General features: G+C 43.1%; 69 protein-coding genes, 12 tRNA genes and 2 pseudogenes (1 of these 83 only partly in view). 28 read left to right on the top strand and 55 right to left on the bottom strand.

Annotated features, from left to right (window positions below; genetic code table 11):
* Positions 1-1,011: SIR2 family protein (locus BCU75_RS12725; RefSeq protein ID WP_102474071.1), on the top strand; the 1,011-nt coding region annotated here is incomplete at its 5' end.
* Between the two features lie 579 nt (positions 1,012-1,590).
* Here the strand turns inward: BCU75_RS12725 and BCU75_RS12720 are convergent.
* The 3 genes from BCU75_RS12720 to BCU75_RS12710 all read right to left on the bottom strand — a co-directional run bounded on the left by BCU75_RS12720 (position 1,591) and on the right by BCU75_RS12710 (position 6,281).
* Complete coding sequence (locus BCU75_RS12720; RefSeq protein ID WP_102474062.1) at positions 1,591-2,979, bottom strand: T6SS phospholipase effector Tle1-like catalytic domain-containing protein; 1,389 nt, start codon at positions 2,977-2,979, stop codon at positions 1,591-1,593.
* A 577-nt stretch (positions 2,980-3,556) separates the two neighbouring features.
* Entirely contained in the window at positions 3,557-4,723 is a 1,167-nt protein-coding gene (locus BCU75_RS12715) for a hypothetical protein (RefSeq protein ID WP_102474061.1), read from the bottom strand.
* Positions 4,724-5,495: 772 nt separating this feature from the next.
* Entirely contained in the window at positions 5,496-6,281 is a 786-nt protein-coding gene (locus BCU75_RS12710) for a hypothetical protein (RefSeq protein WP_102474060.1), read from the bottom strand.
* Positions 6,282-6,515: 234 nt separating this feature from the next.
* Here BCU75_RS12710 and BCU75_RS24255 point away from each other — a divergent pair, with 234 nt between their 5' ends.
* The 7 genes and pseudogenes from BCU75_RS24255 to dinB (BCU75_RS12670) form a co-directional block, all read left to right on the top strand.
* Positions 6,516-6,656, top strand: coding sequence for a hypothetical protein (locus BCU75_RS24255; protein WP_157933907.1), 141 nt, complete (start codon positions 6,516-6,518; stop codon positions 6,654-6,656).
* A gap of 149 nt (positions 6,657-6,805) precedes the next feature.
* Positions 6,806-8,686, top strand: coding sequence for a glycosyltransferase family 2 protein (locus tag BCU75_RS24570; RefSeq protein ID WP_241905376.1), 1,881 nt, complete (start codon positions 6,806-6,808; stop codon positions 8,684-8,686).
* Positions 8,687-8,915: 229 nt separating this feature from the next.
* Positions 8,916-10,154 (top strand): HlyD family secretion protein, encoded by a 1,239-nt coding sequence (locus BCU75_RS12690; protein ID WP_102474058.1) that lies wholly within the window; start codon positions 8,916-8,918, stop codon positions 10,152-10,154.
* Positions 10,154-12,274, top strand: coding sequence for a peptidase domain-containing ABC transporter (locus BCU75_RS12685; RefSeq protein ID WP_102474057.1), 2,121 nt, complete (start codon positions 10,154-10,156; stop codon positions 12,272-12,274). Before BCU75_RS12690 ends, BCU75_RS12685 begins: the two co-directional genes overlap by 1 nt.
* Before the next feature lie 184 nt (positions 12,275-12,458).
* Positions 12,459-12,815 (top strand): annotated as a pseudogene (locus BCU75_RS12680) (helix-turn-helix domain-containing protein); the annotation flags it as partial.
* A gap of 508 nt (positions 12,816-13,323) precedes the next feature.
* Positions 13,324-14,385, top strand: a complete 1,062-nt coding sequence (gene dinB, locus BCU75_RS12675; RefSeq protein ID WP_198593423.1) for a DNA polymerase IV — start codon at positions 13,324-13,326, stop codon at positions 14,383-14,385.
* 161 nt (positions 14,386-14,546) lie between these two features.
* Positions 14,547-15,566: pseudogene (gene dinB, locus BCU75_RS12670) on the top strand (DNA polymerase IV); the annotation flags it as partial.
* Between the two features lie 141 nt (positions 15,567-15,707).
* On the opposite strand, the gene BCU75_RS12665 reads toward dinB (BCU75_RS12670), so the two are convergent.
* A complete protein-coding gene (locus tag BCU75_RS12665; RefSeq protein ID WP_102474055.1) occupies positions 15,708-17,642 on the bottom strand; it encodes a RecQ family ATP-dependent DNA helicase in 1,935 nt (644 codons plus the stop codon).
* Between the two features lie 145 nt (positions 17,643-17,787).
* On the opposite strand from BCU75_RS12665, the gene BCU75_RS12660 reads away from it, so the two are divergent.
* The 3 genes from BCU75_RS12660 to BCU75_RS12650 all read left to right on the top strand — a co-directional run bounded on the left by BCU75_RS12660 (position 17,788) and on the right by BCU75_RS12650 (position 20,758).
* On the top strand, positions 17,788-18,261 hold the full coding sequence (locus tag BCU75_RS12660; RefSeq protein WP_102474054.1) for a GreA/GreB family elongation factor: 474 nt from the start codon (positions 17,788-17,790) through the stop codon (positions 18,259-18,261).
* Between the two features lie 87 nt (positions 18,262-18,348).
* Entirely contained in the window at positions 18,349-19,107 is a 759-nt protein-coding gene (locus BCU75_RS12655) for a YggN family protein (protein ID WP_102474053.1), read from the top strand.
* Positions 19,108-19,396: 289 nt separating this feature from the next.
* Positions 19,397-20,758 (top strand): sodium-dependent transporter, encoded by a 1,362-nt coding sequence (locus tag BCU75_RS12650; protein WP_102474052.1) that lies wholly within the window; start codon positions 19,397-19,399, stop codon positions 20,756-20,758.
* Positions 20,759-20,915: 157 nt separating this feature from the next.
* Here the strand turns inward: BCU75_RS12650 and lipA are convergent, their stop codons facing one another.
* The 12 genes from lipA to leuS form a co-directional block, all read right to left on the bottom strand.
* On the bottom strand, positions 20,916-21,881 hold the full coding sequence (lipA, locus tag BCU75_RS12645; RefSeq protein WP_102464195.1) for a lipoyl synthase: 966 nt from the start codon (positions 21,879-21,881) through the stop codon (positions 20,916-20,918).
* Between the two features lie 4 nt (positions 21,882-21,885).
* Complete coding sequence (gene lipB, locus BCU75_RS12640; RefSeq protein ID WP_102474051.1) at positions 21,886-22,545, bottom strand: lipoyl(octanoyl) transferase LipB; 660 nt, start codon at positions 22,543-22,545, stop codon at positions 21,886-21,888.
* A gap of 195 nt (positions 22,546-22,740) precedes the next feature.
* On the bottom strand, positions 22,741-23,019 hold the full coding sequence (gene ybeD / locus BCU75_RS12635) for a DUF493 family protein YbeD (RefSeq protein WP_029223455.1): 279 nt from the start codon (positions 23,017-23,019) through the stop codon (positions 22,741-22,743).
* A gap of 232 nt (positions 23,020-23,251) precedes the next feature.
* Positions 23,252-24,433 carry a serine hydrolase gene (locus BCU75_RS12630; protein WP_198593422.1) on the bottom strand — a complete coding sequence of 394 codons (1,182 nt, stop codon included), beginning with the start codon at positions 24,431-24,433 and terminating at the stop codon, positions 23,252-23,254.
* A 93-nt stretch (positions 24,434-24,526) separates the two neighbouring features.
* Entirely contained in the window at positions 24,527-25,366 is an 840-nt protein-coding gene (locus tag BCU75_RS12625; RefSeq protein ID WP_102474050.1) for a septal ring lytic transglycosylase RlpA family protein, read from the bottom strand.
* Between the two features lie 3 nt (positions 25,367-25,369).
* Complete coding sequence (gene rodA, locus BCU75_RS12620; protein WP_004735244.1) at positions 25,370-26,491, bottom strand: rod shape-determining protein RodA; 1,122 nt, start codon at positions 26,489-26,491, stop codon at positions 25,370-25,372.
* Positions 26,491-28,383, bottom strand: a complete 1,893-nt coding sequence (mrdA, locus tag BCU75_RS12615) for a penicillin-binding protein 2 (protein WP_102474049.1) — start codon at positions 28,381-28,383, stop codon at positions 26,491-26,493. Before mrdA ends, rodA begins: the two co-directional genes overlap by 1 nt.
* Before the next feature lie 6 nt (positions 28,384-28,389).
* A complete protein-coding gene (gene rlmH / locus BCU75_RS12610; protein ID WP_102474048.1) occupies positions 28,390-28,860 on the bottom strand; it encodes a 23S rRNA (pseudouridine(1915)-N(3))-methyltransferase RlmH in 471 nt (156 codons plus the stop codon).
* Positions 28,861-28,863: 3 nt separating this feature from the next.
* The gene (gene rsfS, locus BCU75_RS12605; protein WP_004735247.1) at positions 28,864-29,181 is read right to left on the bottom strand and encodes a ribosome silencing factor; all 318 of its coding nucleotides are present in this window, start codon (positions 29,179-29,181) and stop codon (positions 28,864-28,866) included.
* 64 nt (positions 29,182-29,245) lie between these two features.
* Positions 29,246-30,271 (bottom strand): DNA polymerase III subunit delta, encoded by a 1,026-nt coding sequence (gene holA, locus BCU75_RS12600; protein ID WP_102474047.1) that lies wholly within the window; start codon positions 30,269-30,271, stop codon positions 29,246-29,248.
* A gap of 9 nt (positions 30,272-30,280) precedes the next feature.
* Positions 30,281-30,937: an LPS assembly lipoprotein LptE gene (gene lptE / locus BCU75_RS12595; RefSeq protein ID WP_102474046.1), complete on the bottom strand. Its 657-nt coding sequence runs from the start codon at positions 30,935-30,937 to the stop codon at positions 30,281-30,283.
* A gap of 227 nt (positions 30,938-31,164) precedes the next feature.
* Positions 31,165-33,741, bottom strand: a complete 2,577-nt coding sequence (gene leuS, locus BCU75_RS12590) for a leucine--tRNA ligase (protein ID WP_102474045.1) — start codon at positions 33,739-33,741, stop codon at positions 31,165-31,167.
* A 265-nt stretch (positions 33,742-34,006) separates the two neighbouring features.
* Between leuS and BCU75_RS12585 the strand changes: the two genes are divergently transcribed.
* Positions 34,007-34,477, top strand: coding sequence for a zinc ribbon-containing protein (locus BCU75_RS12585; RefSeq protein ID WP_017104427.1), 471 nt, complete (start codon positions 34,007-34,009; stop codon positions 34,475-34,477).
* An 85-nt stretch (positions 34,478-34,562) separates the two neighbouring features.
* On the opposite strand, the gene lnt is transcribed toward BCU75_RS12585, so the two are convergent.
* The 5 genes from lnt to miaB all read right to left on the bottom strand — a co-directional run bounded on the left by lnt (position 34,563) and on the right by miaB (position 40,303).
* Positions 34,563-36,086, bottom strand: a complete 1,524-nt coding sequence (lnt, locus tag BCU75_RS12580; RefSeq protein ID WP_102474044.1) for an apolipoprotein N-acyltransferase — start codon at positions 36,084-36,086, stop codon at positions 34,563-34,565.
* A gap of 32 nt (positions 36,087-36,118) precedes the next feature.
* On the bottom strand, positions 36,119-37,009 hold the full coding sequence (corC, locus tag BCU75_RS12575; RefSeq protein ID WP_102474043.1) for a CNNM family magnesium/cobalt transport protein CorC: 891 nt from the start codon (positions 37,007-37,009) through the stop codon (positions 36,119-36,121).
* Between the two features lie 120 nt (positions 37,010-37,129).
* A complete protein-coding gene (gene ybeY / locus BCU75_RS12570) occupies positions 37,130-37,591 on the bottom strand; it encodes an rRNA maturation RNase YbeY (RefSeq protein ID WP_076677963.1) in 462 nt (153 codons plus the stop codon).
* Entirely contained in the window at positions 37,592-38,713 is a 1,122-nt protein-coding gene (locus BCU75_RS12565; RefSeq protein WP_102474042.1) for a PhoH family protein, read from the bottom strand. It abuts the gene before it with no gap.
* Between the two features lie 165 nt (positions 38,714-38,878).
* Positions 38,879-40,303: a tRNA (N6-isopentenyl adenosine(37)-C2)-methylthiotransferase MiaB gene (miaB, locus tag BCU75_RS12560; protein ID WP_004735256.1), complete on the bottom strand. Its 1,425-nt coding sequence runs from the start codon at positions 40,301-40,303 to the stop codon at positions 38,879-38,881.
* A 308-nt stretch (positions 40,304-40,611) separates the two neighbouring features.
* Between miaB and BCU75_RS12555 the strand changes: the two genes are divergently transcribed.
* On the top strand, positions 40,612-41,787 hold the full coding sequence (locus BCU75_RS12555) for a 2-octaprenyl-3-methyl-6-methoxy-1,4-benzoquinol hydroxylase (protein ID WP_102474041.1): 1,176 nt from the start codon (positions 40,612-40,614) through the stop codon (positions 41,785-41,787).
* A gap of 71 nt (positions 41,788-41,858) precedes the next feature.
* On the opposite strand, the gene BCU75_RS12550 is transcribed toward BCU75_RS12555, so the two are convergent.
* The 17 genes from BCU75_RS12550 to lolB all read right to left on the bottom strand — a co-directional run bounded on the left by BCU75_RS12550 (position 41,859) and on the right by lolB (position 49,279).
* Complete coding sequence (locus tag BCU75_RS12550; protein ID WP_102474040.1) at positions 41,859-42,905, bottom strand: lactonase family protein; 1,047 nt, start codon at positions 42,903-42,905, stop codon at positions 41,859-41,861.
* 157 nt (positions 42,906-43,062) lie between these two features.
* A tRNA-Leu gene (locus BCU75_RS12545) sits at positions 43,063-43,147 on the bottom strand.
* 108 nt (positions 43,148-43,255) lie between these two features.
* A tRNA-Gln gene (locus BCU75_RS12540) sits at positions 43,256-43,330 on the bottom strand.
* 29 nt (positions 43,331-43,359) lie between these two features.
* A tRNA-Leu gene (locus tag BCU75_RS12535) sits at positions 43,360-43,444 on the bottom strand.
* Between the two features lie 93 nt (positions 43,445-43,537).
* A tRNA-Met gene (locus tag BCU75_RS12530) sits at positions 43,538-43,614 on the bottom strand.
* Between the two features lie 51 nt (positions 43,615-43,665).
* Positions 43,666-43,750 (bottom strand) — tRNA-Leu (locus tag BCU75_RS12525).
* An 87-nt stretch (positions 43,751-43,837) separates the two neighbouring features.
* Positions 43,838-43,912 (bottom strand) — tRNA-Gln (locus BCU75_RS12520).
* A 30-nt stretch (positions 43,913-43,942) separates the two neighbouring features.
* Positions 43,943-44,027, bottom strand: a tRNA-Leu gene (locus BCU75_RS12515).
* A gap of 77 nt (positions 44,028-44,104) precedes the next feature.
* Positions 44,105-44,181 (bottom strand) — tRNA-Met (locus BCU75_RS12510).
* A 77-nt stretch (positions 44,182-44,258) separates the two neighbouring features.
* Positions 44,259-44,333 (bottom strand) — tRNA-Gln (locus BCU75_RS12505).
* 29 nt (positions 44,334-44,362) lie between these two features.
* Positions 44,363-44,447: transfer RNA gene (locus BCU75_RS12500), tRNA-Leu, on the bottom strand.
* A 68-nt stretch (positions 44,448-44,515) separates the two neighbouring features.
* A tRNA-Met gene (locus tag BCU75_RS12495) sits at positions 44,516-44,592 on the bottom strand.
* Between the two features lie 280 nt (positions 44,593-44,872).
* Positions 44,873-45,964, bottom strand: a complete 1,092-nt coding sequence (gene ychF / locus BCU75_RS12490; protein WP_102474039.1) for a redox-regulated ATPase YchF — start codon at positions 45,962-45,964, stop codon at positions 44,873-44,875.
* Between the two features lie 10 nt (positions 45,965-45,974).
* Entirely contained in the window at positions 45,975-46,565 is a 591-nt protein-coding gene (gene pth / locus BCU75_RS12485) for an aminoacyl-tRNA hydrolase (protein ID WP_010439162.1), read from the bottom strand.
* 222 nt (positions 46,566-46,787) lie between these two features.
* Positions 46,788-47,732 (bottom strand): ribose-phosphate pyrophosphokinase, encoded by a 945-nt coding sequence (locus tag BCU75_RS12480; protein ID WP_012603389.1) that lies wholly within the window; start codon positions 47,730-47,732, stop codon positions 46,788-46,790.
* A 27-nt stretch (positions 47,733-47,759) separates the two neighbouring features.
* On the bottom strand, positions 47,760-48,635 hold the full coding sequence (gene ispE / locus BCU75_RS12475) for a 4-(cytidine 5'-diphospho)-2-C-methyl-D-erythritol kinase (protein ID WP_102474038.1): 876 nt from the start codon (positions 48,633-48,635) through the stop codon (positions 47,760-47,762).
* A complete protein-coding gene (gene lolB / locus BCU75_RS12470; protein WP_102474037.1) occupies positions 48,632-49,279 on the bottom strand; it encodes a lipoprotein insertase outer membrane protein LolB in 648 nt (215 codons plus the stop codon). Before lolB ends, ispE begins: the two co-directional genes overlap by 4 nt.
* A 160-nt stretch (positions 49,280-49,439) precedes the next feature.
* On the opposite strand from lolB, the gene hemA reads away from it, so the two are divergent.
* The 8 genes from hemA to ybaK all read left to right on the top strand — a co-directional run bounded on the left by hemA (position 49,440) and on the right by ybaK (position 57,805).
* Positions 49,440-50,699 carry a glutamyl-tRNA reductase gene (hemA, locus tag BCU75_RS12465; protein WP_076678155.1) on the top strand — a complete coding sequence of 420 codons (1,260 nt, stop codon included), beginning with the start codon at positions 49,440-49,442 and terminating at the stop codon, positions 50,697-50,699.
* Positions 50,700-50,727: 28 nt separating this feature from the next.
* On the top strand, positions 50,728-51,816 hold the full coding sequence (gene prfA, locus BCU75_RS12460) for a peptide chain release factor 1 (RefSeq protein WP_102465784.1): 1,089 nt from the start codon (positions 50,728-50,730) through the stop codon (positions 51,814-51,816).
* Between the two features lie 5 nt (positions 51,817-51,821).
* Positions 51,822-52,688, top strand: coding sequence for a peptide chain release factor N(5)-glutamine methyltransferase (gene prmC, locus BCU75_RS12455; protein WP_102474036.1), 867 nt, complete (start codon positions 51,822-51,824; stop codon positions 52,686-52,688).
* Between the two features lie 191 nt (positions 52,689-52,879).
* On the top strand, positions 52,880-53,263 hold the full coding sequence (locus tag BCU75_RS12450) for a SirB2 family protein (protein ID WP_004736238.1): 384 nt from the start codon (positions 52,880-52,882) through the stop codon (positions 53,261-53,263).
* 6 nt (positions 53,264-53,269) lie between these two features.
* Positions 53,270-54,079 carry a SirB1 family protein gene (locus tag BCU75_RS12445; RefSeq protein ID WP_017103967.1) on the top strand — a complete coding sequence of 270 codons (810 nt, stop codon included), beginning with the start codon at positions 53,270-53,272 and terminating at the stop codon, positions 54,077-54,079.
* Positions 54,080-54,101: 22 nt separating this feature from the next.
* Positions 54,102-54,956 carry a 3-deoxy-8-phosphooctulonate synthase gene (gene kdsA, locus BCU75_RS12440; RefSeq protein WP_198592557.1) on the top strand — a complete coding sequence of 285 codons (855 nt, stop codon included), beginning with the start codon at positions 54,102-54,104 and terminating at the stop codon, positions 54,954-54,956.
* Between the two features lie 595 nt (positions 54,957-55,551).
* Positions 55,552-57,213: a bifunctional UDP-sugar hydrolase/5'-nucleotidase UshA gene (ushA, locus tag BCU75_RS12435; protein ID WP_004736242.1), complete on the top strand. Its 1,662-nt coding sequence runs from the start codon at positions 55,552-55,554 to the stop codon at positions 57,211-57,213.
* 118 nt (positions 57,214-57,331) lie between these two features.
* Positions 57,332-57,805 carry a Cys-tRNA(Pro) deacylase gene (gene ybaK / locus BCU75_RS12430; RefSeq protein ID WP_102465285.1) on the top strand — a complete coding sequence of 158 codons (474 nt, stop codon included), beginning with the start codon at positions 57,332-57,334 and terminating at the stop codon, positions 57,803-57,805.
* Between the two features lie 106 nt (positions 57,806-57,911).
* Here the strand turns inward: ybaK and rluF are convergent, their stop codons facing one another.
* The 3 genes from rluF to BCU75_RS12415 all read right to left on the bottom strand — a co-directional run bounded on the left by rluF (position 57,912) and on the right by BCU75_RS12415 (position 60,122).
* Positions 57,912-59,057: a 23S rRNA pseudouridine(2604) synthase RluF gene (gene rluF / locus BCU75_RS12425; RefSeq protein WP_102474035.1), complete on the bottom strand. Its 1,146-nt coding sequence runs from the start codon at positions 59,055-59,057 to the stop codon at positions 57,912-57,914.
* Positions 59,058-59,233: 176 nt separating this feature from the next.
* The gene (gene smrA / locus BCU75_RS12420) at positions 59,234-59,815 is read right to left on the bottom strand and encodes a DNA endonuclease SmrA (RefSeq protein WP_017076135.1); all 582 of its coding nucleotides are present in this window, start codon (positions 59,813-59,815) and stop codon (positions 59,234-59,236) included.
* 166 nt (positions 59,816-59,981) lie between these two features.
* Positions 59,982-60,122, bottom strand: a complete 141-nt coding sequence (locus tag BCU75_RS12415; protein WP_004736246.1) for a DUF3149 domain-containing protein — start codon at positions 60,120-60,122, stop codon at positions 59,982-59,984.
* Positions 60,123-60,377: 255 nt separating this feature from the next.
* Between BCU75_RS12415 and BCU75_RS12410 the strand changes: the two genes are divergently transcribed.
* Positions 60,378-60,454: transfer RNA gene (locus BCU75_RS12410), tRNA-Pro, on the top strand.
* A 234-nt stretch (positions 60,455-60,688) separates the two neighbouring features.
* On the opposite strand, the gene BCU75_RS12405 is transcribed toward BCU75_RS12410, so the two are convergent.
* The 3 genes from BCU75_RS12405 to BCU75_RS12390 all read right to left on the bottom strand — a co-directional run bounded on the left by BCU75_RS12405 (position 60,689) and on the right by BCU75_RS12390 (position 63,409).
* Entirely contained in the window at positions 60,689-61,357 is a 669-nt protein-coding gene (locus tag BCU75_RS12405) for a LuxR C-terminal-related transcriptional regulator (RefSeq protein ID WP_102474034.1), read from the bottom strand.
* A gap of 485 nt (positions 61,358-61,842) precedes the next feature.
* On the bottom strand, positions 61,843-62,715 hold the full coding sequence (locus BCU75_RS12395; protein ID WP_076678146.1) for a curlin: 873 nt from the start codon (positions 62,713-62,715) through the stop codon (positions 61,843-61,845).
* A gap of 82 nt (positions 62,716-62,797) precedes the next feature.
* Positions 62,798-63,409, bottom strand: coding sequence for a curlin subunit CsgB (locus BCU75_RS12390; RefSeq protein WP_102474032.1), 612 nt, complete (start codon positions 63,407-63,409; stop codon positions 62,798-62,800).
* Positions 63,410-63,723: 314 nt separating this feature from the next.
* Between BCU75_RS12390 and BCU75_RS12385 the strand changes: the two genes are divergently transcribed.
* The 3 genes from BCU75_RS12385 to BCU75_RS12375 are packed head-to-tail and all read left to right on the top strand — an operon-like array spanning position 63,724 to position 65,474.
* Complete coding sequence (locus BCU75_RS12385; RefSeq protein ID WP_076678161.1) at positions 63,724-64,200, top strand: curli production assembly/transport protein CsgE; 477 nt, start codon at positions 63,724-63,726, stop codon at positions 64,198-64,200.
* 10 nt (positions 64,201-64,210) lie between these two features.
* Positions 64,211-64,621: a curli assembly protein CsgF gene (locus BCU75_RS12380; RefSeq protein ID WP_102474031.1), complete on the top strand. Its 411-nt coding sequence runs from the start codon at positions 64,211-64,213 to the stop codon at positions 64,619-64,621.
* 16 nt (positions 64,622-64,637) lie between these two features.
* Positions 64,638-65,474, top strand: coding sequence for a CsgG/HfaB family protein (locus tag BCU75_RS12375; RefSeq protein WP_076678144.1), 837 nt, complete (start codon positions 64,638-64,640; stop codon positions 65,472-65,474).
* 84 nt (positions 65,475-65,558) lie between these two features.
* Here BCU75_RS12375 and BCU75_RS12370 read toward each other — a convergent pair whose 3' ends face one another.
* A complete protein-coding gene (locus BCU75_RS12370; RefSeq protein WP_102474030.1) occupies positions 65,559-65,981 on the bottom strand; it encodes a hypothetical protein in 423 nt (140 codons plus the stop codon).
* Between the two features lie 122 nt (positions 65,982-66,103).
* Positions 66,104-66,991: a TraB/GumN family protein gene (locus BCU75_RS12365; protein WP_102474029.1), complete on the bottom strand. Its 888-nt coding sequence runs from the start codon at positions 66,989-66,991 to the stop codon at positions 66,104-66,106.
* Positions 66,992-67,396: 405 nt separating this feature from the next.
* Here BCU75_RS12365 and BCU75_RS12360 point away from each other — a divergent pair, with 405 nt between their 5' ends.
* Together BCU75_RS12360 and BCU75_RS12350 are read left to right on the top strand one after the other, a co-directional pair.
* Positions 67,397-70,051 (top strand): beta-N-acetylhexosaminidase, encoded by a 2,655-nt coding sequence (locus tag BCU75_RS12360; protein ID WP_102474028.1) that lies wholly within the window; start codon positions 67,397-67,399, stop codon positions 70,049-70,051.
* Positions 70,052-70,586: 535 nt separating this feature from the next.
* Positions 70,587-71,279, top strand: coding sequence for an oligogalacturonate-specific porin KdgM family protein (locus tag BCU75_RS12350; RefSeq protein WP_017076640.1), 693 nt, complete (start codon positions 70,587-70,589; stop codon positions 71,277-71,279).
* Positions 71,280-71,520: 241 nt separating this feature from the next.
* Here BCU75_RS12350 and BCU75_RS12345 read toward each other — a convergent pair whose 3' ends face one another.
* Positions 71,521-71,961 carry a DUF411 domain-containing protein gene (locus BCU75_RS12345; RefSeq protein ID WP_102474026.1) on the bottom strand — a complete coding sequence of 147 codons (441 nt, stop codon included), beginning with the start codon at positions 71,959-71,961 and terminating at the stop codon, positions 71,521-71,523.
* On the bottom strand, positions 71,951-74,782 hold the full coding sequence (locus BCU75_RS12340) for a heavy metal translocating P-type ATPase (protein WP_102474025.1): 2,832 nt from the start codon (positions 74,780-74,782) through the stop codon (positions 71,951-71,953). The genes BCU75_RS12345 and BCU75_RS12340 overlap by 11 nt, the downstream gene beginning before the upstream one ends.
* A gap of 300 nt (positions 74,783-75,082) precedes the next feature.
* Between BCU75_RS12340 and gltX the strand changes: the two genes are divergently transcribed.
* Positions 75,083-76,510, top strand: coding sequence for a glutamate--tRNA ligase (gene gltX, locus BCU75_RS12335; RefSeq protein WP_102474024.1), 1,428 nt, complete (start codon positions 75,083-75,085; stop codon positions 76,508-76,510).
* A gap of 133 nt (positions 76,511-76,643) precedes the next feature.
* Here the strand turns inward: gltX and BCU75_RS12330 are convergent, their stop codons facing one another.
* The 7 genes in view from BCU75_RS12330 to BCU75_RS12300 are tightly spaced (at most 8 nt apart) and all read right to left on the bottom strand, a layout consistent with a single transcriptional unit that may run on beyond the window.
* Positions 76,644-77,108 carry an Sbal_3080 family lipoprotein gene (locus tag BCU75_RS12330; protein ID WP_102474023.1) on the bottom strand — a complete coding sequence of 155 codons (465 nt, stop codon included), beginning with the start codon at positions 77,106-77,108 and terminating at the stop codon, positions 76,644-76,646.
* 8 nt (positions 77,109-77,116) lie between these two features.
* Entirely contained in the window at positions 77,117-78,340 is a 1,224-nt protein-coding gene (locus BCU75_RS12325) for a beta-ketoacyl-ACP synthase (protein WP_017076635.1), read from the bottom strand.
* Positions 78,337-79,062: a 3-ketoacyl-ACP reductase FabG2 gene (locus BCU75_RS12320; RefSeq protein WP_017076634.1), complete on the bottom strand. Its 726-nt coding sequence runs from the start codon at positions 79,060-79,062 to the stop codon at positions 78,337-78,339. Before BCU75_RS12320 ends, BCU75_RS12325 begins: the two co-directional genes overlap by 4 nt.
* Positions 79,059-79,523 (bottom strand): hotdog family protein, encoded by a 465-nt coding sequence (locus BCU75_RS12315; RefSeq protein ID WP_102474022.1) that lies wholly within the window; start codon positions 79,521-79,523, stop codon positions 79,059-79,061. The genes BCU75_RS12320 and BCU75_RS12315 overlap by 4 nt, the downstream gene beginning before the upstream one ends.
* On the bottom strand, positions 79,516-80,715 hold the full coding sequence (locus BCU75_RS12310) for a beta-ketoacyl-[acyl-carrier-protein] synthase family protein (protein WP_102474021.1): 1,200 nt from the start codon (positions 80,713-80,715) through the stop codon (positions 79,516-79,518). The genes BCU75_RS12315 and BCU75_RS12310 overlap by 8 nt, the downstream gene beginning before the upstream one ends.
* A 5-nt stretch (positions 80,716-80,720) precedes the next feature.
* A complete protein-coding gene (locus BCU75_RS12305; protein WP_102474020.1) occupies positions 80,721-81,344 on the bottom strand; it encodes a DUF3261 domain-containing protein in 624 nt (207 codons plus the stop codon).
* Positions 81,341-82,684, bottom strand: partial view of an MMPL family transporter gene (locus tag BCU75_RS12300; protein ID WP_102474019.1) — the 3' portion only. It continues 1,029 nt past the right edge of the window; only the last 1,344 of its 2,373 coding nucleotides appear in the window; the start codon falls outside the window, past its right edge; the stop codon is at positions 81,341-81,343. Before BCU75_RS12300 ends, BCU75_RS12305 begins: the two co-directional genes overlap by 4 nt.

Here is an 82,684-nt window from a genome sequence, read left to right as displayed (position 1 = left end):
AAATTCACTATGCCACTACAAAGCAACCCTTATGGCTCTGTATACAAGATTCATGGTTGTGTCACTGATGCCTCAAAAGTCATCATTACACAAGAAGACTACGCGAATTTTGAGAAAAAGTTCGAGCTGATACGAGCTCAGCTCCTGTCTATGTTCATACACAACCCAATTGTATTTCTTGGCTATAACATTGGTGACGAGAATATAAAGAGTATTCTCAAAACAGTTTTCACTTACGTTGAGAAAAACTCACCAGAAGCGGAGAAAATTAGGAATAATTTTCTGCTAGTAGAGTACGATCCTGATTCAGAATCAGTGGAAACTGGAGAGCATGATATTGACATGCAAGGTTTTGCCACTATTCGTATCAATAAAATCAAAACTAACAACTTCACCGCAATTTATGATGCTCTCGCTAACCTATCACTACCTGTATCCGCGATGGATGTGCGTAAGGTTCAGAACATTGTTAAAGAGATTTATGCGGGTGGTAGCATCAAGGTAAATATTACTGAGGACTTAGACTCAATCAACAACAGCGATAAGATTATCGCTATCGGTTCAGTAAAGACTATTACCTATAGCTTCCAAACCACAAGTGAGATGATGTCGAACTACTTTGACATTGTGGAAGAGAGTAATTCACAACTTCTAGAGTTGATCGACAAGCATCGCATTCAGGTAAGTCAATACTTCCCGATGTTTGCGTTTAGTGAAATTTGCCCATCTTTGGAGTGTGCAGAGAAGTTGAAAGCACAACAAGTTGAGAAGATAGAAGGGCTTATGAAGAGGTGTCCTAGTTGTGCGAAGGTGGGGCATACTTCAATCGCAGCGATTGAAGCTGATGAGTGTATCTCAGCGACAAACCAATATTATGCAATTGCATGGTCTACGTTTAATAGAGATTTAGAGTTAGAAGAAGTAGAAGCTTATCTTCGTGAAATCGAAGACAAAGATGATACTAACTACCGAGCAATTCTTTGCACGTATGACTTAGTTAAATATAGTTAAATAAGTTGGGCGCGGTCGTTTTTTGAATACCTAATTTTGCCATAAAGTGATTCTAAATAACGCTAACGCTCTTAACTTACAACGTAAAACCACCTTCGGGTGGTTTTTATATTTAGAGCCTAGTTTGAGGTTCAAAGTTGAAAGTGGTGGACATCTTGTGGACGTAAGTAAAAAATAATTTAGCTGTGACTTTAGCTGTGACTTTAGCTAAGTCATTGTTTTGAAATGCTCTAACGACAGAGTTCGAACCTGTTATCTACCCATTAGGAGAGGCTAATGAACTGCTCGATGGTCATCGTTTTGGGTCGAACGGTGTGTTCGAAAAAGCATAAGATAAAATAAGTAAAAGTGTGTTGAATTTGACCACCTATCTAATCGTTGAAACACACAATGGGGCAGAAGCTTGCTAGCGATGATATCGCTGAGAAGCCTCTGGACACAAATGAGCTAGCCCTTTTCTTCGATTAGCTCATAACGGATAACCTGAAGTATTGTAAATTCACTTATTGATTGGCTAATATAATTCATCCGCTACAGTCCAAACCCTATTTGGATATTACTGAGTAGACTTTGTTCATACTACATAGTGGGTTCAGGTTGATAAATCGTGAAGCTGCAATGCGTCGAATCTAGAACAATATTCTTATCGCTACAAGCTTTCCGCGGAGTGGCTGAACCAGAGTAATGTAAATAGCCATCTTTTTGACGAACTAAGCATTGTCCTGTTTCTTGCTCAGCTAACCACTTGTACTCATGTTCCGCAATTGCTTGAGTCGCGAGTTTTTCAATTACAGAGCAGTGAATGTTGTGCTTTAATCCTTCAATTTTTTTAGAGCTTTTTGCATGGCCAGGGATTTCTCTCTGTCCTTTTCGGTATATTGATTCACCGTGTAAATGCGCGTTATGCGTTATGGCTGTTGAGCTTGTTTCCAATGTTGGCACATCCTTGAGGAGCTTGCCTCTATCTTTTGCTAATTGTTCATATACCCATTTTAGAGATATATTGCTTCTTAAGCTTTCTTGCCCCGTTATATTCTCATAGCCACCACCCACATCTGAGTGCGCACCTGAAAACCAAACTTCTCTAACGTTTTTGTATCTGGAAATATCAGCGGAGGTATCCTCAATGCAGTTCCTGTAGACATGATCTAGCGTCAGCAAGCGTGGAGTGAAAACATCGGGACGATTATCGTCAATAGATAAAGCATGTAAAGCTAAATCAACATTGCAGAGCTGATCGCCGTACCGCTTGTTCCTTTCTCCCACATCAATACTACCTTTGCGTATACCCAACTTGTATAAAGCAGCTTCCCATGTATCTACAGCACCAAGAGTTTCAACTGTGTCAAAGAGAATTAGAGTATTAACACGTACAGTTAAGTCGTTGCATTCTGAATTGAATACCTTGACGTGCTTACACAACTTTTCTTTACGCTCTTGTGCCGTCATTTCACCTTTGAAGTTGTCGTATATCTGTGCGCTAATATCTTGGTAGTCATCCAAAGAGCTCGACGATGGTATTTGTGGTACGCCTGCTATGTTTAACATAGATGCAAGTATACGTGCGGAATAAGCCCCCCGACTGAACCCTATTATATGAATTTCATCATCAGCCTTATAATTTTGTAGAACATATGAGTAGGCCTTCTTTACTCGATAATCAATTCCCCAACCAGTTGCCGCGCCTATCGTCTTGCCACCAGCACCGACCCCTTCGATATAGAATTTTAGTAAATCGTTTCTCTCTATGGTGCTTAGATGGTGCCAAAGTTTGCCAACGTTTGTATTACGGTTATCGGCTAGCAGAGGGTATAATGTGTTGTCAGTTCCATCAAAGAAGATGACAATTTGCCTGTTAGTCTTTTCTATGTTTGCAGACTGTTGAGTATAATATTTGGGGTCATCAAGTGCCGAGCAGCCCGCAATTGATGTCAATGAGACAAAAAGAATTAAAAGGTATCGATTCATGATACAGACCTAATTTTTATTTTAGGATAAAGAGTCTGGACGAATATTTAGGTTTTGCAAACTATTGGCAAGCATACAGTGACTAAAGTTTGATAAATTTCTGACAGAATCTGGCACTTCTGAGTCAAAAAGTACCTGTTGCAACGATTCTGGACAGAAATAATTCACGAAACAGGTTGCTTCGCAATTTTACAATACTCTCTGCATAATTAGATACTAGAGTTTTGTCTAACAACCTGTTGGATCATTGGGGCATGTATGAGTTGTTGCAAATTCTGGCACTTTGAGAGAAATATGCCACGAGTAACAAATCGGTTCTATAAAGCTTTTGGAGATTTTCTAGTTATAAATTTTTGCGATTAGCCGTGGTCAGCTTAACGAGACACTGACCCGTTTTATTCAAGTAACTCATTAGCGCTAAACTGAGCCTGTACGATGACAACCGGCAAGCAGAGTGAATTACTATGTTATGGATGTTGGTCGTTTCATTCTACTACCCCTTCCAAATGTATTGGTTTTGGAAAATGGCCTCCGGTATCACCTGTTTTTCAAGTGATTGAGTTCCCTATCTCAAATCCTACTCCACTGTTATGCTTGCATTTACATCTGATTTCACCGTAGACAAAAACTCTAGCATCCCTGCTTGGCAGTAGCGATTATACATTATGTTTGGAGATTGATAGTCCAGCTCCGCACTAAACTCGTTTCCATGTTTGAGTTCTGCTATGCGTTCTGCTTTGGTTGATTCTAAGCTGGCTAAAGAATGTGGCGACTCACTATAGCTACGCAGTATGTAATTGACATATTGAGTACAGATAAAGGTCTCGGGGGCGAGTTGACCTGAAAATGGCGTTATACCTATACAATTGGTAACACTATTGATGAGCGGTAGTACCAAACTCCAGAGGCTGTACTTTTTGCCCTTATCAAATAATGTGGGTGCTAGGTCTACTGCAGGATCAATAACCGCATCGGGCATAGCACGAACCACCGCATAGCCGTTTTTTGCACAATCCAGCACTAAAGCAGCTGGCATCTCACGAGCGCTTCCTTTAAACCCTTTTTCAAGAGTCGCTTCGACTATGAGCCCATGACTGCCGAATATAGCTACATGGCTAAAACCTTCATGTCCACTTGGTAACACCTTTTTGTCTACGTTTGATAACTGCGAGTTATTCGTAAAGATAACATCACCAGGGCGCATTTGATTTACTGTTCGTTCATGCTTGGCTGCGACTTTGTCGAGAATCGATTTAGCTTGAACATCATCCAATTTGCTCCCTTGCTTGAGTCTGCTAGCTATTTCTAACTTACAGCCAATTTTCGAGACTCGTGTCAGCGGTGATGAGTAGGTGAAATAAAATGAGTTTTTTTCTTCCACTCTATCTTTTGGTACTAAGCAGTACTCGGTGTATGAAAATAAAGCGCTCTTTGGCAGTTCGATTAGGCTGTGACTGGCTAACCATTCGTCAGGGGTAAAGGGTTGTTGAAAAAATTCCCTTATGCATTTTTTTGCTACAAGTGGCGAAGATACATTACTGAAATTGTATACATATTTCACGTCTTCATCTTTACTTCCGTCCAGTTCATAGCAGCAATGCTTTCTGAGTCCATTTCTGTCAATATAGGATACGAACAGCCGGGCAACATCCTGTTGAGGTTCAAATATCTCAAAACCTTGCTCACTGGCGAACATTGTTAGTAACTCTTTTGTGCGGTCTACGCGTTTTAATCCTAACTTCATAATTCTACTCTGTTTAATTTCTTGCAACTGCCTACAACCTGACTGTAAGTTTTCTAAACCATTAGTTCAACTAAAGTACCGAATAGTCTTAAAGCATTATATGAACGATATCCCTACTCCATTGAACTAAATATGTATTTAGTACTGCAATTGTTAACCAACTCAGTACTATCAGCAGAACAATTTAACCGTTATGTCGCTAAGAACCTCAGACTGCGCTAAACATCAACATAACCCTAAGTGGGCGCTCTCTCACTTAGAGCTCAGAATAGAAATTAGGAAAAGGAAGGTGCAAGTTTGAGCCTGACGTCGTTCAAGTCCACTCCGAAAAGCGTATTGCCCCTTTTTCTTTTAGACGAAAATCTGTCAAAGATATAAGATATGTCGTTAGCCGCTAGCGATAATTATTGTGTGGTGGATTAACTAATTTGGTCACATAGTTAGAGTTCTATACATGAAGAAAATTAAGTCAAATCATTATTTGCTGAAAGAGCTTTTGAACGCTCGAAACACACTTTGGGGCAGATCTGTGTTAGCTGGCACTTTTTGAGAAAAGTGCCACGAGTAAAACTTCAGGTCTATGAAGCCTCTGGACATTTCCGTGTTATATGTATTGTTAAATTAACATTTAACGGATTACTTTAGGTATAGCAAAACCTCTAATGGTGGCCAAATTCTCTTAGCCACTACAGAACAAAAACATATTGATACACTGCATTTACTTAGGGGTGCTGTCAACAACCTCTGCTCTAACGATGAAGAGGTGGACACTTCACTGCAAAGTTTTCGCATACTCTCGCATAACTCTGGCATTGTCCGCATACTCTTCATTACCGCATGGTTCACCATTGTTGCTGATCAGAGGGCTTGAATAAGCAGGGACAACCTTTTCAGAATAACTCATGACTGTCCCGTAGTTAGAACAATGAAAAGCTCCAGAATAAGGTTTTACTTTACTTCTATTTTCAGCAAAAACCTGTTCAATGATCCAAAAGTTTCCACTTTCAGAGTTAGGTCGCTCATGCATTGCCCACCCTAAATGTCCGAGCTCGTGTTCTAGCACGGCAATAGGGAAGCTTTCAGTAAGGAGCACAAAGCTGTCGTTCAGATTGACCATTGTCATCCCATTAATCTCTTCTTCGATGACTAATGGGTGGCTATCATTTAAAACCAAAACGTACTGCTCTTTTGGATCGTCTAAAAACGAGTTTATCTTTGAAGAACCGATTGCTTGTTTTAGGTCTGAATGGACAGTGGAGATAGACATACTGTCATGAGATATTGATACAGAATGGCTCTCCTTGAATACTCGAGTTATAGGGATGCATGAGTTAGACAATATCGTATTTGACATCTTTACCGCTTCTTGCAATCTGCCTTTTAACCCTTCCTTGCTACTAACATTATCATCAATATAAAAGGTAACATTGGAATTAACGCTTATTTCACCTTCGCATTCAGGGAAGTTAAAATTTGGTTTAGTATTTCTTTGGCTAAGCATAATTATAATTACGATGACAATAGAAGCGAGAGTTAAATTTCTTTTATTATTTTTCATAATTCCCTTAAGTATTATTGACCATTAAGTCACTAACCATTTAAAAATAACCAATCTGATATTAACAATAGGAATAAATAATTCACACCACCTATTTTCCGGAGTGGTGATATAGATCACGCTTATTGTAAAATTCTGTGGTTTTTATAAATTTTACTTGCGTAGCAATAGTGATAATGGTTTTAATATTTATGCCCATATAAGGCTATCTATTTAATATATAAGGAATTTAAAATGTCAGAACTATTAACATCAGAAGAGATGATGCTTGTTGGTGGAGGTTGTAGCCGCGGTCTTTCTAGAGCTGTTAGAGAATACAACAAGAACAAAGATAAAACGAAAAATCATCGTGAAAAACGTTGCTCAGAGCGTTAATTGTGCATTTTAGTCAACTGAACAAGGCTGATTTGTATTGACGATTAAGGTTAATATCTATTGGTTGTTTTATGAGCGCTGACTAAATGGTCTGCGCTTTTTTTAAAGTGTAAGGAGTTAGCGTCTAGATAATAAAGAGAGTGTAGATAATGGTTAAATTATCATCATATATCATTTGTAAGAATGAAGAGGCGAGCATAAAAGATGCGGTTATGTCGCTACTCCATCATGTCGAAGAAATTATCATTGTTGACACAGGTTCTAAAGATAGAACAATTAACATTGTTAAAGAAATTAATACGTCAAAGATAAAAGTATTTGAAATTGAATGGCGTGATGACTTCGCGGCGGCTAGAAATTTTGCTCTGGAAAAAGTGAATTATAACTGGGTGGTGACCATTGATGCTGATGAAGTCTTGAAAGAACCTTGTCAGTTGAAAGAAATAATTGCTTCTTTGCCAGAAGATATTAATGCGATTTATCCTAGTATCGTTAGCGTCGGAGAGGAAGAAGAAAAAGGGTACTCCATACCACGTATCTTTAAGAAGGATGAATTTTACTACCACGGTGTTGTTCATGAGCAACTCACTCCATTGAAGAGTAAAGAGCCATATTTTAGTGAATTAGAAATCCTTCATTATGGATATGAAAATGACACGATCATCAAGAAACAAAAACTAATGAGAAACTTCCACTTGTCTTTAGAGAATCATCGTAAAGATGCATCGGACGAGTTCTTTATGATGTATTTAGTCATTGATTGGGCTGCATATCCCAACTCTGAACATTATGTTTCTGCCCAAAAGTTGGTTCCATATCTAGGTAAAATTACCAACATGAAGTACTTCGAAAAAGCAATCTGTGCATTGTTCGATAGATATACAACGGACTTAGACACACTGGTCACATTGCTAAGAGCCCTAGATCCAGAGACTCGAACGAAAGCCATTCAGTGTTTTGAGGTGCCCATGACTAAGTTCTCAACGTGTGTTATGACGGATACGTTTTCTCAGAGGATGAAAGAAACGGTTTCGAGTGTCATTAACGATAGTGATGAAGTGGTCATACTCGCAACAAACCCCAAGATCTATGATGACCTTTGCCGTCACTACACGAACTCTAAAGTGAATGTGTATTACAAGGCGTGGGAAAGTAACTTCGCAAAAATGCGAAACCATCTTTCGAGTTTATGCTCAAACGACGTGGTATTTCACATTGATTCGGACGAGAGTGTAGGTTGTTCTTCGTTTTTTCAAGAACTTACGGAGTTATTGCTCTCCAACGATATTGATACGAACATATTCGAGGTTACGGTCGAGGATGAAGGCGGGTCTGTAGCATCAAATATATCTCGTATTTTTAACAGAAGATATTTCAGTTATGTTGGTTATGTGCATGAGATCGTAAAGCCAATCAATGATTCTCGAACTTTTTCATACGTTTCCATTAATAGCCCAATTTTACATAGTGGGTATTCTCTCGACCAGATGAAATCCAAACTGAAAAGAAATACGGCTCTCAACAAGAAAAACCTCGAACTATCATCTTCGGATTTCAGGTGGGTTTACTTTTCCATCAAAGAAAGCTGTCAAGCGGGCAACTATCAAGACGCAACCGAGTTTATAGAACAAGTAAAGAACCATGAGAATCAGAACGATGAGTATATCTCAGGTTGTTACTGTTACTTGTTGTTTTCACTAATTTATTTATCACGATATGTGGAAGCAGCATCACTTCTAACAACTGCGAAACTAGAGCTCTGTGATAGGCAATATTTTCAAGCGTTGCTCGTTCTATCTGAGTTGGAAGCTTGCAAGAAAAGTATAAAAGAAATTACGTCCAATATTACCGACATTCGTGATTCAAAAGTTGATATCACGGGCTTCCATATTGATGTTTTAACAGCAAAAGTAGAGATCATGAATCAAGACTTTTGTACCGCATTCGATTTGTTTGAAAAGCACGGCTCTAGAGGTGATGTGATGTCATCGTTGTTGGAGTCAAAATTGGTTAGAGGGTTGGAATATTAAATGCACCTATTTTGTGAACAATGTAAATCAAAAACAGTACATTCTATCGAGCGTAATGACGAACCTACATCTGGCTTCGTGAAGATATTTGAAATGGTATTCGGTGGTTTTGGTTACTCCAACTCTCATAAAAAAATGAAGTGTAATACGTGCGGCGCGATATATAACGAGGATTTGCATGAAACTACATTTTTTGACAGCAGTGACGATATTTAGCAATAGGTTTTAGATGTTTAGAGAAGAAGCGCTTGATTCAAGCCGGAACCGACTCACCGGGGTCGTTGTTGTAGACCAATCCATTAGGACTTGGTCTATTGCTGTGTTGATCATAGCGATATTTCTTATGGGCGGGGCGTTTTTATCCATAGCACAGGTCCCGAGAAAAGAAACTGTAAAAGGGTTTCTAATTCCTGATCGAGGACTTGTGAAAGTATACTCCGGACGGACTGGGACATTAGACGCGCTGTATGTTAGTGAAGGCGACTACGTTGAAAAGGGGACGTCCATTGCCAAAATTGTGAACAGTGAAAAGCTAACCAGTGGTATTGAATTCTCTGAAGCTCTTAATGAAGAAATTGAGCAGCAAATAGTAGCTTTGCGAGAAGAGATGGGTATTTTTGATGAGATTTACGATAAGGAAATGGACAGCTTCCTTGCGCAAAAGTCCGACGTAGAATCTAGTTTGAATGCACTTGTGAAAGTGAAAAATACAACAACAAGAAGGCTACGAATCAAAGAAGAACAGCTTAAACGTCATAAGCGTTTGTTAGGTAGTGGGCATATATCTAGCTCTGAGTTCTCTGATTCAGAGGAGCGTTATCTTGAATTGCTGGGTACTCATGAGCAAATAGAGCAAGATATTTCAGAACTGATGATTCAACTATCACAAATCGATGCGAGTATACAGTTGTTGCCGGCCAACAAAAGGCTAAAGAACGTCGCTAAAATGCGTGAAATTTCAGCCCTGCAGGCTAAGCAATATGAACTCAGTAGTCAGGTCGCAATCATCAAATCCGCACCAGAGTCTGGGTACATAACAACAATCCAACCTTCTATAGGCTCTAGAGTAAACTCTCAATCACCGTTATTAAGAATAATCCCAGAAGGCTCAATACTCGATATTGAGCTTTTCTTGCCAACTAAGTCTGCGGGTTTCATTAAAACTGGAGACGAAGTGAAAGTGAGGTTTGAAGCTTTTCCTTACCAGAAATTTGGAATGGTTAGCGGTTCAATTACGAGTATCGACAAATCCCTAATTTTACCTGATGAGAAGAGAGCACCAATTTACATCACAGAGCCTGTATATCGCGTTAAGGCTAAACTCGAGCGTCAGTTCATCAATGCGTTTGGGCAACAGTTCCCTTTGAAAGTGGGCATGCTTGCTGACGCAGACATTATTCTAGAAAGGAGAAGTATCTTTGAATGGATGCTTGAACCGATGTTTGCTGTAAGAGGAATTTTTCAATAATGACTGCCGAGAATACTAGCGGAGCGAACTTCTTCAACCCCAAAGACCTTCTGAACTTTTATGATTTAAAAAGAGCACCATTGATAATGCAATCCGAGGTTGCAGAATGTGGTTTGGCGTCTTTGGCGATGATTCTGTCTTTCCATGGAAACAACAATGACCTCCATAGTATGAGAAAGAGCGCGCAGATTAGTTCAAAGGGCATGAATCTTAGAGATATTGTCGAACTTGCCTCTAATTTAGACTTATCGAGTCGAGCCTTGAAGTGCTCTTTAGATGAAGTAAAAGATCTGAAACTACCCTGCATATTACATTGGGATTTTGATCACTTTGTAGTGCTAACCAAAGTGACTAAGAACGCTGTCCATATCAGTGATCCCGCGATTGGGAAGCGAAAGCTATCGTTCAATGAGTTAAGTAAGTCTTTCACGGGTATTGCTGTGGAGTTCACTCCAACGTCCCAATTTAGGCCCGCTGAAAATAGAACTACGATGAAGGTTAATCAGTTGTGGGAAAATATTACTGGGCTAAATAAGACACTTTTTCTGCTAATTGGACTGACGTTAGTCATGCAACTAATGTCGATTCTGTTTCCGTACTATTTACAATGGACAATAGATGAAGTGCTAATTAGTGAAGACAAACCACTGTTGCTTGTCTTGGCGATAGGGTTTTCATTGTTGACTGTCCTCAATGTTCTTGTGAGTTCCTTTAGACAGTGGTTAGTCGTTAAATTTAGTAGCCAACTGAGTATCCAAATGGGGGCAAACATCTTTTTTCATTTGCTCCGGTTACCCACAGATTACTTTGAGAAAAGAAGCGTAGGTGATGTAATTTCCAGATTCAAGTCTCTGACTTATATAAGAGACTTGATGACAGAAGGTCTTGTGGAGTCGGCAATAGATGGACTCATGGCAGCTTTAGTCCTAGCCATGATGTATCTCTACAGCCCTTTTCTGGCTACTCTTGCTCTGGTGACTGTTTTGATTTCTTTTGCCATTCAAATGTTATTTTACTTTCCAACGCGAAGGATATCTGAAGAGCTACTTACTTCAGAAGCTAAAGAAGACTCTACATTCTTGGAGTCGGTTCGAGCAATAAAAACAATCAAAACTTTTGGCCATGAAAGTGTAATGCAGAACTTGTGGTTAAACCGATATGCAGAAGTAATTAACAGTGATATTCGATTAAGTAAGCTTGCTATCTCTGAAGAGGCGTTTAATAAACTGATTTTTGGCTTTGAGAACATTCTGATCATCTACTTTGGCGCTATCTTAGCCATTGAAGGCCAATTGAGTGTGGGCATGATTTTAGCCTTTGTCTCCTACAAAGTACTTTTTACTACGAGTATCAGAACTTTTATAGATAAGTTTATCGAGTTTAAAATGCTTAACCTCCATTTGGGCAGATTGTCTGATATCACGTTGCATCAAAGGGAACACCGAGAACTAAAGTCTCCTGTGTCATTGGTTAATGAGCCAACGATTACACTAGAAAATGTGAGTTTCAGGTTTTCAAGTAATGATGACTGGATATTTAGAAACTTAAACTTTGAATTTAAGCCAAATTTAAACACCGTGATAACAGGAAGTTCAGGGTGCGGGAAGAGTACGTTGCTTAAGATTGTTCTCGGTCTTGTTAAGCCGACTTCCGGAAGAGTTCTAATTAATGGTTCAGACATTCAAGAGCTTACACCTTCCGACTACAGAAGTATCTTTGGAGTCGTTATGCAAGATGATGTTCTTTTGTCTGGAACCCTAGAAGAGAATATTACGATGTTCGATTCCGATGTTAACTACGAACTAATGCAGGAATCTTGTCGTGCCGCTTGTATTCTCGAAGAAATTGAATCTCTACCTATGGGGTTTCATTCACTTGTTGGTGATATGGGAAGTTGCTTTTCTGGTGGTCAACTTCAAAGGCTGTTTCTCGCAAGAGCTCTGTATCGTCAACCTAAGATACTTTGCTTAGATGAATCGACTAGTCATCTTGATATGAATAACGAAAAGGCGATCTTGGAGAATATCAAAGGATTGAACGTAACAACTATCTCTATCGCTCATAGAAGGGAAACTATAGATAGTGCGGATTGTATGCTTAATTTAACAGGGTTGATTTGAAGCTACATTGGCAAGTGAAGCTACATTGGCAAGTGAAGCTAGAAAGCTTTAGTTGCCGTTATGGTCTAGTTCCCCGAAACGCTCGACGCACAGGGAAAACTTCCCCATACAAGTAGTTGAGGTTTGAGAATCATTTTCTAATCTGTGTGATTCATAGACATCATTTCAACTATACTGGGTGTCTATAGACAGAGAAATCCAACAAAGACTACAGTGGGTAAAAATGTAATAGGAATGTGGTGATGCAGGCTTCGTATGTCGGCGAAGTGGTATTTCTAGGCCAACATTGCGCAAGTGGACGAAGCGATATAAGCAGTTAGGAATCACAGGTCTAGAAAGCCAAAGCAAACGCCCCCATTCATCTCCGGATACCAAGATCACTGATGAGCTAAGAGCATTGACCCTTACGATCCGTGAGAAACGCAATTTAGGGGCGCGGCGTTTACAAACAGAATTAATCCGACTTCACCAAATTCACTATGCCACTACACCTCAAATCTTATCAGATTTTCCCTCAGTGAATATAACGCTCATTAGACGATTAACAGCCGCCTTTCATTCTACATCATGCCGTTTTTCACTTACTAATTTAAATAAAAAGTCAATACTTTATCAACAATCAAGGAAGTTAGGTTCCTAAAAAGTGTATGAACCCTAAATGAGCAGACTTCGCATTACTTGTTGTAGTGCAAATTCACATTAACATGATGTGAATGAGTATTTACTCTGAATCATAATGGGGCAAAAGTGACTCACACCTTTACAGTATCTATGACCCAGAAAGACGTAGGGTAAAGTCTTGGCTCTTAGCGAGGTTTTTACTATTGGTCGTAAAATTAGTGACTTAGCCGAAAATTCTGTGATGGTAAGCATCCTTACTCCCACCGGCAAACTTTCTTTGTAGATACACTTCTCGATAGCTGGTTGGATATACAGTATAATAATGAGGATATTTGTGGAGCTCAGTTTGTTTGTAATGAGCTTTTGGGTAACATAAAGCTAATGGTGACTTTAAGTACTTGGTTGCCTGTGTTTTGGGTGTAATGAAAATGCTGAAAAAAATCATACACATAGACCTTGACTGTTACTATGCCGCAGTTGAAATGAGAGATTATCCTGAGTTAAGGGATATACCATTGGCGATTGGTGGCTCCCAGAATCAGCGTGGTGTGATCTCAACATGTAACTATATTGCTCGAAAATATGGTGTTCGCTCTGCAATGGCGACCGCTCATGCTCTTAAACTATGCCCAAATCTAATGGTTATAGGTGGAGATATGGAAAAGTATAAGGCTGTATCCAAGCAGATCCATGCAATCTTTGCTCGTTATACCGACCTTATTGAGCCTATATCGCTTGATGAGGCTTACCTTGATGTGACAGATTCTCAACTATTTAGGGGGTCGGCAACATTAATCGCAGAGGATATTCGAAAGGCCATTGAATCAGAATTAAACCTTACGGCCAGTGCCGGAATAGCCCCTATCAAATTTGTTGCAAAGGTCGCTTCCGATATTAATAAACCAAACGGAATTTGTGTCGTAACTCCAGATGAAATAGACAGATTTGTTAACGATCTAGAATTAGGCTTAATTCCCGGTGTTGGTAAGGTAACACTGGAGAAGCTGCATAACCTTGGTTTGTACCAAGGTATTGATGTTAAAAATTACGACCAACACATGTTACTCAAACATTTTGGTAAGTTCGGCAGTTCCCTATGGGAGCGCTGCCATGGAATTGATCGTCGTGAGGTAACACCAACAAGAATTAGAAAATCCCTTGGTGTTGAACGGACATTTGCTCAAGATATTTTGACTGAATCAGAATGCCTAGAAGTTATTGAATCACTATATGATGAACTAGTGAGACGATTCAGTAAGGTTTCTCATGATAAAAGAATAATCCGTCAGGGTCTTAAACTTAAATTCGATGACTTCCAGCAAACAACGGTTGAACATAAACAAATCAGTCTTGATAAAGTTTTTTTCTCTGCTTTATTAAAAAAAGCTTGGGCGCGAGCTAATGGCCGAGGAATTCGTCTTATTGGATTAAGTGTAGGGTTAGAACCTCAAGAAGGTCAGTCCAACACCCAGATGACCCTCAAGTGGTGAAAATGTAAGTGTAAATGAAGCGTTTTCGAGGCATTTATCTTGCGAATCTCGTGAATTTTCTGTAAGTGAATTATGTAAGTGTATTTTTTAGTTTAACTATATATTTTAAAAGTTATTTGCTCACTATCTCACTAAAATTTACATTTTTTACCCGATAGTCTTACCACGCAGCTGTAGAAATGCGAGATAACCCATCTTATAGAAATCGACCGCTCGCAGTGGGGGGGCATGAAAAACAGCGCGGGGTTTTGAGTACCTGTAATTACGAAGCTCGTAAGTTTGGTATTCGTTCTGCAATGCCAACAGGAAAAGCACTGCAGCTTTGTCCCAATCTGTTGGTTGTTCCTGGGAGAATGTCGGTCTACGTCGAGATATCGAAAAAGATCCGCGAAATTTTTTCTCGATACACATCCATCATTGAACCTCTTTCTTTGGATGAAGCTTTCCTTGATGTCACCGATTCCAAGCAATGTCATGGTTCGGCCACACTGATTGCAGAGGCGATTCGTCACGATATCTGGAATGAACTCAACCTGACTGCTTCGGCTGGCATCGCTCCAATAAAGTTTCTAGCGAAAGTCGCGTCGGATATGAATAAACCCAACGGACAGTTTGTGATTCCTCCGCAAGACGTTCAAGCGATGATTGACGAACTCCCACTCGAAAAGATTCCCGGTGTTGGCAAGGTCAGCATTGAGAAGCTGCATCAAGCGGGCTTCTTTACTTGTAAGGATATTAAGGAATCTGATTATCGCGATCTATTGCTCAGGTTTGGCCGTCAAGGTGCATCTCTATGGAAGCGCAGCCATGGCATTGATGACCGGGAAGTTGTTATTGAGCGTGAACGAAAATCGGTAGGAGTAGAGCGCACCTTTACTCAAAACATTTCTACCTACGAGGAATGTTGGCAGGTGATCGAAGATAAGCTGTTTCCTGAGCTTGAAACTCGTCTCGAAAAAGCCAGCCCGAGTAAAGCGATCATCAAGCAGGGGATTAAGCTCAAGTTCGCCGATTTCCAGCAAACCACTATCGAACACATACACGCCTCTCTTGATCGCGAACACTTCAAAGAACTGTTAAGCGAAATACTGAAAAGACAACAGGGACGAGAAATACGCTTGCTTGGTTTGAGCGTGATGCTACAACCCAAAGATCAGATGCGTCAGTTGAGTTTCTTTTAGGCTGTCTAGTTTAGAGAGCAATAAGAATAGAGGGCCGTGAGAATAGGTGATATTGAGAATAGATAGTGATGAGAAGTTCACCGATAAGCACCGACTAGGCTTCATAGCCTAGCCTGTTTCTATATCAATACGTGAGATGCCTTATCTAGGAAGTTGTTTGACTCGCGCCAAGGTATCACTGAATGGTTGCTGCTCTAGCTTGCCGTAACCGACCATTTTGCTGGCTTTAAGCTTGGTTGAAAGCGGGGTTGCGATTCCGCATAGAAAACGGGTAATGGCTTCGTCTGTGATCAATTGCTGACTCTTCGATACAAATTCATGGATCCATGTCATTACGGTTTCGTCGTCAACGGGGTCAACATCGACAGTTGGTAATATTGCTACCTCACCACGGCATACAGAGCAATGACCACAGTTAGTTGGTGCCTTATCATCGGCAAAGTAGCTCGCTAGGCGTGAGCTTAGACAAGTATCTGCTTCGAAGAAGTTCAGCATTTGGTTAAGGCGATTAATCTCACTGTTCTCTTTTGCCTTAAACAACTCAGTTAGACGATCTGACAGTTGCATCATATCTTCAGAGGTGTTGTGGATCGCATACACATCGGTGATCTGCTTACTTTCCAACTCAATCCAGCCTTGTTCATTGAAATAATCGATAGCCGTAACAACACGCTGACGATCAGCCTGGAAGTGTGTCCACAGTGCATCGAAGTCAACTTGGCACCAGACTCTAGCTTGAGGAGAGCATTGGAAAATTGCTTCTACAAAATGACGACGTTCACCTTGGAACTGTTCGGTGATCTGTTGTTTCGGGCGAATAAACTTAAATTTGTAGTCAGCAAAATAACTGTATTTAGGTTCAATCACGCCTTCAATTTCTAGATAAACCAACAGTGTTTTTAGTGGAAGTTGACGAATGTTAGATTCACGCGATAGTTGGTTAAGCATGATCTCCCATTGGTTTGCACCAGAAGCCCCAATGTTTTGGTTTTCGTAGATCTCTTTCAAGACAGCTTGGATTGAGATGTTATCCGGCGTATCACCAAATACGAAGTTCTCTAGCGTACTGAGGCCATATTTGTTTGCGAGAAGAATACATGCCGAAGGTTGACCGTCTCGGCCAGCTCTGCCGATCTCTTGCGAGTAATTCTCGATAGATTTTGGTAAATCAAAGTGAATCACTCGGCGAATGTTGGACTTGTCGACGCCCATACCAAACGCAATGGTGGCCACGATACAGTTCACGTCATCATTCATGAATTGATGTTGAATTACATCTCGGTTTTCAGGCTTAAGACCCGCATGGTAAGCCACGGCATTAACGCCAGCATTACGAAGTTGCTGAGCCACCATTTCTGCTGTTTGTTGAAGGGTGACATAAACAATAGTCGGAGCGAGAGAAGCTTGGTTAACGACATTGCACAAGGTTTCTAGCTTGCTGGTTTGTTCGCAAGGTTGAATTGACAGGTCGAGGTTTTGACGATAGAAACCCGTAACCACCACACGTTCCTCATCGATATCAAACTTAGACTTCATATCTTGGATCACTGATGTGGTCGCGGTGGCTGTCAGTAGCAGTACCTGAGGAATATTGAGTTGTTTTTGGTACTGGGGAAGCTTCAGGTAATCTGGTCTAAAGTTATGTCCCCATTCAGAAATACAGTGCGCTTCATCGACCACCAGTAACGAGATCGGCACTTGGGAGATAAACTGGCGAAAGCGCTCGTTCTTCAAGCGCTCAACGGAGATCATGAGGATCTTGGTGTCTCCGTTACGTACCGACTGCATCACTTGTTGGGTGGTTTGTCTGTCTTGGCTTGATTCGATTGCAGCTGCGCTAATGCCTTTGCTGTGCAAGAAGCTGAGCTGGTCTTTCATTAAAGCTAACAGTGGCGATATCACTAAGGTTAAGTGTGGCAATGCTAGCGCTGGCAATTGATAGCAAAGCGACTTACCTGAGCCTGTTGGGAATATGGCCGCTGTCGAATGACCAGATAGAACATTATCAATGACTTGCTTTTGCCCATTACGCAGTGAGTCGAATCCGAATACTTGTTTTAACTTCTGCTCAATCATTTATGTTCTACCTGAATTATTAAGTGTCGTATTGATGATAAAGCGAGCGTCCATTCATGATAGCGTCGCTTGATGAATCAAATGTCTTGCACCTGATTGTACCTAATTCTATTCTGTAGCTCCTATAGAAAAGCACCCCAATAGTATGAATAAGTCTGAGCTTCGCCAAATAATCTTAGAGCAACTCGAATCCCGACTACGTATCGCCCAATCTGCGACTCAGCGTGCGATTGATGCTGCGACCGATGAAGAGACTGTGCCTGAACATAAGTACGATACATTGGCATTAGAAGCTTCGTATCTTGCTCATGGCCAAGCCGTAAGAGTGCAAGAGTGTGAAGACGACATTCAGTGTTATCGTAACTTAGTGTTGCGCGATAGTGAGCGTATTACGGTGAGTAGCTACATTGTGGTCATTGACGAACATGATAAATATAAACACTTTTTTATGGGGCCGAGAGTCGGCGGACTTTCTGTCATGTGGAATGAGAATGAGATTGCCATCGTGACGGCGAATGCACCATTTGGTCAGGCTCTAATGGGCAAAGAAGTCGGTGATGAAATTGAGTTTAAGGTCGCTGATAAACAATTTTGCTATGAAGTAGTATCGATTGACTGAATGACAGGCTTGTAAATATAAACGTTTTTCTGACAAAGAAGCATAAACTAGCGGTATAGTCGTTGGGCAGATTGATGAGAGGGTGTTATGAAAAAAAGCGTATTGATTGCATCATTAACAGTGGCTACCGCTGTTGTGAGCCTGCCAACCTTTGCAGCTCAGTGTCGAGTTGATTTGAAAAATGAACTACGAATTGACGAGCAGAAAGTCGAAATCCATCAAGTAAATGGTGATACAGCTATTCTTGATGGCAATAACGATCTTTATATTCATGGTGAAAAGGTCGCACTTGATGCCGACCAACAAGCGGCGATTGAAAAATACCGCGAAAGCATGAGTGAGTACTTACCACGAGCGAAACAAATGGCTAACGATAGCCTAGCGTTAGCGAATGACGTGATTGATGATATTGCGGCTAGCCTAGATTCACCTGAGTCATTTGATAATGTAAAAGAATCAATGAAAACGTACTTTGCTGAATTAGAGGCTCGTTACTATAAAGATGGCGAGTTAGTCCTACCGGCTGATAGTTTCGATTCGATGGCGAATGGTTGGTCTGAAGATTTTGAAAAGGCTAAGGAGATCTTTAACCAAGAGTTTATCTCAAGTGCCTTTAATGCGATGTCAGAAAAAATGAAGCAAGACGGCGGACTAAATCTGACCGAAATGGCTGATAGCATGGCTGAATTAAAGCTTAAAGTTGAAGAGAGAATGAAAGAACATTCTCAACAAGTACAAGAGGAAGCGAATGAGTTCTGTGATTCTCTAGATGAGATGGCAGAGCAGGAGCAAGAGCTGCATAAAATCATTCCGAACCTAAAAGACTATCAAGTCTTCACGATCTAATCTGGATCGACTTATGAATAGCAAGAGCACCGGTTGGTGCTCTTTTTGTTTGTATAAATGGAACCACACGGCGTGTATCTATCTCAATTTAATCCATTTCCTGCTCAAGCCTGTCACTTCACTTTATTGCTTTTAATTGAACTATAAGACTGGTTTTTTGTTAATTTTGTGGTTCTAAATAGCGCATCGATTGTAAAAATCAGATAATTGTTCATTTATTGGTTGTGCCTATCATTGCTTTTGATTACTGTACTTCTCAACTAGTTCACTGATTTTTGATGCGGGCAATATGGACCAACAATCTTCCTCTTCAAGAGAGCACTTTAGCTCTCGTTTGGGTTTTATTTTAGCAGCGGCGGGTGCAGCTGTTGGCTTAGGTAATATTTGGGGTTTCCCAACTCAAGTTGCCAGTAACGGCGGTGGCGCTTTTCTGCTTGTTTACCTAATCATGATTTTCGTGGTTGCTTTCCCGATGCTGGTGGTTGAGATGGCGATTGGCCGTCATGGTCAAGCGAACCCTGTCGATAGTATGCGCTCGTTGACGACAAATCCGTTAGGTAAAAAAGTCGGTGAATTTGTCGGTTGGATTGGCCTAAGTGTTCCAAGTGCCGTGTTAGCCTTTTATAGTATTGTCGGCGGTTGGTTGATTTGCTTCCTAATTGGTGCAGTCGCTGATCTTGTCGGTCTAGAAGCTGTTGCTGATTGGTTTAAAGGCTTCAGTGTTGAGCGCAATGTATTTGGTACGGTCGCATTTTATGTACTGACAATTCTTATTGTACAGGGTGGTGTTAAGCAAGGTATCGAGAAGTGGTCGACTCGTTTGATGCCTGCACTATTTGTTTTATTTGGCTTATTGTTTGTTTACATCATGACGCAATCTGGAGCGATGGAAGGCCTAAAACATTACTTGGTTCCAGACTTTGAGAAAGTGTGGGATAGAAAACTCATTCTAGCGGCAATGGGACAAGGCTTCTTCTCGCTAACCATTGGTGGTTGCTCTATGTTGGTTTACGGTTCTTACTTAAGCAAGAAAGAGAACCTACCAAAAATGGCGATGAACGTAACCTTGGTTGATACTGCTGTCGCTTTTATTGCTGGTTTAGTGGTTATGCCCGCAATGTTTGTTGCGATGCAGAAGGGCGTACAAATCTATGCTGAAGATGGTTCACTATTGAGCTCTGACACGCTGGTATTTACGGTTCTGCCTTTGATGTTTGATAGCTTAGGCGTACTTGGTCAGATCTTCGCAATTGTCTTCTTCTTGTTGCTGACGATTGCTGCCCTTACTTCTTCAATTTCGATGTTGGAAGGGCCTGTAGCGCTAGTGAGTGAGCGTTTCAATACAAGACGAACGCCAACAAGCTGGGTGATTGGTGGTGCTATCGCATTGTTCAGTGTGGTCATTGTTTACAACTTTGCCGCGATGTTTGGCATGGTTGCGATGATAGCGACTCAATACCTTCAACCGGTCGCAGCACTGATGTTCTGCCTGTTTGGTGGCTGGGTGTGGAGTCGAGCTTCAAAAGTGAAAGAGCTTGAACATGGCTGCCCTGACTTTCAGCTTGGTTGGTTTGGTAAAGTGTGGCCAATGTATGTGAAGTTCGTGTGCCCAATCTTGGTGGCAACAGTTATCTGGGCTTCATTTGGTTAGTAGACCATTTAGCATCTAGATGATTAACTTGCAGTTCAGGCCACTCTTAATGAGTGGCTTTGTTGTTTTTGTATTGAACAAGCTTGTTTTGAACGATAGAAAAAAGGCGCTGAACATACAGTTCAGCGCCTTTTTAATTTTGGCTTAAGCAATGTGGTTACTTAATTTCCATACCTTGAGCTTGCAAGTCTGCATGGTAAGAAGAACGTACAAACGGGCCACAAGCTGCGTGAGTGAAGCCTAGTTCTAGAGCAATCTCTTTCAGTTCATCGAACTCAGAAGGCGGCACGTAGCGTTCTACTGGTAAGTGGTGACGGCTTGGCGCTAGGTATTGGCCAAGTGTCAGCATAGTGACACCATGCTCACGAAGGTCTTTCAGTACTTGAACGATCTCTTCTTTCGTCTCACCAAGACCCATCATCACACCTGATTTAGTTGGGATGTTTGGGTGCTGCTCTTTGAATTTTCTCAACAGATCAAGAGACCACTTGTAGTTCGCACCTGGACGCGCTTTACGGTATAGGCGTGGTGCTGTCTCTAGGTTGTGGTTGAAAACATCTGGCGGGTTGTTTTTCATTAGATCAAGTGCCACATCCATACGACCGCGGAAGTCAGGAACCAGTGTTTCGATACGAATATTTGGATTTTGTTCGCGAATTTCACGGTTACAGTCAGCAAAGTGCTGAGCACCGCCGTCACGCAAGTCATCACGGTCAACTGAAGTGATTACTACGTACTTCAGTTTCATGTCTTTGATTGTCTTAGCCAGTTTCTTCGGCTCTTCTGCTTCAGGAGCTACAGGACGACCATGGGCAACATCACAAAACGGGCAGCGACGAGTACAGATAGCGCCAAGAATCATAAACGTTGCCGTGCCGTGGTTAAAGCACTCGGCTAGGTTAGGGCAAGACGCTTCTTCACAAACTGAGTGCAGGTTGTTTTTGCGCATTGCTGATTTGATTTCTTGAATACGATGGCTGTCTGAAGGAAGTTTAATCTTCATCCATGCAGGTTTACGTAGAACTTCTTTCTGTTCAGCAGGCATATTCTTTACGGGAATTAATGCCATTTTGTCAGCGTCACGATATTTAACGCCTTTTTCCATTTGGATTGGTTTGCTCATGATTTTATGCTTCTGCTGTAATGTTACTGGTGGCTTGAATGTCTACTTGGTCATAGCCGAGTAGCTCTACGAGCTCTTGTATTAACTGTTGCTCAACGCTTTCTAACTCACTTGGTCCGCCGAGTTGGCTTACTTGTGCCATTTCCATACCTTGATAACCGCATGGGTTAATACGTAGGAATGGAGACAAATCCATATCGACGTTGAGTGCTAGCCCGTGGAACGAGCAGCCACGTCGAATACGTAATCCGAGTGAACAAATTTTCTTGCCATCGACATAGACACCAGGAGCGTCAGGTCGGGCAGTTGAATTTATATTGTAAGCTTTCAGAGTGTTGATTACGAGGTTCTCAATATGAGTCACCAAATCACGTACTCCGAATTTTTTGCGGCGGATGTTAATCAAAAAGTAAGCGACTAACTGACCTGGGCCGTGATAAGTCACTTGGCCACCGCGATCGCTTTGAATGACAGGGATATCACCAGCATTTAATACATGCTCGGATTTGCCTGCTTGTCCTTGAGTGAAGACAGGGTTGTGTTCAACCAACCAAACTTGGTCTACGTCTTCTTCTGTGCGTTCGTCTGTGAACTTATGCATGGCTTTCCACACAGGTTCGTAATCCTGACGGCCTAATTTTTTTACGATTAGCTTATTTTGCAAAGCTGCACTCCCTCAAGGATTAATAAAGTGAACGCATTATAAACGCGAAACATGATTCTAACTACAGACGGACTGCAAGGTTTTTCAACTTTCTTTGTATTTATTGAAAATTAAGTTGAATGATTTTGAGTCCAATAGGGTGCTTCAAACAAAAACAGCGGCAATAAGCCGCTGTTTTTCATGTGTAATTGGAGATTACAGAACCATACGAACGATTTCGATGTCGCCCAGCTCTTTGTATAGCGTTTCTACTTGTTCAATAGAAGTCGCAGTAATATTGATTGAAACAGAGTGGTAGTTTCCTTTCGCACTCGGTTTTAGTGTTGGGCTGTAGTCACCAGGAGCATGACGCTGGATCACTTCTAGCACTAGCTCAGTAAGTTCTGGCTTAGCATAGCCCATTACTTTGTAAGTGAATGAACAAGGGAACTCTAAGAGATCTTTTAGTTTTGCATCAGAATTGATGTTCATGATTAGCTCCAAAAGGCTAGACTCTCGCAAATTGGCGAAATGTCGATAAAAAGCGTGTTCGGTCAACAGACACGAGTAATAGGGCGGAATATTACGTGTAAATATCGCTGAACTCAAGATCAACAAAAGCCGCACATAGCGGCTTTTAGTTCGTCAATGAGTAAATAATGAACTTACTCATTGAGTTAGCTTTGCACTGAGCTTGTGTATTGCTTAGAGCAAAGCTTTGACTGGTTTAGAATAAACCCTTAAACAGTAATACTAAGTAGTCCCATAGACGGCTAAATAAGCTGCCTTGGTCTACATCTTCAAGTGCAAGTAGTGGGTATTCAGCAACGTCTTCACCATCAACTTGGTAGAATAGTTTACCTACAACATCGCCTTTGCTAATTGGTGCTTCTAGTTCCTTTTCAAGAACGAAGCTTGCCTTTAGGTTCTTAGCTTGGCCACGAGGTAGAGTAACGAAAGTATCTTCGTCGACACCTAGTGCAACTGTATCCTTGCTACCCATCCAGATCTTCTCTTCTACGAAGGTTTCACCCGCTGTGTGTGGTGCCACTGTTTCGAAGAAACGGAAACCGTAGCTTAATAGCTTTTTGCTTTCTGTTTTACGAGCATTAGCATTTTTAGTTCCCATCACAACCGCAACTAGGCGCATTTTGCCTTCTGTCGCTGAACTTACTAGGCTGTAGCCAGCATTGCTCGTGTGACCCGTTTTGATGCCATCAACGTTCATGCTCTTATCCCATAACAGACCATTACGGTTGTACTGGGTGATGCCGTTGTAAGTGAATTTTTTCTGTGAGTAGATACGGTATTCATCAGGAACGTCGCGAATCAATGCCTGACCAAGTAGAGCCATATCGTAAGGTGTAGAGTATAGATTCGGGTTATCTAGACCGTGCACATTAGCAAAGTGCGTGTCTTTCATGCCGATAGAGCTTGCCCAGGCGTTCATTAGATCAACAAATGCATCTTCAGACCCAGCGATGTGTTCAGCCATAGCAACACATGCATCGTTACCTGATTGAATGATGATGCCACGGTTCAGCTCTTCAACTTTAACCGTTGTGCCCACTTCCACGAACATCTTTGAAGAATCAGGGAAGTTTTTAGCCCAAGCATTTTCACTGATAACAACGTCATCGGTCAGATTGATGTTGCCACGATCTAGCTCTTGGCCGATCACGTAGCTTGTCATCATCTTGGTTAAACTTGCTGGAGAAAGCTGAGTATTCATCTCTTTCTCTGCTAGTACTTTGCCTGAATGGTAATCCATCAGAACAAAACCCTTAGCGGCGATTTGAGGAGCATCAGGAACAACAATAGGAGCGGCGAATGACGATGTAGCTATCGTTGCAGAAAGAGCAACAGAAGTAGCAAAAATCGATTTAACAAGTTTATTAGATTTAATCATTTTGAATGCAATTATTTGGTGAACTATTCATATATTAACAGAATCACTCTGTCACACCAGAGCGCTGATTACCAGAAGTTACTGTTAGATTAATTAGCGGGTTAGCGTGTGTTTCTTTATATAAGCTGACGGGTAACCCATTAGCTTAACTTGTTCCAATTTCTCTTGAGTCAGCGCATAGTCATGAAATGGCCCAAGCATCAATCGGTAGTTGTCATCATTTGGCTGCAAAAACGTTGCTACTGCTAGCTTTTCGCCTAAATCTTTGGCTAACTTCTCCGTTCTATCTTCATGAGGCGATGTGGCCACTTGAATAATAAATTGCGGTAAAGCCGCCTTTTTATTTGCGTCGGTTGGCATGGCAATCGTGATGACTTCAATCTCAACATTTGCCGTGCCCGTTCTCAAAACATCGAGCTTGTAAGCCGCCGCATAACTAAGGTCAATGATTCGGCCTTCATGGAATGGACCTCGGTCATTGATACGAACAATCGTCGTTTTGTTATTGTCGGTATTGGTCACTTTTACATAGCTTGGAATTGGCAATGTTTTGTGAGCTGCAGACATCGAATACATGTCATAGATCTCGCCATTAGACGTTAAATGGCCATGAAATTTCTTACCGTACCAAGACGCTTTTCCTTTCTCGGTAAAACCTTCGGTTTTTTTTACGATCTTGTAGTCTTCACCACGCAGTGTGTAGTTAGTGTTTCCGCCCAAACTATAAGGTTCATATTGAGGGTGAGCATCCTCTAGATGCTCCACTGATATTGGTGCATCTGGTGCAAGATCTGAATCAATATCGTAGCGACCGGTTGGCTTTTGTGATGAACAGCCATTGATTAAAATCGCTAAGCCTAAGGTAGAGGCTATTTTTTTTATTGGCAGCTCATCAACCAAAGATGCTTTTCTTTGAAATATTGTAATAGACATCGATTAGGTCGCCTTTGAGAATGCTTTTCTGTGTGTATGGATCGACATTAAAATACCAAAACCAGCCATAAGGGTCACCATTGAAGTGCCGCCATAACTGACGAGAGGAAGAGGAACACCAACCACGGGCAGAATACCGCTTACCATGCCAATGTTTACAAAAATATAAACGAAAAAGCTCAATACAATACTACCACCCATCATTCGACCAAATGCCGTTTGAGCTTGGCTCGCGAGCACTAAACCACGTCCAATAATGAATAGGTAGATAGCAAGCAAGAATAAAATACCAATCATGCCCCATTCTTCGGCAATGACTGCAAAGATGAAGTCAGTGTGGCGCTCTGGAATGAATTCCAGTTGGGATTGAGTGCCTTGCAACCAACCTTTTCCTGATACACCACCAGAACCTATCGCAATCTTACTTTGAATGATGTGGTAGCCCGCACCTAATGGGTCTGATTCAGGATCAAAAAGGGTTCTTACTCGTACTTTTTGATATTCACGCATCAAGAAGAACCATAATATTGGGATAAATGCCCCTAACGCTATTGCGGCACTGGCAATGATTTTCCAGCTTATACCAGCCAGGAATATCACGAAGATACCTGATGCGGCGATAAGGATGGATGTACCTAAGTCAGGTTGCTTCGCGATTAAAATAGTAGGTACAAACACCATCACGAGCGAGATTGCTAATGTTTGAAAGGTTGGCGGAAGTGATCGTTTACCGATAAATCGGGCCAACATCAAAGGTACCGCAAGTTTTAATAGTTCAGAGGGTTGGAATCGAACAAAACCGAAATTTAACCAGCGCTGAGCTCCTTTAGAGGCCTCACCAAAGAACAACACGCCCAAGAGTAAGATGACACCGCCTGCAAATAACAGCGGGGCCAAGGTTTCGTAGGTACGAGGCGAAAGTTGCGCTAAGAAGATCATGACACCTAAAGACAGCACCATACGCATTGCTTGGCGATCCATCATCGCAAGGCTTTGTCCGCTGGCGCTGTACATGATCAATAAGGCAAAGCCCATCAACACTAGAATACCGAGCAGTAAGGGTAGGTCGATATGGAGCCTTTCAAACAAGGCTCTATTTCGTCCAGTAGAAGGATCAAGTTTCATTATTTTGTTGCCTTACTTTCATCTTCTTCAGAGAGAATAATATGGTCTAGTATTTTTCTAACGACAGGGCCGCCATTTGATGAGCCACCACCTGCGTTTTCTAATACGATAGTCACAACCGCTTCTGGGTCTTCAAAAGGAGCATAACCAGTAAAGAGTGCGTGATCGCGTAAATGCTCTGCGATTTCGTCAGCGTTGTATTCTTCGTCTTCTTTGAGACCGAATACTTGCGCAGTTCCTGATTTACCAGCGGTTTGGTAAGACATCTTTTGGAATGAACGTCTTGCAGTACCTTTCTTACCGTGGTTTACCAGTCTCATGCCTTCTTGCGCGATATCCCAGTATTTCTGCTTAACACCAGTGATTGGAGGATAAGTTTCGATCTCAGAGACCGTTTGTTCATCGAATGGTTGACCATTATCGATCGTTGCACGTAATAGGTGAGGCGCTGTCACTTCACCTTCGTTGACCAATACAGATGTGGCTTTTGCGATCTGCATTGGTGTCGCTGTCCAATAGCCTTGTCCGATACCTACAGGGATGGTGTCACCTTGATACCAAGGCACACGGTGTCTTGCCATTTTCCATTCACGAGTTGGCATGTTGGCTTTACTTTCTTCGTAAATATCAATGCCTGTATAGTCACCAAAGCCAAATAGCATCATCCATTTAGACAAACGGTCGATGCCCAGATCAAAGGAAATTTGGTAGAAGAAAGTATCAACCGATTCTTCAATCGCTTTCTCTATATCAACAACACCGTGCCCCCAACGTAACCAGTCGCGAAACGGTTTGGTTTTGGAGTTAGGTATTTTCCAATAGCCTGGATCATTACGCGTTGTATTCGGTGTAATCACACTTTCTTGTAGAGCAGCAACGGCAATAAACGGTTTGATCGTTGAAGCTGGTGGATAAATACCCAATGTGGCACGGTTAACCAAAGGTCTATCTTTATTTTGTAGTAGAGCGTTATAACCTTTAGAAGAGATACCATGTACAAACGCATTAGGATCGTAGCTTGGACTGGACACCATGGCTAACACGCCATTGTCTTTCGGGTCCAGGACTACGGCAGAGCCACGGCGGCCATCAAGTAGCTTATGTACGTATAGTTGCAGCTTGATATCTAAATTGAGCACGATATCTTTACCCGGAACCGAAGGTACAAATTTTAGTGTGCGAATGACTCGTCCACGGCTGTTTACTTCAACTTCTTGATAACCAGCGGTGCCGTGCAGCATGTCTTCGTAGTAGCGCTCAATGCCAAGTTTACCGATGTCACGTGTTGCTTGGTAATTGGCGTCTTTTTCTTCTCGTACTAAGCGCTGCATATCACGGTCGTTGATGCGCGATACGTAGCCAATCACGTGAGTTAGCACATCACCATAAGGATAGAAACGTTTTAACGTACCTGTGACTTCAACGCCCGGGAACTTATGTTGGTTTACAGAGAAGACAGCAACCTGTTCTTCGGTAAGCTGATTAAGAATAGGTACTGACTTGAAGCGTCGTGAGTTACGGCGGTCACGGTTAAATCGTTCAATACGCTCTGGTGGGACCTCGATTAATTCTTGTAGACGGATGAGCGTATCATCCATGTCTTTGATTTTTTCTGGTGTAATTTCTAGGTTGAAAACAGGGCGGTTTTCGGCAAGAAGTACTCCGTTACGATCGTAAATTAAACCGCGGTTTGGCGCGATTGGAACGACCTTGATACGGTTGTCGTTTGAACGGGTTTTATAGTCTTGGTATTGATTGACCTGAATGTTGTACAGGTTAACAACCAACATCGACATCATGACTATGATCCCCGCAAACGCAACAAAAGCACGACTAGTAAATAGTCGTGCTTCTGCTTTGTAATCACGGATTTGGCTACGTTTACGTAACATTAACGCTTATTCTCGATGATAAGGGTGGTTAGCAGTGATGCTCCAAGCTCGATACAAGCTTTCAGCCATGATAACGCGTACTAATGGGTGAGGGAGGGTAAGCGCAGATAGAGACCAACTTTGGTCTGCAGCCGCTTTACATGCAGGAGCTAATCCTTCAGGCCCACCAATAAGGATAGAAACGTCGCGTCCATCCAACTTCCAACTTTCCAATTGCTCTGCCAGTTGTGGTGTATCCCATTTTTTACCTGGGATATCAAGCGTGACAATGCGGTTACCTTTTGGAACTGCTGCTAACATTGCTTCGCCTTCTTTTTGAAGAATACGTGCAATATCAGCATTTTTACCGCGTTTACCCGCGGAGATTTCAATGAGTTCTAATGGCATGTCATGAGGGAAGCGGCGTTTATATTCTTTAAAACCTTCTTCAACCCATTTTGGCATTTTTGTACCAACTGCGATTAACTGGATCTTCAAAGCTTAGCCCCAAAGTTTTTCTAGTTGGTACAGTTCGCGATGTTCTTCTTGCATAACGTGAAGCATGCTTGTTCCCATATCTAGAACAACCCATTCACCTTCTTGTTGGCCGTCCATACCCAGTGGCTGCATGCCTGCTTTGCGTACTTCATCAGCAACATGTTGTGCGATAGAAGCAACATGGCGCTTAGAGGTACCAGTACAAACGATCATGTAATCAGTAACACTTGATTTGCCTTCCACATCGATAGTCACAATCGATTCTGCTTTCATGTCGTCGGCTTTGTCTGCAAGAAAATCTTTTAGTTCTTCACGTAACACGGGGTGTTCCTTTAATCTGAATTTAGCTTTTTAGGGGCTGTTGACCCTAGAATATACCACGCTTTTATGCGTGAAATGGGATTGAAGCTGAAGGGATACAAAACTCTACGCTTAACTGATGAATTAGTGGCCAAGGCGACTGTTCATATTGAGTTTTTGTCATCAATTCGGCTTGAGTAAGCAACGCAAACAGAGAGTGTAATTGAGTCATTGAAACTCTTGTTAGCGCGGCGTTATAAAGAGGCTTTTTAGATTGCCAGATACGGTGCTTTTCGAAGACCTGACTAATTGGCATCTGTTTCATTTGTTGCTGCATTTGTAATAGCAAGGCAAGTTCACGTTGTATGCTACGCAGTAAAATGACTGGCTCTACACCTTCAGCTTCCAGTTGTCTTAGAATCCGTTGTGCACGATTACCTTTTCCAGCCAGTAACGCATCACTCCAGTGGAATGGAGTAAAGTGGTTGTGGCGGCTTAGTGATTCTTCTAAGCGTACTAGGGTCAGTTTTCCGTCAGGGTATTGGAGCGCTAGCTTTTCTAGGCTTTGAGTGAGAGCAAATAGGTTACCCTCGTGCCACTGTGCCAGCATTTGAATCGCTTCAGGGTCTGGAGATAAGCCGATTTGACGGCAGCGCGCTTGGACAAACTGAGGTAAGCGGCTGACATCTGGCGTTAGGCAACTGACCCAGTGGCCCTGATTAGACAGTGCTTTAAACCATTTAGCACTTTCTTGAGCCTTGGTTAGCTTCGTACCAATCAAGACCAACAGAATATCGCTGTGGATATGATCTGAGATTGCCAGTAGCTCTTTGGCTATCGCAGCATTGACTCCGGACTCTGGCAGTTCAAGTTCGATGATTTGACGGCTAGAGAACAGGCTTAATGCTTGAGTACAGTCATAGACTTGATTCCAGTCCAGACTGTTATCAATAGCAAAGCGGTGACGTTCATCAAAGCCTTGCTGTTTTGCAACTTTTTGAATCGCTTCTCGGCTCTCTTGTAACAGCAGAGGCTCGTTACCGAAAATGAGGTAAACATTACTTAGCTGTTTAGCCAGTTGCTCTGGTAATCGGTCGGCAAAAATGCGCATTAAATAGACCTATTGCTCAGCTGATTCAACGGGCTCTGCCGTTTCCGTAGAACTTGGTTCTATTTCGATTTCTTCAATTTCGATGTTCTTGATGTTGTACTGCTTTTCTAGCTCTTTTACTTGAACGTTTTCTAGAGCTTGTAGATCCATGCTACCTGCTGCAATGTTCGCTTTCAATCGAGCCATCTGACGAAGGATCTGGCTTGTCGCAAGCTTACGCATTTCATCTTCAATCATGTCTCGTTCAACCGATTTTGCTAATGCGGTTAACGGATTGTCTAGGTAGCTACGGGTTACGCTCGTTGAGAATGTCTTTGAGCCTAATTCAGGAATCGTGACGCGGTATGATGCGTTGAGTGTCAGCTCTTTTTCTGCTGCACGAGTATTCTGGTATAGGGACAGAGTTCGCTCACTAACGCTTTCGCTAATAATATGCAAATTAGGGGTGTTTTCTGTAGGCGATACGATTTCTACATCATTCATACGTAGCTGACCTTTCATCATACGCGTAAACGTGCTGTATTGGTCGTAACTGGTCACAGAGATCTTGTTGAGTTCTTCTGGTACAGAATAGTCACCACGTAAGTGGAAACCACAGGCACTTAGCAGGCTAACGGTTAAAACAACAATAGTAACTTTCAATGAAGATAGTGAAATCAGGCGCATTATTTGATGGCTCTCATGAAGGTAGAATACTTATTTAAAGGCTTTAGAGCTTTCGAATCGTAAGGCTCTGGGTCTAAAGCACTTAAATAAGTAGACAGGGCAATGTTGCACCCTGTCTAAAGACTACTGAAAACAAAATAAGTTCGCTTCAGTAGTTATATGTGCAGACTAAAGATAGTTCGCTTTAATCTGCAACTAGTTAGTTAGCCAATGTTAGTTAACTAATATTAATTAGCTACGATGTTCAGAAGCTTGCCAGGTACGAAGATAACTTTACGAATCGTTAAGCCATCTAGGAACTTCTTAGCGTTCTCATCGTTTAGACCAAGCTCACGAACTTGCTCTTCTGTCGCGTCGGCAGCAACTGTTAGTTTCGCACGCAGCTTACCGTTGATCATTACAACGATAGTCTTCTCGTCTTCAACTAGCGCTTTCTCATCGAAAGTTGGCCATGTTGCTGAGTCTACGTTTGATTCACCAAGTGCAATCCACATTTCGTAAGAGATGTGGGGAGTCATTGGGTAAAGCATGCGAACCACTGCTTTTAGCGCTTCATCAAGAATTGCACGATCTTGTACAGACTCTTGAGGTGCTTTCGCTAGCTTGTTCATCAGTTCCATGATCGCAGCGATGGCAGTGTTGAATGTTTGGCGACGGCCAATATCGTCCGTTACTTTCGCGATAGTCTTGTGGATATCACGACGAAGTGCTTTCTGATCACCAGATAGCGCAGAAGCATCAACAGCTTCAGCTGTACCCTTAGCAGAGTGAGCGTGAACCAGTTTCCAAACACGCTTAAGGAAGCGGTTTGCCCCTTCAACGCCAGACTCTTGCCATTCAAGCGTCATGTCTGCAGGCGATGCAAACATCATGAATAGACGTACTGTATCAGCACCGTACTTGTCTACCATCTCTTGTGGGTCGATACCGTTGTTCTTAGACTTAGACATTTTAATCATGCCTGAGTGCTCAACGTCGCGGCCTTGGTTGTCGACAGCTTTTTCAATGCGACCTTTCGCGTCACGGTCGATAGTCACGTCAGTTGGAGCAATCCACTCTTTCGTGCCTTTCTCGTTGGTGTGATAGAATGCGTCAGCTAGAACCATGCCTTGACATAGAAGCTGCTTGAACGGTTCATCAGATGTCACGTAACCCGCATCACGAAGAAGTTTGTGGAAGAAACGAGAGTAAAGCAAGTGCATACATGCGTGCTCAATACCACCAACGTATTGGTCAACTGGCAACCAGTAGTTTGCTTTCTCTGGATCTAGAATGTCGTCAGCTTGTGGTGAACAGTAACGTGCGTAGTACCATGAAGACTCCATGAACGTATCGAACGTGTCAGTCTCACGTAGTGCAGGTTCACCATTGAATGTGGTTTCAGCCCAAGATTTGTCAGCTTTGATTGGGCTAGTAACGCCATCCATTACCACGTCTTCTGGAAGAATTACTGGCAGTTGGTCTGCTGGTACTGGGTGAACTTCACCATCTTCAGTGGTTACCATTGGGATTGGAGCACCCCAGTAACGCTGACGGGACACACCCCAGTCACGTAGACGGAAGTTTACTGTTTTCTTACCTTTGCCTTCAGCTTCAAGCTTCGCAGCGATTGCATCGAATGCTTCTTGGAATGCAAGACCATCGAATTCACCAGAATCGAACAGTACACCTTTCTCAGTGTAAGCCACTTCAGACACATCTAGTTCAGAACCGTCTTCAGGTTTGATTACTGGGATGATATCGATGCCGTACTTAGTTGCGAATTCGTAGTCACGTTGGTCGTGAGCAGGAACCGCCATTACCGCACCTGTGCCGTAATCCATAAGAACGAAGTTAGCTACGTAAACAGGAACAACACGGCCGTTAAGAGGGTGGATAGCCGTTAAGCCAGTATCCATACCTTTCTTTTCCATCGTTGCAAGTTCTGCTTCAGCCACTTTCGTGTTACGACATTCATCAACGAATGCTGCAAGCTCAGGGTTGTTCTGTGATGCTTTCTCTGCAAGAGGGTGACCTGCAGCGATACCAACGTAAGAAACACCCATTAGTGTGTCTGGACGTGTTGTGTACACTTCTAGCGGCGCTTCTTCACCGTTAACAGCGAAAGATAGTTCAACACCTTCAGAGCGACCGATCCAGTTGCGCTGCATGGTCTTAACCATTTCAGGCCAACCTTCAAGGTTGTCTAGATCGTCGAGTAGCTCTTGAGCGTATTCAGTGATCTTAATGAACCACTGTGGGATCTTCTTTTGTTCTACTGGAGTGTCACAACGCCAGCAGCAACCGTCTTCTACTTGCTCGTTCGCTAGTACAGTTTGGTCGTTTGGACACCAGTTAACAGAAGAAGTCTTCTTGTAAACTAGGCCTTGTTCGTAAAGTTTAGTGAAGAACTCTTGCTCCCAACGGTAGTACTCAGGCGTACACGTTGCGAATTCACGTTTCCAGTCGTAACCAAAGCCTAAAAGTTTAAGCTGGTTTTTCATGTATTCGATGTTTTCGTAAGTCCATGGTGCAGGTGCTGTGTTGTTTTTTACAGCTGCATTTTCTGCAGGTAGGCCGAATGCATCCCAACCGATTGGCTGCATTACGTTTTTGCCTTGTAGACGTTGGAAACGAGATACCACATCACCGATGGTGTAGTTACGCACGTGACCCATATGCAGTCGGCCACTTGGGTACGGGAACATAGAAAGACAGTAGAATTTTTCTTTATTTGGGTCTTCACTTACAACGAAAGTCTCGCTGTCATCCCAGTGTTGTTGAACCTTTTGTTCAATCTCTTGCGGGTTATATTGTTCTTGCATCGATGGTATCCGGTTATCTTGGAATTTGTGAGTTCGGTTAGAACAGAATCTTACAGATCGTCATAGAATACCTAAAGGAGCTTAGTACAACAATAGTTATACTCTTCATACTTGCAGTTGCAGCGTGGTTGATTGTGTAAATTCAGCCGAATTACTTAGGACAGCTATACTTAAAGGTATGAATTGCATTTGTTTGTTAGGAGCGGGCAGCTTAACCGCAGACCTGTTTACTAAGATAAAGCTTGGTCATCTTAAGGAGGTCGTTATGCCGAAGAAAAAAGCACTCTATGAAGAAGTCGTCGAAGAGGTGATAGAAACGCTGAAGCATAGTCCTGAAGAGCTTAATAACAAAATCGAAACGTCAGGCAAGTATGCGAAAGCAGCCAATGACATGACCAAAGACGAGTTATCATTGATCTCGGCCTATGTAAAATCGGATTTGAAAGAGTTTTCCGAAAGCTATGAAGAGAGCAAAGGTGGTCCATTTTATTTGATGATCACAGATTCTATTTGGCAAGGGCTCTTGGATATCACTGATCGTACTAAGGTGGAATGGGTTGAACTGTTCCAAGACTTAGAACACCAAGGCTTGTATCAAGCGGATGAGGTTATCGGACTCGGGACGCTCGTCTGTGATGAATGTGGGCATCAAACCGAGTACAACCATCCAACGACGATTATTCCGTGTATTAAGTGTGGTTCGACAGGGTTTAGTCGCAAGGCATTAAAACCTTAACCCGTTCTCTTCCAAATCGTTTAAGCACCACAAACAAAAGGTTGACGCTCTCACGTCAACCTTAGAATTTTCCACGCATCACGCATCACGCATCAGTTTTTGGTCTTCTCATAATCCAACCTGCAATTAAACTCAGCATTGCCCAGATATACAACGGCCAAGTACCAACTACGTGATAAGGCGTTTGACCATCCGTTGAAATGAGCTCAGCTTTTAATACTGCCGTTTCAAACTGAGGTATTTGTTTGATGATGTTGCCTTTGTAATCGGTTACTGCAGTTACACCATTGTTGGTCGAGCGAATAACTGGCTTACCAAGCTCCAGAGCTCGCATCTGTGCGATTTCCATATGTTGCAATGGTCCAATTGAACGGCCGAACCACGCATCGTTAGAGAGCGTTAGAATAAAGTCAGTTTCATCGGTCACGTTTTGTCTAACTTGATCATTAAAGATGATCTCATAGCAGAGCGCTGGTGCGAGGTGACGACCATTTGCAACGATGTTTGGCTGAACGAAACCGCCACGGCTGAATGATGACATCGGCAAATTAAAGAACGGTGCTAACGGGCGTAGGATATCTTCAAACGGCACAAACTCGCCAAATGGTAACAAGTGATGTTTATGGTAGCGTTCGTTTGGGTCGTAGTTGTACTCACCGTATGGGTTTACGCCTAGAGAAAGAACACTGTTGTAGTACTTTTTATCTTCAGACTGATTCAGCACGCCAGTAATGATTGAGCTGTTGTTCATTTTCGCTGCGCTATCTAAGTTACGTAGGAAAGATGGAATCTCAACTTCGAATGCTGGAATAGCCGCTTCAGGCCAGATGATGATATCAGCATCCCAATTTTCTCTGCTCAGGTCTGTGTACTTCATCATAGTCGGCCAGCGATGGCTTGGGAGCCATTTACTGTCTTGGTCGACGTTGCCTTGAATCAATACTACTGAAGTTGTTTTCTCTGGATTTGGTGTCACCCAATCGATATTTCGAATACCGAAACCTGCACTAAAGACAATTGCAGGGATGATGCTGACACTCCACGCCTTATTTATGACCGTATAAGCGAGTGCAGAAGCAGACACAATAATCGTTAGCGTCACAAGCTCGACACCACCAACCGGTGCGAATGAACCTAGTGGAGAGTCAATTTGGCTGTAGCCTAGCCATAACCACGGGAAGCCAGTCATTACCCAGCCGCGTAGCCAATCACAGATTAACCATAGTGCAGGGGCAGCAAGAAAAAATCGGCTTAGGTTATTGCTCGGAAAGAATTTGTTTAAACTCCAAGTAAATAGACCGGAGTAGACCGCAAGATAACCAACAAGCAATGCCATTAAGAATAAATTGGCGGCCAATGGCATTCCGCCAAAGCCATCAATACTGACGTATACCCAGCTAATGCCAGTCGTGAACTGGCCTAAGCCCCAAGCGTAACCAATCCAAAGCGCACTTTTAGGAGAGCGGTTTTGGATCAGTAGCAGTAACAAAGCTGGGCTGAGAATGGCAAGAGGCCATATTGAATATGGAGCGAATGAAAGGGTAGTTATAGCGCCAACAAAAACGGCCGCAAGCGGCCGTAATAGGCGATGAATAAAGGTATTAGTCATCTAATTTCTGTCATCTCTTTAGAGAGAAGTTGTTATTCTTCGATAGTTGGAAGAGGTTGCTCGTCAGGAATGGTTACCTGTAGCTGAATCACACGACGATTATCTGCGGACGTTATTTTGAAATGGTAGTTTCCGATTTCTACAATTTCGCCACGAACAGGCAGATGACCGAGCGCTGTCATTACCATACCACCCACAGTATCGACTTCATCATCACTGAAAGAAGTGTTAAACGTATCGTTGAACTCTTCAATAGTGGTTAAAGCTTTAACAGCGAAGGTATGCTTACTCAGCTTACGAATATCTACTTCTTCTTCATCGTCGAATTCGTCTTCAATTTCACCAACGATTTCTTCGAGGATATCTTCAATGGTTACCAGGCCTGAAACACCACCAAACTCATCGACAACGATAGACATGTGGTAACGCTCTTCTTGGAACTCCTTGAGCAGGCGATCAACTCGCTTACTTTCAGGAACAACCACGACAGGGCGAATCACTTGTTCGATATCAAATGGGGCACTTTCTGAACCCAAATACTTAAGTAGGTCCTTCGCTAATAGAATGCCTTCAACATGGTCTTTATCTTCACTGATCACTGGGTAGCGAGAGTGTTGAGCATCAGTAATAAGCGCAATCAATGTATCTAAGTCATCGGTGCGTTCAACTGTAACCATTTGAGAGCGAGGCAGCATGATATCGCGCACTCGCATCTCTGAAATTTCCATAACACCCTCGAGCATGTCGCGCGTGTCGTGGTCAATTAGGTCATTAATTTCTGAGTCGCGGATTACATCTACGAGCTCTTGGCGATCTTTTACTTCACCTTGAAATAGTTGGCCTAGGCGTTCAAAGAAGGACTTTCTACTCGGACCTTCAGATTTTTTACTTCCCTCAGAAGTGGGGGGGTTACCTTCGTTCATGATTTCTCAAAAAATAACGCTATCAGAAGTGTGATAGCACACGTTACAACTCAGATTCCTGCGAAAACCACAGGTTCGATGAGTTATTGTTTCTCTGCAACCTACTTTACTAGAATCAATTTACTTTTCTAGAATATACGGGTCTTCAAACCCCATAGTTTGCATGATTTCTGTCTCGAGTGACTCCATCTCTTCAGCTTCATCATCTTCGATATGATCATAACCTAGCAGATGCAGACTGCCATGTACAACCATATGAGCCCAGTGTGCTAGCAGAGGCTTACTTTGCTCTTCTGCTTCTTTTTCGACAACTTGGCGGCAGATAATGAGGTCACCCAGTAGATCTAATTCCATTCCTGGTGGTGCTTCAAATGGGAAAGACAACACGTTAGTTGGCTTATCTTTTCCACGGTAGTCATGATTGAGCTGGTGGCTCTCTTCTGTATCAACAATACGAACGGTGAGCTCGGCATTCTCTTGAAACTGAGGAATTGTCTTGTCCAACCAAAGCTGAATATCTTGCTCGGTTGGAAGACCTTGCTCATTTTCGACCGCTAATTGCAGGTCTAGTTCAATAGACATCTATTTATCACCTTGCTCTGCAATTACAGAGCTATTTTGTGTTGCTAATTGTGTCGTAACGGCTTGCTGAGCTTCAAGAAGTTTGGCTTCACGCTCTTCACGTTTACGCTTTTCAAACTCTTTGCGTTCTTTCTGGTCTTTCGCTTCCCACTTCTCGTACGCATTTACGATACGAGCAACGACAGGATGGCGAACGACGTCCTCCGATATGAAGAAGTTAAAGCTAATGTCATCCACTTCACTGAGCACTTCAGTTGCATGACGTAGACCTGACTTAGCTCCACGGGGTAAATCGATTTGCGTGATATCACCCGTGATCACCGCACGTGAGTTAAAGCCGATACGGGTTAAGAACATCTTCATCTGTTCTACCGTGGTGTTTTGGCTCTCATCAAGAATGATAAATGCATCATTCAGTGTACGACCACGCATGTAAGCCAGAGGTGCAACTTCAATAACGTTACGCTCAATCAGTTTCTCAACACGCTCGAAGCCAAGCATCTCAAAAAGTGCATCGTAAAGTGGACGCAAATACGGGTCCACTTTTTGGCTTAAATCACCCGGCAGGAAACCAAGCTTCTCACCTGCTTCAACAGCAGGACGAGTCAGTAGAATTCGGCGAACCTCTTGGCGTTCAAGTGCATCAACCGCAGCCGCAACAGCTAAGTATGTTTTACCAGTACCAGCAGGTCCAATACCAAAGGTGATGTCATGAGTAACCATGTTCATTAGGTATTGAGCTTGATTTGGTGTGCGTGGTTTGATTACGCCTTTTTTAGTCTTAATGGTCACTTCTTTGCCGTAGTCGATTTCAGACTCGACGTGTTGCTCCAAAATGCCAGACTCGGTGACCGCCAGATGCACTTGCTCTGGTTCGATATCGATTATGTTGCCTTTAACTGGAGCCGTTTCAACATAGAGGTGTTTGATAATGTCTAAAGTTGCGGCAGTTGTGTGAGGCTTACCGACAATAGTGAAAAAGTTGCTACGGTAATTAATCTCAACACCCAGACGACGTTCAAGGTGCTTGATGTTGTCGTCAAATGGTCCGCATAAACTTGCCAAGCGCTTGTTGTCTGCTGGCTCTAGATTTATCTCTAAGGTAACGATTTTATTGCTCAAATTAACCTCTCATTTTGTACCATTCTCTCTTAAATAAAAAAAAAAGAGCAAGAAGCCCGATTTAGACCGGGCTTCTGATGGTGATGTCCCTATTTCTAAGATGGTCACTTAGTTAGGTAATTTCAAGCTTTGTGGTTGCGCTTTGTGCTCAAACAGTTGTATTAGCTATGGCGTAAATGTTGCTACACCTAGCTCGTCTTCACGTTTTGTTTTTTCCATCATTTCTGCTGGAGTCATTACAACGCGTAGACCCATGTCTTTTTCTGTGCGAACTAGCTCACCACGTAGTGAGTTGGTGTAAACCTCGGTGATTTTAACATCTACGAATTGACCGATAAGATCAGCAGAACCTTCGAAGTTCACAACACGGCTGTTTTCAGTACGACCACGAAGCTCCATTAGATTCTTTCTTGATGGACCTTCAACAAGGATACGCTGCTCTGTGCCTAGCATTAGGCGAGAGAAACGCATAGCTTGTGTGTTTACTGTCTGTTGCAGTTCCCACAGGCGATCTTTCTTCTCTTGTGCTGGAACATCACACGGGTAATCTGCGGCAGGTGTACCTGGACGAGGAGAGAAAACAAAACTGAAGCTCATATCGAAATCAACTTCTTTAATTAGCTTCATTGTATCTTGGAAGTCTTGCTTAGATTCACCAGGGAAACCAACAATAAAGTCAGAGCTGATTTGAATATCAGGACGAGCTTTACGCAGTTTTCGGATAATAGACTTGTATTCGATTGCCGTATGCGGACGTTTCATCATCGTAAGAATACGGTCACTACCACTTTGTACAGGTAAGTGTAAGAAGCTCACTAGCTCTGGCGTATCTTTGTAAACTTCAATGATGTCATCACCAAATTCAAGCGGGTGGCTTGTCGTGAAACGAATACGGTCGATACCATCGATAGACGCAACTAGGCGAAGGAGCTCTGCAAATGTGCAGATGTCGCCTTCATAAGTAGGACCACGGAATGCGTTTACGTTTTGGCCTAGTAGGTTTACTTCACGTACGCCTTGCTCTGCCAGCTGTGCAACTTCGTAGAGTACATCATCCATTGGACGGCTAACTTCTTCACCACGAGTATATGGTACAACACAGTAAGTACAGTACTTAGAACAACCTTCCATGATAGAAACGTACGCCGTTGCGCCGTCTGCTTTAGGTTCCGGCAGGTTATCGAATTTTTCGATCTCTGGGAATGAGATATCCATTACTGGCTTTTCGTTAGACAGTGATGACTTAATCATCTCTGGCAGACGGTGTAATGTTTGTGGGCCAAAGATAACGTCTACGTATGGTGCACGTTGACGAATGTGGTCGCCTTCCTGAGTTGCTACACAGCCACCCACACCGATCACTACACCTTCTTTTTTATCTTTAAGCGTTTTCCAACGACCAAGCTGGTGGAATACTTTTTCTTGCGCTTTTTCGCGGATAGAACAAGTATTCAATAGTAGTACGTCTGCTTCCTCAGGTACTTCAGTTAGCTCGTAGCCATTTGCAGCGTTAAGCAGGTCGGCCATTTTTGATGAATCGTATTCATTCATCTGACAGCCCCAAGTTTTAATTAGCAGTTTCTTACTCATTATATGTTCGCTCGATCGTTAGTTTAATTTAAGGGAGCAAATCGCCCATTATTCATCCGCCAGCATTGTTTGTCATAATTAGGTATTCAATTTTATGACTGGCTCTAGCGGCAAGCGGCGTATTGTACTGGTTTCAAAACCGACTGACTAGTAGTCTGAACAAATCTCTTATGTAGTGGTTTTTATTATTGTTAATGCCATATACCATAAGGGATAACCCTTTTTTCGAATAAGGTTTTTGGTTACAAGTTAGTTATGAAAAAGTACAATCAAAAACAGTCAAAGAATCAAACTGATAAGTACAAAATATGAACAGTTACGATATTGTGGTCGTCGGTGGCGGCATGGTTGGCGCAGCAACAGCGATCGGCTTTGCAAAGCAAGGGCTGAGTGTTGCGGTGATCGAAGGTTTTGCCCCACAAGTTTTTGATGAGTCACAAGCGATGGACATTCGTGTGTCTGCGATTTCTCAAGCATCGGTCGATTTACTTGAAGATCTTGGCGCGTGGCAAAGTATTGCAGCGATGCGCGTGTGTTCTTACAAGCGTTTAGAAACGTGGGAGCATCCTGAGTGTCGTACTCGATTTGATGCAGAATCACTGGATCTGCCTCGCCTAGGCTATATCGTTGAGAATAGGCTCATTCAACTAGGATTATGGTCGCAATTTGATGCCTACGACAATCTCGAACTGTTATGCCCAGAAAAGCTGGATGAGATTGATTTTGGTGAAACCAATATCGTTAAGCTTCAATCAGGAGCTGAGTTATCAGCGAAGTGGGTGGTTGGTGCTGATGGCGCGAATTCAGCCGTTCGTCAGCAATCTGGAATTGGCATTACGGCTTGGGATTACCGACAGCACTGCATGCTTATCAATGTCGAAACCGAGCAGCCTCAACAAGATATTACTTGGCAGCAATTCCTACCAAGTGGTCCTCGTTCATTTTTGCCATTATGTTCTCTAACCTCGGACGGTCAAGAAGTCGGGCAGGGATCGTTGGTCTGGTATGACTCCCCATCTCGCATTAAGCAATTATCATCGATGACCCCTGAAAAGTTGCGAAATGAAGTACTTGCTAACTTTCCTAAAGAGCTAGGTGATATCAAGGTATTGAATTCTGGATCTTTTCCTCTGACACGACGTCATGCTCAATCATACTCGAAGAATAATTGCATTTTAGTCGGTGATTCAGCGCATACGATTAACCCTTTAGCAGGGCAGGGCGTCAACTTGGGCTTTAAAGATGTTTCAGTACTATTGGATGTCACCAATGAAAAAGGCGAATTGAATCAATCTGTAGCAAGACGCTATGAAGTGATGAGAAGAAGTGACAACTTAATGATGCAGAGTGGAATGGACTTCTTCTATAAAACCTTCAGTAATGACATTGGCCCGTTAAAGTTTGTCCGCAATGCTGCACTAAAGTTAGCAGAGAACTCTGGGCCGATTAAAGCTCAAGTATTGAAATACGCCTTGGGCCTTTAAAACGGTTAGATCAGGTTGTTTATATAGAGAAGGAGAGCCGATGCTCTCCTTTTTTGTTTTTGTTGTAATGCTTATTGTTGCTGAGTAACACAAACTGGTGCATCAAGGTCTAACGAGTAACCGGTATAGGTCAGAGAACCATCTTCAATGTTACGCTTGAATGAGGTGATGTTGTTGGAGTGTTGGTTTGCGGCGACAAGCCATTGTCCATTGTCAGTAATATGAAAGTCTCTCGGGAATTTTCCTTCAACGTCGTAGCTGTCAATGAAAGTCAGTTTTTGAGTCTCAGAATCGACTTCGAAGCTGCTGATTCTTGATTGGTGTCGACAGGACACATAAAGGAATTGCTCATCAGGGGATAGCTTAATCGCAGCTGCGGCTTCTCCCTTCTCCATATTAGGTAAGGCATCAACCTCATCCACTATATTCCAAATACCTAAAGACTTTTCCAAAATCAATATCGTTTCAGAGAGCTCACAGATTACATAGGCTTTGTCTTCAGCTTTGTTGAAGATTAGGTGGCGAGTTCCATTTCCTGCGGGCGCTTTAATAGACTGCATTGGCTCATCAAGGAATTCTTCTTGCTCTTCGTCAAAGCAATAGAAGTTGATTCGATCGGTGCCGAGATCGACAGTCACAAACTGTGGTGAGTTTTGTAAGAACAAACATTGATGGGCGTGTGGGCTAGTTTGTCTCTCTTTGTTCGGCCCTGAGCCAACCATCTTGGTTGTTTTGAGTCGTTTATCGATGTTGCCATTGATACTTAGGCTAAAGATATCAAATGTACCTGACGAGTATTGGGAAGTGATAGCAAACTTATTGTGTGGATCTATCGCAACGTGGCAGGGGTGATCTCCCGAGATAAGGCCTGTATTGGACGCAATTTGTGAATCAACATTAGGTATATGAATGAGTTTCGGCAGTTTCTTTTGTTCAACCTCAGATGCTGTATAGATCCCAGACTTTGTCGCGGTGATAAAAGAGGGGTTATGACATTCGGCAATAAGCTCTAGAGGTAATAGTTTTCCTGTTTCTAGATCTAACTGAGTTTGATAGACACCTTGGCTTTTACTTGGCGTATCCGTGTAGCAACCGATCGTTAATGGGAGGGTTTTCATAGGCAGTCATACTCAATTAGAAAGTGGAGCAGACATTGTCTTATAAAATCGTATTAAAAGTGAGGTTATAGGAGAGAATACTTGGTGACTTGGCTAGCAGAATTGCATATTCCAGATAAAACAAAACCCAGCTAAAAAGCTGGGTTTTATTCAATGATGGTGCGGTCGGAGAGACTTGAACTCTCACACCTCTCGGCGCCAGAACCTAAATCTGGTGCGTCTACCAATTCCGCCACGACCGCAGCAAATCTTTATAGTTATATCGACATTGGTGATTCGATTTAACGTTGTGCTCTTGGTCTGTTATTTAGCTTTAAAACAAGCTAAGCAAAAACAAAGAGTTTAAATAGTGGCTGGGCTACCTGGATTCGAACCAGGGAATGCTGGCATCAAAAGCCAGTGCCTTACCGCTTGGCGATAGCCCAACAGGATATCAATTAAGATATCTAAATAATGGTGCGGTCGGAGAGACTTGAACTCTCACACCTCTCGGCGCCAGAACCTAAATCTGGTGCGTCTACCAATTCCGCCACGACCGCAGCAAAGCTTTTACTCTAGCGAAGAGTATAGTTATATCGATATTGGTAATTCAATATAACGTTGTTTGTACTTTTTCTTTCATAAAGAAAGAATGGTGGCTACTGCGGGATTCGAACCTGCGACCCCATCATTATGAGTGATGTGCTCTAACCAACTGAGCTAAGTAGCCAATAATGAATTTTGTGTATTCACTATTTTATCTCTAATTAAAGAGAAATAATGGTGCGGTCGGAGAGACTTGAACTCTCACACCTCTCGGCGCCAGAACCTAAATCTGGTGCGTCTACCAATTCCGCCACGACCGCAGCAAAGCTTTCCTCTCAACTAAGCAAAGAGCTTAGCGAAGAGTATATAGTTAAGAAGACTTATGGTTTGTCTAAGTAACGTTGTAATGGCTGGGCTACCTGGATTCGAACCAGGGAATGCTGGCATCAAAAGCCAGTGCCTTACCGCTTGGCGATAGCCCAACAGTGATATCATTTAAGATATCTAAATAATGGTGCGGTCGGAGAGACTTGAACTCTCACACCTCTCGGCGCCAGAACCTAAATCTGGTGCGTCTACCAATTCCGCCACGACCGCAGCAAATCTTTATAGCTATACTGACATTGGTAATTCAATATAACGTTGTTTGTACTTTTTCTTTCATAAAGAAAGAATGGTGGCTACTGCGGGATTCGAACCTGCGACCCCATCATTATGAGTGATGTGCTCTAACCAACTGAGCTAAGTAGCCATCTGAGAGCGAAGTAATATAATATAATCTCGCTTTCAATGCCATTATCTTTTTAAAGATAATTACACTTTAAATTGTGGCTGGGCTACCTGGATTCGAACCAGGGAATGCTGGCATCAAAAGCCAGTGCCTTACCGCTTGGCGATAGCCCAACAATGATGTCAATTAAGACATCTCAATATGGTGCGGTCGGAGAGACTTGAACTCTCACACCTCTCGGCGCCAGAACCTAAATCTGGTGCGTCTACCAATTCCGCCACGACCGCTTTACTTTCCTAAAAACTCTTTGTTGTTAAGAGACAGATGTTTAATAACAAACAGAGTGCTTAGGAAATGGTGGCTACTGCGGGATTCGAACCTGCGACCCCATCATTATGAGTGATGTGCTCTAACCAACTGAGCTAAGTAGCCATTTCCAAATTGTTGCTCATTTCGAGACGTTGCCGCTTCGTTGTGAACGGGGCGCATTATGCGGAGTTGAGCGAAACCCGTCAACTTTTTTTTTGAATAAATCGCGAATAAACATCTGTTCGGTTTCTTTTTAGGCAAAGAGGTGTATTTGTCGACAAAAAACAGGTCTAAAAGGCGATATATATAGGAAGTTAAGTTTTGGATGTGGGGCTATTTCTAAAGGGGGAAAACAAAAAGGCCAGTGAATTCACTGGCCTTTTTTCTAGATGTTTAATCAGAATTATACGTTGAAGCGGAAGTGAACTACGTCACCATCTTTAACGACGTATTCTTTGCCTTCAAGACGCCATTTACCTGCATCTTTTGCTCCGCTTTCACCGCCAAATTCGATGAAATGTTCGTAGCCAACTACTTCTGCACGGATGAAACCTTTCTCGAAGTCGGTGTGGATCTTACCAGCTGCTTGCGGTGCTGTTGCACCGATAGGAATAGTCCAAGCACGAACTTCTTTAACACCGGCAGTAAAGTAAGTTTGAAGAGTCAGTAGCTCGTAACCAGAGCGGATTACTCGGTTAAGGCCTGGTTCTTCGATGCCCATGTCAGCTAGAAACTCTTCACGATCTTCATCGTCAAGCTCAGAAAGTTCAGATTCGATTGCAGCACACACAGCAACAACAACGTTGTTCTCTTTTTCTGCATATTCGCGAACGGCGTCTAGGTAAGGGTTGTTTTCAAAACCATCTTCAGCAACGTTTGCAATGTACATTGTTGGCTTAAGCGTTAGGAAGTTAAGGTAGTCGATTGCTGCTACTTCTTCTTTGCCAAGTTCAACAGTACGAGCCATACCACCTTCTGTCAGGATAGGTAGAAGCTTTTCAAGAACTGTAGTTTCAAATTTAGCGTCTTTATCTCCGCCTTTTGCTTTTTTAGCATTACGGAAGATTGCACGTTCACAGCTATCTAGATCGGCAAGAGCAAGCTCAAGGTTGATCACTTCGATATCTTCGATTGGAGATACTTTGCCTGAAACGTGAACGATGTTTTCGTTTTCAAAGCAGCGTACAACGTGACCGATAGCATCAGTTTCGCGGATGTTAGCTAGGAATTTGTTACCTAGACCTTCACCTTTAGATGCGCCAGCAACTAGGCCAGCGATATCTACGAATTCCATTGTCGTTGGAAGGATCTTCTGTGGATTAACAATTTTTGCTAATGCATCTAAGCGTAGATCTGGAACCGGAACGATACCTGTGTTTGGTTCGATCGTACAAAATGGAAAGTTTGCTGCTTCGATGCCTGCTTTAGTCAGTGCGTTAAACAGAGTTGACTTACCAACGTTTGGTAGACCAACGATGCCACATTTAAAACCCATGATATAAACCTTATTCTGCTTTGAACGTATGTAAGCGATTTTGTGCTTTTGGTAGGCCATCTTTTAATAAGATGTCTAGGCTACGAACCGATTCGTCAACGACAGCCTCGATACACTCTTGCTCTTTAGCAGGAGCTTTACCTAATACATAACCTGCAACTTTATCTTTGTGTCCTGGATGGCCAATGCCTAATCTAAGACGATAGAATTCTTTATTGTTACCCTGCTTGCTGATGATGTCTTTCAGACCATTATGTCCACCATGACCACCACCTTTTTTAAACTTCCCAATACCAGGAGGAAGATCTAACTCATCGTGAGCGACCATGATCTCTTCTGGTTTAATTTGGTAGAACTTTGCTAAGGCAGCAACAGCTTTGCCTGACAAGTTCATAAAAGTCGTTGGGATCAGCAAGCGAAGATCTTCACCATGAACCATGATACGACCCGTTAGGCCAAAGAACTTTGGTTCGTTCTTTAGTGTCACGTTATGTACACGCGCTAATTCTTCAACTACCCAAGCACCCGCATTGTGGCGAGTTTTGGCGTATTCTGGACCTGGATTAGCCAGTCCAACGAGAAGTTTTATTTGTTGGCTCAAGGTATGGATCTCTCTTGGGATTTCAAAAAGCGCCGTATGATATCACAGTTTATGAAAAAGGTGCGAGCTAGCTGATAGCAACACTGTGATTCCTGACTGTGGTGAATTGCGGCTTAATATTGGTTAGACATAAAAAAAGCACTTCATTCAATGAAGTGCTTAATGTCTTTCTCTAACGAGTTTCTAAAACAAAGCTTTTGTAAAAAAGCTATAGAGCTTTGATTAGTTAAACATCGCTGAGATTGATTCTTCGTTGCTGATGCGGCGAATCGCTTCAGCAAGCATGCGAGAAAGGCTTAGCTCAGTAACTTTGCCTGTCGCAGCCATCTCTGGAGAAAGCTTGATTGAATCAGTAACAATAACTTGGTCTAGAACTGAATTACGGATGTTTTCTGCAGCAGTACCAGAGAATACAGCATGAGTAGCGTAAGCGAATACACGCTTAGCACCGCGCTCTTTAAGCGCTTCAGCTGCTTTACACAGTGTGCCACCAGTATCGATCATGTCATCAACGATCACACAGTCACGACCTTCAACATCACCGATTAGGTTCATTACTTCAGAAACGTTAGCACGTGGACGACGCTTATCAACGATAGCGATGTCAACATCACCTAGCGCTTTAGCCGTTGCACGAGCACGTACAACACCACCAAGGTCTGGAGAAACCACTACTGGGTTTTCTAGGCCACGGTTAGCCATGTCTTCTAGAAGAACTGGAGTGCCGAAGATGTTATCAACAGGTACATCGAAGAAGCCTTGAATTTGCTCTGCGTGTAGGTCGATAGTAAGAACGCGGTCAACACCAACGTTAGAAAGGAAATCTGCAACAACTTTTGCAGTAATAGGCACACGAGCAGAACGTACACGACGATCTTGACGGGCATAACCGAAGTAAGGGATTACAGCAGTAATACGGCCAGCAGAAGCACGGCGCATTGCGTCAATCATTACCACCAATTCCATAAGGTTGTCATTGGTTGGTGCACAAGTTGATTGAATCAGGAATACATCGCTACCACGAACGTTTTCATTGATTTGAACAGCGACTTCGCCATCAGAAAAACGGTCTACAGTAGCATCGCCAAGAGAGATGTATAGACGATCAGCAATACGTTGGGCTAGTTCAGGTGTTGCGTTACCAGCAAATAGCTTCATATCAGGCACGGTGGAAACCTCGGGTTGCGTCCAGTTTTAAATAGATTGTGGGTGGGCTGATTGGTATTCAGCCAAAGTTTCTTTTAAAGGAGAAATGTTTCGTCCTCTCGCGACAAACGCGGAAACTGTGTCAGGCAGTTGCTCTAGCACCGATTCGGCTTCTTTTTTGCTGCTAAATTCAGCAAAAACGCATGAACCCGTACCAGTCAATCTCGACGGCGCGTATTGTAGCAGCCATGAAAGTTGCTTATCAACCTCTGGGTACAGCATTCGCACAATTTTTTCGCAATCGTTTACGTATTCTTGCTCTAGAAGCGTTGATAGTGCTCGCTTCGGCGTATTTCGAGTTAATTCTGAATGTGTGAATATGTCTACAGTTGCTATGCTCACTTGAGGCTTTACAACGAGATACCATTTTTCATCCGGATTAGCGGGTTGTAATTGTTCGCCAACACCTTCAGCAAAGGCGGCGTGGCCTCGAACGAAGACCGGAACGTCTGCACCAAGCTTTAAGCCAATCTCTGCTAACTGGTCATCAGACAGGTTGAGTTGCCATAAATGGTTGAGAGCGACCAACACGGTTGCGGCATTTGAAGAGCCTCCGCCAATGCCACCTCCCATAGGAAGCACTTTCTTTAACTGAATATCCGCACCGAAAGTCGTCGATGTATATTGTTGAAGGGCAGTTGCGGCTTTCCAAATAAGATTATCTTCCAGTGCAACACCTGGGATTTCAGGAGTTATTGTGATCGCACTGGTTTCTTGATTTGCAGTAACCGTCAGTTCATCGCCAAACTCGACAAACTGAAATAGGGTCTGAAGTTCGTGATAGCCATTGTCGCGTCGGCCTGTGATATAGAGAAATAAATTCAGCTTAGCTGGCGAAGGCCAGTGCGTTGGCGTTGTTATCATTTTTTCAGTGTCCACTTCGAAACTACAATGTTGATTTTGTTATTGTCTTGTTTGAATGATAATCGAGTAGGTAGCGGAATCGTCTCCACGTTCGCGTTGCCTTCATCAGCTAGTCGCTTACTCGGCATTTCTGTATTGCGATAGTTAGCAAAATTCAGTGTCCACAATTGACTGCTGACTTGTTTAGACAGAGATTCAAGCGTGTTAGTACTGTTGAGTTGGTAGCTATCTGCTTGATCTGGAATGCCAAGGAACCATTGCGGCAGGTGATCTATAGGGATCTGTAATCCAGTAAGTTGCTCTACCAATACAGATGCACTTGCATGGGTGAATACCTGATCGTCATAAGTGACTACCTTGGCACCCGAACTGTCAATTGTGAGGTTCAAGGCGGTTTGACCAAGGAAAGTGGTCAGTCTTAATTGACTCTGATTTGGTGAATGTTTCCAAATGAAATTTAGGCTTTGGCGTTGCTCAGGAGAAATGTAAGCGAGCTTGCCTGAGGCTTGGTAGTTTTCTATCTGTAGAAGGCGGTTTTGGTGACTTTGCCACTCGACGCTGGTCGGTTGTTCTGGGATAGACGAGCAACCCACCATAATTATGGTTATAAAAATAAGAGACGTGATTTTACGAAGCTTGCTCATATTTGCTCACAACTTGTTCAAATTTATCTAAAAAACGTCTCAACTATAGCATTGAATTCACGAAGTCAGGAAAACAAATCCCGCTTGCTCTTTAAATAGAGCCATGCATCAAGTAAAATTCGCCCCTTGTTTCCATTCCCTGATCGAGAACTTCTGATACATGTCTTTGCTTGCCGTAGGTATCAATCACAATACAGCGTCGGTTGAATTGCGAGAAAAAGTCGCTTTTGGTCCAGATAAATTATCTGAGGCACTTAAGCAACTTAACGCAAATGCACACGTAAATGGAAGTGTCATACTTTCTACCTGTAATCGAACTGAAGTGTATTGTGACGTCAAAGGCGTGGCAAAAAACAAGTTGATCGATTGGCTGTCTGTATTTCATCAAGTTAGCCCTGAAGAATTAAAACCGAGTATCTACATCCATGAAGAACAAGCCGCGATTAAACATTTAATGCGCGTAGCTTGTGGTTTGGACTCTTTGGTGTTGGGTGAACCGCAGATCTTAGGTCAGGTGAAGCAAGCTTATACGGACTCGCGAGAGAACAAATCTGTTGATGCTTCCATGGAGAAACTGTTCCAGAAATCATTTTCTGTCGCCAAGCGTGTTCGAACGGAAACTGAAATCGGCGGAAGCGCAGTTTCTGTTGCTTACGCAGCCTGTACATTAGCCAAACACATCTTTGAGTCGATTGCCGATTCAACTGTGTTATTGGTTGGTGCGGGTGAGACGATTGAATTGGTGGCTAAACACCTTTCAGCTAATGGCTGCACCAAGATGATTGTAGCTAACCGAACTCGTGAGCGTGCTTTAGGGCTGGCAGAAGAGTTTGGTGCTGAAGTGATCAGCCTGAATGAGATTCCTGACCATTTGCATAGAGCGGATATCGTGATCAGCTCAACCGCAAGCCCACTGCCTATTATTGGTAAGGGGATGGTAGAGACGGCACTTAAAACAAGAAAACATCAACCTATGTTGTTGGTTGATATTGCCGTTCCTCGTGATGTGGAATCTCAGGTCGGCGATCTGAATGATGCCTACCTATATTCCGTTGACGATTTGCAGTCGATCGTTGATGGCAATATCGAACAACGAAAAGTAGAAGCGATTCAAGCTGAAGCAATAGTTAGTGAAGAAAGCGCCGCGTTCATGAGTTGGATGCGTTCACTGCAAGCGGTAGACAGTATTCGTGATTACCGTAAATCGGCCAATGAAATCCGAGAAGAATTATTAAGTAAGAGTTTACAATCACTTGCTGCTGGCGGTGACCCTGAGAAAGTCTTACTTGAGCTAAGTAATAAGCTCACAAACAAATTGATCCATGCTCCAACGCGTGCACTTCAAAGTGCAGCTGAGCAAGGAGAACCTGCAAAATTAATGGTCATTAGACAGAGTTTGGGCTTAGAAAACCCTCAATAATATTCGACCTCCAACAGAATAAGACATTATGAAAGCCTCGATTCTAATAAAGCTTGAAACACTTGTTGAACGCTATGAAGAAGTTCAACATCTACTTGGTGATCCCGATGTACTTGGGAATCAAGACAAATTCCGTGCCTTGTCAAAAGAGTATTCTCAATTAGAAGAGGTGACGGGGTGTTTCAAATCATACCAGCAAGCTCAAGAAGATTTAGAAGCTGCTGAAGAGATGGCAAATGAAGACGACGCAGAAATGCGCGAAATGGCTCAAGAAGAGATCAAAGATGCGAAAGCGAACATTGAACGTCTGACTGATGAGCTGCAAATTCTTCTGATTCCAAAAGATCCAAACGATGAGCGTAACTGTTTCTTAGAGATTCGTGCCGGTGCTGGTGGTGATGAAGCGGGTATTTTTGCGGGTAACCTTTTCCGCATGTACTCTAGATTTGCCGAGAAAAAAGGTTGGCGCGTTGAAGTGATGAGCAGTAATGTTTCAGAGCAGGGCGGCTTTAAAGAGATGATCGCTAAAATCAGTGGCGACGCTGTTTACGGCACAATGAAGTTCGAGTCTGGCGGTCACCGTGTACAACGTGTACCTGAGACTGAGTCTCAAGGTCGTGTTCATACATCAGCATGTACTGTTGCGGTTATGCCTGAGATCCCAGAAGCTGATCTACCAGAAATTAAAGCTGGGGATCTTAAAATTGATACTTTCCGTGCATCTGGCGCGGGTGGTCAGCACGTTAACACCACGGATTCAGCCATCCGTATTACTCACTTGCCAACAGGTACCGTAGTAGAGTGTCAAGACGAGCGTTCTCAGCATAAAAACAAAGCGAAAGCGATGGCTGTTCTTGCGGCTCGTATCGTTCAAGCTGAAGAAGAGCGTCGTGCTGCTGCGATTTCAGATACACGTCGTAACCTATTAGGTTCTGGTGACCGTAGTGACCGTATTCGTACGTACAACTACCCTCAAGGTCGTGTTTCTGATCACCGCATCAACTTAACTATCTACCGCCTGAACGAAGTTTTGGAAGGTGATATGCAAAGCCTGCTTGATCCTGTTCTACAAGAGCACCAAGCCGATCAACTAGCAGCACTTGCTGAGCACAACTAATTACTATGCAGTCAGCATATACGGTTGAAAGTGCTTTAAAGTCAGCAATCGTAAAGCTTCAAGAGGGCGATAACACATCGCCCTCGATTGATGCTGCGGTACTGCTTTGTCACGCTTTAGATAAACCTAGATCTTACCTACTGACTTGGCCTGAGAAGCACCTCACTTCAGAACAAGAGTCCGAATTCAACGCCCTTCTAAAACGTCGTTTGACCGGTGAGCCTGTGGCTTATATTGTCGGTGAACGTGAGTTTTGGTCGCTGCCGCTAAAAGTTTCTCCTTCTACATTAATCCCGCGTCCGGATACCGAGCGTTTGGTTGAAGTCGCTTTGGATAAAACCTACGGCAAACAAGGTGCGATTCTAGATTTAGGCACGGGCACAGGTGCTATCGCGTTAGCATTGGCGTCTGAAATGCCGAATCGACCAGTGACGGGCATTGATCTTCGCCCTGAAGCGCAGCAACTTGCGACAGAAAATGCACAACGCTTGAATATCACCAACGTCACCTTTTTACACGGCAGTTGGTTTGAGCCATTGAGCGCTGTGAGTTCTGAAGCAGTGAAGTTCTCTTTGATTGTTTCTAACCCACCTTACATTGAGAAGAACGATCCTCACTTATCTCAAGGTGATGTGCGTTTTGAGCCAATCACAGCATTAGTTGCTGAAGAAAAAGGGCTTGCGGATATTCGATATATCTCTGAAAACGCTCGAGGCTTTTTAGAAAGCGAAGGCTGGCTAGCATTTGAGCACGGCTATGACCAAGGCTTGGCCGTACGTGAGATTATGCAGGCGCTTGGTTATCTCGACGTTGTGACAGAGAAAGATTACGGTGGTAATGATCGAGTGACATTAGGTCGTTACTGTCCATAGGCTGCTGTTAATTATCTTGTGAGCAATAGATGATGAACTTGCCAAATTGATACCTTTAACTCGAAAATACATTTAATTCGATAATGCATTTAACGCGGAAATACAGAGAATTAACGCAGAAATACAGGGCATTAACGGGTATTGTGTGGCTCGTGTTAACGAAAGCACATATAAAAATATAAAGGAATACCATGTACGAAGGTTTAAAACATTTTCACCTATTAACGATTGCTATAAGCGCGCTACTTCTTTCGATTCGTTTCGCTCTGATGATGGTTAACTCACCAAAGCTTAAGCATCCTTTCTTGCAGCGTTTCCCTCATATCAATGACTCGTTGCTGCTGCTTTCGGGTATTGGTTTGATTTTTATCACTGGCTTTATTCCATTTACACCAGCAGCGCCATGGTTAACCGAAAAACTAACTTGTGTTATGGCTTACATCGCACTGGGCTTCTTTGCGCTTAAGTTAGGTAAAAACAAGCTATTGAGAGTTTTCTCTTTCTTTGGTGCACTAGGCTGGTTAGCGATGGCAGGCAAAATTGCAATGACGAAGACACCAACATTTTTCGGTTAATGACGTATGTACGAATTTTTTGATGAAGACTTTGACCAGCTAGAGTTAGCTGAAGGTGCATTGATCTTAAATAAAGCGATTAACCCAGAAACTCAAGACAGTTGGGCGGAGCAAGAGCTGGCGAGATTGTTAAAAGACGCCGAGTTTGCTTTGGTTAACGAAACGGATGAGCAGCAGAAGTTTGAATCCTTTATTCGACTATTCTTTTATGAGTGGGGTTTTGCTGGCGATAAAGATGCGTATTTTTCTTCGGAAAACGCATTCATCGATAAAGTGCTTGAGAGAAAAAAAGGCATTCCAGTGAGCCTTGGCGCAATCTTTCTTTTTCTAGGTCGCAAGCTAGGCTTCCCTGTAGAGGGTGTATCTTTCCCAACTCAATTCTTACTTAAAGTAAGTTGGTTCGGGCAAGCTGCCGTCTATATTAACCCTTACAACGGTGAGTATGTTGGCGTGCAAACTTTACGAGCATGGCTCATTGGGCATGATGGCCCATTGGCTAAGGTGAAAGCTGAGCACTTAGAAGTGGCTGACCACCCAACGATTATTGGTAAGTGGCTAGCGTTACTTAAGAGTGCATTACTGCGAGAAGAGCGTTATACGCTTGCATTGAAGTGTACTGATCTTGCGTTAACGTTTGTGCCGGATGACCCATATGAAATCCGTGACCGTGGCTTTATTTATCAGCAGTTAGACTGTCATCAAGTTGCAGCAACGGACTATCAGTACTTTATCGACCAATGCCCAGATGACCCTGCATCTGAGTTACTAAAATCTCAAGTGAACGTCATGAACGAAAAGACAGTGGTTGTTCACTAATTAATAATTATTTAGAGAGAATATGATGGAACAGAAAACAGTTCACATTGGTGACATGCCAATTGCTAATGACAAACCATTTACGCTATTTGCAGGCATGAACGTTCTTGAATCTCGCGATCTAGCTATGCAGATCTGTGAGCACTACGTGAAAGTCACAGAGAAGTTGGGCATCCCTTACGTATTTAAGGCGTCTTTCGATAAAGCAAACCGCAGCTCAGTTCACTCATACCGTGGTCCAGGTATGGAAGAAGGTCTTAAAATCTTCCAAGAACTGAAAGATACTTTTGGCGTGAAGATCATTACTGATATCCACACAGAAGCACAAGCTCAGCCTGTTGCAGATGTGGTTGATGTAATCCAACTTCCAGCGTTTCTTGCTCGCCAAACTGACCTTGTTGAAGCGATGGCTAAGACCGGTGCTGTAATCAACGTGAAGAAGCCTCAGTTCATGAGCCCAGATCAAGTGGGTAATATTGTTGATAAGTTTGCTGAGTGTGGCAACGACAATATCATTCTTTGTGAACGTGGTTCTTGCATGGGTTACGACAACCTAGTGGTTGATATGCTTGGTTTCGGTGTGATGAAAAAATCATCAAACGGCAGCCCAATCATCTTTGACGTGACTCACGCGCTTCAAATGCGTGATCCTTCAGGTGCTGCATCTGGTGGTCGTCGTGAGCAAACCGTTGAACTTGCTAAAGCGGGTCTTGCGACGGGTATTGCGGGTCTGTTTCTTGAAGCTCACCCTAACCCGGATCAAGCACGTTGTGATGGCCCATCGGCGCTACCTCTAGATAAACTAGAGCCGTTCTTGAAGCAGATGAAAGCACTTGATGACCTTATCAAAGGCTTTGACCACATCGAGATCAAATAGCTTTGGTTGATGCTCAATAACTAACACTAAATTGCTAATGTTAATGAGTTAAAGTGGTTATTTAACTGCATCAGATAAACGCCCAACTCTTAGAGTTGGGCGTTTTTGTTTAACGGGACATCTGTTCAATTTACTGAGGCCTCGGCCTATTTTGACGATGGCCAAGTTGTTTTTCGATAACTAAGTTGTTTTGTCGATGATTAAGCTGTTTAGTCGTTAGCTAACCTGTTTTTCAGAACGCTAATCCACGGCAGATGATTAAATCTTTGTTAACAGAGCCTCTGATTCCCTAAGAAAGTGGTATAGGTGTGTGAGGTCTGTCCTGTTTATAGTAAATTACTGATGTTCATCACACTTTGTAAGTAAACGATTGCCTGTGATGCAGGGGAAGTTTGAGTGTAATCTCATAATTTTGTTACACTTAACTGCCAATCTATGCGTGACCAATTCGACATAAATATGAAATCGTCGTGTTACATCTAGAATGTTAATTTAAGATTAGTCATGTTGAAGTCTTATTGTTCGAACTCCAGGAAAGGGGTCGCAATAGATTATAAAAGCAGTGGATTCCCCTAAAAAGTTCAAAGGTATGACAATGAAGCAACGCCTTATTCTAAAGACAGCACTAAGTGCTGCAATCCTAGCTACTCTAGCTGGGTGTGCGTCTCAATCAACTCAAGATTGGAACCAAGACGAGACTTACAAACTAACGGTTCTACACACTAACGACAACCATGGTCGTTTTTGGCAGAACAAATACGGTGAGTACGGTATGTCTGCACGTAAAACGCTTGTTGACCAACTTCGTGCTGAAGTTGAAGCAGAAGGCGGTAGCGTGTTGCTTCTATCTGGTGGTGACATCAACACTGGTGTGCCAGAGTCAGATCTTCAAGATGCAGAACCTGATTTCAAAGGTATGAATAAAATTGGTTACGATGCAATGGCATTGGGTAACCACGAGTTTGACAACTCTTTAGACGTACTACAAAAGCAGATCGACTGGGCTAATTTCCCAATGCTATCTGCAAACATCTACGACAAAGCAACAGGTGAACGCAAGTTCCAAGCTTACGAGATGTTCGAAAAGCAAGGTATCAAGATTGCGGTTATCGGTCTAACCACTGAAGACACGGCAAAAATCGGTAACCCTGAGTTTATCGCGAGCATTGATTTCCGTGACCCTAAAGAAGAAGCGAAGAAGCTGATCGCTGAACTGAAAGAAACAGAGAAGCCAGATTTAATCTTCGCTGTGACTCACATGGGTCACTACGAAAACGGCCAACGTGGTGTTAACGCACCGGGTGATGTAGCACTTGCTCGTTACCTAAACGAAGGCGACCTAGACATGATCGTTGGTGGTCACTCTCAAGAGCCTGTATGTATGGAAGGCCCTAACGTTGCGAAGAAAAACTTCAAGCCGGGTGATGAGTGTAAACCAGACGTACAGAACGGTACCTACATTGTTCAAGCTCACGAGTGGGGCAAGTACGTAGGTCGTGCTGATTACGAATTCCGCAACGGTGAACTAGAGATGGTGAGCTACGATCTGGTTCCAGTTAACCTTAAGAAGAAAGTCAAGATTGACGGTAAGAAGCAACGCGTTCTTATTCAAGATGAAATTGCACAAGATCCAGAGCTACTTGAATTCCTACGTCCTTTCCAAGAGCAAGGTCAAGCACAGCTAGAAGTTCAAATTGCTGAGACAAATGGCAAGCTTGAAGGCGATCGTAACGTGGTGCGTTTCCAACAAACTAACCTAGGTCGTTTGATTGCGACTTCTCATATGGAGCGCGCACAAGCAGACTTCGCTGTGATGAACTCTGGTGGCGTTCGTGACTCAATTGAAGCCGGCAATGTTACTTACAAAGATGTACTGAAGGTACAACCTTTTGCAAACATCCTGACTTACACTGACATGACAGGTAAAGAAGTTCTAGATTACCTAAATGTTGTGGCGACGAAACCAATCGATTCTGGTGCTTACGCGCAGTTCGCTGGTATTTCAATGACAGTAGCAAACGGTGAAGTATCGAATGTATTCATCGGTGGCAAACAGCTTCGTTTAGACGAAACATATCGCTTCACAGTGCCAAGCTTCAACGCGGCTGGTGGTGACGGTTACCCTAAACTATCTGATCACCCAGGTTATGTGAACACAGGTTTTGTTGATGCTGAAGTGCTAAAAGAGTACCTAGAAGCGAACAGCCCGGTTGACGTGAACAAGTACGCACCGTCTGGTCAAATGGTTTACAAGTAATTGAACCCAGTTGATTGAGTCAATAGGTGTTAAATTAGATTGACTCTAGCACCATGATAAATTTAACTAAAGCGACGCCTCGGCGTCGCTTTTTGTTTATCTATCGTTTGGATTTGTTATGACCCCTGCAATCAACTTGGCTAAGAAAAAGAAAATCGCTCATAGCGTGCATCAGTATCACCACGATGCGAATAATACGAACTATGGATTAGAAGCCGTTGAAGCGCTTGGGCAGGATCCTAAACGTGTATTTAAAACGCTTTTGTTCTGTTTGAATGGTGTCGCTAAAGATTTGGCGGTTGCCGTTATTCCCGTTGATCAGAAGCTAAACCTGAAGCTTGCGGCAAAAGCGGCAAAAGGCAAAAAAGCAGAGATGGCGAATCCTGATATTGCTCAGAAAACCACGGGTTATGTGGTGGGTGGGATCAGCCCTCTTGGTCAGAAAAAAGCCTTGCCTACCTTTGTTCATTCCAGCGCTACCGATTTTGAAACGATATGTGTGAGTGCAGGGAAGAGAGGATTAGAGATTGAGTTAGATCCGAAAGACTTAGCGATGCTGACTCGCGGCCAGTTTGCTGATCTATGTTTATAGATTGTCGTCGTCATGATGATAAAACTATCGAATGACAAAGAAGAACGCCCGCTAGACTAATCTAGCGGGCGTTTTTATATCGAGTGTCTCGTCCTACTGATTCTGACTACTTCTTCAGGCCTAATGTACCACCAACACGTTTTGTTGCTGGTTTATTTGGTCGGTTTGAGTCTTGACTACGGTTTGCTGGCTTACCGCTTCTACGATCGTTATTGTCGCGGTCTGTGCGATTGCGATCTGAGCTGTTTCGATCTGAATTTGAACGCTCTGAACGAGGGTTTGATTTCCAGTTCTCGGTATTGCCACCGCCACCGCCACCGCTTTCACCGTTCGATGAGTTACGGCCTCGTTTCGAGTTAGGCGCATGACGGAATTCATCCGCATTGTTACCGCGATAGGTGCGAGTACGATTTTCGTTTTGATTACGTCGCGCTGTTGAAGTTTGGTTTTCTTCACGGCTATCAAAAAGTTTTGCGTCTGTCGCTTTACGAATACGTTGACCTTTTGCGTTCATTTTTGACGCATCTTCCGTACTTACAGAGCCTTCACACATCGCCAAGATTTCAGTAATCTCTTCGTCGCTTAGGTAGCGCCACTTTCCGTTAGGAATGCCGTCTAATGAGATGTTCATAATACGAACACGGCGAAGCTTAAATACTTCATATCCGAGAGCTTCACACATACGACGAATTTGGCGGTTAAGGCCTTGCGTTAGTGTGATTCGGAATGAGAATTTAGTCTCTTTCTCGACATTACATGGCAAGGTAACGGTATCTAAAATAGGGACACCAGAAGCCATTTTCTTCAAGAACTCCGTCGTAATCGGCTTATCGACACGCACCACGTACTCTTTCTCGTGGTTGTTACCTGCACGTAGGATTTTGTTTACGATGTCGCCATCGTTGGTCAAGAAGATAAGACCATCAGAAGGCTTATCTAGACGACCGATAGGGAAAATACGTTTGTGATGGCCGATAAAGTCGACGATGTTGCCAGGAATATCACGTTCAGTCGTACAGGTGATGCCTGTTGGTTTATTAAGAGCAATGTAGATCGGCTTCTCTTTTGAGCGAACAGGTTTATTGTCGATCTCAACATCATCACCGGGCAAGACTTTAGTACCCATTTCAGGGATCTTGCCGTTAATAGTAACTCGGCCTGCATCAATGAGTTTGTCGGCTTCGCGGCGTGAGCAAAAACCAGTTTCACTGATGTATTTATTAAGGCGTTTAGCTTGGGATTCTTGTGACATGATATTCTCTTAGCGTTTCACAACGGAAATATAGATAAACAAAAAGCAACCTTTGGATAGTTGCTTTGAGTTGGGATTCGTTAACTGAGGACAATTTTAGCACTTGGTGTGAGTCTAGGCACTAAATATCGATCTTGATGCAATTCGCTATCAGTGTACATATCTGTTTCAACCAGTTAACTGGTGCGTTTTTGATGGCGCTCTCTGTTCTCTAGCTTTTTCTCGTTACTCTTTCTGAGCATAACGTAGACTGCGCCAGTGCCACCATGAAATTGCTGAGCAGAATGAACACATTGAACGTCGTTAATTTGCGTGAGCCAGTTCGCCACGTAGCTTTTCATCATTGCTGGTGGATTCGAGCGCTCGCCTTTACCGTGAACAATGATAACGGTGCGAACATCCATTCTTAAACACTGGCGTAAAAATGAGAGTACTTCGTTACGAGCGTCTTTCAGTGTTTTCCTATGAAGGTCGAGTTTGGCCTGAATAGGGTATTTGCCTAAGCGCAGCTTTTTATATACTCCTTCTTGTACACCATCTTTCTTGTAAGCAATGACGTCGTCTGGCTTGATCATTGGTGAGTAGTCTAATGATAAGTAGTCTTTCTCGTCGTCAGACAGCCACATAGCGGCTTCACGCTTAGCAAGGTGAGATTCTGTGACTCGGTGTACTTTCTGGTGTTCGGCGGTGTCATGGTCAATACGTTTAACATCGCCCATCATTTCTTGGAATAGGTCTAAGTCGTCATCATGAGACATAGTGTGTATCTCAAGTTGGAGAAGGATAGGGTAAGTATACCTAAGTTGAGGCCGGGTTTAAAAATGAAAAAACCGGAGAAGACAATAAGTCTGCTCCGGTGCAAAGCGTTTTACATCGACCTAAAGAAAATGATACCTAAAAGTAGATGACTTAGGCTGAGCGATTCTAGTGAGGAGATTTTTCAGTCATAACTTTGTAGATGAAGAAGCCTCCATAAAACATCATGAGACCCAGAGCCCCGAATATTACTATCATTGAAGATAGCCCCACTGCATTACCAAATAGGAGTTCTAGCCAAAAGTCCATGTGTATACCTCAAAGTTATATGACATGGCTTAGTGTATTAAGTAGCGTTATCAATTCACTGATCTGGATCAATCCTGTTTCATAAGTTAAATACTTGTTGATGAGTGTGTGTTTTTCGTCACATTAGCCGTTCGGTTGTACGTCTTTTGTTCGAACGATTCGATATTGTAAAAAAGAGTGAAAAAAGCTCTTGCGCATAAATTCAGAATCCGTATTATACGCTTCATCGACAGGCAATCAGCCAGTTAGATATCTCGGTGAATAGCGCAGCTTGGTAGCGCATCTGGTTTGGGACCAGAGGGTCGGGGGTTCGAATCCCTCTTCACCGACCACATTAAAGAAAGCCTGCTCACTGAGCAGGCTTTCGTCGTTCTAGAATGTAAGAAATAGGATTAGAACCCAAGTGGGGTTCGTCTGATATTCAAAATAAGCTCTTCACCGACCATATTAAAAAAAGCCATAGCCCCTTTTTATTTTAGAGAAGAGCTACGACCTGTTCATTCGGGTTTATAGCGGCCTCGATTGAATACTAGTAGTTTTAGATGCCACGATGTTTTAACTTGCCTCTATTGAACGAACTCACTCGTTGCAATATTGTTATTCACCCAAATTAAAGCTTGTAAGCGGTTCTTCACTTTGATTTTTTTGAATGTATTGTGAAGGTGTGCTTTGACCGTATTCTCACTGACGTAAAGCGTGTCGGCTATCTGGGTGTTAGACGCTCCATCTCCAAGCAATTTAATTATCTGTTGTTCGCGCTTAGTCAGTTTCAAGTAATGAGGGCTTGTCTTCGCACATTGTCTTTCTCTATAAAAGCGAATGTATTGGTAGATTAACTTTCTACTCATCCACATCTCACCTTGCAAAATACAGTTAAATCCACTCACAAGTTTCTCAAGTGTGTCAGATGCATAAAAAATACCAATCAAAGATTGCCATTTCAGCATTTCAGAATGAGGGAAGTCATGCGGGGTGTTGAGCAACACTTCATGGACGTCACTTTCTACGCCATCTCTAAGCTCTTGGTATCTTTCTATGCATTGTTTACTCATTGTCGGAAAATCAATAATAATCAACTCTAAATCTTGGTTTTGTAGTGAGTTAACATTAAGCCTTTCTGGTGATATGAGTTTAATGCTTAGATTAACTTTTTGTTCTATTGACTCTTTAAGCAGGATTGATTGTAAATTGTTTTCCGCAAGTAAAATGGCGTTATGAACCTCCGGCTTAGCCATGTGTGACTCCTTTTAGTAACTCATTACTTTTTGATAGATTACATAGTTTATAACACACATTGGTTTTTCGCGAATTATCGCAGTGAATTATTCATGAGGATTATGGTTTGTTTAATGGTATCGGTGGGGTAAGCATCACCCGGGTAAATAGGAGGTGATTAATTCATTCTTTTTGTCTAAATGGTTTTATCGTACAGGTGGAGGTAATTGTCCAAGCTTTGTTGGCGGGGCTAAGATTTATCACTGCAGGGAATTGATTTATATTAAGAATTAACTTAGTTGTGCCGCTGTTTGTATTCTGGCTGAATTTGGATTTACTTTTTGTACTCAATTCAAATGATGAAATTATATCGTTGTCAAACGTCAATATAATGTTTTCGTTCTTCATGAAACACTGCACTGAATCTAGAGCGAAGCTATTTAAAGGAGTGATAATAAACAAAACGGCGGCTAGCGCCGATTTGCAATAAGAGCTATATTTCATATTAGTTTTGATAGATAATACCGACGTTACCGTAAGCACCATTACCTAATACAACAGCACTATCATTTGATGTTTGCTCAACCGTAAACTGGTTCATATTACTATTTTGCAATTGAACAACTGCATCAGAATGGGAACCTGTTTGCAGAACGAATACTCTGTTTCGATCACTGTTTACTAAATCAATATCGACATCGTTCCAATCACCACCACCCACGCTATTGTTAACGATAGTTTGCACGTAGTTGTCGTCACCGCTGATGTCAATTTCAACGTTATTGTAGTCAACATCATAGTTACTGAATTCTGTATATGTCTTGTTTGAATCGCCATATATAGTAGTTTCAGCTCTGTTGTGATCTGCTCCTCCAAGCGCTGCAGTTACGGAAATGTTGTCATCACCCATTTGTGTAACTCTTAGATCGTTGACGTGGCCATTTTGCTCAACTTGAACGCGAGCTTGGTTAGATTGTCCGTTTTGATCAATTAGAGCGTTGTTGTACTTACCTCTGAGTTGTACATGCGCTTCATTGAGGTTGCCACTCTGTTCAACTACGACGTCAGATTTGTAACTCGCATGTGTATCAACCAAAGCTGTGTGACCATTTATTACACCACTTGTATTTTGGTTAATCGTTACGTTAGCCCTGTCACCACTACCCATTTGCCAAAGTGCAGTGTTGTCACTTGCTGATGGTATCGTTACCCCACCAGCTGCCGCAGTAAGAGCAGCGTCAATTCCGAGGTCACTTGTTCCTTCTATTACACCAGCCCCAGGAGCTGATGCTGGATATGGTGCAGGTAAATCATCTGCGTGCGCTACGTTTAAACCAATAATGGCACCGACTATAATTCCAATTTGTGTAAGTTTCATAAGTAGTATCCTTATACATTTCCATGTCGACTATGTACCACTTCAAGAGAAGTGATTTTGAATCAAGCTTCCATACTGCGCGCTAATTTGCTTGATTGATGTAGATTCTCATTGAGCTAGACGCTTTTACTAAAGCAAAGTCATTGCCGTCTTGAGAAATTCCTAAATTACTTCTTCCAGAACCAGCCAAATACGCTGTATTGCCATTGCCTTTTTGATCAATGCTTAGTTGGCTGCTCTGTCGAGAGAAATTTGCTTGCCCAATAACAGCTAAATTGTTATTTCCATCTTGGGAAATAAGCGCTTCAGAATTTACTCCAAGCTGCCCAATAGCTGCTGTGTTGTTTGCCCCGTCCTGATTTACAAATGCGATATTATTACTTCCAGTTTGTTTAATATAAGCCGAGTTAGAATTGCCACTCTGTTTTATTTTTGCTTTATTATTTGCGGATACCCCCGCACTATTCTGTCTAATAATCGCAATTGAATCAGAAGCGTTGGATATATCTATTTCTGAGTAGTTATCCAAATCCCATGATGAAATTAAATCTAAATCGTTAAATTCATCAACGACATCCTGATTTATATTGTGTAAAAAGCTTCCCTCCAAGTCAGAAGCGATAGCACTGTTAAAACTACCTATTGATAAATATAAACAAGTTAAGCCGATAAGTGATTTTTTCCCAATGACCATTATCTTTGCCTTAAAGTGTTTGTGATTATGAACTCTACGAAAATAAGAAACGTAGAGAAGTGAGTAACCCTTTGTCTTATCGAAATCCTAGGCTCTCGATTCAGTAGCGGCTATAAACTTAAAGTTGAAAATATTGGATTGCATATAAAAAATTGAATTAGTATTTATCTAATTACTGCCAACCTTAGTTTGCTTTTTCTCCTCTCTAATTAATTCGAAAGTTTATATATGCCACTGTAAGCATCAATTACGCTTTATCTAGATTCAGCGAATCGCATTCTCATTTTGTAAATGGACTTCGAATGGGAGCCAATATGAAAATCAAGCTGCTTACAATTACTTTGTTCACCTTTGCTGTTCATGCGGGCGAAAAGAGTCATGGTCTTGAAAATAGCGCTCCTTTGGAAAACGGAACCAAACTTGAGGATTCAACGAATAACCTTAAGGAAAAATTTAATGACTTCAGTGAAGTCGATGGAATCATAGTGGATAGAACGATTACGCGATTGGGAGAAAATTTTTATTTCTTCTTTTCGCAATCGCTCAATGAAAACTACCCAAACCTTAAGGAAAATTTGACGGTAAAAGAAAGGCCAACGGCGTTATCCGGGAGCATCATAGAGGTTCAACACTCAAGAAAACCGATATTCCGTACGGCGTTGTCCCCTGGTCGTAGACAAGCGAAAGAGCGTGCTGCTGATGCAACAAGAGCGGTCAGTAATTACATCATTAGATGGCAAGCGGAGAGACTCTTTCAGGACACCTATGACCTAGACCATGATGAATTTTAAGGAGTCAAGGATGTCGAAATTATTTGTAAGGGCAACACTGTTAGCACTACTTGTTATACCTGCTGTTAATGCAAGCGAGTTAGTTTATACCCCCGTAAACCCAAGCTTTGGTGGAAATGCACTAAACAGCTCTCACCTTTTTAATCATGCTAATGCCATCAATGATTTTGAAGACCCTAACGCTAGGGATATCTTTGATGAACAAGAGTCTGCATTAGATCGACTAGCCTCGAGTTTAGAGTCTCGCTTAATTAGCCAGTTACTTGCCGATGTAGGTAATGGAAACACGGGGCAGTTGGAAACTGATGACTTTTTCCTGAACATTGTGGATGACTCAGGCACTTTATTGGTTCAAATCGTCGATAAAGAGACAGGGGAATCAACAGAAATCAGTGTATCTGGACTTAACCCAGACCTCTAATCACAAGGATTGTGTTATGAAAGCGATCATTATCGTCTTCCTGACCTTTGTGTTAGGAGGGTGCACCTACTCGATGCAAATACCAGAGACGTCTGAAACCCCTAAGTTGATGCCGAGAGGTTCTACTTATACGGATCTGATCTCATTACCTCAGCCTCGCGGCAAAATACTGGTCTCAGTTTATGATTTTAGAGATCAAACGGGACAGTATAAACCTCAACCCAATAGTAACTTTTCGACAGCGGTACCGCAGGGTGGGACGTCTTTACTGACCACGGCACTGATTGATTCTCAGTGGTTTGTTCCTCTAGAACGTGAAGGACTTCAAAACTTGTTGACGGAACGTAAAATCATTCGTGCCGCTCAGAAAAAAGATAAAGTTGTTAATAATCATGGAGCAGATTTGTCATCCCTGAGTTCCGCAAACATTGTCATAGAAGGTGGCATTGTGGCTTACGATTCTAATATTGTAACTGGTGGGGCGGGCGCTAAGTATTTGGGTATTGGTGGCTCAGGGCAGTATAGAACCGATCAAGTGACAGTGAACTTGAGAGCGGTGGATGTAAGAACTGGACAAGTTTTATTGAGCGTTACAACAACCAAAACCATTTCTTCACATGAAATCGGCTTCGGTGCTTTTCGATTCGTTGATTACAAAGAGTTATTGGAGGTTGAGATGGGTTATAGCCAAAATGAGCCAGTTAATATCGCCGTGATGTCAGCGATTGATGCCGCGGTAATACATCTCATTGTAAAAGGCATGAAGCGCGGAATGTGGTCGCCGGGCGATCCTAATGCACTACAAAATCCAATTATTGCTCGTTATTCCGAAGAGAGCGCTGACATATTGTAAGCAACCGAGTAAGCAGCAAAATAGGGCTATGCGGAAAATGGATTTTTCCCTTAGCCCTGTTTTTTCTTCGACGATCAAAAGGTTCTATTTGACATCACAAGCTATGTTCTTGATTGGCGTCTCTGAGGTAACAAAGCAAACATACGCTTCAACAGGGTTATTTGGACCAATTCGAATATAACCTGCCTGTACTTCATCTTCGTTAAACGTCACCGAGTGAGAAATTCCTGTTTGGTTATCGTAGAAGTTTGCTTCAAAGTTGCTATTCATTTGGCTTGCGATGCGGTTTCGTGTCGTAGACGTTGTGAACGTAATATTGGCGCAACGCATGGGTGGTTTCTCTGTAATCAGAAACTGGCCGCTTTCTTTATCCAACACTCCGCCTTTTGTATCTGGCTGAATATCTACCGGTTGAAACTGCTCGATAGTGCAAGTTTCTTTAGCAGACATTGTCGTCGGCATTAGGATCGTAAGGGCTAAAGGGAAAGCAAAAAGTACTGGTTTCATTAAAACAACGCCGTATGTAAAAAGAGCGAAAGATAATAGCACCAGAATGATGCTATTAAATGTAAAAACTCTGTTATTAATGAAATGTTTTTATCACTAAAAGGTCATGTAATTGAGCGTCGCTAGCTTTTCGTATCCACTTCAAACTGACACTGCGCTTGTAGGCTTTGTGATTGTTGAGTGACATTAAAACCTTTATCTTCTAGTAACTCTAAAAGGTTACCTTTTCCAACTAAGTGCAAGGCTCCAACCACAATCAAGTAGTTCCCTTTTGGGGCGATTTTCCAATCATTGACTGATAGTTTGTTTGCCCAGTCTATGTTGCGATCAGTTAAGAATGCTTTCTCTAGTTTAGGCGACATCTCAGAAAGCTCTGCGAAGGCTTCCAATTTCGCTAAATCACCCGCTTTCCAGCTTTCAATTAGGCAATGAACCACACGATCAGTTTGGTCAAATTCCTCAAGGCTACTGATTAACCACTCCTTACCGTCATCCTTTTGTTTCGTCATCAGGTCTATTTGAAATTGTAGAGGCTCTAAACTGATAACCGGAACATCCTGGATCGTCGCTTTGTAAGCTAGCGTCGCATCAACGCCGCCAGCGGAACCATAACCAAGGTTTTTTAACTGCTGCATCTGTATTGATAGAGAAGTCGCCCAAGGTGGGGCATTAAGTAGTTGCTGAGTTGGCATGTCTAATGACTTTGTTATGTCGACCAGCATTTGTTTTTGTTCTTCGTTTAATACATCACTCGTAGTCACTTTAGTTGTGGGATACACGACGCCATCTGTCTTTCGTATGTCTGTCTCGACAACTAACCCATTACTGTTTTTTAGCGTGTCGGTGATTGCTGAAGGAAGTGGGTACATACTCTCATCCCCAACGTGCACAGAACCTAAGATAGTAAGCGTCAGATCATCCTTTTTGGCTTGCCAATAAAGAGGTTCGGCCGCAGCTTGTTTGGTTGAAAATGCGAGAACGAATAAAGTTACGTACCAAAATGTGCGCAAGGAAAGCTCCTTTTAAAAGATATGAACTCGTTAAAATTGATTTTGACGGCGTTTTTTAACGGTTTTTTTTGAGAACGATGTCACGTTGTTTGTACGAAAAGTATAACAACACCAACAAACTCTTAAACCTTTCTCAGTAACAACGACGCGATTTTATGAAATCCTTTAAAAAGATTGTGATTCAATTCTCATTTTTTACGTCAAAATAAAAGTGACGGAAGTACCGTCGATTATAACTTCATGATTTTAATATAATTAATTTTGTCAGTGTTTTTGCGATTTGAAGCCGATCACTTTATTAACCTGATTTAATTCACGGCAAAAAATAAGCCCATATAGTTTATCTAACTTTCGGAGCGCTCCACTTTGCTTCTGACTCAATTTTTTAATTTATGGGTGAATACGATGTTGAAGAGAAACTTACTATCTGTAGCGGTACTAGCTGGTTTGACGGGGTGTGCTGTAACGCAAGCACCTGATCAACAGGTTGTTAATGCACTGGCTGATAACCTTGATGTGCAATATGAAATTCTAACCAATCACGGTGCGAATGAAGGCATGGCTTGTCAGGACCTAGGTGCTGAGTGGGCGTCATGTAATAAAGTGAACATGACCCTGACCAATGACGGTGAAGCGATTGATTCGAAAGATTGGACTATCTACTTCCACAGTATTCGCCTTATTTTAGATGTTGATAACGAGCAATTTAAAATCACTCGTGTAACGGGTGACCTACACAAACTAGAACCTACAGATAAGTTCGATGGTTTTGCCGCTGGTGAAGAAGTGATTCTTCCGTTAACGAGTGAGTACTGGCAACTGTTTGAAACTGACTTTATGCCGGGTGCATTCGTAACTGCGCCAAACGCAGAGCCTAAGATGATTGCTTCATTGAATACTGAAGATGTCGCGTCGTTCGTAACAGGTTTGGAAGGAAACAACCTTAAGCGTACACCTGATGATAACAATGTCATGGCAACCGCGGTTACTCGCTTTGAAAAGAATGCTGATCTAGCAACGCAAGACGTTTCAACAACTCTTTTACCAACCCCAATGTTGGTAGAAGCGGGCGAAGGTTCAGTGAGCATTGCTGATGGTATTGCATTACCGAAAGAGGTATTTGATGCTGAGCAGTTCGCTGCAATTGAAGAACGTGCAGATGTGGTAAACGTAGATGTGAGTGGCGACCTACCTGTGAGTGTTGCCGTTGTTCCTACTCAGTTTACGGGTGATTTAGCAAAATCTGGCGCTTATGAACTAAGCATCTCGGAAGAGGGGATTGCGATTAAAGCGTTTGATAAAACAGGTGCTTTCTACGCAGTTCAGTCTATTTTTGGCCTAATAGACAGTCAGAACGCTGAATCACTACCACAACTGTCGATCAAAGATGCACCACGCTTTGATTACCGTGGTGTGATGGTAGATGTTGCTCGAAACTTCCACTCAAAAGATGCCATCCTAGCAACGCTAGATCAAATGGCTGCATACAAGATGAATAAACTTCACCTTCACTTAACTGATGATGAAGGTTGGCGTTTAGAAATCCCAGGTTTACCAGAGCTAACGGATGTAGGGTCTAATCGTTGTTTTGATTTGGAAGAGCAAAGCTGTTTACTGCCTCAGCTAGGTTCAGGTCCAACAACAGACAACTTTGGCTCTGGTTTCTTTAGTAAAGCGGATTACGTCGAGATCTTAAGCTACGCAAAAGCGCGCAGCATCGAAGTAATTCCAGAAATTGATATGCCAGCACATGCTCGTTCTGCTGTGGTATCAATGGAAGCGCGTTACACTCGCCTAATGGCGGAAGGCAAAGAAGCTGAAGCAAGTGAATATCGCTTGATGGATCCACAAGATACTTCAAACGTGACGACTATTCAGTTCTACGATAAGCACAGCTTCATCAACCCATGTATGGAATCATCGACTCGCTTTGTTGATAAAGTGATTACTGAAATTGCAGCAATGCACAATGAAGCGGGTATGCCGCTAACGACTTGGCACTTTGGTGGTGATGAAGCGAAAAACATCAAGCTAGGCGCAGGTTTTCAAGATGTTGATGCTCAAGACAAAGTGGCATGGAAAGGTAACATTGAGCTAGACAAGCAAGACAAACCATTCCAACAGTCTCCACAATGTCAGTCTTTGATTGCTGATGGTTCGGTGAGTGATTTTGGTCACCTGCCTGGCTACTTTGCAAAAGAAGTATCAAAAATTGTTGCAGACAAAGGCATTCCTCACTTCCAAGCTTGGCAAGATGGCTTGAAGTATGTGGAAGAGGGTGAATCTGGCTTCGCTACTGAAACGACTCGCGTTAACTTCTGGGACGTTCTTTACTGGGGCGGTACTGCCTCAGTTTACGATTGGTCAGCAAAAGGTTATGACGTGATTGTTTCTAACCCAGACTATGTATACATGGATATGCCATACGAAGTCGATGCAGCTGAGCGCGGTTACTATTGGGCAACGCGTGCTACCGATACTCGTAAGATGTTTGGCTTCGCACCAGAAAACATGCCACAAAACGCAGAAACGTCATTAGACCGTGACGGCAATGGTTTCTCTGGTAAAGGCGAAATTGAAGCGAAACCTTTCTACGGTTTGTCTGCACAACTTTGGTCTGAAACAGTACGTACCGACGAGCAATATGAATACATGGTATTCCCTCGCGTACTTGCAGCAGCAGAGCGCGCATGGCACAGAGCGGATTGGGAAAACGACTACAAAGTGGGCATTGAATATTCTCAAGAATCAAACCTAGTGAATAAGCAGGATTTAAACAGCGACTTTAATCGCTTCGCGAATATTGTTGGTCAACGTGAACTGGCTAAGCTTGAGAAAGCGGGTATTGATTACCGACTGCCAGTACCGGGCGCTCAGGTTGTGGATGGTAAGCTAGCGATGAACGTACAATTCCCAGGCGTAGAGCTGCAATACTCTGCTGATGGCGAAAACTGGTTAACGTATGATGATCAACAACGTCCTTCGGTTTCAGGCGAAACTTACATCCGCTCTATCTCTGAAAGTGGCGAGAAAGTAAGTCGAGTAACGTCAATTAAATAATCGATAAGCAACATTAGTAGAGGGGCTCCCTAGCTATTATCTTACTTAGATAAAAAGCGGGAGCTCTTTTTGTTTAAGGCGAGTTAAGTCTTTCTCTTAAACAGAAACATATAGAAACCGTCTTTGTTTATATCGTCAACAATGCACATAAGGTGAGTTTTGTCGCAAAAGTGACGGGCTTCTCATTATTCTCTTCAAAAAATAAGTCCTCTATAAAAAACTCTAAATCAAATGTGATTGAACTAACTGAATCTAATTTTGCGTCGTAAAATAATGTGATCTTGATCTGTGTGTTTTTGCGTCTTGAGTTTTTTATCAATTTTTATGTTTTTAAGTATCTGATTTTAATATATTAAATAACTTGTTCTTTTTTGATAGTGAGAGAGATCACTCTGCTTGTCCTTTTATTTTGAAACGCAAATTAATTCGAGCAACATAGATTTCATGCCAGGGAGGCTACCAACTACTCAAGCGGTGAAGGTGAATGATGTACCGAAGATATGCCGCTGAAAAAATCAAACTAAGGCAGTTTACTATGAAAAAAATTATCGCTCTAAGTGCTCTTTCTCTTGCTTTCGCTTCTAGTGCTTTCGCTGGTTCTTCTTACGTAACAGGTAACATCCAAATTCACGATGACGGCCGTATCCACGGTTCTGATATGACTTCTACATTAGAAGCTGGTCACACGTTTGACAACTCTCTAGGCGGCTTCACGGTTTACTCTGAGTTTGATGGCATCCAACTGGGCAAACTTGAATCTGAAAATGGCGGTGCAGGTAATACTACTCCTGGTATCACTGTCGGTGGTGAGCAATCTTTCAACATTACTGACAAATTATGGGTTGCAGCTGGTTACCAACACCTATTCTCTGCAGGTGAGAGCATTCAGTTCCGCCCACTAGTTAAGATTGGTTACAACTTCGATAACGGTATCTCTATTAGCAACCGTACTCGTGCACACATCGATGATACTTCGGCTAATGCTGACACAGACTACCGCATGGATAACCGCATTGCTTACACAGTGAATGCTGACCTAGCACTTAGCTACAACAACGTATACATGATTGATGCAGAAGCGATGGACCACGAGTTACGTGCAACATGGACTCGTCAAGGTGTTCAACCTTACTTTGAGTTCCGTAGCCAAGCTAACGGTGTAGATTTCGCAAACGGCGATTCTAAGCAGAACAACGCATTCGTATTCGGTGCCTCTTACGGCTTCTAAGCCGATTCACTTGGCTGCTTAGTCTATTAGATTATTAGCCGAGTGAGCTTCTTCGCTAAATAGCTTTTTGCCAATTAGCCAATTAGCGAGGAGAAATATAGCGGCACTAACAGCCCGGTTGGTACCGCGACAAGATTTGCTTTACTGTCCAAAAGCAAAGAGCCTAGCAAGTAAACCACAGTCTTGGGTTTGCTTAATGCTAGGCTCTATTTTTATTGCTGTTCGCAGATCTATTTACGCTCTATTTCCCGTTGTAATGACGGTATTCAAACACCTGACCTTTCTCGTTAAACGCATATACAGAATACTCGTCTTTTTTATCGCCATGCTCCATGCCCGGTGAGCCCATTGGCATGCCAGGAACTGCCAAGCCAATCGCATTACGTGGTGGGTTTTCTAAAAAGGCTTTAACGTCCTCTGCTGGAATGTGCCCTTCAAATACGTAACCGTCGATCTCTGCAGTGTGGCAAGAGGTTAGTTTTTGCGTTACTCCTAACTGCTGCTTTATTGGATTCATATCATCGTGGAGCTTCTCTGTAACATCGAACCCAGCATCTCGCATATGTTCTGTCCATTCTGTGCAACAGCCACAGTATGGAGACTTATGGTTTAGAACATCAGTCGCGAGAGCTTGCCCTGAAATTGCAGCGAGTGCTGTAAGAGTCATAATTTTACGAATCATGGTTAACCTCATGAATATGGTTTTTGTTGAGATTAGAATGTGTGGGTTTAAACAGTCTTAATCTGTTGGCATTGCTTACTACTGTGATTGACGACATCGCCATCGCAGCGCCTGCAACGACAGGACTAAGCAGAAATCCGAAAAATGGGTAGAGCACACCGGCTGCGATAGGAATACCAAGCGAGTTATAAATGAAGGCGCCAAACAGGTTCTGCTTCATGTTTCTCACGGTAGCTTGGGACAACTCGATCGCATTGCTTACTGATAATGGCGATGAGTTGAGTAGCGTCATTTGCGCACTTTCAATCGCTACATCACTGCCACTGCCCATTGCGATTCCTATATCTGCTTGAGCAAGTGCAGGCGCGTCGTTAATACCGTCTCCGACCATGGCAACACTCTTATATTGCTGTTGCAGTTGAACAATGTATTGAGCTTTTTGCTCTGGAAGCACCTCTGAAATCACTTCGTCGATACCGACGCTTTTACCTATCGCTTGAGCAACTGAATCGTTGTCGCCCGTTAATAGCACAGTATGAATTCCTGCGGATTTTAGTTGAGCAATGGCTTGTTTGCTATCAACTTTTAACGCGTCTGAAATTCCGAATATACCTTCCAGTTTTTGGTCAATCGCGACGAAAATTGGTGTCCATGCTTGTGAGCGGCAAAGTTCGATAAAGTCCGCGCCAATTTCAGTTTCAATACCGAGTTGAGTGAGGTACTTAAGTGAGCCTACTTGCACGTTCTTGCCGTTAATTATTGCTTGTACGCCAAGCCCTCGTTGGCTTTCGAACTCGCTATGGGGCAGTGCTGAAACTTGTAAGCTCTCTGCATATTGGCAAACGGCTTTCGCTAATGGGTGTTCTGACCCTACCTCTACTGAATAGGCGTAAGCCAGCAGTTCTTGCTCTGATAAATCGCCATAAAAGGCCTGCTGAACGGTTGGTTTACCTTGAGTTAGGGTGCCGGTTTTATCAAATACGACAGCATCGATTTTGCTTGCAGATTGCAGTACATCGGCATCTTTGATCAGAACGCCAAACTCTGCTGCTTTGCCAACGCCAACCGTAATTGAGAGTGGTGTCGCTAAGCCCAATGCGCATGGGCAGGCGATGATCAGTACAGTGGTTGATACTACCAACATGTAGCTCGCACTTGGTTGTGGGCCAAAGAAAAACCAAACTAAGGCTGCAACTGCAGCGATTGCAACCACAACCGGAACGAAAACGGCAGAGATAGAGTCAGCAAGCTTCGCAATCGCAGGCTTGCTGCTTTGTGCTTGGCGAACCATCTGAATGATTCGAGCCAGCATGGTGCTTGAGCCGATCCCGGTCGCTTCAATGATCAGACTGCCATCACCATTAATGGTGCCCGCCGAAACGCCATCATTAATTGTTTTAACGTTGGGAAGCGGTTCGCCAGTCAGCATCGATTCATCGATATAAGATTCTCCAGATACCACGACACCATCGACAGGGACTTTTTCTCCTGGCTTCACTCGAACTTGCATACCGACTTGAATGGCTTCTACAGCGATGGTTTGCTCTTTGCCATCGACGATAACCACGGCTTTTTGAGGCTGTAAGCTAATCAGCGCCTGCAAAGACTTAGTGGTGCGAGCTTTGGCTTTGGCTTCAATGTAATGTCCTAGTGAAATCAAACCAATGATCATCGCACTGGCTTCAAAATAGACATGACGTGAAGCTTCAGGGAACCATGATGGAATTAGCACAACCAACATTGAATAGAACCACGCAGCACCAGTGCCCAAAGCAACTAACGTATCCATCGTTGCACGCTTGTGCATCAGTGATTGCCAAGCGTTAGTGAAGAAGCTGCGTCCTGAGGTCGCAAGCAGTATTAAACAGACGACTCCGACCAATCCCCAAGCCAATTGGTCGTTAAGTGTAGCAATTGTCATGCTGCCACCGAACAGACCCCACGCCATCAGTGGAGCACCGATAAGCAGCGCGCTTACTGAACTCTTTAGGAAAGCTTTTTGGGTACGAAGTTGTTGTTCTTGCTGTTTTTGTTGTTGAGTTGCTGCGTCATCAACGAACTCGGCGCCGTAACCTGCGGTTTTCACCGATTCTATTAGAGCGCTTTCGATGATGTCACGTGTTTTGGAGGTGAAAACCAAGGCTGTCTGTTCTGCGAGGTTGATCTGAGCTTGGTCGACGAACTCATTCTTTTTCAGCGCTTTCTCTACCGAAGAAACACAACTCGCACACATCATTCCCTCAAGAACAAGGTGATAGGTATATTGGCTAGCTTCAGGTTTAGCTTGTGTCGATTCTGCAGACGTTGGTTTTTTATCTTCTGAATCTGAATCTGAATCTGAATCTGAATCTGAAGGTGCAAGCTCATTAGCTTCAGAGTAGGGAGCTGCGTGATAACCCACGCTTTCGATCAGCGTAATAAGCTCGGATTCTGAAAGCAGAGTAATCAACGACAATTCATGTTTGCTGACTTCTAGGTTTGAGGTTTGCTCGGTTTGCTGAAGTGCTTGAGTCAGCTTGTTCACGCACTTACCGCAGCTAAGACCAGATAGCGAAAGATGTAGTTTATTGCCCATGCTATAACCAAGCGTCGCTAACTGTTCGCTGAGTTGAACGTAATTAAACGGAGTCGAAATATCGATGTATGTCGGCGATATGTCGTTGATCTTCGTATTATCGAGATCGTCAAACAATGTGCGGACTTTCTTCGCGCAACCCATGCAATTTAGGCCGTTGAGCGCGGTGGTGTAATGCTTCATATCGATACTCCAATTCTCATCTACGCCTAACATAAACCTTACCGTAAGGGTAAGGTCAAACATAAATTCAAGAATTTGATCTTAGTAGCATATGAATGGTGGGTTAAGTTTGTGGGATAGGCGAGAGTTGAAGAAAAGCATGGCTATAATTTACTGGCTCAGGCTATAGATTTTCTACATCGAAGCTGGATTTAGCCTTTCTACAGTCGCTTTCGCACAAGATCCGCGCATTAATCATTCACTACTGATTGTAGATTTAAGCGGTGGTGATAAAATAGCGCCCAAAATTTAGTGATATTTTTCTGTTGCAGGCTTTGTAATGGCAATCACTAAAAGAATCACCTACATAATCAAGGTATTTAAATGACGGTTAAAACTCGTTTTGCTCCTAGCCCAACTGGCTATCTTCACGTTGGTGGTGCACGTACTGCACTTTACTCTTGGCTATTCGCTAAGAATCAAGGTGGTGAATTCGTTCTACGTATCGAAGACACAGACCTTGAGCGTAACTCTCAAGAAGCGGTTGATGCAATTCTAGAAGGCATGCAATGGATGGGTATGGAATGGGATGAAGGTCCTTACTACCAATCTAAGCGTTTTGACCGTTACAACGAAATGGTTGATAAGCTACTTGCTGAAGACAAAGCATTCAAATGCTACGCGTCTAAAGAACTGCTTGATGAGATTCGTGCAGAGCAAGAAGAAAACAAAGAAATGGCTCGTTACGATGCGAACCACCCTAAAATTGTTGCAGCAAACGAAGCAGCAAATGAAGGTGATGCGTGCGTTATCCGTTTCCGTAACCCTAAAGAAGGCAGTGTAGTCTTTGATGACCAAATCCGTGGTCGCATTGAAATCTCTAACAGCCAACTTGATGACCTAATCATTCGTCGTACAGACGGTGCACCAACATACAACTTCGTTGTTGTAGTGGATGACTGGGATATGGGTATTACACACGTTGTTCGTGGTGAAGACCACATCAACAACACACCTCGTCAAATCAACATCTATGAAGCACTAGGCGCGCCAGTTCCAACTTTCGCTCACTGTGCAATGATTCTTGGTGATGACGGTGCGAAACTTTCTAAGCGTCACGGTGCTGTATCTGTAATGCAATACCGCGACGAGGGTTATCTACCAAATGCACTAAACAACTACCTAGTTCGTTTAGGCTGGTCTCACGGTGACCAAGAGATCTTCTCTCAAGAAGAGATGATTGAATTCTTCAGCCTGAACGCAATCAGCAAGTCTGCATCTGCATTCAATACTGAAAAGCTACTTTGGTTGAACAACCACTACATCAAAACTTCTGAGCCTGAGTACGTTGCAAAATACCTGCAATGGCACCTAGACGCACAGAAGATCGATACAAAAAACGGCCCAGCGATCACTGAAGTGATCACGCTAGTTGGCGAGCGTTGTAACACGCTTATCGAACTTGCTGAGCAATCTCGTTACTTCTACGAAGATTTCTCTGAGTTTGAAGCTGGCGCAGCGAAGAAGCACCTACGTGGTGTTGCTAAAGGCCCATTAGAGCTTGCTCTTGCTAAGGTTGAAGCGCTTGAAGAGTTCACAACAGCAAACATCAAAGACGGTGTGATTGCAGCTGTATGTGAAGAGCTAGAGATCGGCATGGGTAAAATCGGTATGCCACTTCGCGTAGCAGTAACAGGTGGCGGTCAGTCTCCTTCTGTTGATGCAGTGATGGAGCTTATTGGTAAAGAGCGCGTAATCGCTCGTATCAAGATGGCTCTTGAGTTCATCGCTGAGCGTGAAGCTAACGCTTAATTGAACGATTGCTAGATTCAAAAAAGGGTCAGTAACTTGGTTACTGACCCTTTTTATTTGTCTTGAGCTTTGTCTTGAGCTTTGTCGCTGAGAGCTATACCGATTAGAACTTTGTCGAACAGAACTGGATTCGTTATAGCTTGTCGTCAGCAATCAGTTGGGTCGCTTGAGCCGCTGTTTTCTTATCGAACAAGACATCCATCATCGCTTTGATGCGTTCCATATCGTCACCAAACTTTGATAAATTTCCGCTATTCGGTGCTTTAAACTCAACGTTGCCTATGCGTTGTTGATCTTGATAAGCTGAGATCTTAGCGTCTGCGACAAATGTTCTGAAATCCCAACTCCAACGTGACACATAATCAAGCGTGACGTCTTCAGGGTTATGCTCAGAACCATCTGCAACGACTTTGCATTTAACTTGATTATTCAGGCACCAGTCGAGCATTGAATCAAGGAAAACAGACCGAGTTTTCACGTCTTCAACGATCGTGATATTTTCGATGTTGTTTGCTTCAGGAAGTGCATTGCCCGAATACTTCGGAGCACTGCAACCTGCGAGTAAAAAGACAACAGCAAGAGCTAGCCAGTTTTTCATTATCTATCCTAGATTTTTTTGAAGATGATAGAAGTGTTGATCCCGCCAAAGGCAAAGTTATTGCTCATCAGGTATTCAACATCTAATTCACGACCTGAGCCTGTGATGTAATCAAGCTTGCCGCAGCGTTCGTCGATGTTCTCAAGGTTCAATGTTGGGCTGAACCAACCTGAATGCATCATTTCGAGGCTTAACCAAGCTTCAATCGCACCGCATGCACCAAGTGTATGACCAAAGTAGCTTTTCAATGAACTGATTGGCACTTCTCCGAAAATGTTCGCTGTAGCATTACTTTCTGCAATATCGCCTTTTTCAGTTGCGGTACCGTGAGCAGAGACATAACCAATCTTTTCAGCCGGAAGCTGCGCGTCTTTGAGTGCTTTCTCCATACAAACTTGCATGGTTTCCATTTGAGGTTGGGTCACATGAGCTGCATCGCAGTTGCTGGCAAAGCCGACAATCTCAGCGTAGATCTTTGCGCCGCGAGCGACGGCATGTTCATACTCTTCGAGCACAAGCGTACCAGCGCCTTCACCGATGACTAGACCATCGCGCTCACTGTCGTAAGGGCTAGGGGATTTTTCTGGTGTGTCGTTTTTTAAACTGGTAGCAAAAAGGGTATCGAAAACGGCAGACTCAGTTGGACATAGTTCTTCACCACCACCAGCAACCATCACGGTTTGGTAGCCGTGTTTGATCGCTTCATAAGCGTAACCAATCGCTTGGCTCCCTGAAGTGCAGGCACTACTGGTGGGAATCACGCGTCCGCGCAAGCCAAAGAACAGTCCAACGTTGACCGCAGCAGTGTGTGGCATCATTTGAACATAGGTAGTTGCTGTGATTGCTCGTGTCGATTTCTCGTTAAGCATCACACCAAACGCACCTACGGCATCAGTACTGCCGGTTGAAGACCCGTAGGCAATGCCCGTTTCTCCGTTAGTTAGAACATCATGTCCAATCAACCCGGCTTGTGTTAAAGCATCTTCAGTCGCGACAGTGGCTAAGCGAGAAACCCGACCCATGCCTCGAACCTGTTTACGTTTGTAGTGTTTTGGTAACTGGAAGTCATCAATAGGCGCAGCTAGCTTAGTATTGAGGCCATCGTATTGCTCAAAACTTGGCATATACTGAGTGGCATTTTCACACGCTTTCAGTTTTGGCTCGATGTGCTGCCAATCATTACCAAAGGCAGTAACACCAGACATGCCAGTTACAACAACGCGGTGGGTCATACTAAGCCTCCATTGACTGAAATTACTTGGCGAGTGACGTAGCCTGCAATATCAGACATTAGGTAGCTGACTAGGCCAGCCACTTCTTCTGGCTCGCCCATGCGGCGCAGTGGAACTTGAGGTAGAGCGTGCTCTTTCACGTGCTCATCAACCATACCGGTATCGATTAATCCTGGAGCAACACAGTTTACCGTGATCTTGCGTTTTGCGAGCTCAAGAGCAAGAGACTTAGTTGCGCCAATTACGCCCGCTTTTGCTGCGGCATAGTTAGTTTGGCCACGGTTACCCATGATGCCTGACACAGACGCCAGAGTGACGATGCGACCGCCTTTACGCTTTTGAACCATAGGCATCACGCACGGGTGAAGTACGTTGTAGAAGCTGTCGAGGTTGGTATGGATCACGCCATCCCACTCTTCTTCCGTCATGGCAGGGAAGGCCGTATCACGAGTAATGCCCGCGTTGTTTACTACACCATAGTAAGCGCCATGTTCAGCTATATCTGATTCAAGCGTTTCACGGCATTCACTGCGATTGCTGATATCGAATTGGATCAGACGTCCTGCGCCACCCAATTCAGTGATCGACTTTAAGGTATCTTCGGCACCTTGCTTGTCACCCATGTAATGAACGGCGATTTCAAATCCGTCTTTTGCGAGTTGAATAGCGATCGCTTTACCAATGCCTTTACTGGCACCAGTGACTAAAACCTGACGGGTCATGATGGGCTCCTAGTTTTCATTTCTTGTAATTTTTGTTCGGTCGGCACATAGACATTAAGTTGGCATTGAGCCACCAATTCGCCTTGGTCTTCGACTCTGGCGGTAAACACGGCCATGCCACTGTCTTCCATCAGTTGCTCGGCGTAGATATCAAGGGTCTGACCTTGAGTAAACTCATCACACAGTGACTTGTAACGGCGAGAACCCAGCAAGAAGCCGATCGGGGGAATAGTGTCGTTTTTTAATGCGTGGTATCCAGACCACGCAGCAACAGATTGCGCCATAAACTCGATACCAACATAAGCGGGTACGGTTTGAGATTCGGCATTAAAGAACAGGTTATGAGCACCAATATCGATCTGACAGTGAATCGATAACACCTCTACGCTGATAGTACGATCGATTAATATCATCGGGGCATCATGTGGGAGGAGTTGGTCTACAGAAGGGATATCAGTCATTTACTACACCAAAAATCAGGCTAATGTTGTTGCCACCAAAAGCAAATGAGTTGCTTAAGATGTTCTTTACTTTAAGTTTCTGGGCACAGTTTACCAAATCAATCTCAATATCCTCAGCTTTATCCTGACATTTTTGTAAGGGAAGCGGTAAGTCATATTTTAAAATATGCCATGCTATTGCTGCTTCTATCGCACTTGCGGCTCCAAGAGTATGCCCGGTGAGCGGCTTGGTGGAACTAACGGGAACCTTGTTTGCAAAAATACGATGAATGGCTTTGCTTTCCATTGAGTCATTGAGCGGCGTTGCGGTGCCATGAGCATTGATGTAACCGATGTCTTCAGCTTGTAACTGTGCAGACTTTAACGCCTTTCTCATGGCTTGTTCGGCGCCGTTTCCATCTGGATGGGGCGCTGAAATATGGTGTGCGTCAGAGCTATCGCCACAGCCTAATAAGGCAATGTTCGACGTGTCTTGCGTTGTATTAACACCGGTTAACTTTGTTTTGCAGAGCAACATAAATGAGGCAGCCTCTCCGATGTTGATACCATCTCGGGAGGCGCTAAACGGCTTACAATGTTTGGTTGAAAGTGCTTCAAGGCCATGGAAACCATTGAGTGTAAGCTTACATAAGGTATCGACACCTCCAACCAAAACAGCATCGGCCATGCCGGAATCTAACAGTCGTTGAGCGGTGAGAAATACACGGCCACTGGACGAGCAAGCCGTCGAGATTGCATAACTTGGCCCCATTATCGCGCAGTATTGGCTGACGAACTCAGAAGTATTGCCAAGCTCTTGTTTGGAATAACGGTAATCTTCGGGGAAAGAACCATGGTCAAGTTTGTGCTTAAAAGCCGCTTCACCATCAGAAATCCCCGAGGTGCTTGTGCCGATAACCACAGCAATTCTATCTGCGCCAAATTGTAACTTTGCTTGGTCGATAGAATCTTTGATTTGATCAAGAGCTGATAAAGCTAACTGATTATTGCGAGTAGCGTATTCAGCAAGGTACTGAGGAATTTCAGGCAGTTCTCCAACTACCTTACCAACGACAGTCGACTTGCCATCGTTCAGCATATCGCTCACTTCAACCATATTTGACTCGCGTACATCTTTTAGGCAGCTATGAATGTCAGCAACGTTTGAGCCTAGCGCCGAGTGGAAACCACAATCTTGGATGTAAATAGGCATAGTGTTCAGCTCTTACTTGGGTTATCGACAATCGTTGAATTCAACGTTTGTATGGTGATGGTGTAGCCTTGTATCAAATGCTTGAAAACAATGTCTCCAGACAGCTTCGGTTCATTAGCTTTTGCTTGATACTCGATACGAATAATAGCTTGTTGGTCGTCGTCAAATACGGTTCTTGTATTGTCAGTATCGACTAGATGCCAACTTATGTTTTGCAAAGGCTGAGTCCAGGCTTCAGTTGGCCATAGGGTCAGCATTAAATTAAATAGCACTTGTTCAGGTTGTGGCAAAGTTTCGCCAAGCCCAGATAAAATCTGCGTATCAATCACTTGATTTTGATATTGCAGCGATAAGATGCGCGTACCCCAAGAGGAAAAACCCGCTAACACGATTTTATCTGGTGTGACTTCGACTTGAACAGGCAGTTGCTGCGTATCGTCTTGCCATGTTGCGCTGATCAGCTGGCTCGCCGTAAATGAGTACCCCAGTTCAGCAGGCAGCGGCAAGGCTAGCTCGGTGTCTTTGTCGATTGTGACACTTGCGCCTGTAGGCTGTTGAGACACCATCGAACAAGCGCTGAGTAGTAAGCCCAATCCAACGGCGAGCACTACCTTGATTGTTTTGTTCATCTAAAAGCCTCTCGAGAGTTTGATTTTTCCGCTGCTTGTTGGTTGTTGATTGCAAGTGGCGAAAGCAACCACGCGACGAAAATACCAGTCAGGACGGTAACACCGAAGCTATGAATGGCATGAGTCTGACTCAGTGACAATAAGCCAAATGAGAGTAGCGTCGTGAGGCCTGACAAAGTAATCGCTAATAAGGTGCTTAGTGATTTCTTCTGTTCAGCAAAGAACAGGGTATAGTCGATACCAATCCCTAAAATCAGAATCAAGCCTAGCAGATTAAACAGGTTCAACGTTGAGCCTAAAATGCCCGTGACCGCTAAACCAGCGACTCCGGCAATTAATGAAGGCAACAGCATTAACAGGCTTTGCTTCACACCGTAGCGCCAACCTAACACCATCCCAATAGCGGCCAAAGCAATCAATAATAGCTCGGTGATCTTGACTCTGTATTCCGCAAAGAGAGCGGAGATTTCATCGGCTTTATTGAGGTATTTAACACCTTGCTGCTGAGCAAAGCTTGAATCGAGCCATTGAGAAAACAGTTCTGAATCTGTGACGTCTTTGATCAAAATGACCGACGCCGCTTGTCCATCGATCGGCTTTAACCAAAGTGGTCGAACAGGTTCTGACACTGGTGATTCTAAAAATCCAGATACCGTGATTGCCTCGAACTTAGGTAGCTCTGGAAAGCTAGGCCAACCAAGAGTGTTCTGTAAGATATGGCTTTGCTGGCTATAGAGTTGTTCAACCAATTGATAGTTATCATGCTGTTGTTGTTTGCTTAACAATTGTTGATTGATGCTGCGATATCCGGAGATACCTTGGCTATCGACCAAAGAATCTAAGCTTGTGGTGATTTCTGCCAGTTTTTTGAGTAGCTTTTGGTCGCTCTTGGCAGTCACCAAAAGCATATTTTGACCACTGCCTAATCCTGATATCTCAGTAATGGCTTGTTCTTGCTGTTTGAGTTGATTAGGCATCGCTTGAAGTTGACGAATATCGTCGTCGTAGCGAATTTGGCTGAGTGACATCAAGCTAACGACAGTCACTATTAATGGTAAGCCAATTCTAAATTTTTGGTTGCTCCAGAGGCTTAACCAAGTATGCCAAAGCTTCGATAAGGGAAGAGGGCGTTCTTGGCTTGGTTTTGCCGCTAAAACCGGATACCAACACACCACACTGGCGTAAGCTGCGATCAGTCCAATCGACGAAAAAAGAGCAAGTTGCTGTAACCCTGGGAAAGGCGCCACCAACAGACCTAGGTAGCCAATCAAGCTGGTGAGCAGACCCAGGGTGATCGCAACGAGAATATGTTTTAACCCTTTGTCACTTTGCCATTGATT

This window comes from Vibrio splendidus (assembly GCF_002873455.1).
GTDB lineage: Bacteria > Pseudomonadota > Gammaproteobacteria > Enterobacterales > Vibrionaceae > Vibrio > Vibrio splendidus_J.
This window is presented reverse-complemented; position numbering and strand designations above follow the sequence as displayed.

Excerpts from the sequence above, each read along its gene's own strand:
- ychF (WP_102474039.1), bottom strand. The coding sequence starts at position 45,964 with ATGGGTTTTAAATGTGGCATCGTTGGTCTACCAAACGTTGGTAAGTCA.
- BCU75_RS12405 (WP_102474034.1), bottom strand. The coding sequence starts at position 61,357 with ATGGCTAAGCCGGAGGTTCATAACGCCATTTTACTTGCGGAAAACAAT.
- BCU75_RS12445 (WP_017103967.1), top strand. The coding sequence starts at position 53,270 with ATGTACGAATTTTTTGATGAAGACTTTGACCAGCTAGAGTTAGCTGAA.
- smrA (WP_017076135.1), bottom strand. The coding sequence starts at position 59,815 with ATGTCTCATGATGACGACTTAGACCTATTCCAAGAAATGATGGGCGAT.
- BCU75_RS12305 (WP_102474020.1), bottom strand. The coding sequence starts at position 81,344 with ATGAACAAAACAATCAAGGTAGTGCTCGCCGTTGGATTGGGCTTACTA.
- BCU75_RS12625 (WP_102474050.1), bottom strand. The coding sequence starts at position 25,366 with ATGTCTATTACAATATTTCAAAGAAAAGCATCTTTGGTTGATGAGCTG.
- BCU75_RS12715 (WP_102474061.1), bottom strand. The coding sequence starts at position 4,723 with ATGAAGTTAGGATTAAAACGCGTAGACCGCACAAAAGAGTTACTAACA.
- BCU75_RS12350 (WP_017076640.1), top strand. The coding sequence starts at position 70,587 with ATGAAAAAAATTATCGCTCTAAGTGCTCTTTCTCTTGCTTTCGCTTCT.
- rluF (WP_102474035.1), bottom strand. The coding sequence starts at position 59,057 with ATGTCACAAGAATCCCAAGCTAAACGCCTTAATAAATACATCAGTGAA.
- BCU75_RS12585 (WP_017104427.1), top strand. The coding sequence starts at position 34,007 with ATGCCGAAGAAAAAAGCACTCTATGAAGAAGTCGTCGAAGAGGTGATA.
- ispE (WP_102474038.1), bottom strand. The coding sequence starts at position 48,635 with ATGATAACAACGCCAACGCACTGGCCTTCGCCAGCTAAGCTGAATTTA.
- BCU75_RS12385 (WP_076678161.1), top strand. The coding sequence starts at position 63,724 with ATGAAAATCAAGCTGCTTACAATTACTTTGTTCACCTTTGCTGTTCAT.
- BCU75_RS12325 (WP_017076635.1), bottom strand. The coding sequence starts at position 78,340 with ATGACCCACCGCGTTGTTGTAACTGGCATGTCTGGTGTTACTGCCTTT.
- BCU75_RS12315 (WP_102474022.1), bottom strand. The coding sequence starts at position 79,523 with ATGACTGATATCCCTTCTGTAGACCAACTCCTCCCACATGATGCCCCG.
- holA (WP_102474047.1), bottom strand. The coding sequence starts at position 30,271 with ATGCGCATTTTTGCCGACCGATTACCAGAGCAACTGGCTAAACAGCTA.
- BCU75_RS12555 (WP_102474041.1), top strand. The coding sequence starts at position 40,612 with ATGAACAGTTACGATATTGTGGTCGTCGGTGGCGGCATGGTTGGCGCA.
- BCU75_RS12310 (WP_102474021.1), bottom strand. The coding sequence starts at position 80,715 with ATGCCTATTTACATCCAAGATTGTGGTTTCCACTCGGCGCTAGGCTCA.
- lolB (WP_102474037.1), bottom strand. The coding sequence starts at position 49,279 with ATGAGCAAGCTTCGTAAAATCACGTCTCTTATTTTTATAACCATAATT.
- miaB (WP_004735256.1), bottom strand. The coding sequence starts at position 40,303 with ATGAGTAAGAAACTGCTAATTAAAACTTGGGGCTGTCAGATGAATGAA.
- BCU75_RS12395 (WP_076678146.1), bottom strand. The coding sequence starts at position 62,715 with ATGAAACTTACACAAATTGGAATTATAGTCGGTGCCATTATTGGTTTA.
- corC (WP_102474043.1), bottom strand. The coding sequence starts at position 37,009 with ATGAACGAAGGTAACCCCCCCACTTCTGAGGGAAGTAAAAAATCTGAA.
- BCU75_RS12690 (WP_102474058.1), top strand. The coding sequence starts at position 8,916 with ATGTTTAGAGAAGAAGCGCTTGATTCAAGCCGGAACCGACTCACCGGG.
- BCU75_RS12375 (WP_076678144.1), top strand. The coding sequence starts at position 64,638 with ATGAAAGCGATCATTATCGTCTTCCTGACCTTTGTGTTAGGAGGGTGC.
- ybaK (WP_102465285.1), top strand. The coding sequence starts at position 57,332 with ATGACCCCTGCAATCAACTTGGCTAAGAAAAAGAAAATCGCTCATAGC.
- prmC (WP_102474036.1), top strand. The coding sequence starts at position 51,822 with ATGCAGTCAGCATATACGGTTGAAAGTGCTTTAAAGTCAGCAATCGTA.
- kdsA (WP_198592557.1), top strand. The coding sequence starts at position 54,102 with ATGATGGAACAGAAAACAGTTCACATTGGTGACATGCCAATTGCTAAT.
- BCU75_RS12380 (WP_102474031.1), top strand. The coding sequence starts at position 64,211 with ATGTCGAAATTATTTGTAAGGGCAACACTGTTAGCACTACTTGTTATA.
- BCU75_RS12345 (WP_102474026.1), bottom strand. The coding sequence starts at position 71,961 with ATGATTCGTAAAATTATGACTCTTACAGCACTCGCTGCAATTTCAGGG.
- ushA (WP_004736242.1), top strand. The coding sequence starts at position 55,552 with ATGAAGCAACGCCTTATTCTAAAGACAGCACTAAGTGCTGCAATCCTA.
- BCU75_RS12450 (WP_004736238.1), top strand. The coding sequence starts at position 52,880 with ATGTACGAAGGTTTAAAACATTTTCACCTATTAACGATTGCTATAAGC.
- leuS (WP_102474045.1), bottom strand. The coding sequence starts at position 33,741 with ATGCAAGAACAATATAACCCGCAAGAGATTGAACAAAAGGTTCAACAA.
- BCU75_RS12390 (WP_102474032.1), bottom strand. The coding sequence starts at position 63,409 with ATGGTCATTGGGAAAAAATCACTTATCGGCTTAACTTGTTTATATTTA.
- BCU75_RS12320 (WP_017076634.1), bottom strand. The coding sequence starts at position 79,062 with ATGACCCGTCAGGTTTTAGTCACTGGTGCCAGTAAAGGCATTGGTAAA.
- BCU75_RS12370 (WP_102474030.1), bottom strand. The coding sequence starts at position 65,981 with ATGAAACCAGTACTTTTTGCTTTCCCTTTAGCCCTTACGATCCTAATG.
- BCU75_RS12710 (WP_102474060.1), bottom strand. The coding sequence starts at position 6,281 with ATGAAAAATAATAAAAGAAATTTAACTCTCGCTTCTATTGTCATCGTA.
- BCU75_RS12650 (WP_102474052.1), top strand. The coding sequence starts at position 19,397 with ATGGACCAACAATCTTCCTCTTCAAGAGAGCACTTTAGCTCTCGTTTG.
- prfA (WP_102465784.1), top strand. The coding sequence starts at position 50,728 with ATGAAAGCCTCGATTCTAATAAAGCTTGAAACACTTGTTGAACGCTAT.
- BCU75_RS12665 (WP_102474055.1), bottom strand. The coding sequence starts at position 17,642 with ATGATTGAGCAGAAGTTAAAACAAGTATTCGGATTCGACTCACTGCGT.
- BCU75_RS12660 (WP_102474054.1), top strand. The coding sequence starts at position 17,788 with ATGAATAAGTCTGAGCTTCGCCAAATAATCTTAGAGCAACTCGAATCC.
- rodA (WP_004735244.1), bottom strand. The coding sequence starts at position 26,491 with ATGAAACTTGATCCTTCTACTGGACGAAATAGAGCCTTGTTTGAAAGG.
- BCU75_RS24255 (WP_157933907.1), top strand. The coding sequence starts at position 6,516 with ATGTCAGAACTATTAACATCAGAAGAGATGATGCTTGTTGGTGGAGGT.
- BCU75_RS12415 (WP_004736246.1), bottom strand. The coding sequence starts at position 60,122 with ATGGACTTTTGGCTAGAACTCCTATTTGGTAATGCAGTGGGGCTATCT.
- lipA (WP_102464195.1), bottom strand. The coding sequence starts at position 21,881 with ATGAGCAAACCAATCCAAATGGAAAAAGGCGTTAAATATCGTGACGCT.
- BCU75_RS12720 (WP_102474062.1), bottom strand. The coding sequence starts at position 2,979 with ATGAATCGATACCTTTTAATTCTTTTTGTCTCATTGACATCAATTGCG.
- BCU75_RS12655 (WP_102474053.1), top strand. The coding sequence starts at position 18,349 with ATGAAAAAAAGCGTATTGATTGCATCATTAACAGTGGCTACCGCTGTT.
- ybeY (WP_076677963.1), bottom strand. The coding sequence starts at position 37,591 with ATGTCTATTGAACTAGACCTGCAATTAGCGGTCGAAAATGAGCAAGGT.
- BCU75_RS12330 (WP_102474023.1), bottom strand. The coding sequence starts at position 77,108 with ATGAAAAACTGGCTAGCTCTTGCTGTTGTCTTTTTACTCGCAGGTTGC.
- dinB (WP_198593423.1), top strand. The coding sequence starts at position 13,324 with ATGCTGAAAAAAATCATACACATAGACCTTGACTGTTACTATGCCGCA.
- hemA (WP_076678155.1), top strand. The coding sequence starts at position 49,440 with ATGTCTTTGCTTGCCGTAGGTATCAATCACAATACAGCGTCGGTTGAA.
- gltX (WP_102474024.1), top strand. The coding sequence starts at position 75,083 with ATGACGGTTAAAACTCGTTTTGCTCCTAGCCCAACTGGCTATCTTCAC.
- BCU75_RS12685 (WP_102474057.1), top strand. The coding sequence starts at position 10,154 with ATGACTGCCGAGAATACTAGCGGAGCGAACTTCTTCAACCCCAAAGAC.
- mrdA (WP_102474049.1), bottom strand. The coding sequence starts at position 28,383 with ATGTTACGTAAACGTAGCCAAATCCGTGATTACAAAGCAGAAGCACGA.
- BCU75_RS12360 (WP_102474028.1), top strand. The coding sequence starts at position 67,397 with ATGTTGAAGAGAAACTTACTATCTGTAGCGGTACTAGCTGGTTTGACG.
- BCU75_RS12340 (WP_102474025.1), bottom strand. The coding sequence starts at position 74,782 with ATGTTTGACCTTACCCTTACGGTAAGGTTTATGTTAGGCGTAGATGAG.
- lptE (WP_102474046.1), bottom strand. The coding sequence starts at position 30,937 with ATGCGCCTGATTTCACTATCTTCATTGAAAGTTACTATTGTTGTTTTA.
- BCU75_RS12630 (WP_198593422.1), bottom strand. The coding sequence starts at position 24,433 with ATGATTAAATCTAATAAACTTGTTAAATCGATTTTTGCTACTTCTGTT.
- BCU75_RS12550 (WP_102474040.1), bottom strand. The coding sequence starts at position 42,905 with ATGAAAACCCTCCCATTAACGATCGGTTGCTACACGGATACGCCAAGT.
- BCU75_RS24570 (WP_241905376.1), top strand. The coding sequence starts at position 6,806 with ATGGTTAAATTATCATCATATATCATTTGTAAGAATGAAGAGGCGAGC.
- lnt (WP_102474044.1), bottom strand. The coding sequence starts at position 36,086 with ATGACTAATACCTTTATTCATCGCCTATTACGGCCGCTTGCGGCCGTT.